This window comes from Trichocoleus desertorum ATA4-8-CV12 (genome assembly GCA_019358975.1).
Classification (GTDB): domain Bacteria; phylum Cyanobacteriota; class Cyanobacteriia; order FACHB-46; family FACHB-46; genus Trichocoleus; species Trichocoleus desertorum_A.
On the sequence record JAHHIL010000007.1, the window covers coordinates 1 to 115,343 of the forward strand.

General features: G+C 49.2%; 100 protein-coding genes. 53 read left to right on the plus strand and 47 right to left on the minus strand.

Annotation, left to right across the window (positions count from 1 at the left end; all coding sequences use genetic code 11):
- Positions 1-75 precede the first annotated feature (75 nt).
- Positions 76-606: a helix-turn-helix domain-containing protein gene (locus tag KME12_08495; protein ID MBW4487814.1), complete on the minus strand. Its 531-nt coding sequence runs from the start codon at positions 604-606 to the stop codon at positions 76-78.
- Positions 607-815: 209 nt separating this feature from the next.
- Here KME12_08495 and KME12_08500 point away from each other — a divergent pair, with 209 nt between their 5' ends.
- From KME12_08500 to KME12_08515, 4 genes are all read left to right on the plus strand, one after another.
- Complete coding sequence (locus KME12_08500; protein MBW4487815.1) at positions 816-1,079, plus strand: MoaD/ThiS family protein; 264 nt, start codon at positions 816-818, stop codon at positions 1,077-1,079.
- Between the two features lie 264 nt (positions 1,080-1,343).
- Positions 1,344-2,648 (plus strand): threonine synthase, encoded by a 1,305-nt coding sequence (locus KME12_08505; GenBank protein ID MBW4487816.1) that lies wholly within the window; start codon positions 1,344-1,346, stop codon positions 2,646-2,648.
- A 67-nt stretch (positions 2,649-2,715) separates the two neighbouring features.
- Entirely contained in the window at positions 2,716-2,991 is a 276-nt protein-coding gene (locus KME12_08510) for a MoaD/ThiS family protein (protein ID MBW4487817.1), read from the plus strand.
- Between the two features lie 215 nt (positions 2,992-3,206).
- Positions 3,207-5,264, plus strand: coding sequence for a serine/threonine protein kinase (locus tag KME12_08515; GenBank protein ID MBW4487818.1), 2,058 nt, complete (start codon positions 3,207-3,209; stop codon positions 5,262-5,264).
- A gap of 13 nt (positions 5,265-5,277) precedes the next feature.
- Here the strand turns inward: KME12_08515 and KME12_08520 are convergent, their stop codons facing one another.
- Complete coding sequence (locus KME12_08520) at positions 5,278-6,849, minus strand: glycosyltransferase family 39 protein (protein ID MBW4487819.1); 1,572 nt, start codon at positions 6,847-6,849, stop codon at positions 5,278-5,280.
- A gap of 5 nt (positions 6,850-6,854) precedes the next feature.
- Positions 6,855-7,934 carry a PIN/TRAM domain-containing protein gene (locus KME12_08525; GenBank protein MBW4487820.1) on the minus strand — a complete coding sequence of 360 codons (1,080 nt, stop codon included), beginning with the start codon at positions 7,932-7,934 and terminating at the stop codon, positions 6,855-6,857.
- A 475-nt stretch (positions 7,935-8,409) separates the two neighbouring features.
- Between KME12_08525 and hemW the strand changes: the two genes are divergently transcribed.
- From hemW to KME12_08540, 3 genes are all read left to right on the plus strand, one after another.
- Entirely contained in the window at positions 8,410-9,738 is a 1,329-nt protein-coding gene (gene hemW / locus KME12_08530) for a radical SAM family heme chaperone HemW (GenBank protein MBW4487821.1), read from the plus strand.
- 30 nt (positions 9,739-9,768) lie between these two features.
- The gene (locus KME12_08535; GenBank protein MBW4487822.1) at positions 9,769-10,251 is read left to right on the plus strand and encodes a rhomboid family intramembrane serine protease; all 483 of its coding nucleotides are present in this window, start codon (positions 9,769-9,771) and stop codon (positions 10,249-10,251) included.
- 353 nt (positions 10,252-10,604) lie between these two features.
- Entirely contained in the window at positions 10,605-10,859 is a 255-nt protein-coding gene (locus KME12_08540) for a hypothetical protein (protein ID MBW4487823.1), read from the plus strand.
- A gap of 542 nt (positions 10,860-11,401) precedes the next feature.
- On the opposite strand, the gene KME12_08545 is transcribed toward KME12_08540, so the two are convergent.
- Positions 11,402-12,223 (minus strand): tetratricopeptide repeat protein, encoded by an 822-nt coding sequence (locus tag KME12_08545; protein ID MBW4487824.1) that lies wholly within the window; start codon positions 12,221-12,223, stop codon positions 11,402-11,404.
- Between the two features lie 453 nt (positions 12,224-12,676).
- The gene (locus KME12_08550; GenBank protein ID MBW4487825.1) at positions 12,677-14,578 is read right to left on the minus strand and encodes a PAS domain S-box protein; all 1,902 of its coding nucleotides are present in this window, start codon (positions 14,576-14,578) and stop codon (positions 12,677-12,679) included.
- 354 nt (positions 14,579-14,932) lie between these two features.
- Between KME12_08550 and KME12_08555 the strand changes: the two genes are divergently transcribed.
- Both KME12_08555 and KME12_08560 read left to right on the plus strand, forming a co-directional pair.
- A complete protein-coding gene (locus tag KME12_08555) occupies positions 14,933-15,586 on the plus strand; it encodes a hypothetical protein (GenBank protein ID MBW4487826.1) in 654 nt (217 codons plus the stop codon).
- 61 nt (positions 15,587-15,647) lie between these two features.
- Positions 15,648-16,097, plus strand: coding sequence for an MgtC/SapB family protein (locus KME12_08560; GenBank protein MBW4487827.1), 450 nt, complete (start codon positions 15,648-15,650; stop codon positions 16,095-16,097).
- Here KME12_08560 and KME12_08565 read toward each other — a convergent pair.
- On the minus strand, positions 16,094-16,918 hold the full coding sequence (locus tag KME12_08565) for an RMD1 family protein (GenBank protein MBW4487828.1): 825 nt from the start codon (positions 16,916-16,918) through the stop codon (positions 16,094-16,096). The genes KME12_08560 and KME12_08565 overlap by 4 nt on opposite strands.
- 372 nt (positions 16,919-17,290) lie before the next feature.
- On the opposite strand from KME12_08565, the gene KME12_08570 reads away from it, so the two are divergent.
- Positions 17,291-18,802: a hypothetical protein gene (locus KME12_08570; GenBank protein MBW4487829.1), complete on the plus strand. Its 1,512-nt coding sequence runs from the start codon at positions 17,291-17,293 to the stop codon at positions 18,800-18,802.
- Positions 18,803-18,882: 80 nt separating this feature from the next.
- The gene (locus tag KME12_08575; protein ID MBW4487830.1) at positions 18,883-19,125 is read left to right on the plus strand and encodes a hypothetical protein; all 243 of its coding nucleotides are present in this window, start codon (positions 18,883-18,885) and stop codon (positions 19,123-19,125) included.
- On the opposite strand, the gene KME12_08580 is transcribed toward KME12_08575, so the two are convergent.
- Positions 19,108-19,848, minus strand: a complete 741-nt coding sequence (locus tag KME12_08580) for a phosphatase PAP2 family protein (GenBank protein ID MBW4487831.1) — start codon at positions 19,846-19,848, stop codon at positions 19,108-19,110. The genes KME12_08575 and KME12_08580 overlap by 18 nt on opposite strands.
- 58 nt (positions 19,849-19,906) lie before the next feature.
- A complete protein-coding gene (locus tag KME12_08585) occupies positions 19,907-20,140 on the minus strand; it encodes a hypothetical protein (GenBank protein ID MBW4487832.1) in 234 nt (77 codons plus the stop codon).
- 158 nt (positions 20,141-20,298) lie between these two features.
- Here KME12_08585 and KME12_08590 point away from each other — a divergent pair, with 158 nt between their 5' ends.
- Positions 20,299-22,473, plus strand: coding sequence for a flavin-dependent dehydrogenase (locus tag KME12_08590; GenBank protein MBW4487833.1), 2,175 nt, complete (start codon positions 20,299-20,301; stop codon positions 22,471-22,473).
- 71 nt (positions 22,474-22,544) lie between these two features.
- Here KME12_08590 and KME12_08595 read toward each other — a convergent pair whose 3' ends face one another.
- The gene (locus KME12_08595; protein MBW4487834.1) at positions 22,545-24,311 is read right to left on the minus strand and encodes a hypothetical protein; all 1,767 of its coding nucleotides are present in this window, start codon (positions 24,309-24,311) and stop codon (positions 22,545-22,547) included.
- Between the two features lie 470 nt (positions 24,312-24,781).
- On the minus strand, positions 24,782-28,897 hold the full coding sequence (locus KME12_08600) for a CHAT domain-containing protein (GenBank protein ID MBW4487835.1): 4,116 nt from the start codon (positions 28,895-28,897) through the stop codon (positions 24,782-24,784).
- Positions 28,898-29,318: 421 nt separating this feature from the next.
- Here KME12_08600 and KME12_08605 point away from each other — a divergent pair, with 421 nt between their 5' ends.
- From KME12_08605 to KME12_08615, 3 genes are all read left to right on the plus strand, one after another.
- Complete coding sequence (locus KME12_08605) at positions 29,319-32,003, plus strand: EAL domain-containing protein (GenBank protein ID MBW4487836.1); 2,685 nt, start codon at positions 29,319-29,321, stop codon at positions 32,001-32,003.
- 409 nt (positions 32,004-32,412) lie between these two features.
- On the plus strand, positions 32,413-33,633 hold the full coding sequence (locus KME12_08610) for a hypothetical protein (GenBank protein MBW4487837.1): 1,221 nt from the start codon (positions 32,413-32,415) through the stop codon (positions 33,631-33,633).
- 200 nt (positions 33,634-33,833) lie between these two features.
- Positions 33,834-33,977, plus strand: a complete 144-nt coding sequence (locus tag KME12_08615) for a hypothetical protein (GenBank protein MBW4487838.1) — start codon at positions 33,834-33,836, stop codon at positions 33,975-33,977.
- Between the two features lie 134 nt (positions 33,978-34,111).
- Here KME12_08615 and KME12_08620 read toward each other — a convergent pair whose 3' ends face one another.
- The 3 genes from KME12_08620 to KME12_08630 form a co-directional block, all read right to left on the minus strand.
- Positions 34,112-34,825 carry a DevA family ABC transporter ATP-binding protein gene (locus KME12_08620; GenBank protein MBW4487839.1) on the minus strand — a complete coding sequence of 238 codons (714 nt, stop codon included), beginning with the start codon at positions 34,823-34,825 and terminating at the stop codon, positions 34,112-34,114.
- Between the two features lie 50 nt (positions 34,826-34,875).
- Complete coding sequence (locus KME12_08625) at positions 34,876-36,114, minus strand: trypsin-like peptidase domain-containing protein (GenBank protein ID MBW4487840.1); 1,239 nt, start codon at positions 36,112-36,114, stop codon at positions 34,876-34,878.
- Positions 36,115-36,787: 673 nt separating this feature from the next.
- Positions 36,788-37,399 (minus strand): hypothetical protein, encoded by a 612-nt coding sequence (locus tag KME12_08630; protein MBW4487841.1) that lies wholly within the window; start codon positions 37,397-37,399, stop codon positions 36,788-36,790.
- Between the two features lie 363 nt (positions 37,400-37,762).
- Between KME12_08630 and KME12_08635 the strand changes: the two genes are divergently transcribed.
- The 4 genes from KME12_08635 (at position 37,763) to pxcA (ending at position 42,937) form a co-directional block, all read left to right on the plus strand.
- On the plus strand, positions 37,763-38,146 hold the full coding sequence (locus tag KME12_08635; GenBank protein MBW4487842.1) for a response regulator: 384 nt from the start codon (positions 37,763-37,765) through the stop codon (positions 38,144-38,146).
- Positions 38,147-38,223: 77 nt separating this feature from the next.
- On the plus strand, positions 38,224-39,648 hold the full coding sequence (locus tag KME12_08640; GenBank protein ID MBW4487843.1) for a HAMP domain-containing protein: 1,425 nt from the start codon (positions 38,224-38,226) through the stop codon (positions 39,646-39,648).
- Positions 39,649-39,670: 22 nt separating this feature from the next.
- Positions 39,671-41,230 (plus strand): serine/threonine protein kinase, encoded by a 1,560-nt coding sequence (locus KME12_08645; protein ID MBW4487844.1) that lies wholly within the window; start codon positions 39,671-39,673, stop codon positions 41,228-41,230.
- 333 nt (positions 41,231-41,563) lie between these two features.
- A complete protein-coding gene (gene pxcA / locus KME12_08650) occupies positions 41,564-42,937 on the plus strand; it encodes a proton extrusion protein PcxA (protein MBW4487845.1) in 1,374 nt (457 codons plus the stop codon).
- A 55-nt stretch (positions 42,938-42,992) separates the two neighbouring features.
- Here pxcA and hpsU read toward each other — a convergent pair whose 3' ends face one another.
- The 5 genes from hpsU to KME12_08675 all read right to left on the minus strand — a co-directional run bounded on the left by hpsU (position 42,993) and on the right by KME12_08675 (position 47,630).
- Positions 42,993-43,637, minus strand: coding sequence for a hormogonium polysaccharide biosynthesis acetyltransferase HpsU (hpsU, locus tag KME12_08655; GenBank protein ID MBW4487846.1), 645 nt, complete (start codon positions 43,635-43,637; stop codon positions 42,993-42,995).
- Positions 43,634-44,590, minus strand: coding sequence for a glycosyltransferase family 2 protein (locus KME12_08660; GenBank protein ID MBW4487847.1), 957 nt, complete (start codon positions 44,588-44,590; stop codon positions 43,634-43,636). Before KME12_08660 ends, hpsU begins: the two co-directional genes overlap by 4 nt.
- A gap of 83 nt (positions 44,591-44,673) precedes the next feature.
- Positions 44,674-45,672, minus strand: a complete 999-nt coding sequence (gene galE / locus KME12_08665) for a UDP-glucose 4-epimerase GalE (protein ID MBW4487848.1) — start codon at positions 45,670-45,672, stop codon at positions 44,674-44,676.
- A 36-nt stretch (positions 45,673-45,708) separates the two neighbouring features.
- Entirely contained in the window at positions 45,709-46,677 is a 969-nt protein-coding gene (locus KME12_08670; GenBank protein ID MBW4487849.1) for a glycosyltransferase family 2 protein, read from the minus strand.
- A 233-nt stretch (positions 46,678-46,910) separates the two neighbouring features.
- Positions 46,911-47,630 (minus strand): hypothetical protein, encoded by a 720-nt coding sequence (locus tag KME12_08675; GenBank protein ID MBW4487850.1) that lies wholly within the window; start codon positions 47,628-47,630, stop codon positions 46,911-46,913.
- A 286-nt stretch (positions 47,631-47,916) separates the two neighbouring features.
- Here KME12_08675 and cobU point away from each other — a divergent pair, with 286 nt between their 5' ends.
- Both cobU and KME12_08685 read left to right on the plus strand, forming a co-directional pair.
- Entirely contained in the window at positions 47,917-48,504 is a 588-nt protein-coding gene (gene cobU, locus KME12_08680; GenBank protein ID MBW4487851.1) for a bifunctional adenosylcobinamide kinase/adenosylcobinamide-phosphate guanylyltransferase, read from the plus strand.
- Positions 48,505-48,802: 298 nt separating this feature from the next.
- Positions 48,803-49,261, plus strand: a complete 459-nt coding sequence (locus KME12_08685; GenBank protein ID MBW4487852.1) for a hypothetical protein — start codon at positions 48,803-48,805, stop codon at positions 49,259-49,261.
- 85 nt (positions 49,262-49,346) lie between these two features.
- Here KME12_08685 and KME12_08690 read toward each other — a convergent pair whose 3' ends face one another.
- The 3 genes from KME12_08690 to KME12_08700 form a co-directional block, all read right to left on the minus strand.
- The gene (locus tag KME12_08690) at positions 49,347-50,303 is read right to left on the minus strand and encodes a ribonuclease Z (protein MBW4487853.1); all 957 of its coding nucleotides are present in this window, start codon (positions 50,301-50,303) and stop codon (positions 49,347-49,349) included.
- A 124-nt stretch (positions 50,304-50,427) separates the two neighbouring features.
- Positions 50,428-50,721: a DUF3593 domain-containing protein gene (locus KME12_08695; protein ID MBW4487854.1), complete on the minus strand. Its 294-nt coding sequence runs from the start codon at positions 50,719-50,721 to the stop codon at positions 50,428-50,430.
- Between the two features lie 232 nt (positions 50,722-50,953).
- Positions 50,954-51,280, minus strand: coding sequence for a DUF2499 domain-containing protein (locus tag KME12_08700; GenBank protein ID MBW4487855.1), 327 nt, complete (start codon positions 51,278-51,280; stop codon positions 50,954-50,956).
- Between the two features lie 108 nt (positions 51,281-51,388).
- Here KME12_08700 and csaB point away from each other — a divergent pair, with 108 nt between their 5' ends.
- Positions 51,389-52,459 carry a polysaccharide pyruvyl transferase CsaB gene (gene csaB / locus KME12_08705; GenBank protein MBW4487856.1) on the plus strand — a complete coding sequence of 357 codons (1,071 nt, stop codon included), beginning with the start codon at positions 51,389-51,391 and terminating at the stop codon, positions 52,457-52,459.
- 66 nt (positions 52,460-52,525) lie between these two features.
- Here the strand turns inward: csaB and KME12_08710 are convergent, their stop codons facing one another.
- Both KME12_08710 and KME12_08715 read right to left on the minus strand, forming a co-directional pair.
- The gene (locus tag KME12_08710) at positions 52,526-52,900 is read right to left on the minus strand and encodes a BON domain-containing protein (GenBank protein MBW4487857.1); all 375 of its coding nucleotides are present in this window, start codon (positions 52,898-52,900) and stop codon (positions 52,526-52,528) included.
- Positions 52,901-52,997: 97 nt separating this feature from the next.
- A complete protein-coding gene (locus tag KME12_08715) occupies positions 52,998-54,008 on the minus strand; it encodes a hypothetical protein (GenBank protein ID MBW4487858.1) in 1,011 nt (336 codons plus the stop codon).
- A 75-nt stretch (positions 54,009-54,083) separates the two neighbouring features.
- Here KME12_08715 and KME12_08720 point away from each other — a divergent pair, with 75 nt between their 5' ends.
- A complete protein-coding gene (locus KME12_08720; GenBank protein MBW4487859.1) occupies positions 54,084-54,749 on the plus strand; it encodes a methyltransferase domain-containing protein in 666 nt (221 codons plus the stop codon).
- A gap of 47 nt (positions 54,750-54,796) precedes the next feature.
- Here the strand turns inward: KME12_08720 and KME12_08725 are convergent, their stop codons facing one another.
- From KME12_08725 to KME12_08740, 4 genes are all read right to left on the minus strand, one after another.
- Complete coding sequence (locus KME12_08725; protein MBW4487860.1) at positions 54,797-56,950, minus strand: hypothetical protein; 2,154 nt, start codon at positions 56,948-56,950, stop codon at positions 54,797-54,799.
- 109 nt (positions 56,951-57,059) lie between these two features.
- On the minus strand, positions 57,060-57,506 hold the full coding sequence (locus tag KME12_08730) for a hypothetical protein (protein ID MBW4487861.1): 447 nt from the start codon (positions 57,504-57,506) through the stop codon (positions 57,060-57,062).
- Positions 57,507-57,697: 191 nt separating this feature from the next.
- Complete coding sequence (locus KME12_08735; protein ID MBW4487862.1) at positions 57,698-58,567, minus strand: alpha/beta fold hydrolase; 870 nt, start codon at positions 58,565-58,567, stop codon at positions 57,698-57,700.
- Positions 58,568-58,740: 173 nt separating this feature from the next.
- Entirely contained in the window at positions 58,741-61,965 is a 3,225-nt protein-coding gene (locus tag KME12_08740) for a tetratricopeptide repeat protein (GenBank protein MBW4487863.1), read from the minus strand.
- Positions 61,966-62,264: 299 nt separating this feature from the next.
- On the opposite strand from KME12_08740, the gene KME12_08745 reads away from it, so the two are divergent.
- On the plus strand, positions 62,265-62,798 hold the full coding sequence (locus KME12_08745) for a GAF domain-containing protein (GenBank protein MBW4487864.1): 534 nt from the start codon (positions 62,265-62,267) through the stop codon (positions 62,796-62,798).
- 173 nt (positions 62,799-62,971) lie between these two features.
- Here the strand turns inward: KME12_08745 and KME12_08750 are convergent, their stop codons facing one another.
- The gene (locus tag KME12_08750; protein ID MBW4487865.1) at positions 62,972-63,787 is read right to left on the minus strand and encodes a nucleotidyltransferase family protein; all 816 of its coding nucleotides are present in this window, start codon (positions 63,785-63,787) and stop codon (positions 62,972-62,974) included.
- Between the two features lie 263 nt (positions 63,788-64,050).
- Between KME12_08750 and KME12_08755 the strand changes: the two genes are divergently transcribed.
- The 4 genes from KME12_08755 (at position 64,051) to KME12_08770 (ending at position 66,891) form a co-directional block, all read left to right on the plus strand.
- Positions 64,051-64,812, plus strand: coding sequence for a metallophosphoesterase (locus KME12_08755; protein ID MBW4487866.1), 762 nt, complete (start codon positions 64,051-64,053; stop codon positions 64,810-64,812).
- 223 nt (positions 64,813-65,035) lie between these two features.
- Positions 65,036-65,632: a L,D-transpeptidase family protein gene (locus tag KME12_08760; protein MBW4487867.1), complete on the plus strand. Its 597-nt coding sequence runs from the start codon at positions 65,036-65,038 to the stop codon at positions 65,630-65,632.
- A gap of 244 nt (positions 65,633-65,876) precedes the next feature.
- Positions 65,877-66,362: a hypothetical protein gene (locus KME12_08765; GenBank protein ID MBW4487868.1), complete on the plus strand. Its 486-nt coding sequence runs from the start codon at positions 65,877-65,879 to the stop codon at positions 66,360-66,362.
- Positions 66,363-66,576: 214 nt separating this feature from the next.
- On the plus strand, positions 66,577-66,891 hold the full coding sequence (locus KME12_08770) for a hypothetical protein (protein ID MBW4487869.1): 315 nt from the start codon (positions 66,577-66,579) through the stop codon (positions 66,889-66,891).
- Here KME12_08770 and KME12_08775 read toward each other — a convergent pair.
- The gene (locus tag KME12_08775) at positions 66,888-67,295 is read right to left on the minus strand and encodes a hypothetical protein (GenBank protein ID MBW4487870.1); all 408 of its coding nucleotides are present in this window, start codon (positions 67,293-67,295) and stop codon (positions 66,888-66,890) included. The genes KME12_08770 and KME12_08775 overlap by 4 nt on opposite strands.
- A 20-nt stretch (positions 67,296-67,315) precedes the next feature.
- Between KME12_08775 and KME12_08780 the strand changes: the two genes are divergently transcribed.
- Positions 67,316-67,465 (plus strand): hypothetical protein, encoded by a 150-nt coding sequence (locus tag KME12_08780; GenBank protein MBW4487871.1) that lies wholly within the window; start codon positions 67,316-67,318, stop codon positions 67,463-67,465.
- Positions 67,466-67,477: 12 nt separating this feature from the next.
- On the opposite strand, the gene KME12_08785 is transcribed toward KME12_08780, so the two are convergent.
- Both KME12_08785 and KME12_08790 read right to left on the minus strand, forming a co-directional pair.
- Positions 67,478-68,038 (minus strand): hypothetical protein, encoded by a 561-nt coding sequence (locus tag KME12_08785; GenBank protein ID MBW4487872.1) that lies wholly within the window; start codon positions 68,036-68,038, stop codon positions 67,478-67,480.
- A gap of 60 nt (positions 68,039-68,098) precedes the next feature.
- Positions 68,099-70,030, minus strand: coding sequence for a GTPase family protein (locus KME12_08790; GenBank protein MBW4487873.1), 1,932 nt, complete (start codon positions 70,028-70,030; stop codon positions 68,099-68,101).
- Positions 70,031-70,227: 197 nt separating this feature from the next.
- Here KME12_08790 and KME12_08795 point away from each other — a divergent pair, with 197 nt between their 5' ends.
- Positions 70,228-71,145 carry an RluA family pseudouridine synthase gene (locus KME12_08795; protein MBW4487874.1) on the plus strand — a complete coding sequence of 306 codons (918 nt, stop codon included), beginning with the start codon at positions 70,228-70,230 and terminating at the stop codon, positions 71,143-71,145.
- 251 nt (positions 71,146-71,396) lie between these two features.
- Positions 71,397-72,449 carry a histidinol-phosphate transaminase gene (hisC, locus tag KME12_08800; protein ID MBW4487875.1) on the plus strand — a complete coding sequence of 351 codons (1,053 nt, stop codon included), beginning with the start codon at positions 71,397-71,399 and terminating at the stop codon, positions 72,447-72,449.
- Here hisC and KME12_08805 read toward each other — a convergent pair.
- Complete coding sequence (locus KME12_08805; protein MBW4487876.1) at positions 72,429-72,794, minus strand: DUF433 domain-containing protein; 366 nt, start codon at positions 72,792-72,794, stop codon at positions 72,429-72,431. The genes hisC and KME12_08805 overlap by 21 nt on opposite strands.
- A gap of 65 nt (positions 72,795-72,859) precedes the next feature.
- Here KME12_08805 and KME12_08810 point away from each other — a divergent pair, with 65 nt between their 5' ends.
- Positions 72,860-73,210 carry a DUF5615 family PIN-like protein gene (locus KME12_08810; GenBank protein ID MBW4487877.1) on the plus strand — a complete coding sequence of 117 codons (351 nt, stop codon included), beginning with the start codon at positions 72,860-72,862 and terminating at the stop codon, positions 73,208-73,210.
- A 28-nt stretch (positions 73,211-73,238) separates the two neighbouring features.
- Here KME12_08810 and KME12_08815 read toward each other — a convergent pair whose 3' ends face one another.
- Positions 73,239-74,072, minus strand: a complete 834-nt coding sequence (locus KME12_08815; GenBank protein ID MBW4487878.1) for an aldo/keto reductase — start codon at positions 74,070-74,072, stop codon at positions 73,239-73,241.
- A gap of 246 nt (positions 74,073-74,318) precedes the next feature.
- Here KME12_08815 and KME12_08820 point away from each other — a divergent pair, with 246 nt between their 5' ends.
- The 5 genes from KME12_08820 (at position 74,319) to KME12_08840 (ending at position 80,660) form a co-directional block, all read left to right on the plus strand.
- Positions 74,319-74,591: a hypothetical protein gene (locus tag KME12_08820; protein MBW4487879.1), complete on the plus strand. Its 273-nt coding sequence runs from the start codon at positions 74,319-74,321 to the stop codon at positions 74,589-74,591.
- Positions 74,588-75,379, plus strand: a complete 792-nt coding sequence (locus KME12_08825) for a tryptophan-rich sensory protein (GenBank protein MBW4487880.1) — start codon at positions 74,588-74,590, stop codon at positions 75,377-75,379. The genes KME12_08820 and KME12_08825 overlap by 4 nt, the downstream gene beginning before the upstream one ends.
- Before the next feature lie 165 nt (positions 75,380-75,544).
- On the plus strand, positions 75,545-76,090 hold the full coding sequence (locus KME12_08830) for a response regulator (protein MBW4487881.1): 546 nt from the start codon (positions 75,545-75,547) through the stop codon (positions 76,088-76,090).
- A gap of 75 nt (positions 76,091-76,165) precedes the next feature.
- Positions 76,166-78,922: a PAS domain S-box protein gene (locus tag KME12_08835; protein ID MBW4487882.1), complete on the plus strand. Its 2,757-nt coding sequence runs from the start codon at positions 76,166-76,168 to the stop codon at positions 78,920-78,922.
- Between the two features lie 397 nt (positions 78,923-79,319).
- Positions 79,320-80,660, plus strand: a complete 1,341-nt coding sequence (locus KME12_08840; protein ID MBW4487883.1) for a hybrid sensor histidine kinase/response regulator — start codon at positions 79,320-79,322, stop codon at positions 80,658-80,660.
- Between the two features lie 39 nt (positions 80,661-80,699).
- Here KME12_08840 and KME12_08845 read toward each other — a convergent pair whose 3' ends face one another.
- Together KME12_08845 and KME12_08850 are read right to left on the minus strand one after the other, a co-directional pair.
- Complete coding sequence (locus KME12_08845) at positions 80,700-82,889, minus strand: HAMP domain-containing protein (protein MBW4487884.1); 2,190 nt, start codon at positions 82,887-82,889, stop codon at positions 80,700-80,702.
- Positions 82,890-82,992: 103 nt separating this feature from the next.
- Positions 82,993-83,871, minus strand: a complete 879-nt coding sequence (locus KME12_08850; protein MBW4487885.1) for a hypothetical protein — start codon at positions 83,869-83,871, stop codon at positions 82,993-82,995.
- A gap of 340 nt (positions 83,872-84,211) precedes the next feature.
- Here KME12_08850 and hppD point away from each other — a divergent pair, with 340 nt between their 5' ends.
- The 3 genes from hppD to KME12_08865 are packed head-to-tail and all read left to right on the plus strand — an operon-like array spanning position 84,212 to position 87,419.
- Positions 84,212-85,300: a 4-hydroxyphenylpyruvate dioxygenase gene (gene hppD, locus KME12_08855; protein ID MBW4487886.1), complete on the plus strand. Its 1,089-nt coding sequence runs from the start codon at positions 84,212-84,214 to the stop codon at positions 85,298-85,300.
- Positions 85,301-85,306: 6 nt separating this feature from the next.
- Positions 85,307-86,464, plus strand: a complete 1,158-nt coding sequence (locus tag KME12_08860) for a homogentisate 1,2-dioxygenase (protein ID MBW4487887.1) — start codon at positions 85,307-85,309, stop codon at positions 86,462-86,464.
- Between the two features lie 37 nt (positions 86,465-86,501).
- Positions 86,502-87,419, plus strand: coding sequence for a hypothetical protein (locus KME12_08865; protein MBW4487888.1), 918 nt, complete (start codon positions 86,502-86,504; stop codon positions 87,417-87,419).
- Positions 87,420-87,579: 160 nt separating this feature from the next.
- On the opposite strand, the gene KME12_08870 is transcribed toward KME12_08865, so the two are convergent.
- Together KME12_08870 and KME12_08875 are read right to left on the minus strand one after the other, a co-directional pair.
- The gene (locus KME12_08870) at positions 87,580-89,637 is read right to left on the minus strand and encodes a cupin-like domain-containing protein (GenBank protein MBW4487889.1); all 2,058 of its coding nucleotides are present in this window, start codon (positions 89,635-89,637) and stop codon (positions 87,580-87,582) included.
- 155 nt (positions 89,638-89,792) lie between these two features.
- Positions 89,793-90,554, minus strand: coding sequence for a PEP-CTERM sorting domain-containing protein (locus KME12_08875; protein MBW4487890.1), 762 nt, complete (start codon positions 90,552-90,554; stop codon positions 89,793-89,795).
- An 887-nt stretch (positions 90,555-91,441) separates the two neighbouring features.
- Between KME12_08875 and KME12_08880 the strand changes: the two genes are divergently transcribed.
- Both KME12_08880 and KME12_08885 read left to right on the plus strand, forming a co-directional pair.
- On the plus strand, positions 91,442-93,355 hold the full coding sequence (locus tag KME12_08880; GenBank protein ID MBW4487891.1) for an AMP-binding protein: 1,914 nt from the start codon (positions 91,442-91,444) through the stop codon (positions 93,353-93,355).
- 72 nt (positions 93,356-93,427) lie between these two features.
- The gene (locus KME12_08885) at positions 93,428-94,594 is read left to right on the plus strand and encodes a pyridoxal phosphate-dependent aminotransferase (protein MBW4487892.1); all 1,167 of its coding nucleotides are present in this window, start codon (positions 93,428-93,430) and stop codon (positions 94,592-94,594) included.
- Between the two features lie 53 nt (positions 94,595-94,647).
- On the opposite strand, the gene KME12_08890 is transcribed toward KME12_08885, so the two are convergent.
- From KME12_08890 to KME12_08920, 7 genes are all read right to left on the minus strand, one after another.
- Positions 94,648-95,301 carry a hypothetical protein gene (locus KME12_08890; GenBank protein MBW4487893.1) on the minus strand — a complete coding sequence of 218 codons (654 nt, stop codon included), beginning with the start codon at positions 95,299-95,301 and terminating at the stop codon, positions 94,648-94,650.
- An 11-nt stretch (positions 95,302-95,312) separates the two neighbouring features.
- Positions 95,313-95,516, minus strand: a complete 204-nt coding sequence (locus KME12_08895; protein MBW4487894.1) for a hypothetical protein — start codon at positions 95,514-95,516, stop codon at positions 95,313-95,315.
- Positions 95,506-95,676 carry a hypothetical protein gene (locus KME12_08900; GenBank protein ID MBW4487895.1) on the minus strand — a complete coding sequence of 57 codons (171 nt, stop codon included), beginning with the start codon at positions 95,674-95,676 and terminating at the stop codon, positions 95,506-95,508. The genes KME12_08895 and KME12_08900 overlap by 11 nt, the downstream gene beginning before the upstream one ends.
- A 27-nt stretch (positions 95,677-95,703) precedes the next feature.
- A complete protein-coding gene (locus KME12_08905; GenBank protein ID MBW4487896.1) occupies positions 95,704-97,020 on the minus strand; it encodes a cysteine desulfurase-like protein in 1,317 nt (438 codons plus the stop codon).
- A gap of 57 nt (positions 97,021-97,077) precedes the next feature.
- The gene (locus tag KME12_08910; protein MBW4487897.1) at positions 97,078-97,752 is read right to left on the minus strand and encodes a 2OG-Fe dioxygenase family protein; all 675 of its coding nucleotides are present in this window, start codon (positions 97,750-97,752) and stop codon (positions 97,078-97,080) included.
- Between the two features lie 520 nt (positions 97,753-98,272).
- Positions 98,273-98,554, minus strand: a complete 282-nt coding sequence (locus KME12_08915; GenBank protein ID MBW4487898.1) for a hypothetical protein — start codon at positions 98,552-98,554, stop codon at positions 98,273-98,275.
- A 161-nt stretch (positions 98,555-98,715) separates the two neighbouring features.
- Positions 98,716-99,096 (minus strand): hypothetical protein, encoded by a 381-nt coding sequence (locus tag KME12_08920; GenBank protein ID MBW4487899.1) that lies wholly within the window; start codon positions 99,094-99,096, stop codon positions 98,716-98,718.
- 127 nt (positions 99,097-99,223) lie between these two features.
- On the opposite strand from KME12_08920, the gene KME12_08925 reads away from it, so the two are divergent.
- The 4 genes from KME12_08925 to KME12_08940 all read left to right on the plus strand — a co-directional run bounded on the left by KME12_08925 (position 99,224) and on the right by KME12_08940 (position 103,642).
- Positions 99,224-101,077 (plus strand): ABC transporter ATP-binding protein/permease, encoded by a 1,854-nt coding sequence (locus tag KME12_08925; GenBank protein MBW4487900.1) that lies wholly within the window; start codon positions 99,224-99,226, stop codon positions 101,075-101,077.
- Positions 101,078-101,088: 11 nt separating this feature from the next.
- Positions 101,089-102,105: a DUF389 domain-containing protein gene (locus KME12_08930; GenBank protein ID MBW4487901.1), complete on the plus strand. Its 1,017-nt coding sequence runs from the start codon at positions 101,089-101,091 to the stop codon at positions 102,103-102,105.
- Between the two features lie 141 nt (positions 102,106-102,246).
- Entirely contained in the window at positions 102,247-102,687 is a 441-nt protein-coding gene (locus KME12_08935) for a hypothetical protein (GenBank protein MBW4487902.1), read from the plus strand.
- A gap of 184 nt (positions 102,688-102,871) precedes the next feature.
- The gene (locus tag KME12_08940) at positions 102,872-103,642 is read left to right on the plus strand and encodes a ZIP family metal transporter (GenBank protein ID MBW4487903.1); all 771 of its coding nucleotides are present in this window, start codon (positions 102,872-102,874) and stop codon (positions 103,640-103,642) included.
- 44 nt (positions 103,643-103,686) lie between these two features.
- Here KME12_08940 and KME12_08945 read toward each other — a convergent pair whose 3' ends face one another.
- From KME12_08945 to KME12_08955, 3 genes are all read right to left on the minus strand, one after another.
- Positions 103,687-103,830: a hypothetical protein gene (locus KME12_08945; protein MBW4487904.1), complete on the minus strand. Its 144-nt coding sequence runs from the start codon at positions 103,828-103,830 to the stop codon at positions 103,687-103,689.
- A 216-nt stretch (positions 103,831-104,046) separates the two neighbouring features.
- A complete protein-coding gene (locus tag KME12_08950; GenBank protein ID MBW4487905.1) occupies positions 104,047-104,784 on the minus strand; it encodes a Uma2 family endonuclease in 738 nt (245 codons plus the stop codon).
- Between the two features lie 593 nt (positions 104,785-105,377).
- Positions 105,378-105,821, minus strand: coding sequence for a hypothetical protein (locus KME12_08955; GenBank protein MBW4487906.1), 444 nt, complete (start codon positions 105,819-105,821; stop codon positions 105,378-105,380).
- 252 nt (positions 105,822-106,073) lie between these two features.
- Between KME12_08955 and KME12_08960 the strand changes: the two genes are divergently transcribed.
- The 7 genes from KME12_08960 (at position 106,074) to KME12_08990 (ending at position 115,316) form a co-directional block, all read left to right on the plus strand.
- On the plus strand, positions 106,074-107,414 hold the full coding sequence (locus KME12_08960) for a HAMP domain-containing protein (protein MBW4487907.1): 1,341 nt from the start codon (positions 106,074-106,076) through the stop codon (positions 107,412-107,414).
- 13 nt (positions 107,415-107,427) lie between these two features.
- On the plus strand, positions 107,428-108,096 hold the full coding sequence (locus tag KME12_08965) for a response regulator transcription factor (GenBank protein MBW4487908.1): 669 nt from the start codon (positions 107,428-107,430) through the stop codon (positions 108,094-108,096).
- Positions 108,097-108,202: 106 nt separating this feature from the next.
- Positions 108,203-108,574 (plus strand): response regulator, encoded by a 372-nt coding sequence (locus tag KME12_08970; protein ID MBW4487909.1) that lies wholly within the window; start codon positions 108,203-108,205, stop codon positions 108,572-108,574.
- 426 nt (positions 108,575-109,000) lie between these two features.
- On the plus strand, positions 109,001-110,575 hold the full coding sequence (locus KME12_08975; protein ID MBW4487910.1) for a SulP family inorganic anion transporter: 1,575 nt from the start codon (positions 109,001-109,003) through the stop codon (positions 110,573-110,575).
- Positions 110,576-110,640: 65 nt separating this feature from the next.
- Positions 110,641-112,515 carry an NAD(P)H-quinone oxidoreductase subunit F gene (locus tag KME12_08980; GenBank protein ID MBW4487911.1) on the plus strand — a complete coding sequence of 625 codons (1,875 nt, stop codon included), beginning with the start codon at positions 110,641-110,643 and terminating at the stop codon, positions 112,513-112,515.
- 98 nt (positions 112,516-112,613) lie between these two features.
- Positions 112,614-114,122, plus strand: coding sequence for an NADH-quinone oxidoreductase subunit M (locus KME12_08985; GenBank protein ID MBW4487912.1), 1,509 nt, complete (start codon positions 112,614-112,616; stop codon positions 114,120-114,122).
- Between the two features lie 63 nt (positions 114,123-114,185).
- Entirely contained in the window at positions 114,186-115,316 is a 1,131-nt protein-coding gene (locus KME12_08990) for a CO2 hydration protein (protein ID MBW4487913.1), read from the plus strand.
- The last annotated feature ends 27 nt before the right edge of the window (positions 115,317-115,343 follow it).

Here is a 115,343-nt window from a genome sequence, read left to right on the forward strand (position 1 = left end):
TCAAATTGCTGGCTGAGGAATTAGAATCCTATCTCCCCTTCTGGCAACGGTCTGAAACTTTACCCAAATGGGATATCACCATTCTTCCTGCTTGACAGGGGTGTTATTTATTTGCAACCCCCTAAGCAGTGAGGCATAGTAACGATCGTCAGGCATTTTAGACACGGTAACGCTCTTGAGCTTGCCCACGCAATCACGATGGATTTTTGCCTTCATCGTTCCTAGATTGCCAGGAAACTTGATTTCAGACTTACTCAGGATCTTGACGTTCTGAGGATACTGAATCGACTGACGACCGTGACGAGATTTGAAGGTTGGATATTGCGTCCGCCCATCAAAGAAGTTGATAAACGCCTGAGACAAATTCAGTACAGACTGCTGCAAGCATTGGGAATAGCACTCTTTTAGCCATTCATGCTCTAACTTCCACACTGGAATCTGTTTCTTCATATTGAGAGCAGAAACGCCTTTACCTGTCTCCTTATAGGTCGATGACATGACCGCTAGAGACTGATTCCAGACCCATCGAACGCATCCAAAAGCTTGCGCTAGATGAAGTGCCTGTGCATTGGTTGGATAAATCCTGACCTTAACTGCTTTCAACATGATTACGACCTTTATCACGCTTATACAACCATGATAAAAAGTATTGAGAGAAGTTCCCAATCCTAGAAAATTGCTTCGCTTGTAGGAGTTTGGGCACTGGGTCGAGTGCCCCTGGCTTTCATCCCGACGCTAAAATGAGTACATTTATAGCGCGGGGCTTCCCGCTGATTAGCTAAAAGTAGGGTTTGAGGTTTCGTGAGCCAAGATTGATGTCTGACCCTTCTATTATTAGTGTGACCGTTAAGCTGTTTGCTGCTTACCAAGAAGCCTACGGGCTACCAGAAATTACTTTAGAGATGCCAGTCGGGGCAACAGTGGCTGAGGTACGCGATCGCTTGATCCAAGAGCATCCAGAACTAGAGCGCTGGCGCGACTTAACTCGCTTTGGCGTGAATTTGCAATTTGTCGAACCCGATACGCCGTTGCAAGCGAGGGATGAAGTGGTGCTAATTCCGCCTGTTAGTGGTGGGTGACGAGTCGTATTGCGGTTTTTAACAACAATATGAGCGATCGCTCACAAAAAAGTCTCTGCTTTATCACTCAACTTTGAAGAAAGTTTGGAATAAACTTTGATGGAAATAGCCAAAACTCCCTCCCTGTAAATGCTTGGATTAATCCCGACAAAATCAGTCGGCTATGTTTGACGGTGTTTTGGAAGGCGTGTTACTATCTGAACCACTGCCGACGCGACAGAACTTCTAAAGACCGTAATTCTTGATTACAAGAGAGCTGTGACCATGACCCAAGCAACTCACACCCCCACCCTATCCACTGCTGCTACCTTCACAGCATTGAAGTGTAAGGAGTGTGGCGAAGAGTACGAACTCAAAGCCACTCACGTTTGTGAGTTTTGTTTTGGGCCGTTGGAAGTGGCTTACGACTACAGCGCTATTCAACGGCAAGTCACCCGCGCCAGTATCCAAGCTGGCCCCAACTCGATTTGGCGCTATCGTCCCTTCCTGCCCGTAGCCACTGACAACCCCATTGATGTTGGCACTGGCATGACTCCTCTCTTACAAGCTAATCGCTTGGCGCGTCGCCTCGGTCTCAAGAAGCTCTATATCAAGAATGATGCCGTCAACATGCCCACCTTGAGCTTCAAGGATCGGGTGGTCTCTGTCGCTCTGACTCGCGCTCGTGAGCTGGGTTTCACCACTGTCTCTTGTGCTAGCACCGGGAACTTGGCTAACTCCACCGCGGCGATCGCGGCTCATGCAGGTCTAGATTGCTGCGTCTTCATCCCCTCCGACCTGGAAGCGGGTAAAGTCATGGGTACCCTAATCTACGGCCCCACCGTCATGGCAGTGCACGGCAACTACGACCAAGTGAATCGCCTGTGCTCGGAAGTGGCCAACACCCACGGTTGGGGCTTCGTCAACATCAACTTGCGGCCTTACTACTCCGAAGGTTCCAAGACACTCGGTTACGAAGTGATTGAGCAACTCGGTTGGGAACTCCCCGATCACATTGTCGCTCCCCTAGCTTCTGGCTCCCTGTTCACCAAGATTTACAAGGGCTTCCAAGAATTCGTCAAAGTTGGTTTAGTCGATGAGAAGCCAGTGCGTTTCAGTGGCGCTCAGGCTGAAGGTTGCTCTCCCATCGCTCAAGCGTTCCGCGAAGGCCGTGACTTTATTTCTCCTGTCAAGCCAAACACGATCGCCAAGTCAATCGCGATCGGCAACCCTGCTGATGGTGTGTATGCTGTCGATGTGGCGAAGAAAACCAACGGCAATATTGAGTCGGTCAACGATACTGAAATCGTCGAGGGCATCAAACTGCTGGCTGAAACTGAAGGCATCTTCACCGAAACCGCAGGTGGCACCACGATCGCCGTTCTGAAGAAGCTGGTAGAAGCAGGCAAAATTGATCCTGAGGAAACCACCGTGGTTTACATCACAGGTAACGGCCTCAAGACCCAAGAAGCGCTACAAGGCTGCATCAACGAGCCTCTCACCATTGAACCCAAACTCGACAGCTTCGAGCGAGCTCTAGAGCGTTCCCGCACCCTCGATCGCCTAGAGTGGCAACAGGTTTTAGTCTAGAAAGTAAAGACACTAGTGTCTTTCTTTCAAATCTCATCCTTCCTATTTCATCCTTCCTACTTGCCTTATGTCCGTTAAAGTTCTGATTCCGACTCCCTTGCAAAAGCTGACCAATAACCAAGCCACGGTAGAGTGTGCGGGGAATAATATTAGTGAACTATTGGAGTCTTTGGAGCAAAATTGCCCTGGCATTAAAGCTCGTCTTTGTGATGACCAAGGTGAGTTGCGCCGCTTTGTCAACTTCTACGTCAATAACGAAGACATCCGGTTTTTGGATGGGCAAAAGACTCCGCTGAGCGACGGTGACGAAGTGAGCATCATTCCAGCGATCGCGGGTGGTTGAGTTTGAGCGATCGCAGCTTGCCATCAAGGTAAAATGAGCGACCTTCCAGCCAGAAATATAGAATCATTTAACCCTTGCAGCCTTACGCTCAAGGGTTTTTTCGTAGACTCTGGGTTTATCACGCTGCTCATACCATTTCATGAAGTTTTAAGTCAGCGAGAGAATCCCCCTGGGACAATGAAGATCAATGCAGATCCGCTGGGTGCCCTCTGAGTATGATTTGTTGCCTGAATCCGAACTGTAAGCAACCCCAAAATCCTGATAGTGCCACAGTTTGCCAAAGCTGTGAGGCGAAGCTGTTCCCTTTACTCAGAGATCGCTACCGAATTTTGCAACCGATTGGGCAAGGTGGTTTTGGGCGCACTTATTTAGCAATTGATGAAGACCGACTCAAGACCCGCTGTGTGGTAAAGCAATTTTCGCCTCAGGTGCAAAGTGCTCGCTCTTTAGACAAAGCCATTCGCTTGTTTGATCAAGAAGCAGTACGGTTGCATGAATTGGGCGAACATCCCCAAATTCCAGCCCTCTTGGCCTATTTTGAGCAAGAGCAGCGCTTGTACTTGGTACAGCAATTTATTGAGGGACTGAATTTAGCTCAAGAACTCCACCAGCAAGGCAGGTTTAGCGAGCAAAAGATTCGTGATGTCTTAAATGATTTATTGCCAGTGCTGCGATTTGTGCATGAGTGCCAAGTGGTTCACCGAGACATTACGCCTTCCAATATTGTGCGGCGCAAGTTAGATCAAAAGCTAGTGCTGATTGACTTCGGTGTGGCTAAGCTACTCAGCGATGTCACCTTAGCGCAGCCAGGCACCAAAATTGGCACTGAAGGTTATTCACCGATTGAGCAGCTCCGTAGTGGTAAGGCCTACCCTGCTAGCGACCTGTACAGTTTAGGGGCAACTTGCCTTTACTTGATGACCCAAGTGAAGCCAGAAGAACTTTACGACCCCTTAAAAGGTCGGTGGCTGTGGCAAGAATATTTGGCCCGCAAAGGTGTGAATGTCAGCAGTCAGTTGGGGCAAATTCTCGACAAGCTGCTCAAAGATTTGGTGAGCGATCGCTATCAATCTGTAGATGAAGTACTCCAAGATTTACAAGCAGTTCCTCCTTCCCTGCCGGACTCAGCACCAAAACCCACTAACCCACCCTTATCCAGTATTCCTCCCACATCTCAGCCTCCGCGATCGCGGCCTTTAACGTCTCAGCCACCATTACGGGTTTCTAATCGTTCTGGTTCTAGTTCTAGTTCTGGTTCTAGTTCTGGTTCTACTTCGGGTGCCATTTCTGGGCCGAGGGCATCTGCGCCCATTTCCCAACCTGCCTCCTCTAAACCCCCTAGTTCCAGTCATTCTTTTTCTGGCCCACCGAAGTCTCAGCTAGCTCTATGGAAATGTGTCGGTACCTTAACCGGGCACTCCTCTTGGGTGATGTCGTTAGCAATCAGTTCTCGCAAACAAATCCTCGTCAGTGGCAGTTTGGATGACACGCTCAAAGTCTGGAATCTGCAAACTGGCAACTTAATCCGAACCTTGCCAGGCCACCTCAAAGCAATTAACTCAGTGGCGATCAGCCCGGATGGACAATTGTTGGTCAGTGGTAGTGATGATACGACCGTTAAGATTTGGAATCTCCAAACTGGCGACCTGCTGCACAATTTGGTCGGGCACTCCAGAGATGTGAACTCGGTCATGATCACTCCCAATGGTCTGCTTCTGGCTAGTGGCAGTGAAGACAGAACGGTGCGGCTGTGGAAGGTACGAACAGGAGAACTGCTCCGCACCTTATCGGGGACTGCGGGCATGGTGAAGTCGGTGGTGATTAGTCCCAATAGCTTGCTGCTGGCTAGTGGCGGACTGGATAACCAGATTAAGCTTTGGCACCTAGGCAGTGGGGAGCTAACTCGCACCCTCTATGGGCATTTCAACTCAGTCAATTCAGTCGCGATCACCCCAGACGGTCAAATTTTAGCCAGCGGCAGCAAAGATAAAACAATTCGGTTGTGGAATCTACAGACAGGAGAGTTGATTCGCACTCTCACGGGACATGCAGATATGGTGAACGCGATCGCCATTACCCCAGATGGCAGAATGCTGATCAGTGGCAGCAGCGACAAGACAATCAAAGTCTGGAGTGTGGGGACAGGAGACTTAATCTGTACTTTGAAAGACCACTCTAACCCCATCAGCGCGATCGCCATTAGTGCCGGAGGGCAGTTATTCGCTAGTGGCAGTTGGGACAACACCATCAAAATCTGGCAACTGACTTCTTGACTTCTTCGGTCTCTTAAGGAGTTTGCGCAGCGGTGGGTGCTACTAAAGCAAATCCTTCAGCCATGCCCAATACCCGCTGACTAGAAATTTGTAAGCTGTTTAGAACTACGGCATCTAGCAACAAATAGTGCTGAGTTGCCTGGAGCTGCTGCAAATCAGGTAAACCTGTGGGTAGCACTAGGCGATCGCTGTAGAAATTAAGGCTGGGGCGATGGTTGGGAAATGAGGTGTAAACGGTGGTTCCGGGTGGAGTGTGAGCGGCAATCAGCGCAGCCACGGGCTTAACGGGATAGGCTTCGTTTAGCTCCCACAGCCAAAGCGAAGAACTCATCAACAGCCCCAAGCTTACGTAACAACCCACCAGCAAAACTGTGATGAACTGCCGTTGCTGACGCAGCATCCACCAAGCCGCCCAGGCAAAGCTCACCCCTACAGTGGTGCCGATCGCCAACAGGACAGGCTGTGAGTCAGCCCAGCTGGCATAGGCTCCTCCTGCAAAGCCTGCGATCGCGAGGAACCCCAAGAAACCCGCTGCTACTTTGGAGTAGGGGCGATCGCGGTGCCAAAGCTGATCGAGTTGTGCGCCCAAAGCCAAAGCGATAAAGGGGTAGAGCGGGATCACGTACCAAGGCAGTTTGGTTGTCATCACCGAAACAGTACTCAGGTAAATCCCGATTCCGACTGAGACTAAACGGCTCCAAGTCAGTTGTCGCTTCTGCCACGCCAACGCTAACCCACTGGGGAGGAAAAGTAACCAAGGCCAAGTATATTTCAGCAGCTCTAGGAGATAGTACCAAACAGGGCCAGTATTGCTATTGACGGACTCCCAGACGCGATTTACCGATTGCGCTAAGAAATGGACTTGCAGGAAAACAGAGCCGTAGTGCTGCACTTGTGCGCCATACCAAGCCAGGACTGGTACAGCCCCCAAACCAATTCCAGACCACAGATAAGGACTCCAAAGTAAAGCGTACTGCCGATCTACAACTAGAAAAATGAACGCGATCGCCCCTAGAAGTAAGGCCAAAATGCCTTTGGTTAAGCCCAACAAGCCTAGTGCAATGCCCGCTCCCAAAGCCCAACGGCGATCGTGACGCGCTTTCAACAGACATCCCACTAACAACAGCAAGAATGAGACAGTAATGCCGTCTCGCATCGCCAGTCGCCCATGTCGCACGACGGGGAGGAGGGTGAGATATACCGCTGCGGACAAAACTGCTGGCAAGCGCTGATTAAATACCTGCCGCCCTACCCAGTACAGCAACGGCACCGCACAAGCACTTAAAAACGCTGCTGGTAAGCGAGTCGTAAAGTCACTGATCCCCAATAGCTTGTAGCTGCTAGCGATCAGCCATTCTAGCAGTGGTGGCTTGTTAAGGTAAGGACTGCCGTTGATCATGGGGTAGAGCCAATTCCCAGTGCGGTACATGGCTTTGGCGATCGCGGCATAGGTACCTTCATCCCAATCCCGCAGAGGCAACCCACCCAAGTTGATCCCCCACAAACCGCAAGCAGCGACGAATAGCCCTAAGCTCCAAACTAGATCCAAATTGAGCAGCTTAGAATCTTTACTAGGTGCCGCCATAGCAGTTAGGCCACAATCGAAGACTTGGGACGCGCAAAGATCATGCGACCCGCTGAAGTTTGCAACGCCCCAGTGACTACTACTTGGAGTTCATCACCAATTCGGTTACCGCCTTCTTCGACCACTACCATCGTGCCATCGTTCAGATAGCCGACCCCTTGAGCAGGTTCTTTGCCTTCTTTGAGGATCTTCAAATCCAGGTAATCTCCTGGTAAATAAGCAGGTCGTAGCGACTGAGCCAGTTCATTGATATTCAAGACGGGCACTCGCTGTAAACTCGCTACTTTGTTGAGGTTGTAGTCATTGGTGAACAGCGTGGCATTGATTTCCTGAGCCAAGCGCACAAGTTTAGCATCTACAGTAGGAACGTCGTCATAGTCAGCGGAATGAATAACGATTCGTTCGGGATAAGCTTCTTTCATGCGGTTGAGGATGTCTAAGCCCCGTCTTCCTCGCACCCGTTTTTGGTCGCTAGAAGCATCGGCAACTTGTTGTAGCTCCAGCAACACAAACTGCGGGATCAAAATCTGGCCTTCTAGAAAACCTGTGCTGAGGAGTTCTTCAATGCGCCCGTCGATGATGCAGCTAGTATCCAAAACCTTGGTACTAGCAGACTTCAAGGTGCCTTCTGCCAGCAACATGGTTTCGACTGAGTGAGGATTGATCAGCCGTAGCAAGGCTCGACCGTGGGTATCCGCTAGAGACATGCCAGAAAAAGCAAACAGAATACTACCCAGAACGGCTACCAATGGCTTAATAAAGGCAAACTCCCAGGGGATCGGTAGTAAGAAGATGGGCGCTAGCATCAAGTTGGCGACCAACAGTCCTAAGACTAAACCGACGGAACGGCTGAGCAAGATATCGACTGGCATCTGCCGAACTTGTTTTTCTAGCCGTCGATATGCAGTCTGAGCGACAAGGCCAAAGGCGACCCCAATTAAGGCTCCGAAGCCAGCCGTAACTAAGCTCAAGCCCTCACGATTGCTGACTTGGGCTAAGGTTGTGTTGGGTAGGAGATCAACGCTGAAGAAGCCGATCCCCGCCCCTGCTAGTATGAATGAGAAGATGATTAGTGCATCGAGCATATGTATAGCCCATTGGGATAGATGGGATGTATGTCTAGCCCCACTCAAGAAGTCTTGGAGAGACTAGAGGAGAGTTGGACGGTGGCTGAGCGTCGTGTTAAGCCGATTGAATTCACTTTCAAGATTTAGCAGGGCTTCAGTAGCGACTTGAACCCACTCAGCTATTAAAACTTCACATGGCTCTATTTTATATCCTGCCCTTGCTTAACTTTATGACACTGTTGACTTTGACCTTCTATTAGAAACTGGCTTTTATTTAGTAGTTTCCAGTTGAAGTTTGTCTTAGCAATTTTATTTTGAACCCATTGGGGTAGGGTCAGGAATGGGTTGATTTCACTACTTTTCCGGGTGCTGACCGTCTACAGAACCTAATAAGCTTTTGTTAATCTAAAAGACTGTTCATAGCTTTATTAATAGCTTTACATTTCACCCAACTGGCAATTTTAATCAAGATTTCTTTACCAGTTTGAGCCTTATTACAAATTCGGTGCTAGAAAACATAAGTCCTATTTCCCGAACTGTTGCTTGCGATCGCCCAAAAGCAGCCTATCTGCATATCCCCTTTTGTCGGCGGCGGTGTTATTACTGCGACTTTCCTGTGGCTGTGGTGGGGGATCATGCCCGTGGCGAAACTTCTGGGGCGATCGCGCAGTATGTGGAAGTGCTGTGTCAAGAAATTGAGCTGACCGTACTGGATACAGCCTCAGATCCAGCCATTTCTACCCAGCCTTTAGAGACTATCTTTTTTGGGGGTGGTACTCCATCCCTACTTTCCGCAGCGCAACTCGATCGCATTTTGCAAACCTTGGCGCGTCAGTTTGGCACCGCTGCTGATGCCGAAATCTCAATTGAAATTGATCCCGGCACGTTTGATCTACCTCAAATTCGAGGCTATCAAGCAGCGGGAGTCAATCGAGTTAGCCTAGGCGTGCAGGCATTTCAACCAGAATTACTGACGCTTTGTGGCCGCACTCACTCAGTCACCGATATTTATGCTGCCGTGGAACTGATCCACCAAGCAGGGATGCTTAACTTTAGTTTAGATTTGATTTCAGGATTACCGCATCAAACCCTAGATCAATGGCAAGCCTCTTTAGAAGCGGCGATCGCCCTGGCTCCTAAGCATCTTTCCAGCTACGACCTAATCGTGGAGCCTGTCACCGCTTTTGGTCGGCAATATCAACCCGGAGACAAACCATTACCCTCCGACACTGCTGCGGCTGAGATGTACCGCTTAGCTCAACAACTGCTCACGGCTGCGAGATACGACCACTACGAAGTTTCTAACTATGCGCAACCGGGATTCCAGTGTCGCCACAATCGCGTCTACTGGAAAAACCAACCTTTTTATGGCTTCGGCATGGGAGCCGCCAGTTACCTCCAAGGCCAACGCTTCACCCGTCCCCGCAAAACCCGCGAATATTACGAATGGGTCGAAACCCAAAAATCCCAACTCTCCAGCACTTCACCTTCCTCCCCCCTTCATCCTTCATCCTTCATCCCTCATTCTTCCTCTCCAGATCTCCTCCTCGACACCCTGATGCTGGGCTTTCGCCTTGCCGAAGGCTTGAGTTTAGTAGAGTTAGCCAAACAGTTTGGTAAATCTAGCTTGGACAAAATCTGTCACTGTTTACAGTCACATCATGAACAAGGTTGGGTAGAAGTGACAGGAGTGGAGTGGGAAGCGATCGCCATCCTGACCCCTGAAGCTCTGCCATCCGAAGCTCGAATCAAGCTCACCGATCCTGAGGGATTTCTGTTTTCTAACCAAGTTTTAGCTGACCTATTTGCAGAGCTGGAGTAGGCTAGTTAAAACCTTGAGCCTGCTCTAGCCATGATTCCCCTTGGTGACAACTTACCCCAGCGTTCTCGTCCGCTTGTCACCTACGGCTTGATTGGGCTGAGTGTTGGTTTATTTTTGTGGGAGTTACAGCTAGAAGCGCCAGCTTTAGCCAATGTTCTGCAAACTTGGGGAGTAGTGCCTGTCCGGATGGTCGCACTCAGTCAAGATGCAATCGCTGGAGAGTGGTTAGCGCTACCATTCCTGATGGTCGCCCTGCTAGCGAGCTTGTTTTTGCATCAGGGCTGGGCGCACTTACTAGGAAATCTGTTCTTTTTGAGGGTTTTTGGGGCAGGAGCTGAGGCGACTCTAGGGCACGGAGTGTTTCTAGCTTTTTTTGTGCTGATTGGGATACTCACCAGCGGTTTACAAGTTTTGCTCGATCCCACCTTGCAAACTCCGCTGATTGGTGCAAATGGAGCGATCGCCGCCGTCTTGGGAGCTTACAGAGATCGCCGTAAAGCCCACATGCTTTAGCCGTGGGATATAAGGCGGTGAGCCGGAGGCGAACAAATGAACCATGTGTTCTGATAGAATTCAAGCAAGTTCTTCAACATACTTGGGTTTCGGCGGGTTCTGAACAGAAGTTGTTCGGGTAAAGACTCAAACGTACCGCAGGAATGTAGACTTGGCAGTTTAATTGGAAAACTCGAATCGCTAGGGGTAAAATCCAGGGTTCGCATTGTCTGTCAGTCCTAAAGAGAGAAAACCAATTCTGGTTGTTTGGAGCAATCCAACTAGGCAGGGCGTTGTCTAGAGCGAGAGAGCAAGTCAGACGGGGTTGGCCTCGCATTGTTCGCTAGTATCGCTGAATCCCACGTGCTTTAGCCGTGGGAGTGCGTCAATTAGTGAGTTTCCCCAAAGCTAAGATTGACTCGATCTTGCCTCTATTGGTAATCTTTGTGCCCATTGAATTACCTGCTTGGTTTTACTTGTTTTGGTGGTTCGGGCAGCAGGCAATTTACGGGTTAGGAAGTTTAAATATGCCGAGTGGCATGAATCCCTCTAGTTGGAGTTATTGGACTCATGCGGTGGGGCTACTGTTAGGGGCTGCTTGGATCAAGTTCAAGCTACTCACTAAGTAGACGAATTCAATGATTTAGGCGTGATTCAAGGAAGATGGTTAGCATACACGCAATCAATGAGTGGCATGTTGCGGTTATGAGCAATTAACTGGGCACTCTCGTAAGCGGATTCATAGGATTTGTGGGTACAAATCAAACGCGCTTCTGCGGATGAATCGTCACATCCGGGCCGCAGCTCAATACCCGACTGAGTCTGGTAAATTGTAAAAAAAGATGGTTCCACTTTAACAAGCCAGTATTAAACAACAATTTTATACACTTCAAGCAGTTCTGTAAGTGCTTCCAAGGAACTTATTCTCAATTTTACTGGGAAAGCATGCAGCCTGGTTTGGTTGGAGTGTTGGTAAATGTATGTCCCTAGTATGATTTGTATAATCAAGGCTCCGTAAGGCTTGAGCGATCGCTGGATTTTCTAGCTTAAGACTTGATAAATACCATAAACCCAGCCTTTAAAGCTAAGTTGATTCGTTAAACTAAGACTAACTAGATAGACCTCAGTTTGGCTTACGTAAGCTTGTTTAGTTGATAGTTAAAAATGGCACTCAGTAAAGAGCCAGCAATAATTGCTTGCGGTATTCTTTTGTCAGAGGATGCTCATCACCTAACAAGTCGAAAATAGTCAGCATGGCTTTTCTAGCACCATCTGCTCGATATTTGCGATCGCGACCGACTAACTCTAAAAAGAGCGACAAGGCGGCTGCGTAATCTGCTGCCAAAGTCAACCGAATGGCTTTTAGAAATACTTCATCCAATTCAGTTTCGATGACAGATTCTGCGGCAATCTGCTGAAACTGAATTAGCGATTTCATTGCTTGCGCTTTGGCGAAATATTCCTTGTCATCGGCTTGAATCGCACTCAATAGCTTGGTGGCTGACTCTAATTTATTTTGATTGATCAGAAAGTTGGCACCCGCCAAAATTAAGCGCCGATCCTCAGGATATTTCTCACTGAGGGTTTGTAGCAGTTGCTTAGCTGTGGCGACGTCGCCCTGTTGAATTGCCGTTTGTAGCGTTTCTAGCCCTTGCTCCAGTTCAGACTTCAAGCTCAACTCTGACAGCAGCGATCGCAGCTTGGGTTCTGGTAAGACACCCACAAAGCCATCTCGCATCTCACCTTGCATCCAGATTTTGACATCTGGCACCCCTTCCACTCCGTAGGTGTTGGCTAAATCTGGGCTTTGGTCAATGTCAACCTTGGCTAAGACGAAATCGTACTCCTGCACCAACTTCTCTAAGATGGGCTTGAGCATCTGGCAGGGGCCGCACCACTGAGCAAAAAAATCGACTACGACTGGCTTTTCGTAGGACTTTTGCACGACCTCAGTCGCAAAATTTTCGCTATTAACCTCTAGAGACGTGCCCATGACCGCTGCTTCCTTGTCTGACTTGATCGTTGCCCAATTTTACAGAGATCGCCGTAAAGCCCACATGCTTTAGCCGTGGGATATAAGGCGGTGAGCCGGAGGCGAACAAATGAACCATGTGTTCTGATAGAATTCAAGCAAGTTCTTCAACATACTTGGGTTTCGGCGGGTTCTGAACAGAAGTTGTTCGGGTAAAGACTCAAACGTACCGCAGGAATGTAGACTTGGCAGTTTAATTGGAAAACTCGAATCGCTAGGGGTAAAATCCAGGGTTCGCATTGTCTGTCAGTCCTAAAGAGAGAAAACCAATTCTGGTTGTTTGGAGCAATCCAACTAGGCAGGGCGTTGTCTAGAGCGAGAGAGCAAGTCAGACGGGGTTCGCCTCGCATTGTTCGCCAGTATCGCTGAATCCCACGTGCTTTAGCCGTGGGAGTGCGTCAACGTGGTCCTACCTCACACACATTGCTTGGATGACACGGGATTCAGAGTTGTTTGCTGCTCTGGCGATCGCGACTGGAGTCGCACTGGCTCAGCTAGAGGTGGGCTGGCCCGGAGAGCTGCCAAGCTAGGAATTTTGATCACAAATTCTGTGCCTTGACCCGGAATGGAGTGGCACTTTAAGCGGCCTCCATGCTTCTCCACCACAATTTGATAGCTAATCGATAAGCCCAACCCCACCCCACGCCCAACAGGTTTTGTGGTGAAAAAGGGATCAAAGAGCCGCCGTTGTATGGTTTCACTCATACCTGGGCCATTGTCGGCAATGCGAACGACAACCCAATGATCAGCTTGCACAGTCGTACAAATATGAATCACACCCGGTTGCTCAGGGGACTGATTTTGGGAGTCCTCCAAAACATCGATCGCGTTACTCAGAATGTTCATGAATACTTGGTTGAGCTGTCCGGCGTAGCACTCTACTAGAGGCAGGTCGCCATATTCTTGCAGCACTGTAATCCCAGGATGGCTGGCATGAGCTTTGAGCCGATTTTTTAGAATCAGCAGCGTATTGTCGAGACCTTCATGAATGTCTACTGCTTTCATTTCTGCCTCATCCAAGCGCGAGAAGTTCCGCAGAGACAAGACAATTTCGCGAATCCGTTCTGCCCCCACTCGCATAGATTGCAGGAGCTTTTGCAGGTCTGCCGCCAGGAAGTCTAAGTCAATTCCTGCTAGGGCCGCTTTCAGCTCATCCACTGGATCGGGACATTGTTGTTGATAGAGCGTCAGTAAATGCAGCACTGTCTGGATATACTCATCGGCATACTTGACGTTGCCGTAAATAAAGCTAACCGGATTATTGATCTCGTGCGCGACCCCTGCGACCAACTGACCTAAGCTGGACATTTTTTCTGACTGCACCAGTTGGGATTGGGTTCGCTGTAGCTCATACAAGGTGGACTCTAGCTGTTGAGCTTGCTGCTTTAGTTGGGCTTCTGACTGCCTGAGTGCCGCTTCGACCTGCTCCCGCTCGGCAATTTCTTGCTTGAGCATGAAGTTTGCTTGGGATAGCTCACTCGTCCGCTCGTGGACCCGCTTTTCTAGCTGATCAAAAGCTCGTTGCAGAATTGCTTCTGTTTGTTTGCGCTCGGTAATGTCTCGCGTCACTTTCGCAAAGCCTTGGAGTTGCCCTTTGTGATCCCGCAGCGCGATCATGACTGCATTCACCCAAAATCTAGAGCCATTTCTGCGGACCCGCTCGCCTTCCACTTCGCACTGACCCAAAGCCGCGGCTTGCTGCAACTCCCAAGTTGGCTTGCCTTCTTGGACTTGTTCGGGTGGATAAAAACAAGAGAAATGCCGACCAATTACTTCATCAGCACTGTAGCCTTTGATCCGCTCTGCACCTGTATTCCAACTAATGACAATGCCCTCTGAGTCGAGCATATAGATGGCATAGTCTTTGACGCTTTCTATGAGCAGTTGAAATCTTTCTTCACTGGAGCGCAGCCGCTTCGCCGATCGCCTGCGTTCGGTAATGTCGTGAGCTGTGGCATAAATCAGTTTTTGCTCTGGCAGGGCTTGGGCTTTCCAGGACAACCAACGATAGGAACCGTCTTGGCACAAGCAGCGATTCTCGAAACAAATTGGTTCTGAGCTGAGGAGTAGTTGCTGTATATAAGCTTTGGTCAGGGCGCGATCGCCAGGGTGGACAAATCGTATTGCAGGAGTGTTGAGCAGCTCAGCAGCAGTAAAACCCAGGATTTTTTCGCAAACTGGATTCCAGCGCTTAAAGTAGCCGTCGAAGCCCACTACACAAAGCAAATCCAGAGATAGCGTAAAAAAAGGGTCTAATAATGGTTCATCAATTGCTGTTGCTTGGGTTACTGCTGTCGTTTGGTTTTCTATGTGCACTATTTCACTCCTGCCAACCAATAAGTTGTTCCAGGCACTGACTCTCCCGGAAACTTTGTGGCCCCTGGAAGACGGTGGTACAAAAACAACTGGACACGGAGATGCACCCGACTCATCGGTGTTTGTGCCCTTTCTCTGCTGCTTCTCTCGCGGAAGTAGAGGCTTCTCCAGCAATGAAGGGTTTTAACGTTAGCCCTATCTTAAAATGAACTTTCCTTAATTTATTCAAATGTTTCAGAAAGTAACTATTAGTAAAGCTGATTGTGAAGATTGGGCTTTTAGCAACTTTCTGCTCTCGCCTGGTTTTGCGAATTGTTAATCCTGATTTCTTTGGGTTAAGAGGTGAGGAAACTCATGTTGATTACAACAGAAGTGCGTTGGTTTCATCTCGGTACGATTCCAGATGCGATCGCCCAGTGGTTTCAGCAGGCAGAATTGGGCCAATATTTAGCGGCACCCACGGAGCGGCAAGACACATATCTCTTGATTTCAGAGCATGAATACTTGGGTTTGAAACTGCGGCAGGGCAACCTAGAGGTGAAGCTGCGCCAAGCGGAGTTAGGCGTGGAAGACTTTGGTTCTGGTTGGCGAGGTCGGGTAGAGCAATGGGTAAAGTGGTCGGGCGACAATTCCCCTCAACCTCAGGAAATAGATGAGCAATTACTAGCTCAGGGCACTTGGGTTAGCGTCCAAAAAACGCGATCGCAGCGGCAGTATGAGGTGTTACCCAACCAAACTTGTGTGGCGGTGCCTCTAGGCCAATCTATGGACACAGGCTGTACCGTGGAACTGACGCAACTTACAATCCACAACACTGCTTGGTGGAGCTTGGCTTTTGAAGCGACAGGCGATCGCCCACTCGAAAGTTTAAAGAGTGTTGTGGATTGGGTGAGCAGCACTCACTACCCAGGCACGCTAACCGCAAACTGTTCCTACGCCTACCCGCGTTGGCTGATGGCAGCGACAGAATCAGCGATCGCTAACCTCCCTGAAGGCTTGAAAGCATAGTACAGTGGAGAGCTACAATCCTGATTGCTTGTTAGCAACCTTTTAGTAAACCTTGAATATTATTCATCCAATTACTTTGGACGGCTTAGGGCACATTGTGGTCAGGTTGAGTCTGGCTTTGCTCGTCGGTGGCGTGATTGGCTTCGAGCGAGAAATTCACCATAAACCCGCTGGCCTGAGAACGCACATGCTCGTGAGTTTTGGCTCGGCTCTTTTAGTCCTAATCCCCATCCAATTGGGTCAAACCGACGCAAGTGCCGATGCTCTGAGTCGCGTCATTCAAGGCATAGCTACCGGAATCGGCTTCTTGGGAGCAGGGGAAATCCTCCAGCAGGCGAAGCACAGATCTGAGCAAGTGCGTATCCGGGGGCTGACCTCTGCTGCGGCAATTTGGGTTTCAGCAGCGTTAGGCATTGCCGCAGGTTGTGGTTTACTAGCCCTCAGCTTAATTGCTGCCCTCATGGTGCTTTTTGTGCTGACTATAGTGAAACGCATTGAGCCTCGTGGTTAACCCCGGAAGAACAACTCATACAGGGTCAGCAGAATTTCGACCACAATCAAAATGACGATGTACCACTCGACCCGCTGACTACTATTGCGTTGCAGCAAATCCAGCACAGTTTCAGCAGTCCGGGAGATCAACTCCAGCTTGCGTTGTAAAGCCGCGTGCCGCTCGCTGATTTCATATTCATCTTCCATTCGAAGGTAGAGCCGCTCTAGTTCTGGACGTTCCCAGAGGGTTTCTGGCTTTTCGCCCAAGGCTACCAGTCCTACCATTTTGTGTTGAATTAATAGCGTGCCGCCGATGTGACGCAGTAACTCTCTATCTTGGCGTTTGCCTCGACCTTGATATTGCAAATCAGCCGCTAAAGGCTCAATGCGATCGAAGAAATTAGCAATGCTGGCTTCGTAATGGGACAGAACTACGCTTTTAGCCAAAACATCAGCGACGAGTTGCAACCGCTCCACTGTAAACTCGCTCAAGAGAATAATGCCGTCTTTGACCTTAGAGGCATCAGCGGGGTTGAGCTGGATCTGGTCAGATTCCGTTTCTGGCTTTTCGAAAGGCTCGATCACAGAGGACTTGAGACTCGTTAGAAAAGCATCCGTTTCTTCAGAATTTAAGTTAAAGAGCACGACGGCTCCATAACGAAACAGCACTGCACAGCCTTGTGCTCCCGCTGTCACCACCAGAGGTAAAACGGCTAGGCGATCGCCTGTCTCTAAGACTTTGATGTCAATCCGCTCACCTAAAAATAGCGCCTGCACGCTAATCGTGGTTCTACTCGCAAATAAAGTAGCAGGTTCGGGAGCTGTGAAAATTTTCTGCATATTAACTGAGAGATGATCTGCTCATTTTAATCAACGGAGCCTCAAGGTAGACACAACTGTATCGCTAACTGAGTTAAGCAAGCCAGCCGTAAAGACTCGTTCTTCTCCAGCCTAAAGGGGCAGATGGCAGAATGACCACCTTTCTTTTGGGTTGTAGTATTGCCCTACTAACTAAGGGGATCATAATTTTTTGGATGCCAAGGTCATTGCTAACTAGTTTCGCGATCGTTTATTCCGTTTTCTAAATCAGGCGTTATCACAAAAAACTCGTTTGATGTGGGTATTGGAAGATTTCAACGTGTAGTTGCATAGCACTGCTGGGAATGCTGACAAAGATAACTTGATAATTAAGTCAATGGAGTCATCTCAATTATGAGACAGACATGGCATCATGTTCATACATTTAGTGGTGACTCTAGCTGGTTTGGCGGTGTTCGCTCAACCAGTTTCAATCCAGGCCGTCAGTTACTCGCCTGTGGCAGTGATGACAATACTATTAAGCTCTGGAACCTGAATGATGGCAATCCACTAGAGCTTTCATTCAAGCATTCTAAGGGTGTTCGTTCTGTTGTCTTCACTCCAAAGGGCAATGGCCTTATCAGCGGCAGTGATGATGGCACTATCAAGATTTGGGATTTAAGAACATCTAAAGAGCTTTTGACTCTAAACAATCACTCAAAATCAGTGACATCGGTTGCTGTTATTCCAATTTACGACCTTATCGTCAGCGGCAGTGACGACAACAAAATCAAGGTCTTCAGTTTGAAAGATGGCAAAGAAGTTCAAGCAATTCAGGGGCACTCAAATTACATTCAGTCTATTGCTGTAAGCCCTGATAGTAGTTTGGTGGCCAGTGGTAGTTGCGACTGCACAATTAAGCTGTGGCGGACTAATGCCTGGGAAGAGATTTTCTGCCTGTCTGCCCATACTAAAGATGTTCGTATAGTTACATTCAGCCCTAATGGAAAAACGCTGGCGAGCGCTGGAGATGAGGGTGATATTCTTCTATGGGATGTACAGTCTGGATTATCTAAAGGAACAATACAAGGTTATTCCAGTAGTGTGCGTGGCTTGAGCTTTAGTTCTGACGGTCAATTTCTTGTCAGTGGTGGAGATGATGGATACATCAAGGTTTGGGATCTTGCCAAAGGTATCTTAAGTTCATCTTTTCAGGCTCACTCAGCAGGAGTTAGCTCAGTAAGCTTCTGTCTTGACGGTCAGGTGATTATTAGTAGTAGCTGGGATAAAACAGTCAAGATTTGGATTCTTGAGACGGCAATTCCTAAACCGCAAAAACCTCAAAAAGTCGGTTTCTTTGAGGGAATTTTTGGAAAGAAACAACCTACACCTGAACCCGTACCCAATCTTTTTTTGCCACCCTTTGTCATTCAAAAACTTCAAGAAAACACGAAGCAATGGGATCAGGCTTCTAACATTTCAACTGCTACTAATCTGGACAGCGAGATTTATAGCTTTACACGGGAAAGTTCTACGCCTCCTGTGAGAGATCTTCAAATATCGTCAGAAAACTGGCAATGTCTGATCAAAAAATGGAGACGTGAAGAAGAGGATCGTAAGAAGGAGAAACGAGCAAAGGAAAGATTACGCCTTCGTGAAGAACGGTTGAAATTGGACAAACAGCGTGAAGAACGGCTTAAAAGGGAACAGCAGCTTCGAGAAGAAAAACTAAGGCAAGAACAGCAGGCACAGACAGAGAAGGCTAGACAATCAAATCAACAAAAAGCTACGAATAATTGGGGTGGTTCCAGTCCATCTAGCTTGTGGAGAAGTAGTTCTTCAACCAGCTCAGGTGGTAAAACCTATGTGAAAGGTTATCGTCGTCAGGATGGAACTTCTGTTAAAGGGCATTATCGCAAGAAGTAAGTGAGCGGAATTTAATTGCAATTTAGCAATTTTCAAATTGCTGCACGGTAGCATAGAAGTAACTTAGAGCAGCCTTCTCTATGACTGAGCTACCAGAAATCGAAGCAGCTATCAAACAATTGCTAGAAAACGATATTTGTCAGCTTGCAATTTGGCTTCAGGATTATTTAGATGAGATGTGGGACCAACAAATTGAAGCTGACTTCACATCGGGGAAACTCGATCGCCTAATTGCCCAAGCAGAGTCAGAAATTGCAGCAAACCAAGTGGTCGATCTAGATGAAGTCCTTCGCGATCGCCCCAAGTCATTTTGTGCTGGTTGATTTTGGGCGTTCTGCTTCTTGAGTTCGCATTGCGGCTCGGTGTCGCCAGATTTCGATGCTGAGGATGCAGGTTAGTAACCAGACCAAACCCGCTGCGTAGCCTGCCAAAACATCTGTAGGCCAGTGAACACCCAGATAGAGCCGACTCAACCCGATCGCGGCAATTATAACCACTGTGGCAACCAAAATGCCGATGCGCCAGCGTCTAAAGTGAGTGGCTAGCAAATAGCCCAGCAGACCATAGACCACCATCGACAACATGGCGTGACCACTGGGGAAGCTGTAATATCGCACATCTACAATTCGCTGCCACAAAGCAGGACGGGCACGAGCAAATACATCCTTTAGCAAAAAATTCAGCCCCGCTGCTCCTGCTGCCGCGATCGCCAATGTAGTGGCTTCAGAGCGTTGACCTCGCCACAGCAGCCAAGCACCCAAAGCCAAACTCATAATAGTTAGTTCTGTTGGCTCCCCAAGAAACGTAATCGCGATCATGAGGCGATCGAGCAGGGGGTTGTGCATCTCCCGCAGGCTCAGCAAAATTGTCGTGTCGAATGCTTGTGTTTCTTTTTCTAAAACTTCATCGGCTATTTCGGCAAAGCCCCAGAGAGCAAAACCTGCCAGCACTAATCCACCCAATCGCACTGTAGACAGCAGCGGCAACAGCTTGGGGCCTACACGCTCGCGCCAAGCTCGAATAATTTGGGCACTGAGGTCTTGCATGAATCGCTTGCTCGCTTTAGCGCTCTTAAACTGAACGAATGCAGAACTGGTTCTAGAACTATGGTAGGCTTTCCCAGGCTTGAGCCACGATATCGCTGAGCCAGCGCCGTTGAGCTGCATCTAGCAGGCTGTCATCTTTGAGCACTTCTGTTGTTAAATCTGCTAAGGAACGACCTTCAGAGCGTGTAATCAGGACTACACCCGCGATCGCAGCAGCTACCAGTTCTTCGTCAACTTGTTCTTGGCGAAGCGCCACAATTTCTTCAGGATTCACAGGGATGGGATAATTCATGGCTAGTTAATCAAGGCGATCGCCGCCTAAAAGCTATATGAGAATGTTGTAAAGTTTCTTAAGTAATTTAGTATTCGGAAGTTTAACGTAATTTTGGGTTCTGTCAACCCTGCCTTACTACGTAATTTGCTGGAGTAAATCCCCCCAAAATCCTCGTAATGAAAGAAATTCTTTACATTGAAGTTCCTACCCCAGATACAGAGGGTGTGTGTCGATGGTTACAGCAAGACTTTCACCCAGAGTTGGGCGAGAAGATTGTAACGCCAAACGGCTTCCGTCTCAGCTGTTGCAGGACTACAACAGCATCTAAGACGATTTCAGACCCAACGAGTGCCCTAGACTCTGAGCTGTCAGTTTTTGTCTGGTCTTTACAGCGAACGACCTATTTAAAGATTTTTCGGTGGGCAGAAACAGCAATTCCAGGAGAGCAAAAATTCCTCCAGCACCTTACAACCGCAATTAGGCAGCAGTTTCCCAATCAGTACCCAGTGCCGCCTGCGATCGACCTGACGCAGCAATCGATCTTTGAGGCTCTCGCTTCTCGCTATCCCCAGACGGTGAAGTTCTTCCAGAAAATGCCGAACGGGGAATATGACCTAACCCGTGTCTACTGGTGGGAGCAACGCTGGCGTGAGGGCGTCCGTAATCCTCAGCAACCCCAACAGGTAATTTTTCGCTCAGAAGCCAGCCCTAAAGGCTTAGGCACGAGCAACTCAGATTCGCAGAACCCCAACGCCTTCGATTACGACTTGATCTACATTGGTGGCGCTTTGGGGGTGATTCATGCTGCGGTGATGGCTCGGCTGGGCTACCGGGTGCTATTGGTGGAGCGCTTGCCCTTTGGCCGCATGAATCGAGAATGGAATATTTCTCGGGATGAATTCCAAAGCTTAATTGATTTGGGACTGTTTACGCCCGCTGACTTTGAATCTGTAATTGCTAGGGAATATATCGACGGGTTTCATAAGTTTTTTGATGCCAATAATCCGCCTCAAGCGAAAGCTCCGATTTTGCACACGCCGACGGTGCTCAATGTTGGGATTGATGCCGACAAGCTGTTGCGAGTTTGTGGCGACAAATTCCGGGCGGCAGGGGGTGAAATTTGGGACGAAACTGAGTTTGTCCGGGCTGATGTCAGCGCTGAACAAGTGACGGTGACGCTGACTCACTTACCAACGCGATCGCCCAAACAGGTTACAGGACGCTTGTTGGTTGATGCGATGGGTACCGCTTCCCCGATCGCTTGGCAACTCAACGGTGGCCGCGCCTTTGACAGTGTTTGCCCGACCGTAGGGGCGGCGATCGCGAGTGGTTTCGCGCCAGAAGTCTGGGATGCCAAGTATGGTGATGTCCTCAACAGCCACGGGGACATTTCTAAGGGGCGACAATTGATTTGGGAGCTGTTCCCAGCTCAGGGTGAGGAAATCACGATTTATCTGTTCCACTACCATCAGGTACATCCCGACAATCCTGGCTCGCTGCTGGAGATGTATGAGGACTTTTTTACGATTCTGCCAGAGTATCGCCGTTGCGATATGGATCAGCTGGTGTGGCGCAAACCGACGTTTGGTTATATTCCGGGTCACTTCACGGTAGGCAGTCGCGATCGCCAGGTGGCTTTCGATCGGTTGGTGGCGATCGGGGATGCTGCTTCGTTGCAGTCTCCCTTGGTTTTCACTGGATTTGGCTCACTGGTGCGCAATTTGGGCCGTTTAACTCATCTGCTTGACACGGCTTTGCAGCACGATCTGCTCAGGGCTAAGCACCTCAACCAAATCCATACGTTCCAAAGTAATGTCTCTGTGACTTGGCTGTTCTCTAAAGGCATGATGGTGCCGACTCACCGCTTCCTGCCGCCAGAGCGGATTAACGCCATGCTCAATACCTTCTTTGGTATTTTGGCAGGGGAACCTCCAGCCATAGCAGATGCGTTTATCAAAGACCGAGCTGATTGGGTGTCGTTTAACCGCATGGCGATCCGCGCCGCATGGCAAAACCCCGCCTTGTTAGTTTGGATTTGGCAACTGGCTGGCCCGAAAGACTTTTTCCGTTGGATTGGCAGCTATGTGAGCTTTACCGTTGCTGCTCTGATGAGCGGTTTGGTGGGTAATTGGCTCCCTCAACTCACTCGTTGGAGTCAACCTTGGTTAGAAGCACACTATCCTGGCTTTTGGTTGTGGTTGTTGAGCTGGAACTATGCGCTAACGGCTGGCTTGGGCCTTCCTCAAGTTGAATTTAGGCGATCGCTACCCAATTCATCCACGTCGCAGCCTGATGTCGCCTCAGGTTCCCCTGTCAGCCCTAACAGCCCTTTGGCAGGCAAAAAAGGTTAATCACACAAGTTCTTCAAATCTTGCTCCCCTTCCCTAGCAGGGAAGGGGCTGGGGGTTAGGTCTCAATCCAATTAGGAGCGGCGCTGGGGGAAGCTGGGTAACTCTACCGCCGCCATTGAAGAACGCTTTTTGTGAGAGCGGAGTGGATGCAGAGTGGGAGATGGCCAACTGGAAGAAAAGGTAAAAGAACCTGTACTCGTTGACTCTTCTGAGGCTGCGATCGCTTCAGACTCATCGCTAGATGGGGCTGTGGTTTCTACCTGAGACCGCGCAGAACCAGATGCCGCTTCTGAGATATCGATCAGCTTGGCTAAGTCGTGCCAGAGTTCTTCTTCCTCATTAACATCCGCTCCAGTCAGTGGGGGGATGGAGCCTTCCACGTCCTCTACAGGGGCAGTGACAGAGCTAGTTGGTTCTGGCAAGGCAGGTACCAATTCCTCCGGCAAATCTTCTTCCCAATCGAGTGCATAGGATGGCGCGATCGCCTCTAGTGTATGGCTGGGGTCAGATTCTAGCAGAACGGTAGGCTCGGTAAACTCAGGCTCTTCAGTTTCTTCAGCCGCAGGAATTGCTTCTTGTGCTTGAGGGGATGGGTTTACAGTTGTGCTCTCTGCTGCTTCTGCTGCCTCTGCTGCTTCTGCTTTTTTCTTGAGGTTGTAGCTGATGGATAGCTGATCTTGAGAATCAATAGCTGCTTGATTCCAGAGGGGGTGGTTGGCGTTGAGAGCCTCTGCTTCTGCCGCTTCTGCTGCCTCTGCCGTAGGAGATGCCAACAAATCTTGGAAAATAGGCGCGATCGAGGGAGGCAATTCTAGTAAAGAGTCAGCGACAGATTCGGAGTCTAAGCCTGACCAATCCGAGAATGCAGTGTCTGGTGTCCCATGTAGCGGGGACTCGGATGCGCTAAAGGCTTCTGCTGCTTCTGGGTCGGCATCCATCAGCCAAGGTTGAGCAGACCAAGGTTGAATTGAGTCTACTTTGGGCAGAAAAGCGGGGTCTGAGGCAGCAGTAGTTTTTGTGGCGGAGGGAGCTTTGGTGGCGTTGGGTGTGGCGCTGGCAGCGGCTAAGTCAGGATGCGCTTCATGACAAGGCGAGCTAACATCGAGGCATTTTTCTAGAGCTGCCTTAAATTGCAGTGTGTAGCGTTGCTGGCGGTGCAGGCGCGATCGCAAGTCTCGGCAAATATTTTCTGCTTGCATCAGCGCATGAGTTTGCTCGTTATAGCGCTGTTGTGTCAGAGCACATTCACGTTCTAGTTGGGCGACCCGCTCTTGGCTATTTTCCAGTTGAGCCGTAATGGTTTCTACCAAAATCTGTTGGCGCTGGGCGGCCTGGTGAGAGCATTCTAGTTCGTGCATCAAGCGAGCAATATGCTCATCTGCTGAGGTTAGTTCTTCGCTTTGTTGCGCCAGAATGCTTTCTTGCTCTTGAGTGCGGCTAGCCTGGGCTTCGAGGGTGACTTGGCACTCGTTTAACACGACTTCCAACTGCGTCACACGGTTCAGCAAGTAGCCATTGCGCTGTTGCAGCTCTTGCATAATGGTGACAATCTCGTTTACCTCTGGCAGAGAGAGGGAAACCAGTGACTCTGTAAGTTCCGACGATTCAGGCTGCGCGGTGCTGACCTCTTCTACTTCAGGAACCGGGTGGGCGATCGCATCAATACTGATCGCGTTCGGAAAATTCACGGTTTGCCAATCTTCTTCTAGCAACTCTGACTGCTGGAGGGGCAACTCCGTGGGAGCGGCACTGAAGTCCGCAGAGGCAGAATCAGCAACGTTAAAATCGTTTGGCTTAGGCAGCTCTTGGCCATTCGTCGGGGTGTCAGCTTCACTCATCACTCTCATCCAAAAGGTAAGGAATCCTCAGTCCAGATTGAGTACCGCCTCTTCAAAAATCACAGGCAGTAGCCACACAACTCTCCTTAAATCAGGATACGTTTAGATCTCGATCCACGTTGCTTACCGAGAGAGACCGAGTTAAAACTCCAGTCTTTGCAACGTGTCCTAAGTCATTGGTTAATTCTGTAGGCTAGCACCCGAAAATAAGGGCGGCTGTATTACTCAAGAAGTCATTAGATTGAGAATTACACCGCAATCTAGCGATCAAGACGGATCATCAGCTCAGGGTTAAGGACTTTTTCAACAGAGACACACCGGACATTAAAAAATCTAGCGGAATCAAAGACTCAGGTCTAGCCTTAAATCAAAAAATTCGGGACTAATTATTAATTTTCCTCAAACTAAATTAATTGCATCAATCAAAAAATCAGTCAAAGTAGCTCCTTCGTCGGGCTAGCCAAATTATCTTACCAAGGGCTACCAATCATCGTGAAAGCGGACCAATAGTAAGGATGGGCCAAATCCTTAGTTCCTATTTCCGCCAATTCGGGTGGCAGCGGCATACTTTCATTAGGACTTCTCAGCTTACCCTGGTCTACCTGCACTTGGCCACGAATCATGGCTAATTGGGCTTGCCGTAACGCTTCTGTCTTGATGGGAGCAGTTTTCAGTTGTTGATAAAACTTGCTCATCAGCGCCAATGTGCCTTCGTCATCTACCGCCCACAAGCTGGCTAGCACCGATTTTACTCCCGCCTGGTACGCGACCCCCGCAAACCCCAACTCTGCTTCGCGATCGCCCAAAGCGGTACGACAAGAACTCAGCACCAACAACTGAACGGGTGGGTTATTCCAACCCAAATCCGGTAAATCAGTGAGGCGTAGCTTCTTGTCCCAGAGCTGAATATAGGAGTTGTCAGGGCTACCTGATTTAAATTCTGCGTGAGTTGCTAGGTGGATGATTTCAAACGGCTGTTGTTGCCGCTGTGCCTCCAAATTTCTGAGGGTAAAGGCTTCATTTAAGAAAGTCTGCCCAGCCCAACCTGCTTGGATGGCCGACAACTCCACAGGTACCGCTGGTAATGGTTGTTGATCCCGAAACTCAGAAGCTCCCATCGCCAGCACTTCTGACTTCTTCAGACCTTGGTAAAGCGTTTCCGTCAAGCTCAAGCTGGGCATGATCCCCAAGCTGTACTTCTCTACCAAGAACTGCTGTCCACTATGCAGCGCTGCAATGGGGAGCGATCGCAGTCCTGTATCCATGATGAAGGCAATATTTTCAACTTTTCTAGCTTTTAGCTCCGCTTCTAGGGGGGCAACGAGCCATTGATAAAACTGCTGTGCCGCTGGCAAGTAACTTGTGGTGTCGCGGTTGGCAGGGTCCGTCAGGTCATCACGAAACTGCTGTGCCATCTGCAACACAGTTTTTCTGGATGCGCCCGGAATCCGTTGGCGAATCGGGTTGTCCTTCGCCGTAATCAGAATTATTTCTAATTGGTCATCATCGCGGGGTTCAGGCTGGCTGGGGCTAGCCGCTAAAGCCTGACCTGGTAGCAATGCCGCTGGCACGAACGTGGCATATAGGATGGCGGGTTTAACCCCGGTAGCTCGCTCTACTAAGTCCAAGTGCTCACAAATATCCGTCAAGTTGTAGTTGGGACCGCGCCTAGGTTTGCCGAGATAAGTCTCGAATTCTTGACTCACCCGCTCCTCCAAGCCATAAAGATCCAAATCCAGCGAGTTGCAAGGTAAACTAGCCAATTCCATAGACAACCGTCGGGGTGGGCCTTCTAGAGGAGCGGCTAGGGCGGGCTGAAAAGCGGGAGTAGGGGTTGGTGGAGGAAGAGGGGAGGGTGGTACTGGTGGCGCAGGGGGGTCAGGCGGTGGCGGCAGAGGTGGCAGTGTAGGAGGAAGAGGAGGAGGTGCTGGGGGAGATGCAGGGGGTTCAGGCGGTGGCGGAGGGGGGAGAGGTGGAGGACTGCCAATGGTAATCGCGATCGCCGTAGGAGTGGAGAGCGACACAGCATCACCAGCTGCCAGGGTAAAGGCAGTAGCAGGCCCGGTTGCACCCACAGCAGGGGTGTAAACCAAGGCATCACCAGGAGTTAGCTGGGTCGTTCCCGGTACGACAGGCGCTCCATTCACCGTCAACGTTCCAGCCGGAACAGAGCTGATTACCAGCGTCATATTGTCTAGGTCAACATCAGCCAAGGTCGGCGCTAAGTCGGCATAGGTGAAGGTAATCGGGGTTTCAAATGCGGTGCTAGGCAAGGTAGGAGCAGATCCTAGAGCAGGCGCGGTGTTAACTGAACTGATGCTGATCCCACTGGGTGTGCCACTGGCTAAGCCGCCTGCCGCCAAGATGGGGAAAGTACCTGTCGCTAATGGGGCAGTCCCCCCGCTGATCGTCCCGGTAAGGCCATTGAGCGGCGCGCCTGAGTTGACAGTGAACGGGAGATTATCAGGACCACCTGCGGTTTGGATTGACACCGAAGCATTGTCACTGGACCCAGAGGCATTGATGGTGGCTCCATTGGGCAGCACGGCCAGCCCACTCACCGTGCCTCTAGTCGTTGCGATCGCCACATCTCCACCTGTGCCCGCTCCGGTTCCCAAGTTGATGCCTCGGCTGTCAATGCTGTTGAAGCGAATGTCACTGATGGCAGTGAGATTGACTGAGCCGCCGAGGGGTGTCGTTAACCCACTGGCAGAAGTGTTGATTGCTCCCACAGTCAGGGTGTTGAGAGCCGATAGGTTAACCGCTCCGCCCGTTGTGGTGCTGCTAGTGTCAATATTGCCCAGGTTAAGGTCAGCCCCGGAGATCGTTAGCGATCGCCCACTCGTCCGAATGGTATTAGTGGCTGGCATGGCAAAAGAGCCACCGCCCACGCCATCTGCATCAGCGGTAAATGTAATCGAACCCACGCCGATCGCAAAGCTCAGATTGGTGTCCGAGAGCGGGTTGATCAAAATATCATTGCTAGCTTGCAAGACCACACTGGTATTTCCTGCCAAGCTCTCCAAGGCGGCTTCGGAAATGGTGAAGGAACTGGTGCCGCCATCTCCTGCCAAAATTTGCCCGTCGGCTAACTGGAGGTCGTCCGGGCCACCCGCCCCCGCTACCACGGTAATATTGACCGGATCGAGCAGGAGTATGCCTGTCTTACCCTGAGGCGCACTTAGATCAACTTCCCCGCGAAACAGCAGAGTTTGCTTACCTGATACTTCCGCCGATCCCCCTTGACCCGCAGCCGCACCCCGGGCATTGATTTTGCCGGAGAATCCTGTTGTGTCATCCGCCCAAACCACCACTTGGCCCCCGTCACCGCTTTGGTTGGCGTTGGCATTGAGGACTGCACCGGAACTGATGTCAGTGCGCGAAGCATTAGGTAAGGGGCCTTGACCTTGATAATTGCCCCCTACTAGAATATTGCCGCCTTGCGTCGCACCCGATGCTTCTAGCGTTGCACCGACTACCCCGATGCGATCGCCCAACACTCTGACTGTGCCGCCTACCGCACCAGAAACGTCTAGCTTCCCAGCCACCAAAGCGGTTCCTGGATGGAGATCCAGACCCATCCCAGAGCCGCTCAGCATCACCTGCCCCTGAGCGTTAACAGCAATATTGGTGGCATTGCTACTGTCGCCACCCGTGAGCAATGCTGGCAAAGCGGGAATTGGCAACGTCCAAGCAGTCGAGTTGTCGGGGTTGGGTGGTTGGACTTGCAGGCTTAGTAAGCTGCCAATCTGACTCAGTTGTACCGAACTCTGTCCTGGTATGGCAGCCACCGTGATCTCGCCTGCTGGTGCCGTTAGATTTCCGGTATTAACGACTGTGCCCCCAATCAAGCTCAGATGCTGGCCTGAACCAACTGCTAAATTGCCACTGTTTGCGATCGCCCCCGGTTGCGTCATGGTAAAGGCCAAACGGGTCGGGTTGCCACCCAGGGCTGCATAGTTGTTACTGCCAGCAGCATTGAACCATTGGTCACCAAAACCTACGGCATTGGCAGTGGTTGCCGTAAAAGCAGCAGGTAAATTGAGGCTAGCGTTAGTCCCAAAGATAATTCCCGCTGGGTTGAGTAGGTACAAGTTGACATTGCTGCCGCTGACCTGGATTAAGCCTTGAATCCAAGAAGCTTCACCGCCAACGACTCGCGCCAAAATATTCTGAATGTCAGGAGTTGCTAGGAAATTGGCAATTTGCCCTTGGCTAAGTCCAAACTGACTAAAGCTATGAAAGAGATTGCTGCCGTCTCCCGATCGCTGGCCTCCCATAATGTCGTAGCGATCGCCGCTGGGTGTGACCGTGGTGCCGACCCCATCCCCTGCGGGAATAATAACCTGTGCCAACAGCTGTCTGCTTTCATGTGTGTTCTGGGTACTAGTTAGGGCAGTTGAGCTTGTTGTAGGCTTAGGCGCAAAGATTTCTGGGGTGGTAGGGCTGGCTAGCGTGCTGGCAGGATTCAGGAGTGACACTGCGATTGCCAGGGCTTGACCCGGAAGAGTCAGCGCGATCGCCCTTGGAAGCGGCTTGGCGGTATGAGCTAGCGGGAGTGTGGGCAGCAGAATCGGGTGGAGCATACTTTTTCAGCGTCTTAGGATACGTGTCTAGGACACGCCAGAACCTTGCTTTGGTTGGGATTCAACTTAACTGAATCATAGATACAGTATCAGCGTCATTGATCAGGGCTAATGGTTCATCGAGTATAGGAAATCACAGATTTCTGAGCTAGGAGACAATTAAGACTCGAAAACTGTCAATTTTGATGGTTTCTCTGTAGATTAAATAGTCTAAGGTATGAATGCTAACTCTTTTGAGCCAACGCTGGTAGTGGTTTCACTGGCCCAGCCAAACTGTTGAAACTACGCATAGCCTAGCGGTTTCGGGTGAGTTAGATTCGAGCAGGCTGCGAGCAAAGAGCGCAAATAGCTTGAGTAGTTACTTGGCAACGGTCAGCGCTGATTCGGATCAGTTCATTAAATTCGCTTTCAAACCTTTGCTATGTGGAAAGCTTTTAAGCAAACAGGGATCAGTAACGGGTTGAAATCAAGCTGGCGGCAACAGGTAGGCCAAACTAGCACCCTGATCCGATCGCAGCTACCTTCTGGATTGCCAGCGATCGCGATCGCTGGCTTCCTGGTAACGGGGGGCTTGTCTGGGGTGAAGCAGTTGGGTTGGATGCAGCCTGCGGAACTGCTTGCCTTTGATCAAATGGTGCGATTGCAGCCAGACCGAGGTCCTGATCCCCGACTGTTGGTGGTTGCGATCACTGAAGCCGACATTCGCGATCGCCGTCAGTGGCCTATTTCGGATCAAGTCATTGCTCAAGCTTTAGCCAATCTCCAACAACACCAACCCAGCGCCATCGGGTTAGATATTTTTCGTGATATTCCGACTGTGCCCGGTGAGCAAGCTCTGGCAACGCAGTTTCAAGAGCCGAACGTGTTTGGCATCACTTACTTGGGTAACCACCCTAGTGAGCGCATCTTACCGCCCGCTACCCTGCCAGAAGACCAAATTGGCTTTAATGATTTGGTCACCGATCCTGATGGTGTGGTGCGTCGTAGTTTGATGTTTGCCTCCAGTGAGGGTATGCCTTTTACCTCGCTGTCATTGCAACTTGCTGTTGCCCATCTTAAGCACAGTCTTAAGCAGAGTTGTGGGCTCACTCAACCCCCAACCCAGCCACCGCCATCGGTTGCGTCACCTACAACCACTTGCGCTGATCCGGTCGAACGTTTAACCGAGGCGGGAGAGTATCAGTTAGGGAAAGCAGTTTTTTCGCAATTACAATCTGACTCTGGGGCTTATCAAACGATTGATGATCGTGGCTATCAGTTTTTACTGCGCTATCGTTCGTTCAAGCATCCAGCTCGGCAAGTTAGCTTACAACAAGTTCTCCAGCAGCAACTAGACCCTAATTGGGTCAAGCACAAAGTTGTTCTAATCGGTACGACAGCCAACAGTATCAAAGATTTGGTTTATACCCCCTATAGCCAAACAGCGATCGGAGAACGCCAAATGCCAGGGGTAGTGGTTCATGCGCAGGTCGTGAGCCAAATTTTGGATGCGGCCTCAGGCGAGCGATCGCTGTTTTGGTTTTGGCCCCACTGGGGAGAAACTTTGTGGATCGGGAGCTGGGCCATTGTCGGCGGCATTTTAGCGAGGCGATTGCGGCACCCCATGACGTTTGGTTTGGTGAGTGCGATCGCAGTAGGAAGCGGCTTTGGGATTTGCACCTTGATTGTGGCCCAAGCAGGTTGGGTGCCTTTCATGACTCCAGCTCTGGCTTTGGTGATCACAGGTGGGGCAATCGTAGCTTATCAAGCTCTTTATGCTAGCCGTTACGATACTTTGACAGGCTTGCCTAACCGAAGCTTGTTCCTAAAGCAATTGCAACGAGACTTGCAACGCAGCCAAACCCAGCACGAAATGTTTGGTGCCAAATCCGGAGCCTCTTTAGCAGTTCTGTTTCTGGATTTAGATCGCTTTAAGGTCGTGAACGACAGCATGGGGCACCACATGGGCGATCGCCTGCTGGTTAATGCAGTTCAACGGCTCAAAAGTTGCCTGCGATCGCGCGATCTCTTGGCACGGGTGGGAGGGGATGAGTTTGTGGTCTTGCTGCGATCGCTGCGGGATGTCAACGAGGCAACCGCGATCGCTGATCAGATCCAGCAGGTAATGACCCCACCATTTCGGCTGAATGGGCAACCCGTCTTTGCTAGCATTAGCATTGGGATTGCCTTGAGCCAAGCCGAATACAACTATCAACCCGAAGAACTGCTACGCGATGCTCACACCGCTCTCTACCGCGCTAAGGATTTGGGCAAGGCTTGCTACGAAGTATTTTCTTCGGAGATGCACTTGCAAGTCGTGCAACGATTTCAGATTGAATCAGATCTACGGCGGGGTCTAGAGCAACAAGAATTTCAGCTGCACTATCAACCCATCGTGTCTTTATCTACGGGCAAAATTGTAGGCTTTGAGGCGTTAGTGCGTTGGCGACATCCACAAGAAGGCTTGGTTGCTCCTGCTGACTTTATCCCGATCGCCGAAGAAACTGGTTTGATCGTTCCCTTAGGCCAGTGGATTTTGCAAGAGGCTTGTCAGCAGTTACGCCGTTGGCAAGATCAGTTCCCCTTCGATCCCCCTCTGATGGTCAGCATCAACTTGTCAGGGCACCAGTTTGCTCAACCCGATTTAGCGACGCGGATCGAAGATATTTTGCACATCAACGGTCTGGATGGGCACAGCGTCAAATTAGAAATTACTGAAACCGTCGCGATGAAAGATGTGGAATCCACCATCAGACTTTTATTGCAACTTCGAGCTTTGAATTTGCGGCTGAGCATTGATGATTTTGGTACGGGCTACTCATCGCTGAGCTATTTACATCGGTTTCCCGTAGACACTTTAAAGGTAGACCGCTCTTTTGTGAGTCGAATGGGCGATACCAGTGAAGATGCCACTATCGTCCAAACTATTACCATGTTGGGACATACGTTAGGGATGGATGTAATTGCGGAAGGGGTAGAAACCGCAGCCCAACACGCTAAATTGCAAGCCTTGAACTGTGAGTATGCTCAGGGCTATCTGTTTTCCAAGCCGCTAGATAGTGAAGGCGCGACCGCTCTTTTGGCTGTAGAATGGCAACGCCGTGGCACCCGCCACCTCACCCACTAGCTGGCCTACTTGAGAAATTCTGTGAGCATTGCGATCGCCTTTGTTAGGTAGCGTCTCATTCAGCCAGGATCTTTGCTGGCGTGTGTCAGCCAAGGCGAAACTATTTGTTTCTGAAGTGCGTCTAGTGGAGGGTGCCTAAGAGCAGGCTCAAAGCCTACACTGACTTTATCTCCTCCAGTTTCTCTGTCTGAGATGGGCTGTCTAGGCTGGGTTAGATATACAACCTCAAAGATCCCTGCTTAGGTCTCCTAAGTAGACGATCTAGAAACTGTCCCTCGCCGAACCATTTCTTTTGATATTTACTTTAAGATCTGGCTCATCTCGTCAGCTTGGCTGATCTACTTTAAAAAGCTTGTCTCAGCTCAGTGTCGTTCTATTTTCTACCTAGACATTAGAGGTGCTAGCCTAAGTGAACCGCCTCATTAGCTCCCAAGAGCAAAAGCTCTACAACCACTTGCTACAGTGTGTCGAAGTGGAAAACCCCCAGCAGTTGATCGAGCGCTTTCGGTGCTTGTTTCTTCATGGTCGGGGATATCCGGATGCCGACATTCAAAAAGTAGTAGAGCAGTTAGCCACCTCTGAAGTTGCCGAAAACTTCCCCTTTATTCTGAACCGCTGTTGCTATATCTGCATTAATCGTTGGCAGTGGCAACCCCGCACTCAAACGGCGATCGCAGAATTGATCGCTCTCTTCGATATTCCTTCGAAGCAAGTTTACTGTCGAATTGCCAAGCGATTGCAAGAGTTAGTTCAAGGGTTTGTTCAGACCGATCTCTATGCAGCCTTGCAACTGCTAGCGCGGGTGATGCAGCGACCCCCAGAGCCAAATACTCATGTAGGTGACGCTCCCCTCAAAGACCTCATTCATCGTTATCCCTATCTGTATGATCACTGCTTGCTGACGAGTAGCAGTACCGGAGAGCAACAGCAAGTGATTCGGCAACTGAGAACTCAGCGGCAAGGGCAGTTTGACTTGGATCTGTCCAAGTATATTATTGGGCAAATTCGCCAGTCTCAAGGCATTGGTAAATTCAACAATGCTGATGGTATTTCTGTCGTTCCAGCTTCAAATCCCACCTTACTCAGCAACTTAGAGCTAGATGCAGCCCTGAAGCAATTTGCTGGGGGTACTTATCGGAACGCGGCTCAGCAGTTTACGACCTATAGTCGGACGGCTCATTCCTATCACCAATTTAAAGATGATTTTTATGAGTATCTAACTGCGGCGATCGATCCTCGTTATGGCAAACGCTACTTTAATGACCAACTATATGCGCAGTTGCAAAACATCCTGCTAGATCAAGATGCTGCGGCGCTGAATCATTCGCTGATTGTCAGCACTTGCCGGAGACTGTTGAATTTTTTGGTGGTTAGTAACTCTGAGCGAGTTCAGCACTTTGTTTTAGTGGATCTCATGAGCAACCTAGGAGTCACTTCCACAATTGGGTTGCTGTTGAAAATTGTGCTGTTCTGTGGGGGGTCTAAGTCCTATCTCGAAAAGTTGTTTGCCATCCTATTCCAGCATTACCAGAGACACACTACAAACGGCGTGGATTGGTTGGTAAAGGCATTAGAAAATTTGAATGTGGCTTTTAGTACTCACTTTGGTGGGGCTAGTGTGATGTATTGATTGGAGGTGGAGAGAGGAGAGGAGTGAGGAGTGAGGAGTGAGGGGTGAGGAGCTAAAGGCTACTTTAAAGAAGGTTGATGTACTCGTCTACGTACGACAAATAAGTGCGGCAAAAATAACAAGCTGCTGGCACAAATGTTAAAAAGCCTTAACAATAAAGAGGCAAACCTTTAAGAAACCGCAGCGTTCACCCCCTTTTTATGGCCAGTAGTGCAGACGATCGCAAGAAACGGATTATGGAGCACCTCGCTCGTAGCACCGGGAAATTTAGCCAGTCTACCTCTCCCAATTCTGACCAACGTAGGCAACAAATTCTCGATCACGTCCGTAGAACTAAAGGCTAATCTTTCGGGTTAAGCTGAGCCGATTTGTTTGCGATCGCTCCTGCTGGGTGTAGAGCTGAGCAGGGGCGATCGCAAAGTTTTCAACACTGCTAAACAGACATTGGTTACGCAGAGATTGGTTACGCAGAGATTGTTTATGCAGATATGGGGATAGGCTGAGCGTTGCTCTCTTGAACCAAGTAACCATCTTCCATATGAACCACGCGATCGGCAATATCTAGAATTCGGTTGTCGTGTGTGACCATCAAAATCGTGCATCCCTGTTCTTTGGCCAGTCGCTGCATTAAATTTACGACATCCCGACCCGATTTGCTGTCGAGGGCAGTAGTGGGTTCATCGGCGAGCACCAATTTGGGATGGTGGGCTAAAGCGCGGGCGATCGCGACCCGTTGTTTTTGACCTCCAGAAAGTTGAGCTGGATAGTAGTTGAGATGCTTTCCCAAGCCCACCGCAGTCAACATGTATTCTGCTTTAGATTGCATATCGGCTTCAGAAAGTCCTGGCTGCAACTGTAGCGCCATCTGCACGTTTTGTTGGGCGGTGAGGGACTTTAGTAAATTGTGCGCTTGAAAAATATAGCCAATGCTCCGGCGCACCTGCACCGCTTGATGGTTGCTGGCTCCAGAGAGTTCTTGCCCTAGCACTTGCAAGCTACCTTGTTGAGGCGATCGCAATCCGCCAATCAAAGTGAGCAAGCTGGTTTTTCCAGAACCAGAAGGTCCCGTCATCAACACAATCTCTCCAGGCTGAATTTCTAAATTGATGTCAAATAAAACCTGTTTTCGGAGAGAGCCTTCACCAAAGTAATGATTGAGATGCTGAATCGAAATAACCGCTGACTGACTCATGAATTTGCTCAGGAAAGATAGATTTCTTCATCAATCTCAATCTTTTTTCATTACTCGGTGGGTGCAGGTAAGGGTTCTGGCACCACAGAGACTTGTAAAGAGCGATCGCCCCTTTGGAGTTGGATGGGTAAGGGCTGACCGACGCCGCTTTGCTCTACTAAGCTTTGGACTTCCTCCGGTTTGGTGATGGGCTGGTTGTTGATTTGCTGGAGCACATCTCCTGGCTGAATCCCTGCTTTATCGGCTGGGGAATTTGGCACTACTTGCAAAATTAAGATTCCCTGCTGCGCCGGAATTTGGATGTTGCGGCTCTCAAGTTTTTCTCGCACTTCTGGAGTCAATGCTGCCAATTGCACACCGAGGTAAGGATGCAAAACTCTGCCTTGAGTAATTAGAGTTTGCGCGATCTGTTGAGCCGTATCAATGGGAATGGCAAAGCCAATGCCTTGAGCACCCCCAATAATCGCGGTGTTGATGCCAATGACTTGCCCGCGAGCATTGAGTAATGGCCCGCCCGAATTGCCCGGATTAATCGCAGCATCAGTTTGGATGAAGCCAATGCGCTTGTCTGAGACACCAATATCACTCGCAGAGCGATCGGTGGCGCTAACCACTCCTAAGGTCACAGTTTCTTGTAAGCCTAAAGGATTGCCGATCGCGATCGCCCACTGTCCAGGTCGCACATTTTTAGAACTGCCTAACTCAACGGTCGGGAGATTGGTTGCAGGGATTTTTACCACTGCAATATCTGTGACTGGGTCAGCGCCTAACACCTTACCTTCAAAACTCTCGCCGCCCGGAAAAGAGACGGTCACAACATCGGCTTTGTTGACCACATGGGCGTTAGTCAGGATTTGGCCGTCGGCGCTGATGACAAAACCAGAACCCGATCCGCGAATCACCCGTTCTCTGGGTACCGCTGGCTGTCCACCGAAAAACTCTTGCAGAAACGGATCGTTGAGTGCATTTGGGACTTGGCTTCTGACTCGTTGGGCAGTGTCGATTTGTACGACCGCAGGTTCTACCCGCTCCACCACCTCCACCACAAAGTTGGTATCTTCGGCAGTAGGCGTGAGCGGACGGCTAGAAGTTACATTGCTAGCACTCCCTAATCCTTGTTCTGAGCGTGGTTCTGAGCGTTGTGGGGATGATAAAAACCTACTTGCTGGTGTGCAACTACCCAGGAGTACCACGCTCACCCCTAGCAGCGGCAGGCAGCGGGAAAGCTTGTTTTTGGAATTGGCTAGGTTGAGGTTGCTCAAAACATTTAGCAGTGGTTTCTTGTTCATCAAAATTTGACTGGCGATCGCGATAACAATGCATTGCTAGCATCCAGTGAAGTACCCGACGCTGATTGTAAGCAATACAGCACGGGCTTCCTGTTTCAATAGCCGCTGCCTCCACCTTGCAAGCAAAGTATTGGTCTGACGCAGCTTCTGGAGGTTTTGGTCATGCCTGTATTAACAGCACATTCCACTGACTCCCGCGATAGTTGCCTATCACCCAGGCAGCAACCCACCTTCCGCAGGTTGATAACTTTTGCTTTGATTTCTCTTGGATTTACGCAATGGCGACCAGCTGGAGAAAACAGCTTCCCTGAACTACTGATCTGTCTGCGGCAAGAGTCGAACCTCTACTTTGAAGTTTGCCTGTCTGTTCGATGCGGTCAGGTGGGTTGTTAAACCATCTGTATTATACCTCAAAACCCTTACCATGAAAGCATCTCAAGCCTTCGTTTACTCGATGGATTGACGATTCGTCGCTCACCTACTCCACCCGCCTGTGGCATCGTTCGGGGTGAAGCTTCTTATCGCCGGACTCCTTATCCCGACGCTGACCCTAGCGGGTACAACGCGGGGCTTCCGTCGCTAGCTAAAACTTAGCTTTTTTGTGGCGATCGCGACTATTTTTCCTCACTGAACAGAGTCTGACTGAACAGTGGCTTGGCTGTAGGTTGGAAAATTAGAAAATTGGATTTTGACCCGGATTGACGGCACAGATAAAATCGCTACCCAGTTCTAGCCAGCCTTGAGGATAAGAAGTCGCTGGCCGTCGATCTGATCCGAGTTGCAAGATGACCTGCAAGAAGTCTACTCGCTCATGCTTGCTAAGACCCACCCAAGCGGATTGCTGGGCAATGGGTGACATCTCAGCGGCAGTCACGCGATCGCTCTCTTTGCCCTGATTGGTGACTAAATAAAAATCCATCCCCACGGTGACTTCAGACCAAAAACTGAGGATAGTGGACTTGGCTTGCCTGAGAACTACCACATCACTCGGAAGGGCCACCAACTGCTCAGCCACTTCTGGAAATTCTACGGTTTGATCTTGGACGCTCAGTTGTCGCCAGACAATTCCAGAGACCTGCTGCTCGATTTGATAGCGGTGCACAGCGGCTCGGAAATCGCGATAGGCGCTAAATTTTTGGATTGCTTCTGTATTGAGGAAAGGGGCAACGACCGGATTCGCTTCCACACCTGTAGCAGCCAAGTTGAGACGCTGCCCATTGAGACAAGCGCGATACTCTTGCGCCAAAATCCTGAGCAAATCTTCTGTGGTGTAAACCGTTGACATCTACCTACTTTGTTTTCAAAGCCAGTGGTTGAAATGCATTCATTCACTAGTCTTACAGCACTACCTTAGTGTGACTACCAAGGCGTTGTACAGGTTTAAGCGATTAATCTTATCTGCATCAAAGCTGCAATCAAGGATCTGCCTCAGGAAAGAATGATTTGGTATTAGCAAAAAGTTAATCTACGGTATAAACGTGCTGCTTGAGAAACTGTTACGTCAGTTAATAAACTGATATCAGTCTCTTAATTATGAGTGCGATCGCAGGTTTCGGAGAGGGTGCCTCCCACCTGAGATGTTCGCTTGGGTGCAATGACTGGAGGGCGATCGCTCAGAGAGGGGCGTTGTAGAGAAGGGAAATTTGAGATGGCGCATGTTCTATTAGTAGATGATGAAGAAGCTCTACGAGCTAGTCTCTCCTATGCCTTAGTCCGTGAAGGCTATCAGGTTACCACCGCAGGCGATGGACAGACCGCTTTGAAGTTGTTTCACAAGCAAGTTCCAGACGTGATCATCCTAGATCTGATGCTGCCTGGAATTAGTGGCATGGAACTCTGTTGGCGGATTCGAGCTTTTTCCAACGTCCCCATTGTGATGTTGACAGCCAAAGACCAAGACATTGATAAAGTCTGGGGCTTGGAAGCGGGGGCTGATGACTATGTGACGAAACCGTTTAATACGCGCGAACTTTTAGCCCGGATTAAAGCTGTGATTCGAGGTCGTTCTGTCGGCCAAGCTGCGCAATCGTGAAGACTCATCCGAAGCAAAAGCCAATAGATGCAAATTTGGAGTTCCCCTCACGCACCTTCAACTGGCTACCGACCCGGATGCGCTGGAATTCCATTTATCGCAAACTATTTGTTACCTATCTAGCGCTGACAGCTCTGGGCACCTCATTCTTAGCAGCCTACATTCTCTGGTCATTCCACGGCTACTTCATGCGGAGTCGTCAGGCAGACATCAATACTTGGGCAAATGCGCTGAGTGAGAGTGTCGCGGATGCTTTAGGCGAGAATGATTTGCCCCGAGCTGCCGTAACTGTGCAGAGATACGGCCAAGCTGAATCTGTCACCTTACGAATTTTTGATCCTCAAGGCCGCCTGCTAGCAACTTCAGCGCCTACCCAAGATCGACAAGTGGCAAACTGGCTAGAAGTTCCTGGAATTGCGGAAGCTTTAAAGCAGCGTCCGACTCAGGGCATGGCCAAGGGAGTCTTGTCGAATGACGATCGCTTATACTCCACGGTCCCAATCGTCCGCAATGGAAAATTCTTGGGTATTTTGCGAATGTCGATTACGCTGGAGCAGTTTCAGCTGCAGTTTCGTAATGTGGCTCTCACCGTCCTAGGGACGCTAGCCTTAACGGTGATCCTTTGTGCCTTGATCAGTGAATGGTTGGCCCGGAATATGGCTCGTCCAATTCAGGCCATGCGTAACTTTGCGATTCAAATTGGCAGTGGTCACTTAGGCGAGAAACTGAGCATTCAGCAAACAGACGAATTGGGTCAATTGGCCACAGAACTGAATCGGATGAGTGAGCGCTTGGCTTCTCTCGATAAAGAGCGACGGGCCTTTCTCGCCAGTGTCTCTCATGAGCTGCGAACCCCTGTAAGCAACGTTTTGGTGACGGTAGAAGCGCTCAAGAGTGGCGCTAGCGAAGAACCGGAGTTGCGCGATCGCTTTATTCAAACTGTGGAAGATGAAACCAAACGGCTCTCTCGTTTAATCCATGACTTGCTAGATTTGGGGCGACTGGAAGCGGGGGTCACTCCCCTAGAACAGCAGCCGACTAATCTGCGGGATTTGCTGCATAGAGCGGGGCGGGCGGTAGAATCTCGGATGCGTTCTAAAGGTATTTCCATCGAGATAGAGGTGGCAAACCTGCAACTCAAAGGAGATCCAGAACGTCTGTTACAAGCTTTTCTCAACATTCTAGACAATGCCATCAAGCACTCAATTCCTGATACTAAAGTGTTTGTCATGGGACGTTTGCAGAATGGCGAGGCCGTCATCACCATCCGTAACCAAGGCCCTGGAATTAGTGAAGCTGCATTACCTCATATCTTTGAGCAGTTTTATACCGCTGATCCATCTCGTCAAGGTAGTGGTACGGGCTTGGGGTTGGCGATCGCTCGTCGCATTGTCGAAGCTCATTCTGGCAGCATCACTGCAATTAGCCCCCCTGGTAAAGGTGCAACGTTTAAAATAAAACTGCCATGCACTAACTCAGCAGCACTGGCAAAAGCAAATTAGTGGCTTAGACAGGCACAACGCAATGCAGGTTGGAAAAGTTCTCCAGGGGCGCTATCAACTCCAACAACCGCTGGGACACAACACCAGCCATCAAAATGCTGCTCGCCAAACTTGGTTAGCCCTAGATCACTCACCTTGCCAGATCGCCGCTCAGCCAACGGCTTCAGCAACTGGGACACCCCAACCAGTCGTCATTAAGCTGCTGGCCTTTAGTCCTCAACTCCAATGGGACGAGTGGAAGCTATTTGAGCGAGAAGCGCAGATTTTGCAGCAACTTGACCATCCACGGGTACCCCGGTGCCACGCTCAGTTTTCGCTGGAGCCCGTGGCAGGGGTGGCTTGGTGTGCTCTAGTCCAAGATCATATCCCTGGTACTTCTTTGCAGCAGTTGCTCGACCGGGGATACCGCTTTAGCGAAACTGAGGTACGGCAAATCGCGACGGAGGTGCTAGAAATCTTGGCAGATTTGCATCGGCTGTGCCCTCCAGTGCTACACCGCGATCTGAAGCCCAGTAATTTGATTTTGACGCCAGAGCAGCAAATTTATGTAGTGGATTTTGGGGCGGGGCAAAACCAAGCGATCGCGACGGGGGGTAGCTTTACGGTGGTAGGCACCTATGGCTATACGCCGATGGAGCAGTTTGGGGGCCGTACCGTGCCTGCTTCCGACTTATACGCCTTGGGCGCGACTTTGGTGCATCTACTGACGGGCATCGACCCTGCCGATTTACCTCAGCGACACCTGCAACTGCAATGGCACGCTCATGCCCCCAGCAATCTTAGCCCCCGCTTAGCTGGTTGGATTGATACCTTGATTGCTCCTGCGGTGGAGCAACGCTTTTCTAGTGCTGAGCAAGCCCTAGCGGCGATCGCCCATCCTGTGGCCCATCCTGTAACCTATCCTGTGGCTGCTGTCGTTGGAGTAGAGTCTAACTCCATAGATGGTCGAGCCAATGGTCAAGCCAATGGTCAAGCGATCGCGCCTCAGCCAGCCCATAGCCAGATCCAAGTCCATCAGTCTCCAGACACGCTTCATATCAAAATTCCTGCACCTCAGGGAGCTTGGTCAACTTCAGCCCGCTTGGGTGGCAAACTTCTACTCACTACGGGGATGCTGTCTTTGCCTATATGGCTGGCTGTCTTGGCGATCGTCCCCCTCACTCCTCTGGCTGTTTTCCCAGAATCCATGATGCCCTTGGTCATCTGCACCCCATTTTTATTGTTCTTACACGCATTTTTTCTGGCAGGTCTGGGAGTTTTTTCTGGCTGGGGTCAGGAAATGGTTCAGGTATTGCAACTACTACAAGGTCAGCATTCTCTGTCCCTAAATCAGCATTGCGTGGCGATTGAGTCTCGTTTTGGAGGAGTGACTTATCGAGGACAACATGAATTTATCCGCAACATTGAACAAGTGCGGACAGCTTCCTTGGGTAGAATTGCGCTGCAAGCGATCGGCAAAACTCACCTCTTTGGTTGGGGTCTAGCTGCCGCAGAACAAGAATGGCTGGTTCAAGAGATGCAAGCTTGGCTGCAAGCTCATGGCTCAGCGACGATACTGTCTGCGGAGTCACAGGAGCGATAACGATCATCCCTTGATCAATTGCTCTGCTTGAGTGATGAGCAAAGGGAAGTGAAGGATAGCTGGTTATAATACTACGAACGCTAAGTTTAAGCTAAATCAGTTGAAAAGTTGGCGATCGCTACTCTGAATGGATAATCTAAATGTCAGCAGATTACTGTAGATTGTTATAGCCAATAGCGCTAAAATAGCGAATCTAGATCCCGCCTCATTTCCCGTACTGCTGCCCGAATTAGTTGTAGCAACTTGCTATGAGTTTAATCCTCAGTTTTTGGCTTAGAAAGTGCATCGAGTGATTTCAAAAATAGGAGAGCGTGAAAATTTTTCACTATGAAAATGTCTATGTTGGCAAAATTGAAAGGCTATGTACTTACTGCCAGCAGTTGGCTGTTCAATACCCCTGAAAGATCGCTCGATCAAGCCTACGATGCGGCTTTGATGATCAAGGCAATTGAAGATGAGCATTTTCAAGGCGATCGGATTTCTGCGAGAGCCAATGGTTATAGTAGCAACGTTTCTTCCTACTTTCAGGCGGAACTCAGGAAATATCTCAACACTGCCAAACTGAGGTTGACTGAATTTAAGGCCAGTAGTTTGTTTATTGATATTTCTAGTCAAACTACGAGTGGGCTAAAATCAGTCAATAATTCTCCTGAACAGTTAGTTTTTGAGGTGAGAGATAAAGCAGCTATTATTCTAGAAAAGCTGAGATTTATTGATGAAGTTTTAGCGCGATATACCCCAGAACGGCAGGCTCCCCTTCAACCAGTACCGCCGAATAATTCATTGGTTCCCATTCCACCTACTACTCCATTAAAACTAGATAGCTCAAATAGTTTAGCCCCAAATAATACCAATGATTGGGTGCGTTCCTCTACCGTGCCGACGCCAGCAACAAAGGTAGATAAAGCCTCTGGGGGCCCCAATATTGTTCCTCGCTCCATTCTGAGAACTTTTGTCAGGCTGAGACGAGATCTAGACCCGCAATCGGAAGTAGAAGTGGTGGAGAATTTTCGCAATACCAAAGCGAGAACCATCATCTCAATTCGGTTTATTTTATTGATTATTTTAATTCCTTTACTCACGCAGCAAGTTTCTAAAAACTTCCTCATCGGTCCAATTGTGGATCGTTTTAGAACGGATCAGCCCGTTGAGATTTTCCTCAATACCGACTTAGAAGAAGAAGCTTTTATTGAGTTGCAGAGATTTGAGGAAAAATTGAAGTTTAAAAACTTAATTAGTAGCGCTCCCAGCTTAACGGCAGAGGCGATCGAACTAAGCGTTAAAGAGAAAGCGATCGAGCTAGCAGAAGAATATAACTATCGCAGCGCTAATGCGATTAAAAATGTCTTTGCAGATCTCCTATCTTTAGTGGCTTTTGCTTGTGTCATTGCAGCCAGTAAGCGAGAAATTGCGATCGTCAAGGCCTTTATGGACGAAGTGGTTTATGGCCTCAGTGACAGTGCCAAAGCCTTTATCATTATTCTGTTTACAGATGTTTTCGTGGGTTTCCACTCGCCCCACGGCTGGGAAGTTATTCTAGGTGGCGTTTCTCGACATTTGGGACTACCAGAAAATCACGATTTTATCTTTCTGTTTATTGCGACTTTCCCCGTGATTTTGGACACAGTTTTCAAGTACTGGATCTTCCGCTACCTCAACCGCATTTCTCCTTCAGCAGTTGCGACTTACCGCAACATGAACGAGTAATTTTCAGTTTTGCGGGATGATTGTAGAGTGAGCAAAGCCCATCCCAACTGCAAAATCAACAGGTCATTTGTCTGGGATAATGAGGCCGACAAGGGGTACCCCAGCAAACTTGCCCCTCCGGTAAGCTGCCAAAGACACTGCTCCGAGCACCTACCACCGCATTAGCTCCCACTTGCACGCCAGGAGCAATGAAGCAATCGGTCGCTACCCAGGCACCGTTGCCAATTGTAATGGGGGCAGTGACTAAGCTGAATGCGGGGTCTTGGAAGTTGTGGCTGCCAGTGCAGAGGTAGCTTTTTTGAGAAATAACGCAGTGACGACCGACTTGAATCCGTTCGAGGCTGTAAAAGACGACATCATCCCCAATCCAGCTAGAGTCTCCGATCGCGACCTTCCAGGGGTAGGTAAACCGAGCAGTAGGCCGAATCACCACTCCTGACCCAATCTCTGCCCCAAATAGCTTGAGCAAAGTTCGGCGTAACCCATTGGCTGGATGAGGCGTAAGGGGAAAGGCGATCGCCTGCACCAACCACCAAAGCAACACATACCAGCCTGGGCGACCGCGATCGAATCCAGATTGATCGTAGTGTCGCAGATCCATCCATGGTTCGGCTTCTAGGGGTGTAGGCGGAGTAAAAGCCAGAGGCTTGGCGATCGCGTCATTGAGCTGAGGTTCTAGGCCAGGATTGGGAGAAGTCATAGAGGAGATTGGGTAGGCGAGGCTTCTGGTTGAGGTGCAGGTTTTACAGATTTGGGCGTGCTGCTTGTGTTGAGCTTGCCACCACAATCGCGTAACTCGTATAACTTGACCCCAATTTGGTACTCATACTGGCTCAATAAGCGCCCGTAGATGTAGCCCGCTTTGCCATCCAAAAAGCCTAGACGGATGATGTAGAACAAAATAAAGCGTAACAGTGGCTTAAAGGGTAACTGTACCCAAATCTTTTTCAAGAAGCGTTTGCGCTGGACTGAATCGCCAAACAAATTAGCGCCAATTGTCCCATTCTCACCGTTACCTGTAAGCAAGTTGAGGTAAACGCGAGCTTCCCAGTTGGAATAGCGGTTGTGGCGCTCTAACCAGTGGAATAAATCGCGGAAGTCCTCGTGCAGCATGTCGTTTTTTAGATAGCCGACTTTGCCTTCTAAAACCACATGTTCGTGAACTTCATTGTCCCCTGTGTTGCGGATCTCCTCGGTGTTGAGGTTCTCGTAGCGGCCTTTAGCATGGCGGAATAGTCTGAGATTCCAATCGGGATATTTGCCACCGTGACGAATCCATTTGCCCAAGAAAAACACTCGGCGATTGAGGTAGTAGCCGTTGCAGTCGGGTTGCTGAATCACAGCTGCAATTTCATCCCACAATTCTGGCGTAATCCGCTCGTCACAATCGACGATTAGTACCCACTCGTTGCGGAAGGGTAGATTTTCCAGCGACCAGTTTTTCTTTTTGGGCCAGCGACCATTGAAGTGGAATTGCATCACATTTGCGCCTTGGCTTTCAGAAATTTCTATGGAGCGATCGCTACTTTGAGAATCGACCACAAACACTTCGTCGGCTCTTGCAACACTAGCCAGACAAGCTGGAAGATTTTCTTCTTCGTTTTTAGCGGGAATCAGAACGGAGACTGGAATCTTAGAGAGCGTGGAGGTCATGGTAACAATGCCCAAAGTGAACGAAGGGTGAACGGAACCAGAGGAGACAAGATCAGAACGAACAGGACTAGAGCGATCGCGGTCTATGGGTGGCGCTTTTGGTGCCACTGCCAAGCGTGAGACAGAATATCATGCAGGCTGGAGTATTGGGGTTGCCAATTGAGTTGGGATCGAGCTTTGTCGCTACTGCCAATTAAGCTAGGGGGATCACCCGGTCGGCGATCGCGCTCAATGGCTGCAATGGATTTTCCTATAACCTGTTGAGCAACTTCAATCGCCTGCCGCACCGAAAAACCATTCCCGTTCCCCAAATTAAACACTTCACTATTACCACCTTGCAGCAGATACTCTAACCCCAAAAGATGGGCGGTAGCCAAGTCAGAGACATGGATATAGTCGCGGATGCAGGTGCCATCTGGTGTTGGATAATCGGTGCCAAAAATTGACACAGACTCTCGTTGACCCAGCGCGGTCATGAGGACCAAAGGCAGCAGGTGGGTTTCCGGGTTGTGGTCTTCTCCCAGTAAGCCACCTGGATCAGCTCCCGCCGCGTTGAAGTAGCGAAAACAGACAGACTTGAAGTCATAGGCAACATCGAAATCTGTCAATATCCTCTCCACCATCAGCTTACTCGTCCCATAGGGGTTGATCGGCTGTTGCGGATGATCCTCCGGAATCGGCACTGTTTTAGGAACGCCGTAGGTGGCACAGGTGGAAGAGAAGACAAACTTTTTGATGGACGCAGCTAACATCGCTTCTAACAGTGTTAGCGTCCCCATGACGTTGTTTTGGTAGTACTTGGCGGGATCTGTTACCGATTCGCCCACGTAGGCATAAGCAGCAAAGTGCATGACTGCGGCAATGCTGTGAGTCGCGAATACCTGGTCTAGTAGGGCGCGATCGCTGGTATCTCCCACCACCAGTTCAGCTTTCAGCACTTGCTCTACTAAGTCTCGGTGTCCGTAGACTAAGTTGTCTAACACCACGACTCCATAACCCGCTTGTTGCAGTGCTAAGACCGCATGGGAGCCGATATACCCTGCTCCACCTGTGACCAAAATTGTGGGTTTGGCTTGTGCCACGCTGAAGTACCTACTTAACTTCTAGAATTTTGTTGACTAGTCAGGTTGCTTAGTGCCTGAAGTACTGAGTTCAGGTTGCTTGGGATCTGAAGCTGCTAGCATGCCTTGAATCACGGCTTGTAGATAACCAATTTGGCAGTAGGCGTAGACAAAGTTATCAAAGCGCTGGGCTGGGTCAGCGAAATATTTAACGGATTTGTACAATCCTCTCACTAGGCGTTCTCCTCCCCGTCTCAGTTGACCTGCACCCGTACGGCCTGCAATTTTTTCGCGGTAATGCTCACTAATACCTTGCCACCAGCCTCGATTCAGGAACCAAGCGGGTTTGGTGCGCTCCAAAGAGACATTGTGAGCCACCAACGCATCGGGAATGTAAGCAACCTGCCAGCCCCGCTTTAAGGCTTGCTCGGTGAGGTAGAGTTCCTCGTTGGAGAGTAGGTTTTTGCCCACTCGCCCCAAATTGACATCAAAACCGCCAATTTGATCTAAGAAGGACCGACGCACTGAATAATTGAGGCCGCGCGGGGTCAGATTAGGATTTTGGATTTCTACGATCGCATCGCCCAAGTCGTAGTCGCCCAGATTTGCCGCCAACCCTGGAGATAACCAACGGGGAGCCGTGACATTAGGGGGCCAGAGCAGCGTTACCTTGCCTCCTGCGATCGCGAGTTTTTCATTGCTTTGGTAAGCTCGATAAAGCGCACTCAACCATCCCGGACTCGCTTCTGCATCATCGTCTAAATAGGCAATGAGGTCGCTCTTAGCCACCTTCGCGCCCGTGTTGCGAGCCACTGAGAGACCTGGAACTGACTCATAAATGTATTGCAATCGCGGATCGGATAAACGCGCCTCGATAATCTCACGGGTGCGATCGGTAGAGGCGTTGTCTACCACAATTACTTCAAAGTTGGGAAAATCCTGCTCCAGCAGGCTATCAATTGCTGCGCCTAAATATTGTTCCCGGTTGTGAGTACAAATTACGGCAGAAATCTGCGGATCAGGCATATAGTCAAGCTCCTGCAAGTCAGCTCTAAACACTTACTCATACTGAGCGATGCACTTGATTCAGTGACAACTCAGCTACAAAGTGGCTGTCTCAGCTATTTCTATTTACCTCATAAACCCACAATTACTGAGTCAATTTTTGATGAAGATATTTGAACTAGAGCAAAGCTCTGACGAGTTAACTGAAGCAAAGTAGGCATGAAAATAGAGCCAAAGCCTTGACTAGTCAGCACTTATTGTTCTTGTAAGTGACTGTGAAGCACAATTAGCGTTTTGGCGAGGCGACCCAGACGGGCTTCTAGTTGCCGCTTACGAGCTAAGAGTTGGCGGAGGCGTTGGTGACGGGCGATCGCTAAACCAACACTGGCAACTTGCTCTGGCGGGCAAGGCTTGGCCCAAACTTTGCCATCTGCATCCAGACCACAGAGTTGATAACCGGGTTGAGGAGATTCACAAGTCACGTTAGCTTGCGGTAGGTCGCAAAGTTCTGCCACATAGCTCATCAGCGAGTCTACCTCTGCGGGTTGTACTCCTGCGGCTTCCTCAGATTCTGCGCTCGGTTTGCGGGGGTGAGACTCCAGCCAACCGTCCACAATTGGCCCTTCGAGGTAAAGCTCTTGAATTTGTTGCACCACTTGATTTAGCGCCGTATGCCAACCGGAAGCAATCCCTTCAATTTCCTTTAGCAAGTTCAAGGCCAGAGCGGGATTGGCAGAATGGCGATGACTGGTGAAGTTAGGAACCTTGAGCCTAGGCAAGCTGGGAGTCTTTTGGTGGTCAGCGGGAAAAGGTTGCACCGCGATCGCTGTCTGACCTGAAGCATCATGGTGAGGCTTGGAGCCAACCGTAAACGAAAAGGCACGATTTCCAGAAGAGGCAGGTTGACCCGATGCAGCAGCGGGGCTTTTTAACTGATGAAGGGTCGCTTCAATTCGTTGTAGGTCTGGTTTCATAATTTCGTTACATTACTCCTAGAAATCCGCCCTAATGCATAACACTCAATTCTCTGCCGAAATTTCTCTGCTTAGGAGTTGAGTTTATCGTAACTTTTTGGCTCGGCAAGCGATTTGAGCGATTTAAACGATTCAACTGACATTAACCTTGACGGCATTGTAACTGTTGGCGATCGCAGAAGCTTAAAATTTTCTCTGAGTTTGAGTAATCTGAGTTTGAGCAATTCTAAAACACGCCTAAAAATCTCCGTATGACCCACTTGCCCATCTGTTCCGAGGCTTGTCGATGAGCTTGCCATCCCATCCGCCTCATTCCTTGTGCTTGGTGACTGGGCCTGCTCGCTCTGGTAAAAGTGAATGGGCAGAAGCCCTGGCTATGCAGTCAGGCAAAGCCGTGATTTATGTCGCTACCGCCCAAACGAATCCCAGCGACCTAGAATGGCAAGCCCGGATTGAACGCCATCGCGATCGCCGTCCAGAAACGTGGCAAACGATTCAAGAACCCTTCGACCTAGCCAGAGTGATTCAGCAGGCACCACCCAACGTATGCTTGCTAGTAGACTCCCTCGGCACTTGGCTTGCCAACTTCCTAGAGCAAGATGAGACAGCTTGGGTGCAAACCCAACAAACTTTGCTGCACAGCTTGCAACAAACCCAAAGTCAAATCATTTTCGTGGCCGAAGAAACGGGTTGGGGTGTGGTGCCTGCTTACCCGATCGGACGGGCTTTTCGCGATCGCCTCGGAACTCTAGTACGGCATATTAGCGCGATCGCGGGGGCTGTTTATCTCGTGACAGGTGGTTACGTACTCAACTTGACCGATTTGGGTACTCCGCTATCTAAAGCATTAGAGGGGGGCAAGAAAGAGCACTAGAGGGAGACACTCAAGCGAAGCCCTAGGAACTGGAGTAGGAACTGGAGACAAATCGTAATTAATTCTAAAGATATTAGTTACTTTAGGCTGAAGCTAAGTTGCGAGAATTACAATCAAGCGCAGAAGCGATAGCATAGGATTAATCCTCACTCTGAGAGACTTTCAAGACTTCAAGCTCAACCTTAAGCGAGAAGCCTAAATGTTAAAATATGTGCCATAAATTTAAGCAAATTGAATTAATTCGTTAAGCAGTATTAACCCTCTCATGACTTGGTAAAACCAAGGGCTGGTTACACTTATGGCATCGGAACATCAAGTTAGACAGTATCTGGCTTACTGGTTTCAGTTAGGTAAGCCAGTGGTCATTGATCACGGTCAAACTGCTTTACTGCCACAACCTGTCATTCAAGGCGATCGCTACAGCCAAGAATTTGAGGATTGCTGGCAACTCGTCCGCGCTCCCGAATCAGGAGACTGCTATCTAGATGGCACCCACCAAACCATCGCCGAATTGCTTTCCCCAAGTTGGGAGGTTATGGGTTGTGCCCGTTGCTCTATGCCAGTGCCCATGCCTACCATCGGCACCCCTGATTTAGAATGTCCCTGCATCGACCTACCGAGCTGGCCCAACCTGGAAGTGCCCATGCCCCGCGCCCCCATCAGTAGCCAATCTCGGTTAATCGAAATTCGCGATCGCTTAATGAAAAGCCAGCGACATCAGGCGATCGCTGAAGAAAACGAGTCGAGAGCCAGTTAGGCATTGGACCTAACCCCCAGCCCCTTCCCTTCAAGGGAAGGGGAGCTAGAATTCAAAGTCCCTCTTCTACGTGGAGAGGGGCTAGCTACGAAGTTGAAACTAGCTCTGTAGCTTGCCGTCGGGGGACTTCATAGGTAAAGAAATCGTAGGCCATTTCTGTATTAGGAAAAATAGCCCGCGCTTCCGCTTGCAAATCGCTCAGTTGAATTGCATTACCCGGAGCGTAACGGGGACTAAAATGCGTCATGATCAACTGCTTAGCCTGAGCTGCCAGCGCCACCTGAGCCGCCATCGTCGAAGTGGAATGTAAGCGTTGATAAGCCAACTCCGCATCCTGGTGAGCAAATGTGGCCTCATGGATCACCACATCCGCTTCTTGGGCTAGCTCCACCGCCTCCTCGCAAAAAATTGTGTCTGTGCAGTAAGCGATCTTTCGACCCGCTTCCGTGGGGCCACAGAGTTCGGCTCCATTAATCTTGCGGCCATCAGGTAGCGTCACCATCTCGCCCCGCTTCAGCTTGCCATAGAGCGGCCCCGAAGGAATTCCTAGAGCCTTTGCCTTCTCTACATCGAAGCGCCCAACCCGATCCTTCTCTACCACCCGATAGCCAAAACTCGTCACCCGATGCTTTAGCGGGCCACAACTAACCACAAACTCATCGTCTTCATAGATCACGCCCGGCTGCACCGTATGCACCTTGATCGGATAAGAAAAGTGCGTCTGTGAATAACGACCGCTGGCCCGCAGATATTCATCCAGTCCTGGGGGGCCGTAAATATCAATTCGAGTCGGGCTTCCCGCCAAACCACAGCTAGCCAGTAAACCCATCAAGCCAAAGATGTGATCTCCGTGCATGTGGGTGATAAAAATGCGGCTCAACTGACTGACCTTGAGGTCACTACGGAGAAATTGATGTTGAGTCCCTTCCCCACAATCAAACAGCCAAACCTCCGCCCGCTGCGGTAAACGAAGGGCCACGCTCGAAACATTGCGCGATCGCGTGGGGACTCCAGAGCTAGTTCCTAAAAACGTTATCTGCAAAGCCGAGTTAACTCCAATGTTTCTAGTTGTGGCGTTTTGACTGGTGGCGTGTTCACTTCTCGCAACTTGCCAATTGCTTTCCCAACTATAGCCGAGAATCCTGGTGCCACGGCAAAGAGAGCACTTAGGGCAGCGATCGCTGCTTCTCCACCACCGCCTGCCGAAACCCCACCACCACAAAAATATTCGACAGAGTCAAGAACAACTCCGCCCCCCCATGTAGCCAATCAATATCCGCCAAATTCGCCCCATAAGCCACCTTGGCATAAATACCCGCCGGAATCGTCACCGCCACAAACAGCAACGTCAAATAAAACCCAATCAAAGCTAAGCGAGGCGTCTGCCCAGACCGAGTCAGAAACCAGAGAAAACCCAAGTAGGGAAACAGCGAGATAGCGAAGAGAGATTCTTTGGACATGAGGGGAAGGGATGAAGGAGGAAGGATGAGGGAGGAAAGAAAAAGGAGGAAGGATGAGGGAGGAAGGATGAAAGAAGAGTTAAAAGTTGGGCTTTAGGAATTTGGCTGGATATCGAAATACTCACAGCTAGACCCGTCTGGAGGGGGTCTGGGGGACGCAACCGTCCCTCAGCGGGGTTTGGGGGCGAGTGCCCTCAAGGCTCGGATTTTAGAGTAAAAACAACCCACAACATTATTTTGAGTCCAAAGGTGGCACCACATCACCCTTACGGCTGGCCCGCCAAATCCACCAACCCGCAAACAACAACGTAAAATTCCCCACCACCGTCATCGCCGCCTGAAATGTCACCAACCACTCCAAAGAAGCAGGATTATCAAAAAAGTGCCAAGTACAAGCACACATTGCACTCACCAAAGCAGGCAACATTCCCAACGAAAGCGATCGCCAAGCCCGATTTTGGCTCACCTCAGCATACGTCCAGATTAGCCAAATCGCCGCCATCCACTCCAGCACACTAGAAATATGAATAATCCAAGTAGGAATTGAAAGTGCGTGCATGTTACGCCTCACCCAAATTGCTGCCGACACAAAACCGTGTCACTAACTTTTTATGCTACCGCTTCCAGAACTCCGGTATTGTAAGGTTGACAGTACGGGAGTCAGAGGATGGAATCAGTTCGGGCGGTCTTGTGTGGCTATTATGGCAAAGGCAACGGGGGAGACGAAGCCCTGCTGGCCTCGCTGCTGCAAATGCTCCCTAACCATGTCACCCCAATCGTGCTGTCGGGTGACTCAGCCCAAACTCAAGCTGCTTATGGCGTGGAAGCCTGCGATCGCAAAACCCCTCAAGTCTTAGTTCCTGCCCTCAAACAAGCCAATGTCCTGATTTGGGGTGGCGGTAGCCTAATGCAAGATGTGACCAGTGCCGCTAGCCCAGTTTATTACGGGGGCTTGATGGGCTTAGCGCAACGATTTGGCCTCAAAACGATTGCTTGGGCGCAGGGAGTTGGCCCCTTAAATCGTAGTTTTACCCGGTGGTTGGCTCGTCAAGCTTTTACCAACTGTGATGCGGTGAGCGTGCGAGATCAAGGTTCTGCTGCCCTTTTATCTGAGTGGCAAGTGCCATTTCTACTCGCGCCTGACCCTGTTTGGGCCTTGGAAGCAAAACTCGTCGAAGGGCTGTGGGATTTGCCAGCACCACGCGTGGCGGTTGCTCTGCGATCGCACTCCTCCCTCACCCCCGAACGCCTAGCTACCTTTACTCAGGCTCTGATCGATTTCCAAAAAGCAACCCAAACTTGCATTTTGCTGGTGCCGTTTCAACCTGCTCAGGACTTGGCGATCGCCGAAGCCATTCAACCTCAACTGCCTGGACCTAGCAAAATTCTCAGTTTGAGCGATCCGCAACAACTCAAAGGGGTGTTTCGGGGCGTAGAGATGGCGATCGCGATGCGCTACCACGGTCTAATTATGGCCGCAGCCGAGGGATGCCGCTGTTTTGCCCTCAGCTACGACCCTAAAGTGAGCCAACTGATGAGTGAGCTAGAGATTCCGGGTTGGGATTTGGTCGGTGGTTCGCCGCATCCAGTGATGCCTGATGATGCCCATGCCATTAGCCAAGCTTGGATAGAGTGCTATGCCAATGGTGAGCCGCTTTCAGCGAATCAAATTCAGTCCTTGGTCGATCGCGCGTTAATGCATCGCGATCTCTTGCATCAAGCGCTCCAAGGCTTGTAGCTTAGCGAATTCTAACCCTTAACCCTATAGCCTCCAATCAGCCTCTAGCGTCCCAACCCAAGCGACTTATTCGCCGATGGTGACTTGGCTGGTGTCTACCTCTGTAGCTCCGTTGATGCCACGGGCGATCGCGACCATTGTTTGGAGTTCTTGTTCGTTGGGGGCTTTGCCTTTGAGAACGACGGTGCTGCCTGTTTGAGCGACCCAGAGGGTTTCGATGTCGCCGACGTTGGGGTCACGATCGAAGGCTTGGGCGACGCGCTTGGCTAAACCGCTTTGGTCATATTCGCCGTTCAGTCCAACTCGTTCAGGTGGAATGGTGGCGGGGGCGGAGGTAGCTGCCTGTGTGGTTGCTGCGGTAGGGGTAGATGGAGTTGCGGTCGGTGCTGCGGGTGCGGCATCTGCTTTTTCTTGACCAAAGATTCGATCTAACCAGCCCATTTTTATTTCCTCAAAATAAACCAATCGACTCTACAGGTGTTTGAGGAGAAAATCAGGGAAATTAGGGCAAGTTAGCGATCGCTTTATTACCAAAGCTCTAGTTGCCGTCACTGATACCCCACTGAAATTTCATCGCTTCAATGCTTTGTAGCAAGTCTGAGACTTTGACTGGGCTTTCTTCTGGGATCAACTGCTGCATGATTTCTACGGCTTTGGTGAAGTCTTCTGTGCCGCTGGAGTTGGCGGTGTGAAAAACCAATCGATCAATTCGGGCTAAATGCGCGGCTAATATCTGTAGCAAAGCCATGAGGACACGATTGCCGCCGTAGGCTCCACAGCCCCAAAATCCAGTATGAATTACGACTTGGTGGGTGCGGTCTACGTTTAAGCTTGATTCGATGCGGGCTGCGGTAAATCCTGTAAAGGCTGTACTAAGAATGTATTCAATCTCCTTGAGTTTGTAGCTGCCATAGCCGCCCGCAGGTGCTTCCATTGCCAGGATGTTGCTGATGGTGGGTGGATTCAGGACTGTGGTGGCTTGTTCAATAGCGGTTGTGCTGGCCATAGCAAAGTTGTTGCCATAAAGACCGTAGGGACGATCGCGCTCTGGGTTGGGATCTGTGGCGATCGCACAACGTCGTTCGACTCCCATGATCAGTGCAGGTGTGGGTTCGCCATTCTCGACGGTGAGGGGTTGTAGGTCGGAAGCTAACAAGGCTTCTCGAAGTGAACCCAAAGCTGGATGCTCTGCGACTTGCATTTCATCTTGAGCAAACAAAGGCCCATCGTAGGCACAAAATAAGTCGTAATGAGCGAAGTTGAGATACCACTCCACCACAGAACTGCCTGGCGGTAAGGGTTCATAACCAAAATAGTCTGCTCTTGGTTCGTAGGCGGTTTGGTGTTGGGTGGGATCTAGGGTTTCGGGCAGGCTAATTTTGCGCCAGCGAGAGAAGACAATTTTACCTTGATGCACAGCTCCTGCGGGACAAGCTATGTCGTAGACCAGCTGTTTATTGGGATCGTAAAAACGAGGAGGAAATTCTGTGACGAGTGTTTGTGCATCAAAGGTGCGGCGAGCAATTAGATTGTCGGCAGCTTGTACCATAACTAGAGGCTCAAAATCAAAATGCTTTGCAAGCTAGCTTAACCGCTCTGCTATCCGTTGCAGTCACACTTAGTCATGAATCAAACTCTCCAAAATCAGCTAGCCAGTGAGTACCAGTTAGCTGAAACCACCTACGCGATCGCGGGTCAAAAACTGACCATCTTTAACGTCGCCAATAACTACGAACTGCTAGACAAAATTGACCCCGACGACTTCCAGAAAGATGAGCGGATGCCCTACTGGGCCGAAATTTGGCCTGCTTCGATCGCTTTGGCTGAGTTTGTCTTGACTCACGCTCGGTTTCGGCAAGCTCGTTGTTTGGAGTTGGGGTCTGGAGTGGGAGTGGTGAGTGTGGCAGGGGCGATCGCGGGGGCACAGATGCTCACTACAGATTACTTTGTCGAAGCGCTAGACTTTGCCCAACTTAATGCTTCGGCGAATCAAGTCACTATCAAAACTCAACTGCTGGATTGGCGAGAGATTACTCTGACGCAACAGTTCGACTACATTTTGGCGGCAGATGTGTTGTATGAGGAGCGGAATCATTTGCCGATTTTGCAGGCGATCGCGCAACTGCTAGCTCTCGGTGGTACTGCCTACATCAGTGATCCGCAACGCACGATCGCTAAGAAGTTTATTGAGCTGGCAACGGAGCACGGTTTTAAGTTGGAGACGATTACGATTCCAGTGGCATGGCGGGAGCTAACGTTGTCAATTGATATTCATGCGTTGTCGCGTTAAGACCTAACCCCCAGCCCCTTCCCTACTAGGGAAGGGGAGCAATACAATTAAAAGCCTCTCTCCGCGTCGGGGAGGGGTTGGGGAGGGGTGCCTGCAAAGTGGTCGAGGAGTTCACGGTGGATGAAGCGATAACGACCCCCAATGCGCTGAAGCAGACGACGCTCTGTGCAGTAGTTGAGGAAGCGGGCGTAGTTCCAGGGGGTAGCGTGAGCACGGGTAAGAACGAAGCGAAGACAAAGGTGCTGAATACATTCAACACCACCGCCAGCCAACAATCCCAAAAGTAGCGCCCCAAAAATGCCAGGGATCAGTGAAACCGAAATAGTTTGAGAAACAATCCCTAAAATAGCCTCTAGAGATTTACCTTCGCGGATTGCACGAGCCATTGAACCTGATAATGGCCCTACTGCGGCAAGTATTACCCCCAACGGATAGCCGAAGAGTGAGACAAAGCACATGCTGTAAAAAGAGTTGCGAATGCCCTGATTTGGCTGCGCTCGTACTTTCAATTCAACTTTCAGCCGAAAAATCAGTCCACCAACTAACCCAACAATCAATCCAAAAACAAGCCCAGCAATCAGCCCAAAAACTAACCCAAACATTAGTCCACCAACTAACCCAAACATCAGTCCCAAAGTTAGCCCAATAACTAGCCCAGCAATCAGCCCAATCTTGAATTCTTTCAAAATTTCTCGTCTCGCTGTCCTCAACAGTGAAATTTGAAAAGATTCAGTCGGTGTAATATCATCCAGTCCAACAATTAGATCAGAAATTAACCCAACGGTGATTCCAAAACTTAGCCCAATAACTAGCCCAGAAACTAGTCCAAAAATTGGCTCGCGAATCAGCCCAAACATCAGCCCAGCAATTAGCCCAACAACTAGCGCACGAATCAGCCCAATAGCCAGCCAATAGGAGCGTTTATGCTTTGGTATGTTAAGCCAGCTTGGTTGCATTTGCTCAATCAACAACTCTACTTGGTTTTGCCTTTGTAGTTGACCAGCCAACCAGCCAAGATAGGTTCGTGTTTGTAAATATTTAGGCTCTTTTGCCACCGTGGCAAAAGCCCATGTACTCTGACGATTTTCTTTGCGGCGATCTCTCTGCCGCTTGTCGTAGCTTAACTGCTCTTCAACGTACTTTTCCAGCAGTTCGGCTTTCGTGCGAAATGGTTGCTGGTTATAAACTGTTGCTGCCATTGCCACAAATAAAGGCACTCGTAACAACCCTAGCGCTCCTTCAGAGGTTGGCAATATCATCTGCTGCATCTCTGGCGTTGCCTGAATTTGCTGCCACAACTCAACGCGATTGACTGCTTGTAGATAAGTCTGAATTTGCTCATCACTTAATGGCTGCAAACAGAGTGCGCCTCGCAAATTACCTAACCGCACCTCAGCAGTCTTAAATTCCTTCACCCGACAACAAACTACAAGCTGCGGATAATGTTGAGCAAATTCATCCAGCTTGACCGTACATTTTTTCTGCCGAGCTAGACCCAACTCATCCAGCCCATCTATTAACGGCAATAACACTCGTTTGTCTAGCCATTGCTCATAGCACTTCAGCTTGCAATCGCCGCCAAAGTTGTCGTAAAGCTGCTCAACTAACCAATCGCGAATGCTCTGGTTATCATTCCTCCACGTAGAAAGCTCAAAAATTACGGGAATGATGGTGCGAGGGTTGGCGATCGCTCCGTTCAAGAGTTGTTCAGTCAACCCCAACAGTGCTGTAGTCTTGCCTGCCCCTGGCGTTCCCAAAATCAGCAGCTTGCCTTCGATATCTTCTCGACCAAAGACCTCGATCAGCAATTGCTCTATTTTTAGAGTCTGAGATGCTTGCCCTTCAATACTTAACGTCCTCATGGCTGCTAAGGGCGATCGATTCACCTGCTGGGGTTGCTCCTCCAAGCCAACTTCCATCCTGGCTTGCTGCTGTGCCAGGGTATCCTTTAACCGCTTCCGCACCTCTACCCGTTGCTGTTGAAGAATCTGGGCTGCCCATTCCCAATCAACCCGTGGCGCAGACGACACAGCTTCTCTAGATCCAAACAAATTCACCACCGTATTATTGATGGTTGCTTGGTTGCTACTGGAATTTTGAAAACTTAAAGCGTCCCGCCCTGCCTGAGATTGTTGGGTGTCGCTATCGGTAAAACTGCTGTTAGCGATCGATTGCTTTTGAAATGGATCGGGAGAGGCCATGAAGTTTTTGAGGCTGACAGCAGCAGATTATCCAATGCTTAACTGCTGATTTATGGTTAGAGACGCTAAGTCAGCAGAATTTAGTTGTCTTTAAAGTAATCCAAACTAGCTATAAACCCAGGAATTTTGTCGCAGCACCTAGCCAAGGAGCAATTTCTTTAAAGACTGCTTGTGTCTTGTCCCATAGCTTCGTGGCTTTGTCTGCTGTTTCGATCGCATCTCCCATCCGCTTGAGATTCTTCGCCACTACATCTTTATCGGCGTCTTCCTGCTTTGCTTCTCGCTTCGCCGATTTGAGATAGTCTAATGCCTCTTCCTCTTGATCCGCAGGTAACTGAGCTGCCTTTACTTCTGTCTCCAACTCTTCCAACAGCTTGACAATATCTGCCCCAGTTAGTCCTAGTCCTTGCTGTTGTGCTGCTAGATTGCCTACCTGATTCGCTGTGGCATCCCGTCCTGCCTGGGTCATCTGTATCTGACTCCCCACCACATTCGCGCCATCAATCGACTGTGATTGTGGGAGCTGATCCGACTGTGGCTTCTTTTTTTCAAACATAAGGACTCTCCTAAAGTTGGCTGTAGAGAGACTATCATCCGAAACTTCTAAAAGCTGTGAGAGCGATCGCCCTCCAACTCTCACACTTCAACCCCTAAACCCAAAACTTCAGCTACAAAACCTCAAGTGCTAGGTTCAGACACCAAACCTCGCCTTCAGGTCTCGAAGTGCCACAAATTAAACTCCAAACGTCACAGTGCCGATCGCAAAAAGGGCAAAACTACCTCGGCAACGGCTGCGGGATATTCCTCATGCAGACCCAAAGACCCCGGAATTTGTCTCGACTCCACACCCGGTAAGACTGCGATCGCTTCCATCTCGGCTTTAGATTTGGGTGGGGCTTGTTCGCCGATCACGACCATGATTGGGGTGGGTAAAGGTTGGAACCAAGTTAAGAAATCAGCGCGATCGCGGACGGGGTCTAAGGCTCCGGTGACAAAGGCGGCAGGGGCAAAGCGGGCACCGGGTTGTTGGGTGCTATGCCAGCGGCGATCGACGAACTCTGGCGTGACGTTGGCGGGGTCAGCATAGACGTGACGACGATACATCAACGCTAGAAAAGACGGGGTGGTGTTGAGTTTGTAGAGCGCTTGACCGAGGAGGGGCGATCGCACAGTGTCTCGCACTACACCTGCGCCTTTGGGCTGCACTCCCATTGTCGGTAGAGGGCCGCGCCAAGTAGGAGCGACTAGAGCCACGCGAGACAAGACACCAGATTGTTGTGCTAACTTCATCGCGTATCCGGCGGCATGGCCTGCTGCCACAATCGCCACAGGCTGCTGAAACACCGTTCGGACGAAGTCTTGCAGCAACTGGTGATAGACAACGGGTTCGTAGTTGATTGGGGGGCGAGCGGATTCTCCAAACCCCAGCCAATCGATCGCCGTAACTTGAAACTCAGCCGCCAACCGTTGGGCAAGTCCTGCCATTTCTGCCCGTGTAGAAACGGTGCTAAAAGCGGGTAGCAGTAGCACAGGTGCGCCTTGGCCTAGGGTTTCATAGGCGATCGCAAATTGCTGGCCTTGATAAGTCCAGAGAAACTGTTGCACAGTGCCACTCATTTCTGTGGTGGCAGTTGTGTTGAGGGCTTGTAATTGCTGAGTCATATCAAAAAAATTTAATTTCAGTCTCAATTAGTCTGACGAAACCGTAGGGGCGAAGCATTCGGGCAGCGATTTTGAGTCTCAGAGAGAATCGATTTACCGAATGCTTCGCCCCTACCCTTAGGCAATTTCTAGGCTTCAATCAACTGGCGGAACCATTCATCTTCCCAGAGGCGATCGAAGGCGATATCGGTTTTGGCTTCTTCCCGGTACTTCGGATCAAGTTCGATCGCGCGTTTCAAGTTTTGTAGCGCGGGTTCTACCTCACCCTGTAGGGCGTAGCAGTTGGCTTTGTTGTAGACTGCACTTGCATAGTCTGGTTGCAGCTTCAAGGCTTTGTCTAGGCTTTCTAGGGCTTCGGGGTCGCGGCCTAACTGCACTAGGGCATAACCGCGCTTATCCCAAGCTTTGGGGGATTCTGGCTTCAGCTCAATTACTTTATCAAACGAGGCGATCGCTTCTTCGTACTGTTGCACTTCCAGCAGTGCCAAGCCTCGATTCATCCAAGCCACGGCATCATCTGGTTGGTACTGTACTGCTTTGTCGAAGGACTTGAACGCTTCTTTGGGTTGCTGTAGGGTGCCAAGTGCTACGCCCCGGTTAACCCAAGCTTCGTGATAGTCAGGCTTTAGCTCTAGGGCTTGATCGAAGGAGGCGATCGCGTTTTCGTAACGCTTCAGGCGACCCAAGGTTAAGCCACGGCTCAGCCATGCTTTGTAATTATTGGGTTCCGTTTGCACCACTTTCTCAAAGGTGGCAAAGGCGGCATCGTACTGTTGCAATTCCTTCAGGGCCAAACCCCGGTGGTAGAGCGCGTCTGTATGGCTGGGGTTGAGTTCCAAGACTTTGTCAAAGGCGGCGATCGCTTCTTCATACCGCTCCGCTTCAAAGGCGCGATTGCCTTGCTCCACAAATTCATCAGGCCGCAGGAATAGCTCTGGGCGGTTGGTCTGGAGGGTGGTGAGTTGCTCAGCCAGGGTTTGCAACTGGGGTTGAATTTCAGATTGCACCGTCGTGATTTGGTCGTTTAGCGCTTGTAATTGCGGCTGAGTCGCAGATTCTAAAGCGGTAATTTGGTCACGCAGGGTTTGAAGTTGCGATTGCGCGGCTGCTACAGTGGCAATCTGTTCGCTCAGGCTTTGCAATTTTTGCTGCATATCGGACATGAAACCTTCCGCGATCTGTTGCGGTGAGATCTCTGCGAGTTGCTGCAAGATCTGATCTTTTTGAGCCTGTGCCCCAGTTTGCAGTTCGGTTAGGCGGGCGGCAAATTCTGACTTTAACTGCTCTAGATTCTGGACGGCAGCGTCTTTATGGTTGCCTGTATCAGTTTGAAGCCGTACCAACTGGGTGGCAAATTCGGTTTCGGCGCGATCCAAGTTGCCCAAAATTTGGACGCTCTTTTGTTGTGCTTGAGTTTGAGCGTCTTGCTGTAACTGAGCCAACCGAGCGGCAAAGTCAGTTCGTACTTGCTCCAAATTGCCCAAGCCTTGATCTTTTTGTTGTTGTACCGCCGTTTGCAACCCTGCCAGTTGATTGGCAAAGTCCTGCTGTGACTTTTGCAATTGCTGGAGAAGTTGCTCTTGCTGGCGTTGGGCGTTGGTGTAGAGCACTTCCAGACGAGGGGCAAAATCGGTTTTCTGTTGCTCCAGGCTTTGGAATACCGTTTCTTTGTGCTGCTGGGCGCTGGCTTGCAGTTGGGCTAACTCAGCGGCAAAGTCGGAGCGAACGCGGTCTAGGTCGCCCAAGCCTTGATCTTTCTGTTGTTGCACTGCGGCCTGGAGCGCTGCTAGTTGCGCGGCAAAGTCCTGTTGCGATCGCTGCAACCCTTGCAAGACTTGTTCCTGCTCGTGGCGGGTGGCAGCTTCGAGTTCGGCTAAGTGAGGGGCAAATCCAGATTTGAGCTGCTCCAGGTCTTGCAGGATGGTGTCTTTGTGTTGTTGTGCCCCAGTTTGCAACTGTGCCAATTGCGCCGCAAATTCAGCCCGGACGGTTTCTAAGTCGCCCACGCCTTGATCACGCTGCTGCTGCAAGCTGACCTGTAAATCAGTGAGCTGCATGGCAAAGTCTTGTTGCCACTGCTGGAGTTTTTGTAAAACTTGCTCTTGTTGTTGCTGGGCGGCTGTCTGCAATTGCACCAAGTATGAAGCAAAGTCAGAGCGTACTGCTTCTAGATTGCCGATGCCTTGCTCTTTTTGCTGTTGGACTGTGGTTTTCAAGTCGGTAAGTTGAGCCGTAAACCCTTGGGCCGATCGCTGCAAATCCTGAAGGACTTGTTCTTGTTGCCGTTGAGCAACGGTGTGCAATTCGCTCAGTTGAGGGGTTAGCTCAGTTTTGACTGTTTCCAGGTCTTGCAGTGTCACATCTCGGCGTTGTTGAGCGATCGCGATAAACTCGGCCAACTGCCCAACAAAGTGTTGCTCCGATTGATGCAATTTTTCTAGTACTTCTGCTTGCTGCCCGACGAAGTGTTGCTCCGACTGGTGCAGTTTTTCTAGCACTTCCGCTTGCTGGTGCTGGGCTACCGTATGCAGCTCGGTGACTTGCGGGGTAAATTCGGCTTTGACGGCTTCTAAGTCAGCCACGATCGACTCTTTGTGTTGTTGGGCGATCGCTTGGAGTTGGGTGAGTTGGGTGGCAAAATCGCGTTCTGCAATGGCAAAAGTCTCTAGAGTTCGAGCTTGACGTTCTTGGCTACCCGATTGCAGCTCGGCAATATGCGTCGTAAAGTCTGACTCAAATTCAGCTAATCGTTGCTTCGCGGTTTGGAGTTGAGTTTGTAATTCGGTTAATAATTGCGATTTGGTTTCGCTCAAGTCAATAGCAAGATCGGCAAGATGGCCTTTTTCTTGGGCCATGCGTTTTTGCAGATTTTTGGCTTCATGCTCCACTCGCTCAGCGATCGCTTCTGCCGCATCGAGGACGTCTCTGGCATCTTCAGTGGCTTTCGTGACCTGTACTTCCAACGTCCCCAGTTCTTCAATCTGCTCTTTGGCGCGGATAGCAATTTCGTTAATCACAGCGCGGCGCAAGAACCAAAGTGTGGCGATCGCGGTGCCAAGCAGCACAATCAGAACCGTCAACAAGACATTAAATAAGGTAATGGCACGTCCTAAGGTGCGGTTAACTTCTGCCTGCACCTGCTCTGCTACGACTTCGTTGGACGGCACTTGCGCTATGAGTTCACCCGACGGCAAGACATCCAACTGCTGAGCAACCAGGCTGGAGTCTAGAGGGAGTAACGTTTTGGAGCGCGTGGGTTGAGCATTGGCAACACCCACAGACAGTAGGAGGATAGAGAGGGCAATACCGCCACGCGGTACCAATGCAAAAATGTCTTGATTCTGGCGCTTCATTGGTCTCGTCCTTGTCTGTGAGTCGGGGTGTGCGATCGCTTATTTTCTCAAGGTTAATCAAAATCAGGCCCAGTGTCCTAGAGCTTACCAGCCCATCCTGATTTCAACACCCTAGATTTAAGCATCGCAGCAACGCAAGCAATACTACAGCTAATCTAACCTCGCCTCAAACAGTCGGCCTTGCTACCGAAAATCTTGGGCCAATTTCTCAGAATAAGCTAGGACTGATTTCCCCCTGCATTTGTCCTGCATTTGCAGAGTCGGTAGCCCTGATTCAACCCTTGAGGCGTAACCTTTCCATGAGCGAGCCAACACAAGTGATAGAAGATTGTTCACCCTTACTGGTTGCTACCTCCCCAAGATCTGACTTATCAAAGATTGATCCCGTTCTTAAGGCGATGCTCAAAACGGTTTGTGAAACGATCGGTTGGGAGTATGGCGAAGCTTGGGTCGCGATCGCTGACAAAATGCTCCACATCAGTTCAATATGGCAAACTCAGACTCGGTTGAGCCGCGATCGCCAACTTGATTGGGAGCATTTTCACGCCTGTAGTCAAGAGTTTGTGTTGCAGGCTGGGGAAGGATTGCCCGGACGAGTGTGGGCTACCCAAGCTCCAGAGTGGATGGTCGATGTGTCTGCGGAATCAGAATCTTACTTTCTGCGGCACCAAATTGCCAGAGCCTTTGGTGTTAAAGCGGGTTTGGGTGTGCCTGTGACGATGCAGCAGTTACAAGTTGTTTTGGTTTTCTTTCAGTCGGAGGCTCGCGATGTAGACCCGCAGGGCATTGAGTTAACTGAGGCTACCATTGCAAAGCTCCAGTTCCTAAATTGAGTCTTGCCTTTGGGACTTTGAGTCTTGTCCCCCCCTTTCTGCTATGCCCGCTAGGGCTATAATTTGGGGGCTAGGGGGGCTTGGTTCGGAACGCTTTCGTTGTATCAAACCACCCTGCCAATATTAGGGGTTAGGGGCTGTCCGAGTAACCAGCATCACTTTTCAAACAACTTCTAAGCCTCTTTTTCTTGAATTAAATGCTCTGTCCACTGCTCAACATCAGCTTGAGAGAGATTGCTGGGAGGATGAAGCCGAGCATCTTTATAGCCCCATTCCTCAATGTCAGGCCGATATTGCAATGGTGCTAGGAGCGTCCCTTGGCATATCTTTTCTGAATTTGGAGCTGCTTGAGTTTCCTGCTGCAACTGCTGGAGCAGCTGATTCATCACCCACTCTGGTATGCGCGATCGCTCTCCGGGATAGACAAAGCCAAACAGGACCAAGTGACTGAATAGCACTCGCCAATGACCTCCAAACCGAGATAGCAAGCGTGACCAGTTTAATTCCTGACCGCAGGCTAGCAATAGATGGGCAATATCCGCATCATCAAAGCGATCGCGGGCCATCACATAGGACTTAGACCAGATTGTCTCCTCAATGGGGCAGATTTGTACCGTCATTCCTAACACTTCTTCGGTGATGGCGTGCTCAAACCAAACATCATCAACCGGGGCGCAACCATTGGCGGAGCTAAAGATTAGATCCACAAAGTTATCGCCGCAAAAGGCTTTACCTAACCAATGACGGACTGATAGTTCTGTTTCATATCCTGCCGCAGCAAAGACCTCAAAGGTTCGCTGGACATCTCGTGGATGCAGAAACAGGTCCAAATCTTTTGTGGGCCGAGCGATGCCCGTATAGCGCTCAAAGGCATAAGCGCCGCCAATTAAGAACGGAACTTTAGCTTGTTGCAAGACCCGGACCGATCGACAATAAAAGTCGCGAATGTGCGGGTCAAGATCAGCTAAGTGTATGGCGTGGGACTGCATTGTGGTTCTCTAAAAATGATTTTAAAGTTGAACAAGTAGCCCCCGCTAATACACTTGCTGAGACGGCAATACGGGCGGCTAAAGTGGTATCTTCTACCCTGACGCAACCGTAGAGCGATCGCCTCAATCCAGAGAGCGAACCTGCTCCCTCGCTTCGAGTTCTCAGAAGTAAGGAAATATACCTCAAGAAACAGGTAAGCCTACCTCAGTCACGGCATGATCGGGGGCAGAAGCAACCAGCAAACTGGGACGGGAGGTAAAGAATGGCGATCGCAAACGATACTCGCAAAACAGACTGTGTGCGGATAGCCGCAGTGGGAGACATTCATTGCACTAAAACCTCTCAGGGAGAGTTAGCACCGCTGTTCTCGCAAGCGAGCGAGCAAGCAGATGTTTTGTTGTTATGTGGTGATCTAACAGATTACGGCTTGCCAGAGGAAGCGCATGTTTTAGTCAAGGAATTGACCGCAGCCAGGATTCCAGCGATCGCAGTCTTTGGCAATCATGACTATGAGTCAGGTCAGCAAGACGAGGTGAAGGAGATCTTGGAACAGGCTGGGGTCAAGATTCTAGATGGTGAAGCCTGCGAAATTGCAGGAGTGGGCTTTGCAGGAGTCAAAGGCTTTGCTGGCGGGTTTGGCTCTAAAGCGTTGGGAGCTTGGGGAGAAGCAGGCATCAAGCGGTTTGTGCATGAAGCCGTAGATGAAGCATTAAAGCTGGAAGCTGCTTTAGCTCGACTAGAAACGCCTCATCGAGTCGCCATTCTGCACTATGCCCCAATTCAAGAAACGGTTGAGGGAGAGCCGTCGGAAATCTTTGCCTTTTTAGGTTCTAGCCGTTTGGAAGAACCGCTAAATCGTTACTCAGTTACAGCGGCTTTTCATGGTCACGCTCACAATGGTCAGCTAGAAGGGCATACCAGCAGCAATATCCCGGTCTATAACGTCTCCCTGCCTTTATTGAGAAAAGCCAATCCTGACCATCCTCATTTCCACTTGTTGGAAGTGTCACTCAATCCTGAATAATTGCCCTTGGATAATTATAGTGCTACGCATCCAGTTTAGGGCAAAGGGGGTGTGGGGGCTTCGCCCCCAGCCAGGGGTGAAACCCCTGTACCCCGTCTTAACCTTTATCAGTACTGCTATACCAGCAGCTAAATTTCTTGCTTGTGACGGATGCGGGTTTGCTTTGTCGCTGCTTTTATCTATAGCATTGCTTTAACTCATGAGATGCAGTCAAAAGATAACAATGCTGAACTTACTCCATCGAGTTAGCTTGCCGTTGCTGTTAGGTTTACTAGCACCTGTTTCTGTCCCTCAACTATCGCAAGCTGCTGATGTACTAGCTCCGACCGTACCGATCTCACCATCAACGCCGACATCAGTACCAGGATCAATTTCGCCATCTACACCATCTGCACCAGCGGCCATTCCAGCCAACTCCTCCGTTGAGCAACCCATGCGTTTAGAAATCAGCCGCAGTAAACGGCGGGTAACGCTCTATCAAGGAGATGTTGCAGTTAAAAGCTATGCGATCGCGGTTGGTAAGTCTGGTTGGGAAACGCCTTTAGGAACTTGGCGGGTACAGCAAAAACTACGGAATCCGCGTTGGATTCATCCTCTAACAGGTGAATCGGTGAAGGGAGGAGATCCTGAAAATCCTTTAGGCCGCTACTGGATTGGCTTTTGGACCAATGGTAAGAATTGGATTGGCTTCCACGGCACCCCAAATCCGGAATCGGTTGGTCGGGCGGCTTCACACGGTTGTGTGCGGATGTATGACCGAGATGTGGAGGAACTTTTTCAAACAGTGAGTTTGGGTACACCTGTTAAGGTGACTCCGTGAACTGGGGGAGCCTAGGTCAGGTTTTCTTGATTTTTTTCTAACAATTAACGAGTTTTCAGCCTTTTATTAGCAAGCTCAGCCTTAAGGTAGAGCAACATCCGTCTGAAGGGAGACAACGAGCTGCTGATAGCTATTTACACTTCGTAAATATCGGGTTGCCATAAGCTGCATTGGTGTAGAAACCCAAAACATCGATTTAAAAGCAATTAAATCCTTTTTTAGGACTAAGGTAGAGGAGATACAAATGAACGGACATAAGTACTTAAGCAAAACTCTTGCGATTCTCACAGGTGTTCTTGGCGCTACCACTTTGGTTGGTTTGCCCGCTGGTGCCCAAGTGAATCCTACTCCTAGTATTTTTAGCGAGGCTCCCTATAATCGCAGCGGTCAGACGGCTCAATCTACGCCTACTACGGGCCAACCAACGGGTGGTTCAACTGGCGGGATGGGTACTCAGCAAGCTACTCCTACCGATGAGCCTACTGGTGGTTCGACAATGGAGCAAATGCAGTCACCTGCTGGTTCTACTACAGAGACTACAGGTGAATCAGATGCTACAATTCAGCGATCTGTAGAGAGCGAAACTCAGATTCAGCGTTCTACCACAACTCAGCCCAACCAAACCGCTCCTGCTACCACTCAAGGTGATGATCAAGTCAGCCCGACTACTGGTGCAGAAGAAGAACCTACAGGTGCTACGGCTGATGAGGGAGTTCAGGGTCTCTGGTAATCTCTGTTTGAGCTAAATGCCAAGCCTTTGGGGGCACCTGCCCCCAAACCCCTGCTGAGGGACGGCTGCGTCTCCTAGATCCCCTCCAGAAAAATATATGTAATGGTTTTAAGTGGTGTAGAAGAATCTGCGCCACTTAAAGGTCTTGTTAGTTTAAATCTATCCCTCTGATCATAAGAAGCCGTCTGTGATTGATAGTGAATACTGCCAAACGATGGCGGCGTATAACCAATGGATGAACCAGAAACTCTATGCTGTCTGTGCTGAAATTCCAGATGCGGAGCGTAAGCAGGATCGAGGCGCTTTCTTTAAGTCGATTCATGGCACGCTGAACCATTTACTCTACGGCGATCGCGCTTGGCTAGGACGATTTACTAGTCAACCTTTTGCAACTAAAGTGATAGGTCAAGAACTCTACTCGAATTTTGCTGAGCTGCGTCAAGAAAGAGAGCGTACCGAAAACCATGAGGCGTACGGTGTGTTAAGCGAAGCTCAACGCACCGCTCAAAAGGCGATCGCTTTTATCTAGAGTACAGTCGCCCACCATATATCACTAACTGATAAAGATTCATTTTTTAATCCTCCTGACTTAGAGCGCCCCTCGGACCATTGCTCAAAAAATTTCTCATCTAAAGCATAAATTTCTTCATCCACATGAGAAAAAAGTAAGCAATGCAAATCTTCAGATTGTGCAACTAGATTTTGAAAATTCTCTTGAATAAAAATTATAGGAGCAGATTTGTGTAAGTAGACGATGGGTTCCCCTAAAGTTAGAACTCTTCCCCAATTTTCACCAGCATATTCGTCCCAGTCTAGAATCCCACCCTTAACTGCTTGGGCAAGCACTTCTAAATGAGTAAGAAACTTATTTCGATTCCAAAGTGATGACTGGGAGAGAGCAAAAATGATTTTGTTGGTTATGTCTTTAACCATTGTGGCGATCCCAGTGTTCTATGTACAAAATCACTTTTATTTCGGTACACGTTAACAGCTTGACCAATTTTATTTGGTGCTGCGACGCGCTTTACAAAATGGGCGATCGCACTTACTTCCCTCTAGCAGGTTCATCTGCAATTACCCTGCTATCAGTGCGATCGCTCTAATGAATTCTACTGCTAGCTCAAGTGCCATGAAGATACCGTATCGTCTTTTTCTGCCTCTTCTATCTTCAATGCTCCTGATGCTTTCAATAGCCAGAGCAACGCTCCTAGGGGAACGGGAATATCTACTACTTCAACAGTAACTACTAGTAGATCGGGATCTTTAATAGATGCGTCCCACCAAAACCAAGTACGTTGGTTAAAGGGATCATCGCTAGGTTCAAACCAGCTAATCCATTCCATGACAGACCAGCTTTCCTCCTCCGCCTGACATTGCTGTTCTTCACTGGAAAGTGCCCGCCATTTAACTATGTCTTCTTCTACTTCTGCTAACGAACGTTCAGGCGCACAGGCTGTAACAAACCAAAAAGGCAATTTTCCTCTCCAATCCTCCTCAGATAGCCAAAATGTATCGTATTGCTGTAGCACTATTTCAAGAACCTCACGGGCATTTTTCAAAACAGTATTTGAATTGCCCTGACAATAAACTTTGAAGAGTAGTAATCCAACTCCTTCAATACCATCGCTATGTCCAGCACCGTACTGTAAATGTTTGAATTCATCTTCAGGTTTCATTTTAACCACTCAATGTAAGCGTGAAGCGAAACGCACCGCTTAATAATTGATCCAGATAGCTCAAACTTGTTGCAAATAAAATTCAAATCGCTCTTGAAGCTTTTCTACTGAAAGATGTTGAGTCCAGTATTCCACCAGGGCATGCCCAAAGGCCCAAGCATTTCGCTCTGGGGAGACAGGGCTATCTAGTAACAGCGGCCAGAGAGCCAGTAAGTCAAAATTGCGCGTTTTAGTATCTCCTGAACCCAACAGCGAGAATAAATCATAGGCCATCTGCAATTTGCCAATCACTACAGGTAATTGCTCTACGGGAATTTTCTGCATCAGCAGTTGAGCTAAGGCAGGAGATCCGGTGGTCATGGTGGAGACAAACTGGAGGACTGGGCTTTTGAGCAAAGCAGTGAGTCCTTGAGTGGTCGCCATTTGGAAGGTGTATTGATCGATGATTTTGGCTGCTGCCACTGTGCGGGCTTCGCGATCGCGCAAAAACCGAGCTAAACGTAGTTGCTTGGCAGGGGCGATCGCTTCTACTAATCCTAGTGAAAGGGCATCTATGTTCCAGGCGGTTCGCTCTGTTTGGCGATCGCCAGTGACTATCGGGAGCACTCGGTTGCAAAACTCTCCTAACAGCTCCGAGCGATATTGCGTTGCTTCTCGGATCGCTTTCTCCTTAGGGCGTTCTCCCCATTGCCAATCGTAAGGAGGAGACCACTCGCGGATAGGGCGCAGGCGATCGGCTTGAGAGACAATGACGATTACAGGTAGGTTGGTAATCTCGGTTTTGATCTCCTTCAGGAAATCTACATCCATTTGCAGAGCTGGGTCTAGAGCAGGCGTAATCAGCAAAAGGAGATCGGCAGTTGTGGCATAGTCCAGTACTTGCTCGCGCAGCTCGGCCCGGTTAATTTGCTCGTATCCTGGGGTATCCCACAGCGTTAGGGTTTCGCCTGTTTGGGCTTGCCAATGGTAGTTCTGGATTTGGTCGGTGCTGGGTAAAACGTCTACTTCCGCCAACTCGGCTTGAAAGAGAGTGTTGATCAAGCTACTTTTGCCCGCGCCTGTACGTCCTACCAGCAAAATATTGACAGGTTTTTGTGCCACTACCTCCGGCGATTCAGTTTGGGAGAGGATGTCGCGGAGGGTTTGAGTTTTGGCTTGGGGGAGGGTTGGGGAGGCTGTCGAGAAGGTGGTTGTCGAGAAGGTGGCGGTAGGTAAGGTGTCGCCACTGTAGAGGGCGATCGCTTGCCGACACAGGTTTCGTAGCGCTGCTTCCCGCACCAGTTGACTCAAATTTACTAGGAGTTCCTGGGTTGCTTGGCTGTTAGAGCGTTGGCTAGCCTGCTTAGCTAATGCAGCGGCAGGATTCAAAAACCATTGTGCCCAGCCCAAAACTTTCCATAGCTTGCGAGCTGAAGGCTCTAGTTTGCGATACACTTCGTAAGCTTGATAAGCTTGGCCCACCGTGACTTGATTCAGGGCTGGAGAGAGCTTTTGCATCCACTGATCGAGGTCATCCACCGTACCCCGAATCAAGCTATAGGCTTGGGGCACGTAGATGTTGAGTAGAGGATATTTGACTTCTGGATAGTAGATGTGGGCGATCGCCGTGACTAACTGCTGACAGCGATTCCAGAAGGCTTGCCAGTCTTCCCAAATCGGGCCATCGCTTTGGGCTGCTTGCAACACTTCTTGGAAAGCGACTTCTGCTTTACTGGTGGTGTCTTTGCCTTCAGGCGACTTTGTGATGGCACCTGAGGAAGATTCCAGTTCAGCGCTCACTTCTGCCATTACCGCTTCTATCTGGTCGAAGGCAGGCTGAGTCCACCGCACCAATATCCACCGCCAAGCAACCAAGCCCAAGGTAAATACAGCCCAGATCCAGTTGAGGTGCCATTCGTGGATCTGGACTCCGGCAGCGATGAGTAGAAACCCAACGATGCTGACGATCGGAAGGGCCAAAACCACCCACTGCCACAACTGTAATCGCACCATGACGCTACCCTGCCTCGACTAGACTGCTGCCTCCAACGGTAACTGTCGATTCTCTCAACAGTCTACTGTCTGCGGAATGTCTTTAGAGAAATAATGAACTGTGAGAGATGCGGTTTGCGATCGCCTTAATGCCTACTCAGCGCTAATAATGCTGTTACAGTCAGAATTTGGGCGGGTTTAGGGACAGGCCAAGTGGTATGAATCGAGGTTGGGTTTATCGAGAACAAGTAACTCGCGCCAAAGCTGGTTTGACCGTTTTGCAATACTACACACAACACTATCGCCACTCCACCCCAGCAGAATGGCAGGAACGAATCAGCGCCGGGCAAGTGCTGCTGGATGGCAAACCAGTGGAGGCTAATACTCAGTTGCAAACCGGGCAATCTTTGACCTATCACCGTCCCCCTTGGTCAGAACCAGAGGTGCCGCTCGATTTTGAGGTGCTGCACGAAGATGCAGACTTGCTGGTTATCGCCAAGCCTTCCGGTCTGCCCGTCTTGCCCGGAGGCGGCTTTCTGGAACATACCTTGCTCTGGCAACTGCAACAGCGCTATCCCCAAACAGAACCCGTACCCATTCATCGGCTAGGTCGAGGTACCTCAGGCTTGATGCTGATTGCGCGATCGCCCTTGGCTAGAGCCAACTTGAGCCAGCAAATGCGCGATCGCCAAATCTATAAAGTTTATCGAGCGCTAATTGGTGCTGCCCCAACGCTGGAAAATCAATTTACCATTACCCAGCCCATCGGCAAGATTCCACACCCTGTTTTAGGCTACATCTACGGCGCAAGTTCCAATGGGTTATTCGCTCACAGTGAAGGTTGCGTCATCCAACGTAAGACCACAACCACGCTGCTGGAGGTCACGATTCAGACGGGACGACCTCACCAAATTCGGATTCATCTTGCTGCCATTGGCTACCCCCTCGTCGGCGATCCGCTTTATGGGGTTGGAGGTTTACCAGCACTGCCACCCGCCATCACCACTGAGAAATTACCCGTCCCTGGAGATTGTGGCTATTATCTCCATGCTTATCAGCTAGCCTTTACCCATCCGAAAACTCAGCAGCTCGTTAGCTTTGTCTGTCCTCCACCTGTGGATCTGAGTGAAGAATAAAGGCGTTTCCGCAGGGTGGATGAAAGGTGAAGGGCTTGAGCCAGTTTTAAATCTGTCATAAGGAAGACACACTTCTGCCGATTTAGGACGATGATATAAATGTGTGAGGAACAAAGTTAGAAAAGAAAACCCCCTGGAGTCGAAACACGGACAGACGCCCAGGGGTTTTTCTATTGGGGGGCCAGTTTAAACACTGGAACATCTAAACTTAAGGGTGATTTCCTGTGGGGTAAGGCCCGATTAAGAGAGTCATGCCGAGTTATTTTCGCCCTCATATTGAGGCTATGGCGGGTCATCGCCCCAGCCCGTATCTCCAACCTGGTAGCCCAATCATCAAGCTCAACAGCAACGAAAATCCTTATCCTCCTTCCCCCACCATTCCAACGGTTTTACAAAATTTAGACCTAGAATATCTCCGGCGTTATCCAGATGCAAACGCTGCCGAATTTCGCCAAGCGATCGCGACAGTTCTAAACGTCCCTATAGCTTGGATTATCGTGGGCAACGGTTGTGATGAGTTGCTGCATGTCGTGGTGCGAGCTTGTGCCGCAGAAGAACGCCGAGTCGTTTATCCCACACCCAGCTATATGCTGTATCCCCTGTTAGCGAAGATGCAAGCTGCAAGACTAGTTGAAGTTCCGGCTGAGGTGGAGGGGCACTTACCAATCGAGGCTCTCGCAGCCGCCAATGGTGCTGTTACCTTGATTCCTGCACCCAATAGTCCTTTTGGGCATAGTGTAGCGATCGCAGATCTGCGAGATCTCGCAACCAAATTAACCGGGGTCTTGGTAATTGATGAAGCCTATGTAGACTTTGCTGAAGAGACGGCGTTGCCTCTGGTAGAAGAGTTTGAAAATGTGATTGTCCTCCGCACCCTCTCTAAGGGCTATTCTCTGGCAGGTCTACGGCTCGGTTTTGGGATTGCTCACCCCAGGTTATTAAGCGGATTGTTTAAGGTCAAAGATATCTACAACATAGATGCGATCGCGGCTCTGGTCGGTGCTGCGGCAATGCGAGACCAAGCTTATAAAGATGCCTGTGTGGCTAAAGTGAAAGTCTCGCGATCGTGGTTAGCCCAAGAGTTAAAGCAACTAGGCTTTTATGTGTGGGATTCCCAAACTAATTTTTTGCTGGCACAACCACCCCAAGGAAACGCGAAGCAAATTCATCTAGCCCTGAAAGACCAAGGCATTTGGGTTCGTCACTTCAATCAACCTGGCTTAGACGATAAGTTGCGAATTACAGTCGGCACAGAAGAGCAAAATCAGGTTTTAGTAGAAGCATTAACCAATCTGGTTTGGTAGTTGGTTTTGCGCTTCACTACTTGCTAAACGGCGGGCGAGGAGGCGATCGCGCAGCCCATTTGATGAAAACCGACGCTCGTTTTCTTGGCGAACTGCTTGGGAGCGTTGCTGTTGCTGCTGTAGATAAACGTCAACTTCGTTTTGATGACGCAAGTAATAGCTAATTACTGCATAGACATCAGCCAATTTCAACGAAGAATACTGCTCCACAATTCCCTCGGCGGTTGCTCCTTGGTTGAATTCCGCAATAATCGTTTCTAGAGGAACTCTCGTCCCACTGACAAGCACAACTCCATCGGAATTGACAACGAGAGGGACTGGTTCAGCAGTGATGACTAAGCTCATAGTTTCTGTGAGGTTGGTGCCTAGAAATTAGTATACTTCTACCTACCTGTGGGGAGCATCTCGCTGTGCTTGTTAAGTTTGTTGCTGACGAAAACTTCAAATCTGCTATTGTTCGCGGCTTACTTCGTCAGCAACCGGGGGTTGATATTGTTCGGTTACAGGACATAGGTTTGAGTGGGATTGATGATCCAACTCTTTTAGAGTGGGCAGCACAAGAACGGCGAGTTTTGCTGACTCATGATGTTAGAACGATTACAAAATATGCTTACGAACGTCTAGCGACAGGACTCCTGATGGCTGGTGTTGTTGAGGTTAGACAAGACACACCAATTGGTCAGGTAATCGATGATGTCCTTTTGCTATCGGAATTTGAGGACGAATGTCAGGGCCAAATTTTGTATATACCGTTGAAATAGCGATCGCCTTTTCATCCCAGCTCTTAGCTCACAACATCTCAAGAGCAACTCTTTTAGCAGGGGGTGGGAAAGTGTTGTCTAGAGCGCTTAAATCTTCGGGGCTGAGTTGTAGATCGAGAGTGGCGTAATTTTCTTCGACGTGGGCGATGCTGCTGGATTTGGGGATCACGATGACGTTTTCTTGGTGCAAGAGCCAAGCGATCGCGACTTGAGCAGGGGTGACTCCCCTCTGTTGAGCAATTTGCTGTAGAGTGCGGTGGGTGAGTAGGCGACCTTGTTCTACGGGTGAGTAAGCCATGATGGGAAGGCTGTTTTGGCGGCACCAAGGTAACAGATCCCACTCAACGCCACGACGCATTAAGTTGTAAAGAACTTGGTTGGTGGCGATCGCGTCTCCTCCAGGTAGATCGGCTGCTTTTTGCAGGTCAGTTACATCAAAATTGCTGACTCCGTAATCCCGAATCTTGCCCGCTTGCTTCAGGGTTTGAAAGGCTTCTAGCGTTTCGGAGAGGGGGACGGAGCCGCGCCAATGCAACAAATACAGATCCAGATAATCAGTTTTAAGTCGCTTTAAACTGCGCTCACAAGCGGCGATCGCGCCTTGTCGGGAGGCATTGTGCGGGTATACTTTGCTGACGATGAACGCTGACGATCGCCGACTCTCAATTGCTTCAGTAATCACTTTTTCAGCGCCACCTTCGCCATACATCTCTGCGGTGTCAATCAAGGTTATCCCCAAATCTAGACCATGCTGTAAGGCGGTAATCTCGGCTGAGCGTTGGCTAGCGGCTTCTCCCATGCGCCAAGTGCCCATTCCCAAGACTGGGATTGATTGACCTGAGGGTAAGCGGATGGTTTTCATAGCAACTGGTTTTTATAGCAACTGGTTTTTATAGCAATGTTTAAGGCACTGCGATCGCGTTGTCACCGAAAGATATAACAGCAATTCTGGAGCAATTTTGGGCACCATAACGCACTTAATGTCTGGGAACATCTAACTAGAGGGCGATCGTGATATGCCTAAAAACTATCCAACCAGTTCTCATCTGTGCCAACTCCCAACCTTAATTAATGCTGTTTAGACTGGAAGGAGGTGTTCACTAATTCTATGAGTAAGAACCCTTCGGACAACTCTCAGAGCGTCGCAGCCGAACTGATTGCGGATTTGAGACAAGAGAGTCAACTGGTTAATCTAATTATCCGAGGCTGTGTTGAGCTGCGTTGGGCGACAGGCCCGGAAGAACGAGACATCGCTACGGCTATCATCTACAATGCGTTTGAAACTTACGCCCTAGAGCGAGGCATGTCTCTAGAAGAAGCCGAGAAGTTTTGTGAGCAGCATTTGGAAGACCTTATTCAAAGTGTTCTGGCAGTTTTATGAAAGTGTCCCCACCAGAATCTCAAGCAGGATCGCGGGTTGGTATCGGTTTAGCGATCGCCACCCTTGTCGCCATTATTGCCACGTTGTTGGTAAATGCGCTCTCAAACTTTTTCCCGATCGCCGGATTAAATATTGGCGAGGTCGCTAATACCATCCTGGGCGGGGTGCAGATTACGCCCGCTAATTATGCCTTCGCCATCTGGGGCTTGATCTATATTGGCCTGATTGCTTACGGGGTATATCAGTTTGGCCCTGCCCAGCGTCAAGATCCTACTATTCGGCGGGTGGATACGCTGCTGATTGTCGCTTGCCTAGCGCAGATTGCTTGGGTTTATCTGTTTACGCTGCAACTATTCTGGCCTTCGGTCGTGGCTATGTTAGCCATTTTGCTGTCGTTAATCGGTGCCTACTTGCGATTAGGGATTGGTACAGGTCGAGTCCCACGCGATCGCCAGTGGTTTGCCCAGACCCCGTTTAGCGTCTATTTGGGTTGGATCTCGGTTGCCACGATCGTCAATGTGGCCTCAGCCCTGTACAGTTCGGGTTGGGACGGCTGGGGTTTGGGGGCTACTAGTTGGACGGTGGTGATGCTAGTAGTGGGAGCAATAATTGGGTCAATCGTCGCGGTGCAGCGGGCTGATGTGGCTTTTACGTCGGTGTTCATTTGGGCCTTTGTGGCGATCGCCCTGCGTCAAGTCGCGACTTCGGCCATTTTAGTAACCGCCCTTGGTGGAGCGATCGCGATGGCGGCGCTATTGCTGTGGAGTCGCAGCAAACACAAGGCCTAGAGCTTTAGAGCCTTTCGGGGGTCTAACTCAGCCTCTGATAGGGCAAGTAATAGGGCAAGTTCTGGGGCTAGTAATTCCCTCAAAAGGTAGTTTGTATATTGCCAAATCTAGACTAGAAGTGGAGGAGGAGTATTCACATCTACTAGAGAGCAATACGGGTTCAGAATGTATCAAATTGCGATCGTCGATGATAACGAGTCTTGGTGCTTCATCTTGGCAACTAGGCTGCGTCAACACCAGTATGCTGTGTCTACTTTTACAGATACAGATCTTTTTCTGCGTCAAGCTGACCAGTTTGATCTAGCTCTGATTGACTTTTCCATGCCGCCACGACGTTACCAAATAGATACAGATGGCCCTGATGTCATTCGCAAGCTCAAGCAGCGTTTGGACAATCCACCTTTGGTCATTTTAATTTCATCTTTTTTTACGGAAGATATTTTGAATGATGTGGCAGAGCTTGATTTGCAGGCAGATGCTTATTTGAGTAAAAGCGTGAAATCAGTAGACTTGCTTCAGCAGATTGAGCGCTTACTAGCAACACGGCGATCGCTGGCTAGAAATACAACTAAGGATGAAATCAACCCTAGCCGTCCATCTCATAAGAATGAAATCAACACCAACCATCCGTCTCAGCCCGCTCAGTATCTTGAATCTGATACTTCAAGCAGGCATCGGTCAAGTTTGAAGAATTTCTCTAGGAGCCACTAGTGGCCTGTCAATTTTTGGGAGAGACTGACTAAACTACTAGGTGTCTCTACGTCCCCTACAAAAAGGTTGGCAAAGGTGAGAGCAAAGCAGGTGCTGCTATCAGGCTACAGTGTTGCAGTCTTGGCTACACTGCTCACTCTACTATTGCGATTTTTGCTCGTACCGCTGCTGAATGATAATGCTCCTCTCCTAATTTTCATTCTGCCCGTGATGTTTAGCGCCTGGTACGGGGGGCTCAGGGCAGGTTTCTTAGCCACATCCTTATGCACTCTGGTAGGGACATACTTCTTTGTACAACCCCATTTCAGCTTTCCAGCCCTTGATGTTGCGAATAGCACGCGAGTAGCCATTTTTGTCTTTGAAGGCATCACCATTAGTTACCTGAATGAAGGCTTGCGTCAAGCTAAGCGACGAGCCGAGAAGACGATCGCCACCTTGACCGAAAGCGAAGAGAAATATCGCCTTTTGGTACAGGGTGTTCAGGACTATGCCATCTTTGGTTTAGACCCTCAAGGATACGTGACCAGTTGGAATAGCGGCGCGGAACTGCTCAAAGGATATCGCATTGCAGAAATTTTGGGACACCATTTTTCGACTTTTTATACCGAAGCGGATATTGCTGACGGCAAGCCTAACCAGGGGCTAGAGCAAGCGATCGCTACAGGGCACTTTCAAGACGAAGGTTGGCGCAGACGCAAAGATGGTTCTCTATTTTGGGCTAGCGTAGTGATTACGGCCCTCCGTGACCAGAATCAGCAATTGCGTGGTTTTTCTAAGGTTACTCGCGACATTACAGAACGCAAGCGCAGTGATCAAGTATTGCAAGAAAGCTACAACTTGCTAGAGCGAGTGGTTGAAGGAACCGCAGATTTGGTGTTTGTGAAAGATCGCCAGGGGCGATATCAATTAGTCAACTCTGCAACAGTGCGCGTCTTTAATAGGCCGAAGGCAGAAATTTTAGGGAGACCCGATACAGATTTAATCCCTTTAGAACAAGCGATCGCACTGCAAAAAGTCGATCGCTCTGTGATCGAAACGGGGATCTCGCAAACTTTGGAAGAACCTTTATCCGTAGCAGGTGAAACCCGCATATTTCTCACCCGCAAAGATCCTTACCGCGATGCTGAAGGAAACATCATTGGCGTGATTGGGGTGGCGCGGGATCTGACCGAGCGAATTCGGGCGGAGTTGATTCAGCGGGATCTGCTCAAAGATTTGTCTGATTTTAAGTTTGCTCTGGATCAAGCTGCAATTTTGGCGATTACAGATAGTCGAGGTGTGATCACAGAGGTCAATGAGCAGTTCTGTCAAATCTCGCAATTTAGCCGAGATGAACTCATTGGTCAAACTCATCACATTATCAACTCTGGCTATCACCCACCGGAGTTTTTTCGGCAACTTTGGTCCACCATTACTCAGGGAGAAGTTTGGCGCGGAGAGATTAAAAACCGAGCTAAAGATGGGACTTATTACTGGGTTGCCACCACTATTGTTCCTTTTTTAGATACAGCAGGCAAGCCATTCCAATATCTCGCTATTCGGTTTGACATCACAGCTCGGAAGCAAGCTGAAGCCCAACTGCGGCGATCGGTTCAGCGATTAGAAACTGTGCACCAGATTGACCAGGCAATTCTGAGATTGGAGACTCCAGCCGCTATCGCTCAGGCAGCTCTGTCTCACCTGACTGAAGTGGTGCCTGCTGATCAGTCTGCGGTGCTATTGTTTAACCTGGAAGCTAATCAACTGCACATTCTAGCGGGAGAAATTGCAAGTGATCGGGCTGGAACTGTGATGCCTATCAGCGATCGCTTGCCGATTGAAGCCGCACGCAACCGCAAGCCATTTTGGTATGTCCCAGACCTGGCAGATTTGCCTGAGCGCTGGGTTGGTTTAGAGCAAGTGCTGGCAGCTGGATACCATAGCTTTTTAGCCGTAGGTCTTAAAGTTGAGGGTGACTTTCTAGGAGATTTGCTCTTGGTGGCAAAGCCACGCGATGTCTTTAGCCTTGAAGATCAAGAAATTATCCGCGAAGTCGCCGACCAACTGGCGATCGCTCTGCAACAAGCCCGCTTGCGAGAACAACTACAGCGTTATACCAACCAATTAGAGCAACGAGTTGTCGAGCGCACTAAGGCTTTACAAGAAGCCATTGATGGCTTGGAAATCTTTACTTATTCCGCCTCGCATGATCTCCGAGCCCCTTTGCGGGCCATGCAGGGGTTATCTCAAGCGCTGTTAGAAGACTACGGCGATCGCCTAGACCCCACTGGACAGAAGTATGCCCAGGAGATTGCTGCTTCTGCGGAGCAAGCCAACCAACTCGTAAGCGATTTACTAGAATATGGGCGATTATCCCGCGCTCAGATTACACTGCAACCGCTCAGCCTTAGCGAATTAGTCACCAACCTGTTGGAACAGATGGATCATGAACTGCAAGCCCGACAAGTCCAGGTGAGCGTAGATCACCCCTTGCCAGAGGTCGTGGGGCATCGTCTGACCCTAATCCAGGCGATCGCCAACCTAATAAACAATGCGGTGAAATTTGTTCCCAAGGATAGACAGCCTCAGGTTCACCTTTGGGCAGAGTTGCATGCTGGGTGGGTACGCTTATGGATTGAAGATAATGGCATTGGTATTGCCCTAGAACATCAGGAGCAGATTTTTCAAGTCTTCGAGCGGCTGCATACGAGGCAGGCTTATCCCGGAACAGGCGTAGGACTGGCGATCGTTCGTAAAGGAGTGGAGCGGATGGGAGGCCACGTGGGCGTAGAGTCCGAGTTAGGTCAGGGTAGCCGTTTTTGGTTAGAACTACAGGCCACCTCAACCGCTTGAACCGAGTTGGTATGGGTTGATACTAAGAAATCTTTGGGGTGAGGGATTTTTCGGCTAAACCGTCTTAAGGCTAATTCCCAGCGTGCCTACTGACCCTGTAACCTGTTTTTATTCTTACATCAACCTCTTCCTAAATTCCTATTCCACCCCCGAAGTCGTCATGCTCCGTGTCCTGCTGATTGATGATAATCAGGGCGATCGCCTGCTCGCCATCCGCGAGTTGAAGAAAACATTTTCTGATGTACAGGTCAAAGAGGTAGGCGAGGCCAATGAGTTTGCTCAAGCTCTAGAGTTAGAGGAGTTTGAGCTAGTGATTACAGACTATCAATTGTGCTGGAGTACTGGCTTAGAGATTCTGCAAGCCGTCAAATTCCGTTATCCTCATTGCCCGGTAATCATGTTTACCAACAGTGGTTCTGAGGAAGTGGCGGTGCAGGGCATGAAGCAGGGGCTGAGTGACTATGTGCTGAAAGGCAAGCCACTGTATCGTCTGGCGATCGCAGTGCAAGAGAGCTTGGATAAAGAACAACTCCGCCGCGAGTATGAATCAGCCTTGCAGCAATTGAAACTTTCGGAAGAACGCTTTCGCCAACAAGCTAAAGAACTGGAAAAGGCAAATCAACTCAAAGATGAGTTTTTGGCTGTGCTTTCTCACGAATTGCGATCGCCTCTCAACCCGATTATTGGCTGGGTGCAAATGCTTCGCAGTGGCAAATTGGATGCTGCTAAGGTCAATTATGCTCTAGAGACCATTGAGCGCAACGCTCGGCTTCAGACTCAGTTAATTGAAGATCTCCTCGACATCTCTCGAATTCTGCGCGGCAAACTGCACCTAGATACCGCTCCGGTAGACTTAGTTCCTACTATTGAGGCAGCCTTAGAGAACATCCAGTTGGCCGCTGAAGCCAAGCAGATACAAATTACCACTCACTTAGAACCTCGTGGCAAATTCATTGCTGGAGATGCGGCTCGTCTTCAACAAATCCTGTGGAATTTGCTCTCCAATGCCATTAAGTTCACCCCGATCGGCGGTAGAGTCGAAGTCTGCCTCAGTTATATGGATCTGCAAGCTCAAATTACGGTCAAGGACACAGGCAAAGGGATTGATGCCGAATTTCTGCCCCATGTATTTGACTACTTTCGTCAAGCCGACAGTTCTACCACGCGCAACTTTGGGGGCTTAGGGTTGGGGTTGGCGATCGTGCGACACTTAACTGAAATACATGGGGGGACAGCGCAGGCAGCAAGCCCCGGAGAAGGACAAGGCGCAACTTTCACCATTACGTTACCTTTGCTCACGACCACTTCCGAAACCACTGGAGCCGTCATTCCAGTCGATCGCGCCTCAAATTTGCAAGGGGTAAAGGTATTGCTAGTAGATGACGAGCCAGACAACCTCGAACTCGCGACCTTTGTGCTAGAAGATGCGGGGGCAACAGTCATGGCAGTGCTTTCAGCGCGAGCAGCCTTAGCACTGTTACTAGAATTTCAGCCTGATGTCCTGGTTAGCGATATTGGTTTGCCCGAAATGGATGGGTATGCCTTGCTGCAAGCGGTCAAAGCCCTTACCTCCGAACTAGGCAAACCTCTCCCAGCCATTGCTCTTACCGCTTATGCCGGAGAAGTGAATCAGCAACAGGCGATCGCCGCTGGGTTTCAGGTACATTTGTCTAAACCGATTGATCCGGTGGAGTTGATTGTCGCGATCGCTAGCCTTTCGCAACCAAACAACAGCTAAATGGCAGCTACAGACTGAGTGAACGCCGAGCTTCTAACGTTACCTTTGGCATTTTCGGGGAATCTGAATCACAAACTCGGTTCCCTGACCTGGTTGAGATAAACAGGCTAATTTGCCGCGATGCTTCTCGGTAATGATCTGATAGCTGATCGACATCCCCATGCCTGTGCCCTTACCGACAGGCTTGGTGGTGAAGAATGGATTGAAGATCTGTCGCTGGACCTCTTTGCTCATTCCGGGGCCGTTGTCTGCGATCGCCACTTCGATCCACTGTTCGTTTATCACCGCCGTCCGGATCGTAATCTGTCCCGGTTGAGCTTGCATCTCTTGATACGTGCGTTTAGCGTTGAAGTCTTCTAGGGCGTCAATCGCGTTCACCAAGATATTCATAAAGACTTGATTGAGCTGCCCTGCATAGCACTCTACTAGGGGCAACTGAGCGTATTCTTTGACCACAGCAATTTCGGGCCGTTCGGGTCGGGCTTTGAGGCGATGTTGCAGAATCATCAAGGTGCTGTCTAGACCCTCATGCAGGTTGACTGGCTTGATCTCAGATTCATCCATGCGCGAGAAGTTTCGCAACGACAATACAATTTGACGGATGCGATCGCTGCCCACTTTCATCGAAGCGAGCATTTTGGGCAAGTCTTCCTGCATGAACTCTAGGTCAATTTCTTCAGCCTCGGCTTGAATACTGGGTTCAGGGTCGGGGTAATGTTCCTGATACAGATGCACGAACCCTAGTAAGTCCTGCGTATAGTCCTGGACATGAACCAAATTGCCATGAATAAAGTTGATTGGATTGTTGATTTCATGGGCCACCCCTGCCACGAGTTGCCCTAGGCTCGACATCTTTTCACTTTGCACCACTTGGGCTTGGGTGCGTTGCAACTCACTCAAAGTAGTTTTGAGTTCAACAGTACGGACTTCAACTCGGTTCTCCAATTCCTCATTGCTCTGGGCGAGAGCTGTGAAGGATTCGCGCAGTTGGCCCGCCATGTAGTTGAAGGAGTTAGCCAGGGTATTCAGTTCTTGAATCCTACTCTCTTCTACGGTCTGGTCTAAGTTGCCTGCCGCCATGCCTTCACTAGCACTGCTGAGCCGCAGAATGGGACGGGTAATCCACCGAGAGGTAAAAATGCCCAGAACTGAAGCCACAACCAAAGCACCCAAGCACAGCCAAATGGTGGTGTGAGTATTAGCATTAATTTGGGCCATGAATGCGTTCTCAGGCACGCTTACCACCACTAGCCAGTCCAGGCCGTACGAGTCACGCCAGGGAGCAACTTGCACATACTGTGTCTCTCCCTGCAAGTTAAGCTTAATTTTCTCAGCGGTTGTAATGCTGTGAAAATCACCAAATTTTTGTTGCAGTTGTTGGGTGATTCCTTGCACAATTGGATTCGGGCTGGCGATCGCCTGGATGCGCTTGATTTCGTCCTTAACAATGGCAAAAGGCTGCTCAGGAGCTGAATTGGCAATCAAGGTGCCGTTACGGTCTAGGATAAATACCTGACCAGAGCGACCGACATCCGACTGCTGGAGAAACTCACTTAGCTTCAGTAGATGAATATCAACTGCAACAATTCCTAGGAGGCGATTTTGGACATCATAGATCGGTCTTCCCGCTGAAGCCACCACGTAGGGATGGTTGGGATAGTTCCAAGTGTAGATGCGAGACCAAATTGGTTTCTTGGCGGCAATTGGCTCGGTATACCAAGTTTGTTGGAAATTATTCCAGGTATAAACAGTCTTAACTTCAGTTCGATTACCCTTGTCGTCTGTGGCATAGGTGGAAAGATTGTTGGCAGATTGGGCACTCCAGTCATCAACTGTGACGGTTTTGCCATCGTAGCGGCCTGCTCCCGCCCCCTCGCCTGTAACCAAGCCAATACCAATGTAGCTGAGGTCGTAGGCTTGCATCTGCCGCCAAAAGAACTTGGCGACTGTTTGGCGATCGCGCACATCGAGCAATCCCATCTGGATCGCGTCCGCATTGATTTGAAGCACCTTATGCGGAATAGATAAATAGGCGTCCAAATGTTGATCCACGGAACTGCCAGTTCGCTCCATTAGCTGATCAGCTAGCTCGTTGACTGCTTTTTGACCATTCTTAAATGACAGATAACCGACTAAGCCGACTGCCCCAAAAATTTGTAAAACGAAGGGAACAATAAGCACTAGCTGCAAGGGAAGAGCTTGAACTCTGTTGGATTTCCGCGTCTTCATAGGTGCAATTACGGCTCAGCCTGATATCGGTTTAAACCCATAATTCCCACTCAAGATTTATTTTGTCTAAGCCATTTATCGGAGATTTCTACCTCTGCCTCTTCTACTCCCGTCTCAGCAACTGCATTTCTCGTAAGCCCGCGATCGGCTCAGTAAAGGAGCAGGAGCCAAAGGAACGGAACATTTGTTTACGGGCAGTGGTTAGTTCTAGCAGGCTGAGCTGGTGTTGGTTCCAGCTAATAGCGTGATCTGTTAGTAGAAACTGATTCGCTATCTTTTCTCGTAGCAAGCTTAAAGCCTCTTGTGCGGTAATCTTTTGCCAGTAGACTAAGGCTGAAGCTAGGGCCACGTTCAAGAAACCAGGCATGGCTGCAACCTCGCTCTCTGGCTCGTAAGTTAAGGGGTAGCTACCAGGTAGGGGGTGATGCAGACCCGCAGTCGCCTTAAAAGAGACTTGAGCTTGAGCACAGGCAAAGATAAACTCACAGAGCTGGATTGTACTAGGAAAGGCAGCCGCAGTCACTCCGCCAGTCCGAATTTTGGCAGAGGCTTTTTGGTCGCGTAAGAGGGCTAGGTAGGGAGTTAAATCCTGATCGAGAGGAATTTCAAAGAACGTTTCTACTGGTAGCGGCAGATCGAGAGCTGCGATTTTGTCGGGTGTGAGGGGCGGGAACTCTAGGGCTTGTACAGCGATCGCCTGATGGCTGGTATTTAGCGATCGCACCTGTTCCAGCGCAGCACCAACATCATCAGAAATAATGAGGCTGAGCGGCCACTTTTGGCAGGGAAAGGTGGGTAGTAGCGTCACAAAGTCTGCGAGACGTGAGGCAGGCAAGATAAAGCGACCCAGCATCCAAGCGTGAGGAGAAGCTTGGTATTGCACATAGTTCGCCATCGCGGTTTGCAGACTTAGCTGGGCGGGTGGAAAGAGACCTGCATAATCGACGATCGCGGAGAACAGAGCGTTGATTGGTGCCAGCATCTTTACCTCAAGTAGGAGTTGTCTTCGAGGTAGTGGAAACATCCGTACTCAACTCAATTAATTTGTTAAAAATTAACCCTTGAGACGGACTAAAAATAAAATCTATAATTCTACTATAGAGTTAGTAGCAGTTAAGCTGCACACCACAGAACCCCTCTCAGGATGAGTCTGTATTCTGACGCTGCATTGATAGAAAAGTATCTCCGATTGAAGTAGTGAGATTGCCCCAGGAAAAAAGGTGGATAAGATCGAGCACTTCAACCTGGAAAAATCATGAGTTTTGCGTGAGGAGTGGGGAGCGGTGCACTGCGGCAGAGGCGGCTGGTCAGGAGGAATCCCCATGCATGATATTTGCCCGATTAAAAGATTTGATCACCTAGAGTTCTACGTGGGCAATGCCAAGCAGGCAGCGCTCTTTTATGCCAATTGTTTTGGTTTTACCAATACTGCTTATTGTGGATTAAATACTGGTAGCCGCGAAATTACTTCTTATGTGATGGAGCAAGGAGAGATCCGATTGGTCTTGAGTAGCGCTCTCCATCCAGACCATGCGATCGCCCAAAGCGTTCTAAAACATGGGGATAGTGTAGCCGTAATTGCTTTAGAAGTACCCGATGCAGAAAAGGCTATCTGGGAAACGACCTCACGCGGAGCCAGAGAAGCGATCGCACTGACCGAAGACCAAGATGCCAATGGCGTATTTCGTTATGCTGCTATTCATGTCTACGGAGATACGCTAATTAAGTTTATAGAGCGCAGCCAGTACCAAGGCTTTGCTCCTGGTTTTGTCAGGCGTGAGGATAGTCAGCATCAGATTAGTGCAGGACTCGCCACCATTGATCATGTGGTTGCCAACGTTGAATACGGCGCGATGGATCGTTGGGTGCAGTTCTTCCAAGAGACGCTGGGCTTTGAGTTATTGATGCACTTTGATGACCAAGCGATTTCTACAGAATATTCTGCCTTAATGTCAAAAGTGATGCGCGATCGCACAGGCAAAATTAAGCTACCAATCAATGAACCCGCCTATGGCAAACGTAAATCGCAGATTGATGAGTTCCTAGAATATCATCATGGCCCTGGCATTCAGCATATTGCCCTCTCCACGCCCAACATCATTGAGACAGTCACCCAACTCAAGCGTTCTGGGGTTGCGTTTCTGCAAACTCCCGCTACCTATTACCAAAACTTAGCCGCTCGTGTCGGTACTTTAGAAGAACCAATTGAACAACTCGCCAACCTTGGCATCCTGATCGATCGTGATTCTGAAGGCTATCTCCTCCAAATCTTCACCCAACCTGTCCAAGACCGCCCCACCCTATTTTTTGAAATCATCCAACGGCACGGAGCCCAAGGATTCGGGGAAGGCAACTTTAAAGCACTGTTTGAAGCGATCGAACGAGAACAGGCATTGAGGGGAAATCTTTGAAACGTTATGACTTACTACTATAAATTAGGCACAGTTCCCCATAAACGGCACACGCAGTTTCGTCAACCGGATGGTTCGCTGTATCACGAGGAGTTGATTAGCGTTCAAGGGTTTTCGGGGGTGCAATCTTTGTTGTATCACTTGCGGCCACCGACACAGGTTTATAAGGTGTTGTCTCATCAAGACACCCAAATTCTCTATGAGGAGTCTAGTGCTTTGCGGCATCGGCATCTACGCACGGCAACGGTAGCAGCGGGAGGAGATGCGATCGCGGCTCGAATTCCTTTATTGGCGAATGCTGATGTCTGTATTTCGGTGGCTCGACCGACAGAGCCGATGGCTTACTGGTACCGCTTTGCTCACGGAGATGAAGTGATCTTTATTCACCAAGGTACAGGGATATTGGAGAGCCAGTATGGTCTGTTGCACTATCGCCCCGGAGACTATTTAGTCATCCCGACGGGAGTGCTGTGGCGAATTCTGCCAGATGTAGGGAGTGAGCAACGGATGCTGGCGATCGAAGCTCAGGGACATATCGAACCACCCCAACGCTATCTCAACCGCTACGGGCAGTTTCTGGAACATGCACCTTACTGTGAACGGGACATTCGCCCACCTCAGGATCTAGTCGCCCATGATGAAGCAGGTGAGTTTGAAGTTCAGATCAAAGCGCATGGTTGTATTACACACTATCTTTATCACTACCATCTGTTGGATGTGGTGGGATGGGATGGTCATCTGTATCCCTATGCCTTAAATATCGAAGACTTTGAACCGATTACGGGACGAGTGCATCAGCCACCCCCTGTGCATCAAACTTTTGCGGCGGCTGGATTTGTGATTTGTTCTTTTGTACCACGCTTGTTTGACTATCACCCACTCGCCATTCCTGCGCCCTACAATCACTCCAATGTCGATTCAGATGAGGTGCTTTACTATGCTGCGGGCAACTTCATGTCGCGGCGAGGCATTGAGGAATCTTCTATCACTGTGCATCCCAGCGGTATTCCCCACGGTCCTCATCCAGGGATGTATGAGGGCTCGATTGGTAAAGATCACACCGATGAGCTAGCCGTGATGATTGACACGTTTCGACCCCTCAAACTCACTGCTCAGGCGACTCACTTAGAAGACCCCAATTATCTCTACAGTTGGAGTGCTTAATCTTTAGTTTTTCTCTCTCTTCAGGAGAACTCCAATCATGACTACGGTTCTCAACTCGTCTACTCGTTTTCCTCTCTCTGCTCGGATTCAGGAACGTTTGCAACAGGGCCAACTCACTCAGGAGCAAGTGAACGAGTTCCAAGCTTTTCTCGCTGAGATCGATCGCCACTTTCTCCAACATCGCATCATCATCCATAATGCCTACACTCATTGGTTTCAACTGGGTGAGGCGACAGATCCTGAGTTACGACATTTTATCAAGCAATTTTCGGTTTTCTCGAATCAATTCCTTATTGCAGCGCTGCAAAAAGAGATTAATGCACCCACACTTCAGCAGTCCCGCGCTAGCCGAGAAATTCTCTTGAATGAACTGGGCGTGATCTACCGTAAGCCTGGGCAGGCGATCGCAACTCAGCCATCTTTAACCGAGGCAGACAAAGACCGAGAAGGCGATCCAGAACTGGTTGGTACAGAGGGGACTGTAGATGGGGGAATTTGTCGCTTCCGGGCGGCTCATTTTGAGTGGTTGGTGAAAGTTGCCTCCAGTTTAGGACTGGATTTTTCTCATATTGGTAAGCGCAAGCATGGCACAGCAGCAACCCTACATTTTTGTGATGAATTGATTCGACTTTATGGCAGTGATGACCCTCAAATCGCTGAGGGGGCGAGCTTTGCAGTAGAGCATTGGGCAGCGGCGGGCTTTTGGCAAGAATTAGAAAATGGTTTAACGCGGATCAAGCAAACTCGGCATCCCCAACTCCCGCTAGCCTTCTTTACCTGGCACAACCGCGTAGAAGCTCAACATGCGGGACATACACTAGAAGAGATTGAGGATGTTTACTTCAGCTCTGATTTTGATCCAGTCAAATTTTTTCAAGGAGGTCGAGAGATACTGGAGGCGATCGCAGTCTTTTGGGCTGGCTTAGAGCGCGATCGCCTGAATCCTATGACCTGAATCATATTAACGAATAGTATCCTTTTCTCAAATGCTTATCAAGGATTCATTTTCTGGAAACGCTTGGGCATGGTCTTTGGCATCATCACTTTTTTAGGGACTGAGCCAGCAGCTTGAGCTAGGTGCTTGAACTAGTCGTTTGAATGGGGCGATCGCTAACCTAGAAGATAGTTTTGAGCAGTAGATCATCCATTAACTGGTGATCTACTAAATATTTGACGATTGCGTGTCCTGACTCTTCAAATGCTCGAATTTTGCAATTCGGCAAGACACTAAAGCGGCTAGCATGCAAGTCGTCTAAATTCACAGTTCCAGGTGTTTCTGGATCTGGTTTTTTACCGTAAAAGATGTGTATGTCAGAAGTATGGGAAGAAGTCTGACAGAGTGTAGGTAGGTCAAAGTAACGAACGGTAGGGGGATTCGCCTCCAGTGCTTCCATAATAGAAAGCCAGCGAGTATCTCCCATTGCGATCGCTTGAGCAGAGTCTAGGCAAGATAGAGGACCAAAAGCAATGATTTGAGCAACATCCAGTAGTTGTCCAAACATAATGGCCGCATACCCACCCATCGACTGCCCAATTGTAATGACTTTACTGGGGGCAATTTGATCAATAAGCTGTTTCAGGCTATTTACAACTTCGTCAACTGTTTTACCTAGCCCTGGTATACCGTACTGATACCAACTATTGGACAAATCACGCACCAGAATCCGGTTGATAGGTTTGTTGGCTAGTTGGGATAACGTTTTAGTTCTGCCGTAAAAGTCAAACTGAGGAGGACTATCCCAAGAGACAAAGCCAAAAGAAATGATTAAAGGTTCATCGGAAAAGATCTCATCTACTAAGTAGGAAGCATTGGTGCTCTCAACCATCTCGTTGGTGAGGGGGCCTTGATTCATTCTTGTATTAGATTGCTGAGTCAGTATAGCTAGTTGGCCTGACTCTATCTGGTTACTTTGGGTCTCTTGGCTCGTTGAAGAAATATTTGTAGATAAAGTGATATGGGGGTTTTGGTGTGAATATGTGTTGGGGAAGATGAGATTGGTAAATGACAGCGAGATGCTAACATCTAGCCCTTTAACTTGGTGCCACCATCCGACTGGTACGAAAATTACTTCTCCAGGTTCTAGTACTGTTTCAATGATCTGAACATCTTTAAAGAGTGGATACTTTTCATAATCTATATTTTCTAAATCTACACGGCTGAAGACACCAATATCGTTGTAAACCAAGGGAGTGGCAGCAGGTGAAATTAGCCGCCAGCGCTTGCGTCCATATACTTGAGCCATCATCAAGTTCATTGGGTCGTGGTGCAGTGGAGTAACGGTACCTGCTGGCCCAAACCAAAAGAAGACAGACCCTTTCGTGCTTGCAGGATTAAGCAGTTCAGGAAACATGATGAAGTCATTAAATAGACTCTTGAGGTCTTCTCGCTCTAAATTGCCATTGTTGGCCACCATATAGTAGTCGTTACTTTCCCCGCCCTCAACCACCATGTCTGCATATTCGCTGAGCTTGATTGTCCGCTTATATTGATTGGTATTAATTTCGTAGTTGGGATCTAAGCTACGACCAAATTGGATCTGTACTTCCGCTTGACCATAATTTGTCTTTAAAAATTCAGGAGTCCAGGAGGAAAGTGCAGGCCAATCCGCCATCATGCCTGTCAAAATAACAGGTGTATTGGTTGCGTAATATTTTGCTAAAAATTCTTCTCTAGAGATGCGATCGCGCCGTTCAATCGTACCAAAATTGGGAGATAGCTCTGTGAGTTGTCGCTGAATCGTCAGAATAGACTCTAGTTTACGTAGGCGTTGCAGTGTTTCACTTTCTGTTTGAAAAGTTTTTTCGGCTGTAATATAGCTGACTGCCTGAGTTGCCAGGGCTGCATCAATTCCTTCGCGAACCATTGTCTCAACTAAGACAGAATCTGGGACTTGGCGAAGCTTGTTCTCAATGATCCACTGTTTCCAGGGTTCAGAGAGATTTAAGCCCGATGAATCTGCCTGACTTGCTGAGGATGTCTGTGGGGTTGCCTTTTGTTGTTCTAGTTCCAAAATTTTGGCAGCAAGACTCAACCGTTCTTGTACGGAGAGCCGTTCACTGGTGAGCATTGCTTCCAATGTCTCTACCGCTTTCTCAACTAAGTTGTTAAATTTTGGTGATTGAGCGATCGCATTGGGGTCAATGTTCAGTGCTAGCGGCTTTTCCACAAACATTGTTGAGGCTCCTGGCCAATATCTTTAGTGATTAAACGTTGTTGATTCAAATGGGATCTAGGAAAACTAGAACTGCGATCACCCAAGCAGGAACCTGTCAGTATCGCAGTTTTAGTTTAATGGATGTTCAGTGAGTCCATAAATATGAAGCGTGTTTAGCGCTGCTTGCGATCGCGCAATAGCTTTAAGGCTCCACCGATCAAAGTCAGACCCAACACAGCGCCTGGTTCAGGGACAGGCTCAGGTTGTGGGGTTGGGGTTGGGGTTGGAGTAGGAGTTGGAGTAGGAGTTGGAGTAGGAGTTGGGGTTGGAGACGGTCCCTCAAGTTTGCTGCTACCTTGACGGTTAGATCCTACACTTTTTAGGCGGGTACCAAAGCTTTGGTTCACAAACTGATCAACTGTCAAGCCAAGAGCCTGAATGTCAAAAATTACTTTTGAGAAGAAATCTTCTGCTCCTTTGTCAAAAGCTCCGCCTTCACCAATTTGTATGCCAAAGTCAAACGACCGCTTAACTCCATCTCCATTGAGATTCACATTTTCGTCTAAATCTTTGTCATTAGTTATCCCATCATTATCAAAGGTGAAAGTGCTAGGCAGACCGTTGTCAGTTCCAGCATCCGGATTTACATCAATTAGTTTAGCTGTAAAGTTATTGGGAGCAACGGGGAAGAGATTGTTGACGTTGAAAAAGACACCGACAATATCACCGCTGCTGATGCTTTGGTCAACAGACACAGTAAAGCGTACTGTATTTGTCGCAAAGTCCTCTAGCAAGAAGTTAACTGCTGCGTCATCTCCAGTGAATTCCTCAATACCGAAGCTAAGAGAGGCGGCATTGGCTGCAGAAAAAGCCGAAGTAGCGATCGCTACACCAGTTGCTGCAAGGGTGGCTGGGAAGAAAGCGGTTATTTTCATTGGAGTTAGAAAAATTCCCTGTGTATGTATAAGTAGTGAAAACACTGGAGCTTGCTATAGCTAAATAGCGTTACTAGCGAAATCACGTACTCTAGCTCAATTTTTACGTGTTGAGGATTTATTTAGCTATGGGAGCTAGTAGCATTTATTACAATCTTCACGAATAAGCTGAATTGCTTCAAGGCCAGTTCAAAAAGTGTCACTCTCTAAGTAACTTGTTAGAAAAATGGATCCATAAAGAATTTTTCAGTATTTTTACTGTTTATTTCCTGAACTACTTATTCACTTTGAATGCTATTTGTGTAAATAGTTGCTCAAGGATTAAGAACCTGCTCAGCTAATGGTGTTTGCTATTGGCAGAAATAACGTCGTGGCTCTAAGTATCTCTTTTAAGCCAACTGTAGAATCGCATGATCTGTGAAAATCAAGCTTAGTGAAGCAATAGAGGCATGATAAATAAGTGCGTTAACATAGACGAAAAGGAGTGTTGCAAGCTTCATAAACACGCTCTAAATCTTAATTTGCTCTTTCTCGAATGACTTGAGGCTTTTCATCACTCCCCATCAAGCAGCTAGATTCAAATCTATTTTTGCAAGGGGTGAATTGCGATCGCCAAACCACTGTCACTGGCGCAACTCCTGATCTGTGGCCTTGAAAACCAAACTGCAACTGAACTTTTGCCCCAGATCAATCAGTTGCTCTCTACTTTATCGCCCATTGAGTGTTGGCAATATTTCACACAACATCTCCTGAAACCGACACATCCCTGGGCGTTCCATCAACTCCTCTACGCCCAAACTTTTGCTGACTGGAATACCGCTCAAGGGCCTCCTCCTGCCTGGTTTCCTACACCTGAGCAAATACGATCTACGAATATTTCGGCTTTGATGCAAGATCAAGCGATCGCGACCTATCCAGAACTGCATGCTTGGTCATGTCAGGATCGAGATGAATTTTGGCAGGTGATGATCCAACGCTTGGGAATTCGTTTACAGCAGAACTATACACAGATTTTGAATCTATCCCAGGAAGTGGAAGCACCTCAATGGCTAGTTGATGCTCGGCTCAATATTGTAGAAAGCTGTTTTCAAGCGCCTGAGGATGCCACTGCGATCATTTATCAACCAGAGGGAGGTTCACTCGCAAAAGTAACTTATGGAGAACTTCATGCTCTAGCGAATCGAGTTGCTAATGGTTTAGTAGAGCTTGGTTTGCAGCCAGGAGATGCGATCGCTGTGGTTCTGCCGATGACGGTAGAAGCCGTGGCAATTTATTTAGGGATTGTTCAGGCGGGTTGTGTGGTGGTGTCGATCGCGGATAGCTTTGCTGCACCGGAGATTGCTATTCGTTTGAAGATTACGCAAGCAAAAGCAGTCTTTACCCAAGACAGCATTATCCGCGCAGGAAAGCAATTACCTCTCTATACTAAAGTCATAGAAGCTCAGGCTCCACGGGCGATCGTTCTTACTGCTGCTAACCTTGCTGCTCCTAACACTCAATTGCGATCAGGAGATTTGACCTGGAAAGATTTTCTCAGCGATCAGGCACAATTTCAACCTGTTTCTGCGGCTCCTGCTGCTCACACCAATATCCTGTTCTCTTCTGGTACCACTGGTGAACCCAAGGCTATTCCTTGGACTCAAACAACACCGATTAAGTGTGCAGTAGATGGGCATCTCCATCAGGATATTCATGCTGGAGACATAGTGGCGTGGCCGACTAATCTCGGCTGGATGATGGGGCCGTGGCTGATCTATGCCAGTTTGATTAACCAGGCGGCGATCGCGTTGTATTACGGGACTCCGACAACAAGAGAATTTGGTCAATTTATTCAGGATGCTCGTGTGACGATGCTCGGTGTCGTGCCTAGTTTAGTGACGGCTTGGAAGACCACTGATTGTATGAGAGGGCTAGACTGGAGCGCCATTAAAGCCTTCAGCTCCACAGGTGAGTGCTCCAATCCACAAGATATGTTGTTTCTCATGTCTTTGGCAGGTTGTAAACCCATTGTGGAGTACTGCGGCGGCACTGAAATCGGTGGAGGATACATTACTGGAACTTTAGTGCAACCCTGTATCCCTGCTACTTTTACTACCCCTGCCCTCGGTCTTGATATTGCTGTTCTAGATATAAAGGGACAACCTGCGGACAAAGGCGAAGCATTCATCATTCCTCCATCTATTGGTCTCTCTACTCAGCTGATGAATCGAGATCACCATCAAGTGTATTTTGCTGGTACGCCTCAATTAGCCGTTGAGCATCAGAACCTAAGGGCCAGGAGTCAGAAGTCAGGAGTCAGAAGTCAGGAGTATTCTCCTTCATCCCTCCTCCTTCGTCCTTCATCCTTCATTTCCCTCCGTCGTCATGGCGATCGCTTGGAGCGTTTGCCGAATGGGTATTATCGAACACAGGGGCGGGTGGATGATGCAATGAATTTGGGTGGAATTAAAGTGAGTTCCACAGAGATTGAGCAAGTACTGAATACGGTTGAGGATGTTTGCGAGACAGCAGCGATCGCGGTATCACCTCCTGAAGGTGGGCCCAGTCAGCTAATTATTTATGTGGTTGCTCCGAATACCTCAAAGGCTAAAGAGAAGCTGAAAACTGCTCTGCAAAAGGCGATCGCCCAGAATCTCAACCCTCTCTTCAAAATCCATGATGTGGTTATAGTGGACACCCTGCCGCGCACAGCTTCCAACAAGGTCATGCGACGAGTCCTGCGGGATCAATACCGAGAGCTTTCGGAAAAACATCGAGATGAAAGCGCTCAAAATCTGTTGAATCGTCCGGAGAAGACCTAACTCCTCTTTTCTACAGCCTAGGAAGAAATGGGAGAGCCTACTAAATTTTTTCTATAAAGTGAGTTGAATATGGTGATCTTTGCGGAACGAATGAGTCATTTGGGCACCGAATCCGCTTTTGAAGTGCTTGCTAGAGCCAAAAAGCTAGAAGCCCAAGGAAAAAGTGTGATTCACCTAGAGATCGGACAGCCTGACCTCCCTACTCCTGACAATATCTGTGAAGCGGCTTGCCGAGCCATGCGCGAGGGATATACAGGATATGGTCCGGCGGCTGGACTATTGGAGTTCCGCGAGGTGATTGCTGAGTATATCGCAGCGACTAGAGGTGTGGAAGTTCACCCAGATGAAATCGTGGTCACACCTGGAGCGAAACCGATTATATTTTTTACTATTCTGGCACTGGTAAACGCAGGAGATGAGGTTATTTACCCCAATCCAGGTTTTCCCGTTTATGAATCGGTGATTAACTTTGTAGGAGCCAAAGCTGTCCCCCTGCCGTTACGAGAAGAAGTAGACTTTCGCTTTTGGATTGAAGATCTGATCAATGCTATTTCCGATCGCACCAAACTATTAATTATTAATTCTCCCCAAAATCCGACCGGAGGGCTGTTAATGGCAGAAGATTTGGCGGCGATCGCTGAACTTGCTCAGAAACACGATTTCTATATCCTCTCCGATGAAGTGTACTCCCGGATGGTCTATGAAGAGGAGCATCAGAGTATCTTCAGTTTGCCAGGGATGCAGGCACGGACTATTTTGCTGGATGGCCACTCTAAAACCTATGCGATGACAGGTTGGCGCTTAGGATATGGTGTGGCTCCCCAGGCGATCGCAGAAAAGATGGTGCAATTGATGATTAATTCAAATTCTTGCACCTGTTCGTTTACCCAAATTGCGGGAATGGAAGCGCTAACTGGGCCACAGGATGCGGTGGAGCAAATGATGGCTGAGTTTCAACAACGACGAGATGTGATTGTCGAGGGACTCAATGCGATCGCGGGTATCCAATGCCGCAAACCCGCAGGGGCTTTTTATGTGTTCCCTAATGTCAAGCAGTTGCCTATTGCCTGTGACGCTCTTGCCGATTATCTTCTCGAAGAAGCAGGGGTTGCAGTGCTTTCAGGAACTGCCTTTGGTCAATATGGAGATGGTTACTTAAGGCTTTCCTACGCCAATTCTCTAGAAAACATCCATGAGGCGTTAGAAAGAATTCAAATCGCGGTGGGTAAGCTGAAATAAGTCGATGATATAAGAATTTGGCTCCCCTTCCCTCGCAGGGAAGGGGCTGGGGGTTAGGTCTCTTCCGTAAGACGTAATGCCGCGATATTTTGGCAAGAGAAAGTTGCTCCGTCTGTACATCGACGGTGAATTAGTTCTATGATTTGTCCTGCTAAATTTTTGAAAGACCACTGACACAGACAACCGTCATCTTGAGGCACTGTGGATAAAGGTACAAAGCCTTTTCTCTGACATATTTCTGCTGCTGAGTTTATATCATTGGTATGCAGAGCCACGTGATGGACAGTATTCAAACCCCTTTCCTGGATTAGGCGATCGAGCTGATCATGAGGGGTATGAGGGGCAGCTAGAACAACAATCCCACCCGATGGCATCAGAACTGAGAGAAAATACATCGTTAGGTCATCAGGGAAAGAGGTTAGACCCGGACAAAAATCCTGTGGCCATATTCCTGGCCCTTCAACAGCTTGTGCTCCATACTGGATCAAGCGATCGCTGTATTGGTTGAGAGCTAAAGCACTAGAAAACAACATGACTAGGTGATCGACAATCACCCTTTCATCAAATAATGTTGTGCTAAAAGAAGCATCTAGAAACTCAGGTGTCTTGCCTTCCTCTTTATAGAAAAGTAGTCCATTAATTTCTACAAAAGGTGGTTCGTGAATAGTTTGAGATTGGGGTGAAGTGCGATCGCTAGAATATGACATAACCGATTTACCTAAATCACGTCATGTTTTTTGCCGACTCCTGCAAACGCATCAATGCAGCGATCTAGATGTGCTTGAGTATGAGCGGCGGAAAGTTGAACCCGAATGCGGGCTTGGCCTTGGGGTACTACGGGATAACTAAAACCAATCACATAAATGCCTTCGTTCAGCAAATCGCGAGCCATAGCCTTGGCTAACTTGGCCTCATACAGCATAAGGGGCACAATTGGATCGATATAAGGGAGAATTGCTTTCAGGATGAGGTGGCGATCGCCCACTCTCTACAACCTGTTCTACCCCATAGATCCGACGCAGAGCTGTCACCAAGTCACTGCCCAATTGCCCCTGCGCCCCAGTTACCAAAGTTCTATTCATTCTTCATAGCTTCTCATAGCCAGTATTTCACAGCTGTAGGGGCGGGTTTAGCTCAAATGCTGGTCCAGTCGATAATCTGTTCACAAAACCCGCCCCTACGAGTTCGGTCATCTCCTCCAAGGTCTGTAGCAAACGATTTACCTCATCCATCGTGTTGTAATGAACTAGGCCAATCCTTAGCAAACCACCGCTTGCTGCCAGCCCTAGCCGTTCTATGACGCCCAAGGCATAGAAATGACCATGCCAGGTAAAGATGCCGCGATCGCCCAGTTGCGTTGCGAGTTCGTAAGGTGTGTAACCGTTGATGCGGATACCGAAAGTAGGAGTTCGTTCAGCTAAGCGATTTGGGTCGGTGATGCCGTAGACAGTGACACCCGGAATCTCTAGTAAACCCTGCAACAAGGCTTGGCTCAGTTCTGTTTCATAAGTGTGAATTGCAGATGTCACAGCAGCTAGCGCCGCTTGACGGTTTTGTACCGATGGATTAACTCGATGTCCCAGCTCCGTTAAGTAACCTAAGGTAGCGAGTAAACCTGCCATGCCTTCATAGTTTTGAGTTCCTGTTTCCCAACGAGACGGCACCTCATCCGGAGCGGGCAAGACCTTGTAAGGTTGGATCTGTGCGAGATGTTCTCGCTTGGCATAGAGGATTCCCAGGTGTGGCCCAAAGAATTTGTAAGCTGAGCAGACGAGGAAATCACAATCAAGGGCTTGCACATCGATCGCGCCGTGGGGGGCATAGTGCACCGCATCTACAAATACCCAAGCCCCAACTTGATGGGCCAGCCGCGTGATTCTGGCAATGTCGTTAATCGTGCCGACCGCATTAGAGGCATAGCCAACTGCAACTAATTTGGTGCGTTCATTTAGCGATCGCGTCAATTCATCCCAATTTAGGGTGCAATCCTCTGGATGCATATCCACTGTGCGAACCACAATGCCCCGTTCTACCAGAGCTTCCCAGGCACAGACATTAGCGTAGTGGTCAAGAGTGGTAACAATGATCTCATCTCCAGGTTGCAGTGTCCGACCGATTGCCCGACTGATGGCGTAGGTGAGAGTCGTCATGTTAGCCCCAAACACAACTTCATCACTGCCACAGTTGAGAAAGTCAGCCACAGCACTCCGAGCGGCGGCAATTAGCGTATCTGTCCGATGGCTCGTAGCAAAAGCACCATGAGCGTTGGCATTGGAGGTGAGTAGATAGTCACTGATGGCATCTACCACTGTCTTTGGGACTTGTGTACCACCAGGGCCGTCACAGAAGATAGCAGGTTGACCGTTGATCTCTTGAGTCAAGGCTGGAAACTGAGAGCGAATCCAGTTGAGGTCAAGGGCAATCATAAAAGTCTCCCAATTAATAAGGTTTATTTCGGTGGAAGCTTTATTTCGGTGGAAGGTTTATTCCGGTACAAACAGGCCAGGACAGGTGAAGACAAAGACATCCCGCTCTCCGTCTTCAGGGGCGATCGCGCTCACCGAGGAGGTGAAATGGAAGTATTGATCATCTCTAAATACTAGAAGCTCACCGGGGTTAAGCACTTTAGTAAAAGCTGGGCTGCTTTGTTTATCTTTATAGAGATGTGTTTCACCGCCTTCAATGCGGGCACGATTCACGGAAAATATGCCGACTAGATCAACGCCATCGCGGTGAATGCCTTCTGGGGCAGGATTTCCTATTTGTTGAGAGGTAGCGGTGGTTCTAATTTGGTGGACGGCAACTTCTTTATGAGGGGTGCAAAGTTGACAGAACTGAAAAAATTCCCAAATGATTTTTTGAAAGTCTTCTAACTGAATTAAGCCATCATCCAGCTCTGCGTATTCTCTGGCCACATCACCCAGTAAAGGATTGTAAGTTTTCGACTGGAATAAATGCCGATGGGGGAGTTTATTCAAGCGATCGCCTGCAATTTGGAAATGAGAAAGACGCCTAAAGCGGTAGTTACCCGCTAAATAGGGATCGGGTGGAAGCTGGTCAAAGAATGGCTTGAGTTGATCGACTTGCACAGCCGTCACCATTTCTAGGATGTAGCTGGCTAGGCAATCAAACTCTTTAGGCTTGGATAGGTTCAGCATGTTACCTAACTTCCTCGCTTAAATTGTTCAGCAGCATCCAATCCTACTGGCTGCAATTAAGCCACAGGATTAACTCGAAATATGAGTTCTGTAGTGCTAAGCTTTGCTACTTACAAAAGATCAAAGAGAGAGTAAGACGGCAAAAAGAGAGGCAAGATGTTAGAGAATACGGCGCTGTAGTGTTAGTAAGGTTGATAAAACAAGCCCCTCTTAAATAGCTTTACTAAGGTAGGGTTGAGTGATGCGCCACTACCTAGGCCAAACTATCAGCAAAGCTTTTGACAATCCTTGAGAATCACACCTCATATTTCATGGATGCTGATTTCATTGTAGTAATACTTTTTTGATGTTGTCGATCCCTGATTCTACTCAGGCCGTTTTTTGCCCAATCTTCACAATTTTTCGGCTCTACCTATTTTTATGAATCTACTTTTATTTAATTAAAATTTATAATTAACGACTTTGATCAGAATCAAATCTAAGGGCGGAATCAAGGTGAATTCCGCGATCGCCATTGCACTCAAGAAGCCGAACCTGCATCCTCGACAGAACTTTCGGCCAAATCAATTCGCAGTAATTGTCGAGTCAGCCAATGCAAGCTCAGAAAAACCAAACTACTGCCCACCAACAGCATCACGCCTAAAACGGTACTGTATCCCTTGGTATGCCACCACAGCCGTTGTAGGATGGCCAAACTGAGTTGGCTGGGCTGGTTTATCCGTGGCAGCGGATCTCGAACCAAACGGTAGCTCTGATTGTTCAACTGGTTTTGTGCTTGGTCTGCCTGAGGTGCGATCGCCATACCAATTACTCCTATTAGCCCCAGCTTGGGCCACCAAATTTTGCTCTACTTAATCTACGGCAAGTCGGTAGATTTATGTGTATTTAGGAGTATGGCACTGCCTACTGAAACAAAACAAGTTCAAATGTTACTTTTTTGGAATTTGTCTAGAACGAGCGAATTTATGACCGAGGCGAAAAGTCTAAGCAACCTTCACAAGGTCCATAGGGATGCACCGCACATCTAATATGGGGCGATCGCGCTGAGTAAACACATTGAGGATTACCTAAGGGTTTTGGGTACGAGGTGGCGAGTTGAGTCCGAAACTCAGCGTTAAGCTGGGCAAGTCGCACTTTATACTGCTGCCACTGCCACCACAGGTTCACTAAGCTCAGTGGTAAATAAAGGAGAGAGCTACCAACGACGATTCCCGTAATTAATCCGGGCGAGCCTGCTTGCAAGGCCAAACAGAGATTGGCGAACATGATGCTGATCAAGCAGTAGTTGCTATACCGCATTAAAGCGCGATTTGAGTGTCGAAATAGAGATTGAAAAAATGCCATGATCGTGGCCTTGGTAGAGCTTGGCCCTGATTCAGAATAGCGTTTCATTGGCAGCGATGTGAGTTTTGCTAGCAAGACAAAACGGTAATCATGCCAGCGGTTAGCAGTGCGGGCTATCGTGGAGAATATGAAGTATCGTAACCTTTACACGGGGCTTTACACAGCTCTGCAACGGCGCTTGCAGGAACTCCCCCAATCGCTGAATTTGTTTCAATATGGTGGCCGCGCTGTGGAGTTGGTTTGGTCAACCAATCACCGCTTGACGATCGCCTTGGCTCTTTTTACCCTAATTGCGGGGTTGCTTCCTGGCGCGATCGCCTATGTTGGCAAACTCATTATTGATAGTGTAGTGGCGGCTTCGCAGTCGCAATCGCTCAGCGATCGCTGGGACGCACTAGGATACCTTGGCCTAGAAGCGATCGCGGTTGCCTTGTTGGCGGGTAGTAAGCAAGGACTCACGCTCTGTCAGTCATTGCTGCGGGTGTTGCTGGGGCAGAAAGTGAATGTGCTGATTCTCAAGAAAGCCCTGACTTTGGATATGGCGCATTTCGAGGATTCAGAGTTTTACGACAAAATGACCCGTGCCCGCCGGGAAGCTTCTAGCCGCCCCTTAAGTTTGGTAGGGCGAACCTTTGGACTGGTGCAAGATAGCTTAGCACTGATTACCTATGGCGGGTTGCTGCTGAACTTCTCCATTGGAGCCGTCTTTGTGCTGATGTTGGCCGCTGTGCCTGCCTTTATCGCCGAGACTCGCTTTGCAGGGCAAGCTTTTCGGTTGTTTCGTTGGCGTGCCCCCGAAACCAGAGAGCAAACCTATTTGGAAACTTTGATTGCCCGTGAAGACTTTGCTATGGAGGTGAAGCTGTTTCAGTTGGGGCCGTTGCTCTTGACTCGCTATCAAGAGATCTTCCATCGCCTTTATGATGAAGACCGCAGCTTAACCATTCGGCGCGGACTGTGGGGTTACTTGCTGGGATTACTCAGCACAGCGGCTTTTTACGCAGCTTATACCTGGATTGTGCTTGAGGCGATCGCGGGGCGAATCTCTTTGGGTGACTTGACCATGTATTTGGTGGTGTTTCGCCAAGGTCAGACCACCTTTTCCTCGGCGCTAAGTTCCATCGGTGGTATGTTTGAGGACTCTCTTTATCTTTCTAATTTGTATGAATTTTTAGAACAAGAGATTCCTCAGCCTGCCGGAACTGCTAAGCGGGGGCCAGTCCCTGGAGATGGAATTCGTTTTGAAAATGTCTCTTTTACTTATCCCGGCAATACCCAACCTGCTTTAAACAATGTTTCTTTCCATCTTAGGCCCGGAGAAAAGATGGCGATCGTAGGTGAAAATGGTTCTGGCAAAACCACACTAATCAAGCTACTCACCCGCCTCTACAGCCCTAGCTCAGGCCGTATTTTTCTCGATGGTCTAGATTTGGAAGCTTGGGACACGGAAGTGCTCCAACGTCGCATTGGCGTGATCTTTCAGAACTTTGTCCGCTACCAATTTACTGTCGGAGAGAATGTGGGCGTGGGAGATGTGGAACATATCACTGACTCACCGCGCTGGGAAGTTGCCGCCGACAAGAGTATGGCTTTGCCCTTTATTCAGGAAATGGCAGAGGGATTTCAAACTCAGTTAGGTAGGTGGTTTAAAGGGGGGCGAGAGTTGTCGGGTGGACAGTGGCAGAAGATTGCTTTGTCTCGCGCTTTTATGCGGACAGGGGCCGATATTCTGGTTTTAGATGAGCCTACTTCAGCGATGGATGCAGAAGCGGAGGTGCAAATCTTCAATCACTTTCGAACCGTGACTGAGCACCAAATGGCAATTTTGATCTCTCATCGCTTCTCGACCGTGCGAATGGCTGATTGGATTGTAGTGCTATCGGCTGGGGAACTGATTGAGCAAGGTAGCCATGAAGACTTGCTACAAACAGGCGGGCGCTATGCTCATTTGTTCTCTTTACAAGCAGCGGGTTATCAGTAATGTTGTCAGTAATGTTTAAAGGGATTCGCGATCGCCTGAACCACTTTAAAGCTCGAAGAACTGAATCGCTGCAACTGGAGCGGCTACAAACAGAGCTGCTGGAAGAATCTAAGCTGGGGATCTCCTACTTAATCCTAATTATTGGCTCTTGCGCGATCGCCACTTTAGGATTGCTAGCCAACAGCACCGCTGTAATTATCGGCGCGATGATTATTGCTCCCTTGATGTTACCCATCCGAGGGCTGGCTTTTGGGGCTTTGAAAGGGGATATTCATCTCTTTCAGGAAGGATTGCTTGCCGTCAGCGTAGGCACTTTATTAGCGGCTAGCCTAGCCTGGGTTTTAGCCATGATGGTAGGACTACCCAGCTATGGCAGCGAAATCATCTCCCGTTCAGAACCAACCCTAATCGATCTAGGAATTGCGGTGGCCGCTGGCAGCATTAGTGGCTATGCCAAAGTGCAACCCAAAATTTCTGAAAGTTTAGCAGGAACCGCGATCGCTGTAGCCTTAATGCCGCCTGTTTGTGTGATCGGCCTAGGCTTAGCCCAAGGAAACTGGTCGCTTAGTTGGGGAGCCACCCTACTCTACCTAACCAACTTGCTGGGCATCACGCTCTCTTGTATGCTGACGTTTCTCCTAGCGGGCTATATGCCGTTCCACCAAGCTCGCAAAGCTTTAGGTTGGGCACTAGCGTTCACAGCCGCGTTGCTGCTGCCCTTAAGTGTGGGCTTTGCTGAACTAATCAGACAATCCCGTTTGGAAAGTAGCCTTCGCACAGCCTTAGTGAACCGAACCATTACTTTTCAACGATTAGAATTGTTAAGCATCAACACCAACTGGTTAACGAAGCCCCCGCAGGTACGGGTAACAGTGCGATCGTCAGGCCCAGTGACCGCAAAGCAAGTCCGCCTCTTAGAGGCCTTTGTCGAGCGGGAAATGGGACAACCTTTCACATTAATTTTTACGGTGAGCGAGGTCAAAGAAGTGACCCGTGACGAACCCAGGCGATCGCCTGCTCAGCCCTAAGGCGACCCAAATCTGAAGCACCAACTTCTTAATAAAAATGTGATATGGCTATCAGCCCCATGAGTCAGTGGCTAGTTATAGTGGAAGGAGCATCCTAGCTCCATGTTTATTTGGCATTGGTGTAGCAGAATTCCATTTTTTATGAACACTGAACTGCTGACTCGAAAACCTTGGTTCGCCCTCGTTCTGCTCGTTTTAGCCTACACGGTGTTAGGGTGGCATTTATCGGCTCACCACATCTTTTGGCTAGTCGGCACTTTTGTCATTGCGGTCACCTTAGTAACCGCTTGGAAAAGCCATCCAATTCTGGAATCACTGGTTTGGTTTGCGACTCAAAAATTGCTAATTGTAGTCGGCCTTAGTATGCTGTTTAGCGTTGCCGTCACTCTGGTATTGACGAAACCCATATTATTGAACCTAACGCTGCTGCCGCTGGTTTCGCTGCTATATGCAGAATTAGAAATGAGGGCCACTGGTTTTAAGCAAATAGACGTGTTCTTTTGCTCAGTCTTGATGGCTGGCCTGGGCTTGTTAGTAGGGGAAGCTGTGGATTTGTGGGTGATCCCCAGTATGCGCTATTAAATTTTACAGGTCTCACCATCTTAGAAATACGTATATATACATATACAAAATTACATCCTGAGTCGGAGGCAGCCAGCTCGCCCTAACTTCTAGTCTGGTAGACGAAGCGTACATGCAGCCAGTTAGAGAAGTAGTTATGGCCCATATTCTGCTAATTGACGTAGCATGAGGAATCGATCGGTTCATGACTTTGGCAGAAGTTGCGGTATCTACACCCTTGAATGTCGTCTTTCTCTCAGGTCTGTCAGCTGTCGCTCTAGTTATAGTGCATGTATTCTCTAGTAGGTTACGTTTTCTAAAAGTTGCCCCTCGTAGCCGCTGGTTATCGTTTGGCAGTGGCGTGTCAGTTGCCTATGTTTTTGTCCATATCCTACCGGATTTGAGTGTTGCTCAAGAGACTCTACACCAAAGCTGGGGAGAAGGATGGACATTTCTAGACCATCACGTCTATTTGCTGTCATTGGCTGGCTTAGTGGCCTTTTATGGATTAGAGCGAGCTGCAAAAGTTTCTCGACAGCGTAACCAGGCAGCAGGCCAAGGAGATGTAACTGAAGTAGAAGTCTTTTGGCTGCACATGGTGTCATTTGCACCTTACAACGCCCTAATCGGCTATCTTCTACTGCATCGAGAAGAATCCGGAGTTATGAGTTTGCTACTTTTCGCAGTAGCGATGGGCTTACATTTTTTGGTCAATGACTACGGCCTTAGAGAGCACCACAAGAAGCCCTATGACCAAATAGGCCGCTGGATCTTGTCCGCTGCTGTGATGGCTGGCTGGGCTATAGGCAGTGGCACTCAAATTCCTCAGGCGGCGATCGCAATCCTGTTTGCCTTTTTAGCGGGTGGCATTGTGCTGAATGTTTTGAAGGAAGAACTACCAGACGAGAGAGATAGCCGCTTTGGAGCCTTCGCCTTCGGTGCTATGGGTTACACAGCTCTTTTAGTGGCTTTGTGACCTTTTGGCGTTATCAGCGGATGACACAGATGTACAGGAACTAATTAAATGTCGTCGTGACTAATTAGTGTCGTCAGCCCAGAGTGACTACTGGATAAGTATTCCAGCGATCGCTCTGGGTCTAAAAGCTTACTGCAAATTACCTGAACTGGAGACAAATTGCGTGTCACAATCCAGATTAATGACAAATTACCTGTCGTATCTCCTCAAGGGCTTAAACTAAGGATGTGACAGATTAGCTGTCGTGATTTAACCCTCAGTGGTGCTTGAGGCTAAATTTTATCAAGACTCATCACTTAATTGGAAAGAGGTGCTCGCTCGTTCCCGAAGTACACGGGCGATCGCTTAACTCTGAATTAGGGTTGATCTATCACGTTACAAAAACCCTTTTCAGTAGTTTTTAACTAATCTAATTCGTTTGGGTCTAGTCCCATTGCCTGCAATCGGGCTGCTAGTCTGTCGGCTCGTTCGGCATCCGTAGGAATCCAACGGTTCTGGGCATCGTACCAACGGAGCCACTGGCGTTGAATGCCGCTGTATTCCCCATGCCATATTCCTATGCCGATATTCAGAGTTGGCATCCACAGCTTTGGTTCTGTGAGTTCTACTTCCTGATATTGGCCTGCAACTAGGGTAAAACAGCGGAGCAGGTTGGTGTAGCGGTTGAAGAGGATGTAATAAGGAATGCGGAGAATTTGCTCGTAGACTTCCCATTTGGTGGGAGGTTGGCCGCTGCTGCGATCGCGCTGACCGAGGTCTTCGGCTTCGGTGCCTGGGGAGAGTAGCTCGACTACAATGCTGGGACTGATGCCTTCTTGCCAGATGACGTAGCTTAAACGCAGGTCTCGGTTTTCGTAAAGACGAGGCACGCCGACCGCAGCGAACCAGTCGGGACGCTTGTACCAGTTGGGGTGGTGAACGTCGTAATACAGGTTGAGATCGCCAGCAGTAAAGACTTGGTCGGCAGCATAGTCTGCCAAGCGAAAGGTAGCACTCAGTAGTTGGGGCTGGAGGTAGTGATATTCATCGGGCAAGCCAGGTTCCTCTAGATTTTCGCTAGGCAAATCATACATGGTGGGCAGTACTTCTTTGGGCGATCGCGGGGGATCGGTCTGCTCAATGGAGGGTTTTGCCAGCGTCATATTCAGCCTGCTGTAGTTTTAAGAACAGGGACATGGGGCGATCGCTTTCTATTTTAATGGTGGCAAAGACAAAGAGAGGACGGAGAATGTTTCGCTTCCGCCCTCTTGTATGGTTTCAATTAGTCCATTTCAACTCATTAGTGAGGCGCTGAGACTGGCGTAGGCATTGTCATTGTCCCGTTCGGGTTTTCAACTAATCCGATTTTGGTTTACCGGTAAAGCCATCCGCTCCATGAAGTCGGGGCTAGCCAACGATCAGCGGGCTACCATGTTTCCAACTAATCCGATTTTGGTTTATCGGTAAAGCTTCCCGATGCTGATGCCCCAGTACGATTTACTTTTGTTTCCAACTAATCCGATTTTGGTTAATCGGTAAAGGGACTATTGGATCCAGAGTTACGGCGAATTGGTTACATTGTGCGTTTCCAACTAATCCGATTTTGGCTGCTTGACTGACAAAACTAAAAAGCTGGAAAGCGTTTCAGGACAATAAATTCACGATTAAAAAACTGATCGTGTTGTCGTTGAGCAGCGAGCGCAGGTTGAGGGTCGGGGGCACTCGATAGAAACTGAAAAAGAGAAAGTTTCCATTGTTAAGTCAGGGCTAGACGAATCCAGTTCCAACCTAATTTGAGATAACTCATGCCCCGACGCCAATGAGTATCGACTAAACGACGCTGGCCCAATGCCACTACTTGAGTCCCTTGCAGCACCAAAAACAGCATCGTCAGCGCAATCACGCCACAGAGTTGAGTCAGCGCAAATTTGTCTCTTAAGCGTGATGCTTCGAGGCTAAAGCCATTAGATTTGAGGTCCAAGAAAGATTCTTTCACTTGGAACCGGAATCGGTATTGGGCAAAGGTTTGTAAATTGGTAAGTTCGTCACTGACAATCACCCAATCCTCGTCACTGGGTTGGTCATGAGCAAAGGCCAGATAAACATTGGCATCGGGCTTCCTTTTACCCAGAGACACAGCGGGAGTGAAGTAGGCTTGTCCGGGTTGCAGTCGGACTGATGAAACCTTGTACCTTGACATTGACTCAAATAATCATGCAACGCATCATAGAGACGGGAAGTAGGAGCCATGGGTTTTGCTAATGGGTGTGGTAACTGATCAGCTTAAACCAAGCTCCTCTTCCTTCTTACCTTTCGTTTCAATCCCTTAGACTTTTGTCAGCCAAGCAGGAGAACAAGGGCTTTGTATCTTAGAAAACTCAATCGATTTCTTCGCCGATGGGGTGTGTTGGGGGAAGCCCGAACGCAAATATTAATTTGGTATTTGGGGCTAATGACTTGCTCCGCGATTGTTACTGTCGTGGCTATTCGGGAGAAGCTTTCTGATCGTTTAGACCAAGAGTTTCAGCAATCACTAACCCGGGAAATTGAGGAGTTTCGGCAATTGACAACCGAACAAAATCCATCTACAGAAAAACCGTTTGGAAATGACATCGAATCTATTTTTAACGTGTTTCTTGATCGCACCGTGCCAGATGATGGACAGTTTCTCATTACCCTATTCAATGGTCAGTTCTACCGTTCTAGCCCTAGCGCCATTCCAGGAGAGCTGCATAAGAATTCAGCCCTGATGAGTCAGCTAGCCCTGTCAACCCATTCTCAGCAGGGACAACTGACGATATCTCCCAATGACTCGCTGGTTTACATTGCTGAACCGCTAGTGAAGGGGAGCAACCGGGGGGTGCTTGTGGTAGCTTACTCCACAGCAACTGAGCACAAGGAGATTAATAATGCTGTAATTGTGGTTACAGAGGTGATGATCGGAGTATTGGGTTTTGCATCACTGCTTGCTTGGATTGCGGCAGGGCGGGTGCTAGCACCGCTACAGTTATTGTCTAAAGCAGCCCGTTCGGTGAGTGAGTCTGACCTGACGCAGCGACTACCTGTCCAGGGAAGCGGGGAATTAGACAGGGTAGCTCTCACCTTCAATGAGATGATGGATCGGTTGCAGGCAGCTTTTGACAGCCAGCGTAATTTCCTCAATGATGCAGGACATGAACTGCGAACTCCTATCACCATCGTGCGCGGGCATTTGGAGCTGATGGGAGATGATCCCGAAGAACAACAGGCAACCCTGGAATTGGTACTAGACGAACTCGATCGTATGAGTCGTTTGGTCAATGATTTAGTTGTGCTGGCAAAGGCAGAACGACCCGATTTTTTGCAATTTGAAACCGTGGACTTGAGTTCATTGACCGAGGAACTATTTACCAAAATTACGGCACTGGGCGATTGCAACTGGCAACTGGATGCCTTGGGCAAAGGGCAGATTGTGATTGATCGACACCGGTTGACTCAAGCTTTGACAAATTTGGCACAAAACGCAACGCAATACACAGAGAGCACAGGTACAATCGCACTTGGATCTAGCTTAAGGGGGAACTTGATCCGGTTTTGGATAAGTGATACTGGCAAGGGAATTGCACCAGAAGACCAAAAGCGAATTTTTCAGCGATTTGCTCGTGGTATGAACAGCCGTTCTATAGAGGGGACAGGTTTAGGGTTAGCAATCGTGCAGGCGATCGCGGAAGCACATAACGGTCGGGTAGAGCTAAATAGCCAACTTGGGATGGGGTCTACTTTTACAATTATCATTCCACTGAAACCTGCTTAAGAGGACATCTAAGATGAGTCGCCTTCTAATTGCTGAAGACGAATCTCGGATTGCTGCCTTTATAGAAAAGGGACTCAAAGCCAATGGATTAATCACAACCGTAGTGACCAATGCCCATGAGGCAATACTGCTGACCCAGAACGGTGAATTTGATCTGCTGATTTTGGATTTAGGACTACCTGACCAGGATGGTTTGACTGTGCTAGAGATTCTGAGGGGGCAGGGGGAACGATTGCCCATTATTGTTTTGACTGCCCGTGACGACATTCACGCCAAAGTAGCAGGTTTAGAAGGCGGCGCAGATGATTATGTAACCAAGCCGTTCCGGTTTGAAGAATTGTTGGCGCGGGTGCGGGTGCAACTGCGAAATCGCCAAGTGTCTTCTAGCAAGGAAGATATGGTGCTGACAAGTGGTCCAGTGACGCTTAATCTGCGAACTCGTGAGGTACAGGTGGGCGATCGCCCGATTGAACTGTCAGCCCGAGAGTTCATCCTGGCAGAAACGTTTCTACGCTATTCAGGACAGGTGATGAGCCGGGAGCAGTTGCTCAACCACGTTTGGGGTTACGACTATGACCCTGGTTCAAACATTGTGGATGTGTATGTGGGGTATCTACGTAAGAAGCTTGGTGGTGACCTGATCGAAACCGTCAGAGGTATGGGTTACCGATTGCAGACATGAGAGCTTTTTCATTCAGTTTTCTCGAATCTCGTGACAAACTGTAAGAAGTGACGCAAAACACATTTTTTATGTGTTCCTGTTGGCTCTAGCCTCTTGATAGCAACCCATGAAGCAGATTTTAATTGCTGAGGATGAATCTCGCATTGCCGCATTTTTAGAGAAAGGATTCCGCAAATATGGATTTACAGTTGCGATCGCCCGCGATGGGCAAGAGGCGATCAAACTCACTCAAAAACAACCCTTTGATCTGCTGTTGCTTGATTTAGATTTGCCAGTGATCGATGGCTGGACTGTACTTAAGCAGCTACGTGCTCAGGGAGATTCGCGTCCGATTATTATCATCACGGCTCAGGACGATGAAAATCAAAAGGCAATGGCGCTAAAAATTGGCGCAAGTGACTACATCACAAAGCCACTGCGGTTCAAGGCACTGCTGACACGAGTCCAAACACAGTTGGTCGAGCGTTATATAGCTTAATATTTCTCGATTAACCTCCCTAGCCCCTGATTCTAGAGAAACTGTTCGGTTGCGTGTGCAAAGCACGTAACTTCTCAAAGTTTTAGAATTGAGGGCTTAAAACCGTTTGGGCATACAAGAAAGGGAGGCGAATACAATTACTTGATCGACTCACCAAGCGGATTAGTTCGCAGCTACCCTTTCATGAAAGCTTTCTCATAAAACGTTCATTGAAGATTCATTAAGCGTTGAGACTCTATTGGTTAATAGAAGTTAACGCGCTCAGGACTTACGCAGTTAAATCTTCCATTTCCTTTGAGGAGTCTTAATGCGCTCCCTTCTTTAAGAAGCGGAGGAGAGCGAGATTTAAGTGCGTCAGCCCCACCGTGTGATCGTCTTTATTTCAAGCAATGACACTCTAAAAGTCATTGTGGTTGGAGGAAACTCGTGAGAAAGCTTAAAAGTCTCTTAGATCCGCAACTATTGACTAAGGATTTACTTGCTTCGTTTGTAGTGTTCCTCGTTGCTTTGCCGCTGTGTATGGGTATCGCGCTTGCCTCTGGCGTGCCGCCTGCTCTGGGTTTGGTGACAGGTATGGTGGGTGGCATTGTTGTTGGCAGTATTTCGGGTTCGCCCTTTCAAGTCAGTGGACCAGCGGCTGGATTGGCGGTTGTCGTAGCAGAACTCGTGCGCGACCACGGCATCGAGATGGTGGGTCCGGTGCTGATGTTAGCAGGCTTAATTCAACTGCTAGCAGGTCGGTTTAAGCTGGGGCAACTATTTCGGGCCATGTCTCCTGCAGTGATCTACGGCATGTTGTCGGGTATTGGGGTGCTGATTCTCGCATCTCAGCTCCACGTCATGATCGATGACAAGCCCCGTATTCATGGCATTGACAACTTGCTCTCTATCCCTGAAGCCTTCTATAAAGCTTTCGTCTCGGTTAGTGACGCTAATCATCATCTAGCAGCAGCAATCGGCTTTTTATCAATTGTGACGCTGGTGGCATGGGATAAGTTTAAGCCTGAAAAATTAAGGCTGGTACCCGGTGCATTAGTTGCAGTGGTTCTAGCGACATTAATTGCAAGCATATTAAAGCTACAGATCAGTTATGTAGATGTCCCTGCGAATTTGCTAGAAACAATTCGACTACCGCAACTGAGCAGTTTTTTTAATGTGATTCGAGCTCCCATGTTGCTCCAGGCAATCACAATTGCATTCATTGCCAGTGCCGAAAGTTTGCTCTCAGCCGTCGCAGTCGATCGCATGCACCAGGGTCCCAGAGCGAATTTTGATCAAGAGTTAAGTGCCCAGGGAATTGGTAACCTGATTTGCGGAGCACTGGGTACCGTGCCAATGACAGGGGTGATTGTGCGTAGCTCGGTCAACGTGGAGGCGGGTGCAAAAACCAGAGTTTCAGCCATTCTGCACGGAGTGTGGTTAATTGTATTGGTAGTGGCTGCTCCTAACTTGCTCAGGATGGTGCCAACCGCAAGTCTGGCTGCAATTCTAGTTGTCACAGGCTACCGGCTAATTGAAGTAGAACATATTCGTCACCTCAAACGATATGGGCGAATTCCGCTGATCATCTTCTTCGCCACCTTTATTACCATCGTGATCACGGAGCTGTTAACAGGAATTCTAATTGGCATTGTCTTAACCGCAGTCTTCGTGATTTCCAAAGTGTCTAACTTGAAGATTCGGGTAGAGCATGATGAGCGTACTCAACGGATTGACATTCACTTAGAAGGTGCTGCAACGTTTGTCCGCTTGCCTGAGTTAGCCTCTGCTCTAGAAAGGATTCCTCCTAAGACACAGTTGTACGTTCATCTGGAAAAGCTGGCTTATGTCGATCACACTTGTTTCGACTTGCTGTCTAACTGGGCAAGCCAGCAGGAAGGAAGAGGCAGCACCATCACCGTGGAATGGGAAGGTTTAACGGATCGCTACCGCAGACCGTTTGCTACGCGAACGAATCCAGTGAGCTTTCCTGCATCAGGTCCCTTTGCAGAAGAGTTTTAGTTCCCTCCATTCCCGAACGGGTTGGTTTGTAAGTTTTTACCTATTAGCAGTTGAGAGAGATGTCAATCACTGAATTCCTCATTCAAACCATCTGGCTGATTCCGTTCTATGGCTTGCTAGGTGCAGTTCTCACCCTTCCCTGGTCTTTAGGAATCATTCAACGCACAGGCCCTCGTCCAGCAGCGTATTTCAATCTACTCATGACCTTTAGCGCCTATGTGCATGGGCTATTTGTCTTCAACGCAGTTTCGAACCATCCGGCTCAACAGCTGATAATTCATTGGTTCCATGCGGCAGACCTCGATTTGACTTTTGCCCTGGAAATTTCTGCGGTTACTGTTGGGGCGATGGAGTTGGTGACAGGACTGAGCCTCCTGGTACAACTGTTTGCCCTGGGCTACATGGAGAAAGACTGGGCATTGGCCCGTTTCTTTGCCCTAATGGGATTTTTTGAGGCAGCCATGAGTGGGTTAACCCTGAGTGATTCACTGTTGCTCAGCTACTGCCTGCTAGAGTTGTTAACCGTCTCCACCTATTTGCTGGTGGGCTTCTGGTATGCCCAGCCTTTAGTGATCACAGCCGCGCGCGATGCCTTCCTGACTAAGCGAGTGGGTGATGTGCTGCTGCTAATGGGCGTTGTTGCGCTTTCTACTCTGGCTGGCAGCACCAATTTTTCTGACCTGTATACCTGGGCAGAAACGGCTCATTTATCACCTGTCACCGCAACACTGCTGGGATTGGCTCTGATAGCGGGTCCAGTTGGTAAGTGTGCCCAGTTTCCGCTGCATTTGTGGTTAGATGAAGCGATGGAAGCACCCAGTCCTGCCTCAGTGTTGCGAAATTCGCTGGTGGTTTCCTGCGGTGCCTACCTGCTGATTAAGATGCAGCCCATTTTAGCCCTGTCGCCGATTGTGATGGCAACGTTGATTGCGATCGGCTCCGTAACTGCGATCGGCTCTTCTCTGGTGGCGATCGCGCAAATTGACATTAAGCGTGCCCTTTCTCACTCCACGAGCGCCTACCTGGGATTGGTATTTGTCGCGGTGGGCATACAGCAAATCGAGTTTGCCCTGATGCTGATTCTGGCCCATGCGATCGCCAAAGCCCTTCTGTTTATGAGTATCGGCTGCGTGATTGCCAACACGAATAGCCAGGATTTGACCGAGATGGGCGGATTGGGCAAAACCATGCCAATTACCGCGAGTGCATTTCTGGTGGGTGCGGTTGGCTTAGTCGGACTGTTTCCGTTGGGTGGCTTTTGGGCAATGCAACAGGGGGTCGATCGCTTCTGGGCAGATGCTCCTTGGCTCATCAGTGTGTTGCTATTGGTGAATGGCTTGACAGCGTTTAATATGATGCGAGTCTTTCGTCTGGTGTTCTTGGGGCAACCGCAGGTGAAAGCCCGTCGAGCCCCAGAAGTAGGTTGGATGATGGCTCTACCAATGGTGGCTCTGAACGTGACGGACATCTCAGTTCCCTTGATGCTGCGAAAGTTAATGTTGCTGCCTCCTATCTTCAGCTTGAATCCCGTGGCAGAAATGCTGCTTGTAGCGTCTGGCTTACTGGGTTTTGGGGTCGGTGCCATGTTCCCGTTCAAGCGAATCTGGTTGAGCCCGGTGTCTAAGATTCCAGGCTTCTTCCACAACATGCTGGCCTATGACTTCTATGCCGATCGTTTATATCACTCAACGGTGGTCTTTGCAGTGGCGCAGATCTCGAAGTTCTCTGTCTGGTGCGATCGCTACATCTTTGATGGCGTTGCAAATTTAATTGGATTTGCTGCCATCTTTAGCGGTCAGAGTCTTAAGTATGTCACGTCTGGCGCTTCTCAATCCTATGTATTTACTATCTTGGTGAGTTTAGGTGTGCTGGTTGTGATGGTGAGTTGGGAGTTTTTGCAGGGTTTTAGTTTATCCACTGTCATTAGCTTTCTCTTCTAGAAGCTGATGTTGAGAGTGAACAGTGAGTCCTGAAACATGGGTTTACGAAAGATAGCTGAGTGAATCGAGAAGCTGAAGCTTAAATAAGGAGAATGATCATGCTGAGTGCTTTGATTGGGATACCTTTATTAGGTGCAGTTATCATTGGGTTTTGTCCTGGAATCACGCCTCGTTCGGCTCGCTGGGGTACTTTGGCGATCGCAACATTAATGTTTGTTTGGACGATCGCCTTAGCAAGTCAGTTTGATCTGTTGAGTTCTACGTTGCAGTTTGAGGAACATCTTTCCTGGCTGGATACGCTGGGTTTGACGTACCATCTGGGGATTGATGGGTTATCGTCGTCTCTCTTGGTGCTGAATGGATTGCTGACCGGAATTGCCATCTACAGCACCACTAAAGATATTCATCGTCCCCGATTGTATTACGCGCTAATGTTGCTGTTGAATGCAGCGGTGGCAGGAGCGTTCTTGGCTCACGATTTGCTGCTGTTTTTCCTGTTCTATGAACTGGAACTGCTTCCCCTGTACCTGCTGATTAACATTTGGGGCGGTGCGCGACGGGAGTATGCAGCGACTAAGTTCCTGATTTTTACATCCCTTTCGGGCATGTGCTTACTGGTTAGCTTCCTAGGAGTCGTCGGTTTCACAGGGGCATCTACCTTTGCCTACGACCCAACACTGGCTGCCATGCTTCCACTCGAAACTCAAATGCTTTTGCTACTGCCGATTCTGCTAGGGTTTGCCATCAAGGTGCCGCTAGTTCCGTTTCACACCTGGCTACCTGATGCTCATGTCGAGGCTTCAACCCCCGTTTCCGTCTTATTGGCAGGAGTTCTGTTGAAGTTGGGCACCTACGGATTGCTGCGCTTTGGGGTAGGGTTATTTCCTGCAGCCTGGACAACTTTGGCTCCTTGGTTAGCAGCCTGGGCGGTAGTGAGTGTGTTGTTTGGGATACTCGCGGCGATCGCTCAAACCGACATGAAGAAGATGGTTGCCTACAGCTCAGTTGGACACATGGGCTTTATTCTGCTGGCAGCAGCGGCGGCAACACCACTGAGCTTGCTGGGAGCCGTTGTGCAAATGGTGAGTCACGGTCTCATCTCTGGCTTACTGTTTCTGCTGGTGGGCGTGGTCTACGTCAAAACGGGGACGCGCAGTTTGGATACGCTCAAAGGACTGCTCAATCCCGAACGCGGACTGCCAGTGGTGGGGAGCTTGATGGTGTTAGCGGTGATGGCAAGTGCTGGAATTCCTGGTATGGCAGGATTTGTCGCTGAGTTTTTGATCTTCCGGGGTAGTTTTGCGGTGTTTCCAGCACAAACGCTGCTTTGCATGGTCGGTACAGGCTTGACGGCAGTTTACTTCCTGGTGTTACTCAACCGTGCCTTTTTTGGTCGCCTGTCATCAGCAGTGATAGATCTACCTCGCGTTAGTTGGTCAGAACGCCTCCCAGCAGCTGTTCTAGCGGCAATCATCATTCTGTTGGGGATTCAACCAAGTTGGTTGATTGGTCTGAGTGAAGCCGCGAGCGCAGCCTTGGAACCCACGACAAGAATCACAGACGCATCCTTGGTCATCTCTCAGCCCAGCACTGCTCCACCGCTGTAAGCAACCACTTAGCAATCCTTAGCAATTCCGTTAAATCCATCAAAACCTTTAGGAGGCATTGTCATGGTTACAACCAGCGTGTCATTGAAGTCATCCAGTCATCCCCTCAGTCACTACATTCATCAACTCGAATCGGGTCATACCCTGCTTCCCAACTCGACCCAGCATGTTCAGGAAGTTGTGGGAGTTCTGCACAGCTACGGGATTGTCCTGGATGCCTACTGCAAAAATTTGATTTACATTGCTGAAAATGCTTTTCTAGAGCCGTTTCCCTTCTTCAAATATTTCAATGGGGAAATCACGCTCAAAAAGATACTGCAATATGCACAGCACGATCGCATCAACTTTGAATATGCTGAATACTGCATGAAGGCAATGTTGTGGCATGGTAGCAACAGCTTTGATGCTTACCTGGATTCCCCGGAACTCGCCGCCCTAGCTCAACAGGCGATCACCACTAAACTGCACAACAATCCCCTCCTCCAAGGATTTCATCGCCTCTTTCCAGCCTTTTTCCCAGAACAGATTCGGCAACTGTGCTACTACAGTGCCCTGGGTCAGTTCTGGCGCATCATGAGCGATCTGTTTATGGAATTGTCGGCTGGCTACGATCGCGGCGAGATTCCATCCGTTCGTCACGTCGTTAACCACATTTGCCAGGGTTTGGTTGATGCTGCTGCAACCCCCATCACTTACACCGTCAGAATTCGCAACCAGTCTTACGACATCATTCCCCTCTCCGCCGGAATCACGTTTTTGATGGACGTGGCGGTTCCCTATGTCGAAGCCGTTTTTCTCAAGGGAACGCCCTTTTTTGGCACGGTCTCCTACAACGCTCAGGCACACCAGATTTCTCCCAACCCCGCTGAATTTGCTTACGGCGCATTGTTTGCTGATCCACTCATGACCGGAGCCGCAGGCATTCCACCCACACTACTCATGCAAGATATGCGTCATTTCTTGCCAAATTACCTGCATAAGATCTATCAGCGATCGCCCAGAGGCGAAGACAACCTGCGGGTCCAAATTTGCCAGAGCTTCCAAAAATCTATGTTCTGCGTGACCAATGCCGCCATTCAAGGGCTAGCTCCCCATTCCCTCTGTACCTCTGATCCGAACGAGCAGCAAGCAGTCCGTGCCTACCTGGAAGGATGGATGAACCGCCTCTTGACCTCCCGTCTATCCCAACTGTAACGACCTTCCCTTCATTACATAAACTTA

Bases quoted from the DNA above. Each gene is read 5' to 3' on its own strand.
- KME12_08740 (MBW4487863.1), bottom strand. From the start codon at position 61,965: ATGAAGCGCCAGAATCAAGACATTTTTGCATTGGTACCGCGTGGCGGT.
- KME12_08635 (MBW4487842.1), top strand. From the start codon at position 37,763: ATGGCGCATGTTCTATTAGTAGATGATGAAGAAGCTCTACGAGCTAGT.
- KME12_08825 (MBW4487880.1), top strand. From the start codon at position 74,588: ATGAAAGTGTCCCCACCAGAATCTCAAGCAGGATCGCGGGTTGGTATC.
- KME12_08865 (MBW4487888.1), top strand. From the start codon at position 86,502: ATGACTACGGTTCTCAACTCGTCTACTCGTTTTCCTCTCTCTGCTCGG.
- KME12_08960 (MBW4487907.1), top strand. From the start codon at position 106,074: ATGACTTGCTCCGCGATTGTTACTGTCGTGGCTATTCGGGAGAAGCTT.
- KME12_08735 (MBW4487862.1), bottom strand. From the start codon at position 58,567: ATGAGTGGCACTGTGCAACAGTTTCTCTGGACTTATCAAGGCCAGCAA.
- KME12_08990 (MBW4487913.1), top strand. From the start codon at position 114,186: ATGGTTACAACCAGCGTGTCATTGAAGTCATCCAGTCATCCCCTCAGT.
- KME12_08765 (MBW4487868.1), top strand. From the start codon at position 65,877: ATGAACGGACATAAGTACTTAAGCAAAACTCTTGCGATTCTCACAGGT.
- KME12_08625 (MBW4487840.1), bottom strand. From the start codon at position 36,114: ATGAACAAGAAACCACTGCTAAATGTTTTGAGCAACCTCAACCTAGCC.
- KME12_08630 (MBW4487841.1), bottom strand. From the start codon at position 37,399: ATGTCAACGGTTTACACCACAGAAGATTTGCTCAGGATTTTGGCGCAA.
- KME12_08580 (MBW4487831.1), bottom strand. From the start codon at position 19,848: ATGCAAGACCTCAGTGCCCAAATTATTCGAGCTTGGCGCGAGCGTGTA.
- KME12_08745 (MBW4487864.1), top strand. From the start codon at position 62,265: ATGAGCGAGCCAACACAAGTGATAGAAGATTGTTCACCCTTACTGGTT.
- KME12_08830 (MBW4487881.1), top strand. From the start codon at position 75,545: ATGTATCAAATTGCGATCGTCGATGATAACGAGTCTTGGTGCTTCATC.
- KME12_08775 (MBW4487870.1), bottom strand. From the start codon at position 67,295: ATGGTTAAAGACATAACCAACAAAATCATTTTTGCTCTCTCCCAGTCA.
- KME12_08670 (MBW4487849.1), bottom strand. From the start codon at position 46,677: ATGCCTGATCCGCAGATTTCTGCCGTAATTTGTACTCACAACCGGGAA.
- KME12_08615 (MBW4487838.1), top strand. From the start codon at position 33,834: ATGGCCAGTAGTGCAGACGATCGCAAGAAACGGATTATGGAGCACCTC.
- KME12_08890 (MBW4487893.1), bottom strand. From the start codon at position 95,301: ATGTCATATTCTAGCGATCGCACTTCACCCCAATCTCAAACTATTCAC.
- KME12_08880 (MBW4487891.1), top strand. From the start codon at position 91,442: ATGCAAGATCAAGCGATCGCGACCTATCCAGAACTGCATGCTTGGTCA.
- KME12_08785 (MBW4487872.1), bottom strand. From the start codon at position 68,038: ATGAAACCTGAAGATGAATTCAAACATTTACAGTACGGTGCTGGACAT.
- KME12_08555 (MBW4487826.1), top strand. From the start codon at position 14,933: ATGTTGATTACAACAGAAGTGCGTTGGTTTCATCTCGGTACGATTCCA.
- KME12_08755 (MBW4487866.1), top strand. From the start codon at position 64,051: ATGGCGATCGCAAACGATACTCGCAAAACAGACTGTGTGCGGATAGCC.
- cobU (MBW4487851.1), top strand. From the start codon at position 47,917: ATGAGCTTGCCATCCCATCCGCCTCATTCCTTGTGCTTGGTGACTGGG.
- KME12_08660 (MBW4487847.1), bottom strand. From the start codon at position 44,590: ATGACCTCCACGCTCTCTAAGATTCCAGTCTCCGTTCTGATTCCCGCT.
- KME12_08850 (MBW4487885.1), bottom strand. From the start codon at position 83,871: ATGCTGGCACCAATCAACGCTCTGTTCTCCGCGATCGTCGATTATGCA.
- KME12_08840 (MBW4487883.1), top strand. From the start codon at position 79,320: ATGTTTACCAACAGTGGTTCTGAGGAAGTGGCGGTGCAGGGCATGAAG.
- KME12_08815 (MBW4487878.1), bottom strand. From the start codon at position 74,072: ATGAAAACCATCCGCTTACCCTCAGGTCAATCAATCCCAGTCTTGGGA.
- KME12_08895 (MBW4487894.1), bottom strand. From the start codon at position 95,516: ATGCTGTATGAGGCCAAGTTAGCCAAGGCTATGGCTCGCGATTTGCTG.
- KME12_08905 (MBW4487896.1), bottom strand. From the start codon at position 97,020: ATGATTGCCCTTGACCTCAACTGGATTCGCTCTCAGTTTCCAGCCTTG.
- KME12_08875 (MBW4487890.1), bottom strand. From the start codon at position 90,554: ATGAAAATAACCGCTTTCTTCCCAGCCACCCTTGCAGCAACTGGTGTA.
- KME12_08710 (MBW4487857.1), bottom strand. From the start codon at position 52,900: ATGGGCTGGTTAGATCGAATCTTTGGTCAAGAAAAAGCAGATGCCGCA.
- KME12_08900 (MBW4487895.1), bottom strand. From the start codon at position 95,676: ATGAATAGAACTTTGGTAACTGGGGCGCAGGGGCAATTGGGCAGTGAC.
- KME12_08770 (MBW4487869.1), top strand. From the start codon at position 66,577: ATGGCGGCGTATAACCAATGGATGAACCAGAAACTCTATGCTGTCTGT.
- KME12_08955 (MBW4487906.1), bottom strand. From the start codon at position 105,821: ATGTCAAGGTACAAGGTTTCATCAGTCCGACTGCAACCCGGACAAGCC.
- KME12_08520 (MBW4487819.1), bottom strand. From the start codon at position 6,849: ATGGCGGCACCTAGTAAAGATTCTAAGCTGCTCAATTTGGATCTAGTT.
- KME12_08600 (MBW4487835.1), bottom strand. From the start codon at position 28,897: ATGCTCCACCCGATTCTGCTGCCCACACTCCCGCTAGCTCATACCGCC.
- KME12_08685 (MBW4487852.1), top strand. From the start codon at position 48,803: ATGGCATCGGAACATCAAGTTAGACAGTATCTGGCTTACTGGTTTCAG.
- KME12_08920 (MBW4487899.1), bottom strand. From the start codon at position 99,096: ATGGCATTTTTTCAATCTCTATTTCGACACTCAAATCGCGCTTTAATG.
- hppD (MBW4487886.1), top strand. From the start codon at position 84,212: ATGCATGATATTTGCCCGATTAAAAGATTTGATCACCTAGAGTTCTAC.
- KME12_08970 (MBW4487909.1), top strand. From the start codon at position 108,203: ATGAAGCAGATTTTAATTGCTGAGGATGAATCTCGCATTGCCGCATTT.
- KME12_08700 (MBW4487855.1), bottom strand. From the start codon at position 51,280: ATGCACGCACTTTCAATTCCTACTTGGATTATTCATATTTCTAGTGTG.
- KME12_08940 (MBW4487903.1), top strand. From the start codon at position 102,872: ATGACTTTGGCAGAAGTTGCGGTATCTACACCCTTGAATGTCGTCTTT.
- csaB (MBW4487856.1), top strand. From the start codon at position 51,389: ATGGAATCAGTTCGGGCGGTCTTGTGTGGCTATTATGGCAAAGGCAAC.
- KME12_08750 (MBW4487865.1), bottom strand. From the start codon at position 63,787: ATGCAGTCCCACGCCATACACTTAGCTGATCTTGACCCGCACATTCGC.
- KME12_08780 (MBW4487871.1), top strand. From the start codon at position 67,316: ATGTACAAAATCACTTTTATTTCGGTACACGTTAACAGCTTGACCAAT.
- KME12_08570 (MBW4487829.1), top strand. From the start codon at position 17,291: ATGAGACAGACATGGCATCATGTTCATACATTTAGTGGTGACTCTAGC.
- KME12_08695 (MBW4487854.1), bottom strand. From the start codon at position 50,721: ATGTCCAAAGAATCTCTCTTCGCTATCTCGCTGTTTCCCTACTTGGGT.
- KME12_08910 (MBW4487897.1), bottom strand. From the start codon at position 97,752: ATGCTGAACCTATCCAAGCCTAAAGAGTTTGATTGCCTAGCCAGCTAC.
- KME12_08720 (MBW4487859.1), top strand. From the start codon at position 54,084: ATGAATCAAACTCTCCAAAATCAGCTAGCCAGTGAGTACCAGTTAGCT.
- KME12_08805 (MBW4487876.1), bottom strand. From the start codon at position 72,794: ATGAGCTTAGTCATCACTGCTGAACCAGTCCCTCTCGTTGTCAATTCC.
- KME12_08510 (MBW4487817.1), top strand. From the start codon at position 2,716: ATGTCCGTTAAAGTTCTGATTCCGACTCCCTTGCAAAAGCTGACCAAT.
- KME12_08915 (MBW4487898.1), bottom strand. From the start codon at position 98,554: ATGGCGATCGCACCTCAGGCAGACCAAGCACAAAACCAGTTGAACAAT.
- KME12_08605 (MBW4487836.1), top strand. From the start codon at position 29,319: ATGTGGAAAGCTTTTAAGCAAACAGGGATCAGTAACGGGTTGAAATCA.
- hisC (MBW4487875.1), top strand. From the start codon at position 71,397: ATGCCGAGTTATTTTCGCCCTCATATTGAGGCTATGGCGGGTCATCGC.
- KME12_08505 (MBW4487816.1), top strand. From the start codon at position 1,344: ATGACCCAAGCAACTCACACCCCCACCCTATCCACTGCTGCTACCTTC.
- KME12_08585 (MBW4487832.1), bottom strand. From the start codon at position 20,140: ATGAATTATCCCATCCCTGTGAATCCTGAAGAAATTGTGGCGCTTCGC.
- KME12_08535 (MBW4487822.1), top strand. From the start codon at position 9,769: ATGATTCCCCTTGGTGACAACTTACCCCAGCGTTCTCGTCCGCTTGTC.
- pxcA (MBW4487845.1), top strand. From the start codon at position 41,564: ATGTCTATGTTGGCAAAATTGAAAGGCTATGTACTTACTGCCAGCAGT.
- KME12_08675 (MBW4487850.1), bottom strand. From the start codon at position 47,630: ATGAAACCAGACCTACAACGAATTGAAGCGACCCTTCATCAGTTAAAA.
- KME12_08925 (MBW4487900.1), top strand. From the start codon at position 99,224: ATGAAGTATCGTAACCTTTACACGGGGCTTTACACAGCTCTGCAACGG.
- KME12_08500 (MBW4487815.1), top strand. From the start codon at position 816: ATGTCTGACCCTTCTATTATTAGTGTGACCGTTAAGCTGTTTGCTGCT.
- KME12_08845 (MBW4487884.1), bottom strand. From the start codon at position 82,889: ATGAAGACGCGGAAATCCAACAGAGTTCAAGCTCTTCCCTTGCAGCTA.
- KME12_08965 (MBW4487908.1), top strand. From the start codon at position 107,428: ATGAGTCGCCTTCTAATTGCTGAAGACGAATCTCGGATTGCTGCCTTT.
- KME12_08640 (MBW4487843.1), top strand. From the start codon at position 38,224: ATGCGCTGGAATTCCATTTATCGCAAACTATTTGTTACCTATCTAGCG.
- KME12_08790 (MBW4487873.1), bottom strand. From the start codon at position 70,030: ATGGTGCGATTACAGTTGTGGCAGTGGGTGGTTTTGGCCCTTCCGATC.
- KME12_08935 (MBW4487902.1), top strand. From the start codon at position 102,247: ATGAACACTGAACTGCTGACTCGAAAACCTTGGTTCGCCCTCGTTCTG.
- KME12_08795 (MBW4487874.1), top strand. From the start codon at position 70,228: ATGAATCGAGGTTGGGTTTATCGAGAACAAGTAACTCGCGCCAAAGCT.
- KME12_08725 (MBW4487860.1), bottom strand. From the start codon at position 56,950: ATGGCCTCTCCCGATCCATTTCAAAAGCAATCGATCGCTAACAGCAGT.
- KME12_08760 (MBW4487867.1), top strand. From the start codon at position 65,036: ATGCTGAACTTACTCCATCGAGTTAGCTTGCCGTTGCTGTTAGGTTTA.
- KME12_08870 (MBW4487889.1), bottom strand. From the start codon at position 89,637: ATGTTTGTGGAAAAGCCGCTAGCACTGAACATTGACCCCAATGCGATC.
- hpsU (MBW4487846.1), bottom strand. From the start codon at position 43,637: ATGACTTCTCCCAATCCTGGCCTAGAACCTCAGCTCAATGACGCGATC.
- KME12_08515 (MBW4487818.1), top strand. From the start codon at position 3,207: ATGATTTGTTGCCTGAATCCGAACTGTAAGCAACCCCAAAATCCTGAT.
- KME12_08985 (MBW4487912.1), top strand. From the start codon at position 112,614: ATGCTGAGTGCTTTGATTGGGATACCTTTATTAGGTGCAGTTATCATT.
- KME12_08820 (MBW4487879.1), top strand. From the start codon at position 74,319: ATGAGTAAGAACCCTTCGGACAACTCTCAGAGCGTCGCAGCCGAACTG.
- KME12_08715 (MBW4487858.1), bottom strand. From the start codon at position 54,008: ATGGTACAAGCTGCCGACAATCTAATTGCTCGCCGCACCTTTGATGCA.
- KME12_08595 (MBW4487834.1), bottom strand. From the start codon at position 24,311: ATGAGTGAAGCTGACACCCCGACGAATGGCCAAGAGCTGCCTAAGCCA.
- KME12_08930 (MBW4487901.1), top strand. From the start codon at position 101,089: ATGTTTAAAGGGATTCGCGATCGCCTGAACCACTTTAAAGCTCGAAGA.
- KME12_08950 (MBW4487905.1), bottom strand. From the start codon at position 104,784: ATGACGCTGGCAAAACCCTCCATTGAGCAGACCGATCCCCCGCGATCG.
- KME12_08565 (MBW4487828.1), bottom strand. From the start codon at position 16,918: ATGCAGAAAATTTTCACAGCTCCCGAACCTGCTACTTTATTTGCGAGT.
- KME12_08620 (MBW4487839.1), bottom strand. From the start codon at position 34,825: ATGAGTCAGTCAGCGGTTATTTCGATTCAGCATCTCAATCATTACTTT.
- KME12_08590 (MBW4487833.1), top strand. From the start codon at position 20,299: ATGAAAGAAATTCTTTACATTGAAGTTCCTACCCCAGATACAGAGGGT.
- KME12_08730 (MBW4487861.1), bottom strand. From the start codon at position 57,506: ATGTTTGAAAAAAAGAAGCCACAGTCGGATCAGCTCCCACAATCACAG.
- KME12_08860 (MBW4487887.1), top strand. From the start codon at position 85,307: ATGACTTACTACTATAAATTAGGCACAGTTCCCCATAAACGGCACACG.
- KME12_08525 (MBW4487820.1), bottom strand. From the start codon at position 7,934: ATGCTCGATGCACTAATCATCTTCTCATTCATACTAGCAGGGGCGGGG.
- KME12_08575 (MBW4487830.1), top strand. From the start codon at position 18,883: ATGACTGAGCTACCAGAAATCGAAGCAGCTATCAAACAATTGCTAGAA.
- KME12_08645 (MBW4487844.1), top strand. From the start codon at position 39,671: ATGCAGGTTGGAAAAGTTCTCCAGGGGCGCTATCAACTCCAACAACCG.
- KME12_08545 (MBW4487824.1), bottom strand. From the start codon at position 12,223: ATGGGCACGTCTCTAGAGGTTAATAGCGAAAATTTTGCGACTGAGGTC.
- KME12_08495 (MBW4487814.1), bottom strand. From the start codon at position 606: ATGTTGAAAGCAGTTAAGGTCAGGATTTATCCAACCAATGCACAGGCA.